The organism is Brasilonema sennae CENA114 (assembly GCF_006968745.1).
Lineage (GTDB): Bacteria > Cyanobacteriota > Cyanobacteriia > Cyanobacteriales > Nostocaceae > Brasilonema > Brasilonema sennae.
This window is the reverse complement of sequence record NZ_CP030118.1, coordinates 519,044-634,386: the sequence shown is the minus strand read 5'-3', so window position 1 is coordinate 634,386 and position 115,343 is coordinate 519,044. Positions and strand designations below refer to the sequence as shown.

General features: G+C 42.3%; 100 protein-coding genes and 4 pseudogenes (2 of these 104 running past the window's edge). 55 read left to right on the top strand and 49 right to left on the bottom strand.

Annotated elements, in window-relative coordinates; all coding sequences use genetic code 11:
* The 7 genes from DP114_RS02660 to DP114_RS02630 all read right to left on the bottom strand — a co-directional run.
* A protein-coding gene (locus DP114_RS02660) for a glycosyltransferase family 4 protein (protein ID WP_171975374.1) crosses the window boundary here: on the bottom strand, nt 1-665 show its 5' portion. 430 nt of this gene lie to the left of the window's left edge; only the first 665 of its 1,095 coding nucleotides appear in the window; the start codon lies at nt 663-665; the stop codon falls past the left edge of the window.
* A complete protein-coding gene (locus tag DP114_RS02655) occupies nt 658-1,248 on the bottom strand; it encodes a Uma2 family endonuclease (RefSeq protein ID WP_169263063.1) in 591 nt (196 codons plus the stop codon). Before DP114_RS02655 ends, DP114_RS02660 begins: the two co-directional genes overlap by 8 nt.
* A 101-nt stretch (nt 1,249-1,349) precedes the next feature.
* The gene (locus DP114_RS02650; RefSeq protein ID WP_171975373.1) at nt 1,350-2,186 is read right to left on the bottom strand and encodes a glycosyltransferase; all 837 of its coding nucleotides are present in this window, start codon (nt 2,184-2,186) and stop codon (nt 1,350-1,352) included.
* 161 nt (nt 2,187-2,347) lie between these two features.
* Nucleotides 2,348-3,079: a RadC family protein gene (gene radC / locus DP114_RS02645; RefSeq protein ID WP_169263065.1), complete on the bottom strand. Its 732-nt coding sequence runs from the start codon at nt 3,077-3,079 to the stop codon at nt 2,348-2,350.
* A gap of 129 nt (nt 3,080-3,208) precedes the next feature.
* Complete coding sequence (locus tag DP114_RS02640; RefSeq protein WP_171975372.1) at nt 3,209-4,147, bottom strand: phosphoribulokinase; 939 nt, start codon at nt 4,145-4,147, stop codon at nt 3,209-3,211.
* 409 nt (nt 4,148-4,556) lie between these two features.
* Nucleotides 4,557-4,874, bottom strand: coding sequence for a hypothetical protein (locus tag DP114_RS02635; RefSeq protein WP_171975371.1), 318 nt, complete (start codon nt 4,872-4,874; stop codon nt 4,557-4,559).
* The gene (locus DP114_RS02630) at nt 4,780-5,415 is read right to left on the bottom strand and encodes an alpha-amylase family glycosyl hydrolase (protein WP_171978096.1); all 636 of its coding nucleotides are present in this window, start codon (nt 5,413-5,415) and stop codon (nt 4,780-4,782) included. The genes DP114_RS02635 and DP114_RS02630 overlap by 95 nt, the downstream gene beginning before the upstream one ends.
* A 134-nt stretch (nt 5,416-5,549) precedes the next feature.
* Between DP114_RS02630 and DP114_RS02625 the strand changes: the two genes are divergently transcribed.
* Complete coding sequence (locus DP114_RS02625; protein ID WP_171975370.1) at nt 5,550-6,215, top strand: class I SAM-dependent methyltransferase; 666 nt, start codon at nt 5,550-5,552, stop codon at nt 6,213-6,215.
* Between the two features lie 330 nt (nt 6,216-6,545).
* Here the strand turns inward: DP114_RS02625 and DP114_RS02620 are convergent, their stop codons facing one another.
* Nucleotides 6,546-6,983, bottom strand: a complete 438-nt coding sequence (locus DP114_RS02620; RefSeq protein WP_169263069.1) for a hypothetical protein — start codon at nt 6,981-6,983, stop codon at nt 6,546-6,548.
* 242 nt (nt 6,984-7,225) lie between these two features.
* Here DP114_RS02620 and psbQ point away from each other — a divergent pair, with 242 nt between their 5' ends.
* From psbQ to DP114_RS02595, 5 genes are all read left to right on the top strand, one after another.
* Nucleotides 7,226-7,696: a photosystem II protein PsbQ gene (psbQ, locus tag DP114_RS02615; RefSeq protein WP_169263070.1), complete on the top strand. Its 471-nt coding sequence runs from the start codon at nt 7,226-7,228 to the stop codon at nt 7,694-7,696.
* Between the two features lie 181 nt (nt 7,697-7,877).
* A complete protein-coding gene (locus DP114_RS02610) occupies nt 7,878-9,020 on the top strand; it encodes an NAD(P)/FAD-dependent oxidoreductase (protein ID WP_171975369.1) in 1,143 nt (380 codons plus the stop codon).
* A 260-nt stretch (nt 9,021-9,280) separates the two neighbouring features.
* The gene (locus tag DP114_RS02605) at nt 9,281-10,132 is read left to right on the top strand and encodes an alpha/beta fold hydrolase (protein WP_171975368.1); all 852 of its coding nucleotides are present in this window, start codon (nt 9,281-9,283) and stop codon (nt 10,130-10,132) included.
* Between the two features lie 203 nt (nt 10,133-10,335).
* The gene (hemJ, locus tag DP114_RS02600) at nt 10,336-10,914 is read left to right on the top strand and encodes a protoporphyrinogen oxidase HemJ (protein WP_169263073.1); all 579 of its coding nucleotides are present in this window, start codon (nt 10,336-10,338) and stop codon (nt 10,912-10,914) included.
* A 436-nt stretch (nt 10,915-11,350) separates the two neighbouring features.
* Nucleotides 11,351-11,869 (top strand): DUF928 domain-containing protein, encoded by a 519-nt coding sequence (locus tag DP114_RS02595; RefSeq protein WP_171975367.1) that lies wholly within the window; start codon nt 11,351-11,353, stop codon nt 11,867-11,869.
* 11 nt (nt 11,870-11,880) lie between these two features.
* On the opposite strand, the gene DP114_RS02590 is transcribed toward DP114_RS02595, so the two are convergent.
* Nucleotides 11,881-14,643, bottom strand: coding sequence for a CHASE2 domain-containing protein (locus tag DP114_RS02590; RefSeq protein ID WP_169263075.1), 2,763 nt, complete (start codon nt 14,641-14,643; stop codon nt 11,881-11,883).
* 1,623 nt (nt 14,644-16,266) lie between these two features.
* Between DP114_RS02590 and DP114_RS02580 the strand changes: the two genes are divergently transcribed.
* Both DP114_RS02580 and DP114_RS35655 read left to right on the top strand, forming a co-directional pair.
* The gene (locus DP114_RS02580) at nt 16,267-17,430 is read left to right on the top strand and encodes an endo-1,4-beta-xylanase (RefSeq protein ID WP_169263076.1); all 1,164 of its coding nucleotides are present in this window, start codon (nt 16,267-16,269) and stop codon (nt 17,428-17,430) included.
* A gap of 256 nt (nt 17,431-17,686) precedes the next feature.
* A complete protein-coding gene (locus tag DP114_RS35655) occupies nt 17,687-17,821 on the top strand; it encodes a hypothetical protein (protein WP_256379333.1) in 135 nt (44 codons plus the stop codon).
* 111 nt (nt 17,822-17,932) lie between these two features.
* On the opposite strand, the gene DP114_RS02575 is transcribed toward DP114_RS35655, so the two are convergent.
* The gene (locus DP114_RS02575; protein ID WP_169263077.1) at nt 17,933-18,124 is read right to left on the bottom strand and encodes a hypothetical protein; all 192 of its coding nucleotides are present in this window, start codon (nt 18,122-18,124) and stop codon (nt 17,933-17,935) included.
* An 8-nt stretch (nt 18,125-18,132) separates the two neighbouring features.
* Between DP114_RS02575 and DP114_RS02570 the strand changes: the two genes are divergently transcribed.
* The 16 genes from DP114_RS02570 to DP114_RS02495 all read left to right on the top strand — a co-directional run bounded on the left by DP114_RS02570 (nt 18,133) and on the right by DP114_RS02495 (nt 39,525).
* The gene (locus DP114_RS02570; RefSeq protein WP_171975365.1) at nt 18,133-18,477 is read left to right on the top strand and encodes an STAS domain-containing protein; all 345 of its coding nucleotides are present in this window, start codon (nt 18,133-18,135) and stop codon (nt 18,475-18,477) included.
* A gap of 45 nt (nt 18,478-18,522) precedes the next feature.
* Nucleotides 18,523-19,311 carry a WecB/TagA/CpsF family glycosyltransferase gene (locus DP114_RS02565; protein ID WP_169263079.1) on the top strand — a complete coding sequence of 263 codons (789 nt, stop codon included), beginning with the start codon at nt 18,523-18,525 and terminating at the stop codon, nt 19,309-19,311.
* A 179-nt stretch (nt 19,312-19,490) separates the two neighbouring features.
* Entirely contained in the window at nt 19,491-20,921 is a 1,431-nt protein-coding gene (locus DP114_RS02560) for a sugar transferase (RefSeq protein WP_171975364.1), read from the top strand.
* A 604-nt stretch (nt 20,922-21,525) separates the two neighbouring features.
* Nucleotides 21,526-23,748 carry a GumC family protein gene (locus DP114_RS02555; RefSeq protein ID WP_171975363.1) on the top strand — a complete coding sequence of 741 codons (2,223 nt, stop codon included), beginning with the start codon at nt 21,526-21,528 and terminating at the stop codon, nt 23,746-23,748.
* Nucleotides 23,733-24,314, top strand: coding sequence for a serine O-acetyltransferase (locus tag DP114_RS02550; RefSeq protein WP_169263082.1), 582 nt, complete (start codon nt 23,733-23,735; stop codon nt 24,312-24,314). The genes DP114_RS02555 and DP114_RS02550 overlap by 16 nt, the downstream gene beginning before the upstream one ends.
* A gap of 12 nt (nt 24,315-24,326) precedes the next feature.
* The gene (locus tag DP114_RS02545) at nt 24,327-25,553 is read left to right on the top strand and encodes a glycosyltransferase family 2 protein (RefSeq protein WP_171975362.1); all 1,227 of its coding nucleotides are present in this window, start codon (nt 24,327-24,329) and stop codon (nt 25,551-25,553) included.
* Nucleotides 25,554-25,728: 175 nt separating this feature from the next.
* Nucleotides 25,729-26,991 carry a glycosyltransferase gene (locus DP114_RS02540; RefSeq protein ID WP_169263084.1) on the top strand — a complete coding sequence of 421 codons (1,263 nt, stop codon included), beginning with the start codon at nt 25,729-25,731 and terminating at the stop codon, nt 26,989-26,991.
* An 86-nt stretch (nt 26,992-27,077) separates the two neighbouring features.
* On the top strand, nt 27,078-28,340 hold the full coding sequence (locus DP114_RS02535) for an O-antigen ligase family protein (protein ID WP_171975361.1): 1,263 nt from the start codon (nt 27,078-27,080) through the stop codon (nt 28,338-28,340).
* 38 nt (nt 28,341-28,378) lie between these two features.
* Nucleotides 28,379-29,386 (top strand): glycosyltransferase family 2 protein, encoded by a 1,008-nt coding sequence (locus DP114_RS02530; protein WP_171975360.1) that lies wholly within the window; start codon nt 28,379-28,381, stop codon nt 29,384-29,386.
* Nucleotides 29,387-29,499: 113 nt separating this feature from the next.
* Nucleotides 29,500-30,552: a Gfo/Idh/MocA family protein gene (locus DP114_RS02525; protein ID WP_171975359.1), complete on the top strand. Its 1,053-nt coding sequence runs from the start codon at nt 29,500-29,502 to the stop codon at nt 30,550-30,552.
* The gene (locus tag DP114_RS02520) at nt 30,549-31,595 is read left to right on the top strand and encodes an NAD-dependent epimerase/dehydratase family protein (protein ID WP_171975358.1); all 1,047 of its coding nucleotides are present in this window, start codon (nt 30,549-30,551) and stop codon (nt 31,593-31,595) included. The genes DP114_RS02525 and DP114_RS02520 overlap by 4 nt, the downstream gene beginning before the upstream one ends.
* Before the next feature lie 5 nt (nt 31,596-31,600).
* A complete protein-coding gene (locus DP114_RS02515; protein ID WP_169263089.1) occupies nt 31,601-32,905 on the top strand; it encodes a glycosyltransferase family 4 protein in 1,305 nt (434 codons plus the stop codon).
* Nucleotides 32,906-33,020: 115 nt separating this feature from the next.
* Nucleotides 33,021-34,154 (top strand): acyltransferase family protein, encoded by a 1,134-nt coding sequence (locus DP114_RS02510; RefSeq protein WP_171975357.1) that lies wholly within the window; start codon nt 33,021-33,023, stop codon nt 34,152-34,154.
* Nucleotides 34,155-34,240: 86 nt separating this feature from the next.
* Entirely contained in the window at nt 34,241-35,593 is a 1,353-nt protein-coding gene (locus DP114_RS02505) for an oligosaccharide flippase family protein (RefSeq protein ID WP_169263091.1), read from the top strand.
* Nucleotides 35,594-36,064: 471 nt separating this feature from the next.
* On the top strand, nt 36,065-37,183 hold the full coding sequence (locus DP114_RS02500) for a glycosyltransferase family 4 protein (protein WP_246163038.1): 1,119 nt from the start codon (nt 36,065-36,067) through the stop codon (nt 37,181-37,183).
* 866 nt (nt 37,184-38,049) lie between these two features.
* Nucleotides 38,050-39,525, top strand: coding sequence for an AAA-like domain-containing protein (locus DP114_RS02495; protein ID WP_246163037.1), 1,476 nt, complete (start codon nt 38,050-38,052; stop codon nt 39,523-39,525).
* Between the two features lie 97 nt (nt 39,526-39,622).
* Here the strand turns inward: DP114_RS02495 and DP114_RS02490 are convergent, their stop codons facing one another.
* Nucleotides 39,623-40,024 (bottom strand): thiol-disulfide oxidoreductase DCC family protein, encoded by a 402-nt coding sequence (locus DP114_RS02490; RefSeq protein ID WP_171975356.1) that lies wholly within the window; start codon nt 40,022-40,024, stop codon nt 39,623-39,625.
* A gap of 154 nt (nt 40,025-40,178) precedes the next feature.
* On the opposite strand from DP114_RS02490, the gene DP114_RS02485 reads away from it, so the two are divergent.
* Nucleotides 40,179-41,084 carry an AraC family transcriptional regulator gene (locus DP114_RS02485; protein WP_171975355.1) on the top strand — a complete coding sequence of 302 codons (906 nt, stop codon included), beginning with the start codon at nt 40,179-40,181 and terminating at the stop codon, nt 41,082-41,084.
* Between the two features lie 89 nt (nt 41,085-41,173).
* A pseudogene (locus DP114_RS34640) lies at nt 41,174-41,287 on the top strand (aldo/keto reductase); the annotation flags it as partial.
* A gap of 199 nt (nt 41,288-41,486) precedes the next feature.
* Here the strand turns inward: DP114_RS34640 and DP114_RS02480 are convergent.
* Nucleotides 41,487-43,040 (bottom strand): cation:proton antiporter, encoded by a 1,554-nt coding sequence (locus DP114_RS02480; RefSeq protein ID WP_169263094.1) that lies wholly within the window; start codon nt 43,038-43,040, stop codon nt 41,487-41,489.
* Nucleotides 43,041-43,475: 435 nt separating this feature from the next.
* Here DP114_RS02480 and DP114_RS02475 point away from each other — a divergent pair, with 435 nt between their 5' ends.
* Nucleotides 43,476-43,883 (top strand): hypothetical protein, encoded by a 408-nt coding sequence (locus tag DP114_RS02475; protein ID WP_169263095.1) that lies wholly within the window; start codon nt 43,476-43,478, stop codon nt 43,881-43,883.
* Nucleotides 43,884-44,340: 457 nt separating this feature from the next.
* Here the strand turns inward: DP114_RS02475 and ppsA are convergent, their stop codons facing one another.
* The 3 genes from ppsA to DP114_RS02460 form a co-directional block, all read right to left on the bottom strand.
* A complete protein-coding gene (gene ppsA / locus DP114_RS02470) occupies nt 44,341-46,956 on the bottom strand; it encodes a phosphoenolpyruvate synthase (RefSeq protein WP_171975354.1) in 2,616 nt (871 codons plus the stop codon).
* Between the two features lie 252 nt (nt 46,957-47,208).
* Nucleotides 47,209-47,676, bottom strand: a complete 468-nt coding sequence (locus DP114_RS02465) for a GFA family protein (RefSeq protein ID WP_171975353.1) — start codon at nt 47,674-47,676, stop codon at nt 47,209-47,211.
* A gap of 161 nt (nt 47,677-47,837) precedes the next feature.
* The gene (locus DP114_RS02460) at nt 47,838-48,737 is read right to left on the bottom strand and encodes an undecaprenyl-diphosphate phosphatase (protein WP_169263098.1); all 900 of its coding nucleotides are present in this window, start codon (nt 48,735-48,737) and stop codon (nt 47,838-47,840) included.
* 250 nt (nt 48,738-48,987) lie between these two features.
* Here DP114_RS02460 and DP114_RS02455 point away from each other — a divergent pair, with 250 nt between their 5' ends.
* Nucleotides 48,988-50,325: an LCP family protein gene (locus tag DP114_RS02455; protein ID WP_246163035.1), complete on the top strand. Its 1,338-nt coding sequence runs from the start codon at nt 48,988-48,990 to the stop codon at nt 50,323-50,325.
* Between the two features lie 52 nt (nt 50,326-50,377).
* Here the strand turns inward: DP114_RS02455 and DP114_RS02450 are convergent, their stop codons facing one another.
* The 4 genes from DP114_RS02450 to DP114_RS02435 are packed head-to-tail and all read right to left on the bottom strand — an operon-like array spanning nt 50,378 to nt 52,769.
* Complete coding sequence (locus tag DP114_RS02450; RefSeq protein ID WP_171975351.1) at nt 50,378-51,484, bottom strand: AI-2E family transporter; 1,107 nt, start codon at nt 51,482-51,484, stop codon at nt 50,378-50,380.
* 13 nt (nt 51,485-51,497) lie between these two features.
* A complete protein-coding gene (locus DP114_RS02445; protein ID WP_171975350.1) occupies nt 51,498-51,932 on the bottom strand; it encodes an NUDIX hydrolase in 435 nt (144 codons plus the stop codon).
* Between the two features lie 59 nt (nt 51,933-51,991).
* A complete protein-coding gene (locus DP114_RS02440; protein ID WP_169263102.1) occupies nt 51,992-52,381 on the bottom strand; it encodes a sunset domain-containing protein in 390 nt (129 codons plus the stop codon).
* Nucleotides 52,382-52,421: 40 nt separating this feature from the next.
* Complete coding sequence (locus DP114_RS02435) at nt 52,422-52,769, bottom strand: BON domain-containing protein (RefSeq protein ID WP_169263103.1); 348 nt, start codon at nt 52,767-52,769, stop codon at nt 52,422-52,424.
* Nucleotides 52,770-53,344: 575 nt separating this feature from the next.
* On the opposite strand from DP114_RS02435, the pseudogene DP114_RS02430 reads away from it, so the two are divergent.
* Both DP114_RS02430 and DP114_RS34260 read left to right on the top strand, forming a co-directional pair.
* Nucleotides 53,345-53,692: pseudogene (locus DP114_RS02430) on the top strand (gamma-glutamyltransferase); the annotation flags it as partial.
* 988 nt (nt 53,693-54,680) lie between these two features.
* Nucleotides 54,681-55,181 (top strand): hypothetical protein, encoded by a 501-nt coding sequence (locus DP114_RS34260; RefSeq protein ID WP_216670042.1) that lies wholly within the window; start codon nt 54,681-54,683, stop codon nt 55,179-55,181.
* Nucleotides 55,182-55,212: 31 nt separating this feature from the next.
* On the opposite strand, the pseudogene DP114_RS02425 reads toward DP114_RS34260, so the two are convergent.
* Nucleotides 55,213-55,683, bottom strand: a pseudogene (locus tag DP114_RS02425) (RNA-guided endonuclease InsQ/TnpB family protein); the annotation flags it as partial.
* Nucleotides 55,670-56,272: a helix-turn-helix domain-containing protein gene (locus DP114_RS34635; RefSeq protein ID WP_256379332.1), complete on the bottom strand. Its 603-nt coding sequence runs from the start codon at nt 56,270-56,272 to the stop codon at nt 55,670-55,672. The gene DP114_RS34635 and the pseudogene DP114_RS02425, both read right to left, overlap by 14 nt.
* A 168-nt stretch (nt 56,273-56,440) precedes the next feature.
* On the opposite strand from DP114_RS34635, the gene DP114_RS02415 reads away from it, so the two are divergent.
* Nucleotides 56,441-56,620: a hypothetical protein gene (locus tag DP114_RS02415; protein WP_169268063.1), complete on the top strand. Its 180-nt coding sequence runs from the start codon at nt 56,441-56,443 to the stop codon at nt 56,618-56,620.
* A gap of 50 nt (nt 56,621-56,670) precedes the next feature.
* Nucleotides 56,671-56,931 (top strand): annotated as a pseudogene (locus DP114_RS02410) (gamma-glutamyltransferase); the annotation flags it as partial.
* Between the two features lie 33 nt (nt 56,932-56,964).
* Here DP114_RS02410 and DP114_RS02405 read toward each other — a convergent pair.
* On the bottom strand, nt 56,965-57,216 hold the full coding sequence (locus DP114_RS02405; protein ID WP_169268064.1) for a hypothetical protein: 252 nt from the start codon (nt 57,214-57,216) through the stop codon (nt 56,965-56,967).
* 489 nt (nt 57,217-57,705) lie between these two features.
* Nucleotides 57,706-58,287, bottom strand: coding sequence for a DUF1802 family protein (locus DP114_RS02400; RefSeq protein ID WP_246163033.1), 582 nt, complete (start codon nt 58,285-58,287; stop codon nt 57,706-57,708).
* 112 nt (nt 58,288-58,399) lie between these two features.
* Here DP114_RS02400 and DP114_RS02395 point away from each other — a divergent pair, with 112 nt between their 5' ends.
* Nucleotides 58,400-59,350: an aldo/keto reductase gene (locus tag DP114_RS02395; RefSeq protein ID WP_169268066.1), complete on the top strand. Its 951-nt coding sequence runs from the start codon at nt 58,400-58,402 to the stop codon at nt 59,348-59,350.
* Nucleotides 59,351-60,300: 950 nt separating this feature from the next.
* Nucleotides 60,301-62,529, top strand: a complete 2,229-nt coding sequence (locus DP114_RS02390) for a tetratricopeptide repeat protein (protein ID WP_171975348.1) — start codon at nt 60,301-60,303, stop codon at nt 62,527-62,529.
* Nucleotides 62,530-62,568: 39 nt separating this feature from the next.
* Here DP114_RS02390 and DP114_RS02385 read toward each other — a convergent pair whose 3' ends face one another.
* Together DP114_RS02385 and DP114_RS02380 are read right to left on the bottom strand one after the other, a co-directional pair.
* Nucleotides 62,569-63,069: a TIGR00725 family protein gene (locus DP114_RS02385; RefSeq protein ID WP_171975347.1), complete on the bottom strand. Its 501-nt coding sequence runs from the start codon at nt 63,067-63,069 to the stop codon at nt 62,569-62,571.
* A 123-nt stretch (nt 63,070-63,192) separates the two neighbouring features.
* Complete coding sequence (locus tag DP114_RS02380) at nt 63,193-64,077, bottom strand: 4-hydroxybenzoate solanesyltransferase (protein WP_171975346.1); 885 nt, start codon at nt 64,075-64,077, stop codon at nt 63,193-63,195.
* Between the two features lie 238 nt (nt 64,078-64,315).
* Here DP114_RS02380 and DP114_RS02375 point away from each other — a divergent pair, with 238 nt between their 5' ends.
* The gene (locus DP114_RS02375) at nt 64,316-65,965 is read left to right on the top strand and encodes a Ppx/GppA phosphatase family protein (RefSeq protein WP_169268070.1); all 1,650 of its coding nucleotides are present in this window, start codon (nt 64,316-64,318) and stop codon (nt 65,963-65,965) included.
* Between the two features lie 106 nt (nt 65,966-66,071).
* On the opposite strand, the gene DP114_RS02370 is transcribed toward DP114_RS02375, so the two are convergent.
* Nucleotides 66,072-67,415, bottom strand: a complete 1,344-nt coding sequence (locus DP114_RS02370) for a YncE family protein (protein ID WP_171975345.1) — start codon at nt 67,413-67,415, stop codon at nt 66,072-66,074.
* 939 nt (nt 67,416-68,354) lie between these two features.
* Here DP114_RS02370 and DP114_RS02365 point away from each other — a divergent pair.
* Nucleotides 68,355-69,437 carry a DMT family transporter gene (locus DP114_RS02365; protein ID WP_171975344.1) on the top strand — a complete coding sequence of 361 codons (1,083 nt, stop codon included), beginning with the start codon at nt 68,355-68,357 and terminating at the stop codon, nt 69,435-69,437.
* Nucleotides 69,438-69,633: 196 nt separating this feature from the next.
* The gene (locus DP114_RS02360; protein WP_171975343.1) at nt 69,634-70,809 is read left to right on the top strand and encodes a peptidoglycan-binding protein; all 1,176 of its coding nucleotides are present in this window, start codon (nt 69,634-69,636) and stop codon (nt 70,807-70,809) included.
* Between the two features lie 63 nt (nt 70,810-70,872).
* Here DP114_RS02360 and DP114_RS02355 read toward each other — a convergent pair whose 3' ends face one another.
* From DP114_RS02355 to DP114_RS02345, 3 genes are all read right to left on the bottom strand, one after another.
* Nucleotides 70,873-71,571 carry a Uma2 family endonuclease gene (locus DP114_RS02355; RefSeq protein WP_171975342.1) on the bottom strand — a complete coding sequence of 233 codons (699 nt, stop codon included), beginning with the start codon at nt 71,569-71,571 and terminating at the stop codon, nt 70,873-70,875.
* Nucleotides 71,572-71,597: 26 nt separating this feature from the next.
* A complete protein-coding gene (locus DP114_RS02350) occupies nt 71,598-72,368 on the bottom strand; it encodes a hypothetical protein (RefSeq protein WP_169268074.1) in 771 nt (256 codons plus the stop codon).
* Between the two features lie 98 nt (nt 72,369-72,466).
* Nucleotides 72,467-73,453: a hypothetical protein gene (locus DP114_RS02345; RefSeq protein WP_172195112.1), complete on the bottom strand. Its 987-nt coding sequence runs from the start codon at nt 73,451-73,453 to the stop codon at nt 72,467-72,469.
* A 210-nt stretch (nt 73,454-73,663) separates the two neighbouring features.
* Between DP114_RS02345 and DP114_RS02340 the strand changes: the two genes are divergently transcribed.
* The 7 genes from DP114_RS02340 to DP114_RS02310 all read left to right on the top strand — a co-directional run bounded on the left by DP114_RS02340 (nt 73,664) and on the right by DP114_RS02310 (nt 80,045).
* Nucleotides 73,664-73,855, top strand: coding sequence for a hypothetical protein (locus tag DP114_RS02340; protein ID WP_169268735.1), 192 nt, complete (start codon nt 73,664-73,666; stop codon nt 73,853-73,855).
* Between the two features lie 58 nt (nt 73,856-73,913).
* Nucleotides 73,914-74,834 carry a S66 peptidase family protein gene (locus DP114_RS02335; RefSeq protein WP_169268741.1) on the top strand — a complete coding sequence of 307 codons (921 nt, stop codon included), beginning with the start codon at nt 73,914-73,916 and terminating at the stop codon, nt 74,832-74,834.
* Between the two features lie 270 nt (nt 74,835-75,104).
* A complete protein-coding gene (gene hemE, locus DP114_RS02330; RefSeq protein ID WP_169268740.1) occupies nt 75,105-76,160 on the top strand; it encodes a uroporphyrinogen decarboxylase in 1,056 nt (351 codons plus the stop codon).
* Nucleotides 76,161-76,406: 246 nt separating this feature from the next.
* Nucleotides 76,407-77,111, top strand: a complete 705-nt coding sequence (locus DP114_RS02325) for an SMI1/KNR4 family protein (RefSeq protein WP_169268739.1) — start codon at nt 76,407-76,409, stop codon at nt 77,109-77,111.
* Between the two features lie 254 nt (nt 77,112-77,365).
* The gene (locus tag DP114_RS02320) at nt 77,366-78,265 is read left to right on the top strand and encodes a helix-turn-helix transcriptional regulator (protein ID WP_246163032.1); all 900 of its coding nucleotides are present in this window, start codon (nt 77,366-77,368) and stop codon (nt 78,263-78,265) included.
* 128 nt (nt 78,266-78,393) lie between these two features.
* A complete protein-coding gene (locus DP114_RS02315) occupies nt 78,394-78,981 on the top strand; it encodes a protein-S-isoprenylcysteine O-methyltransferase (RefSeq protein WP_171975340.1) in 588 nt (195 codons plus the stop codon).
* A gap of 80 nt (nt 78,982-79,061) precedes the next feature.
* A complete protein-coding gene (locus DP114_RS02310; RefSeq protein WP_169268736.1) occupies nt 79,062-80,045 on the top strand; it encodes an NAD-dependent epimerase/dehydratase family protein in 984 nt (327 codons plus the stop codon).
* Between the two features lie 223 nt (nt 80,046-80,268).
* On the opposite strand, the gene DP114_RS02305 is transcribed toward DP114_RS02310, so the two are convergent.
* Both DP114_RS02305 and DP114_RS02300 read right to left on the bottom strand, forming a co-directional pair.
* Entirely contained in the window at nt 80,269-82,296 is a 2,028-nt protein-coding gene (locus tag DP114_RS02305) for an HAD family hydrolase (protein ID WP_171975339.1), read from the bottom strand.
* Nucleotides 82,297-82,517: 221 nt separating this feature from the next.
* Nucleotides 82,518-83,360 carry a hypothetical protein gene (locus tag DP114_RS02300; RefSeq protein ID WP_169267368.1) on the bottom strand — a complete coding sequence of 281 codons (843 nt, stop codon included), beginning with the start codon at nt 83,358-83,360 and terminating at the stop codon, nt 82,518-82,520.
* Nucleotides 83,361-84,363: 1,003 nt separating this feature from the next.
* Here DP114_RS02300 and DP114_RS02295 point away from each other — a divergent pair.
* The 9 genes from DP114_RS02295 (at nt 84,364) to proB (ending at nt 93,719) form a co-directional block, all read left to right on the top strand.
* The gene (locus DP114_RS02295; RefSeq protein WP_171975338.1) at nt 84,364-85,221 is read left to right on the top strand and encodes a DUF4231 domain-containing protein; all 858 of its coding nucleotides are present in this window, start codon (nt 84,364-84,366) and stop codon (nt 85,219-85,221) included.
* A 223-nt stretch (nt 85,222-85,444) separates the two neighbouring features.
* On the top strand, nt 85,445-87,031 hold the full coding sequence (locus DP114_RS02290; RefSeq protein ID WP_169267370.1) for a B12-binding domain-containing radical SAM protein: 1,587 nt from the start codon (nt 85,445-85,447) through the stop codon (nt 87,029-87,031).
* Nucleotides 87,032-87,517: 486 nt separating this feature from the next.
* Nucleotides 87,518-87,724, top strand: coding sequence for a hypothetical protein (locus tag DP114_RS02285; protein WP_169267371.1), 207 nt, complete (start codon nt 87,518-87,520; stop codon nt 87,722-87,724).
* Nucleotides 87,725-87,921: 197 nt separating this feature from the next.
* A complete protein-coding gene (locus DP114_RS02280) occupies nt 87,922-89,181 on the top strand; it encodes a GNAT family N-acetyltransferase (protein WP_169267372.1) in 1,260 nt (419 codons plus the stop codon).
* Between the two features lie 114 nt (nt 89,182-89,295).
* Complete coding sequence (gene ruvX / locus DP114_RS02275; RefSeq protein WP_171978094.1) at nt 89,296-89,781, top strand: Holliday junction resolvase RuvX; 486 nt, start codon at nt 89,296-89,298, stop codon at nt 89,779-89,781.
* Nucleotides 89,782-90,031: 250 nt separating this feature from the next.
* Complete coding sequence (locus DP114_RS02270; RefSeq protein WP_169267373.1) at nt 90,032-90,604, top strand: DUF3727 domain-containing protein; 573 nt, start codon at nt 90,032-90,034, stop codon at nt 90,602-90,604.
* A gap of 86 nt (nt 90,605-90,690) precedes the next feature.
* Complete coding sequence (mltG, locus tag DP114_RS02265) at nt 90,691-91,776, top strand: endolytic transglycosylase MltG (protein WP_171975337.1); 1,086 nt, start codon at nt 90,691-90,693, stop codon at nt 91,774-91,776.
* 44 nt (nt 91,777-91,820) lie between these two features.
* Nucleotides 91,821-92,378, top strand: coding sequence for a YqeG family HAD IIIA-type phosphatase (locus tag DP114_RS02260; RefSeq protein ID WP_169267374.1), 558 nt, complete (start codon nt 91,821-91,823; stop codon nt 92,376-92,378).
* Nucleotides 92,379-92,609: 231 nt separating this feature from the next.
* Nucleotides 92,610-93,719 (top strand): glutamate 5-kinase, encoded by a 1,110-nt coding sequence (proB, locus tag DP114_RS02255; RefSeq protein ID WP_171975336.1) that lies wholly within the window; start codon nt 92,610-92,612, stop codon nt 93,717-93,719.
* Nucleotides 93,720-93,765: 46 nt separating this feature from the next.
* Here proB and DP114_RS02250 read toward each other — a convergent pair whose 3' ends face one another.
* From DP114_RS02250 to DP114_RS02240, 3 genes are all read right to left on the bottom strand, one after another.
* The gene (locus DP114_RS02250) at nt 93,766-95,079 is read right to left on the bottom strand and encodes a tyrosinase family protein (protein ID WP_171975335.1); all 1,314 of its coding nucleotides are present in this window, start codon (nt 95,077-95,079) and stop codon (nt 93,766-93,768) included.
* Nucleotides 95,080-95,499: 420 nt separating this feature from the next.
* A complete protein-coding gene (locus DP114_RS02245) occupies nt 95,500-96,543 on the bottom strand; it encodes an ROK family protein (RefSeq protein WP_171975334.1) in 1,044 nt (347 codons plus the stop codon).
* Nucleotides 96,544-96,555: 12 nt separating this feature from the next.
* Nucleotides 96,556-97,299 (bottom strand): Mut7-C RNAse domain-containing protein, encoded by a 744-nt coding sequence (locus tag DP114_RS02240; protein ID WP_171975333.1) that lies wholly within the window; start codon nt 97,297-97,299, stop codon nt 96,556-96,558.
* Between the two features lie 136 nt (nt 97,300-97,435).
* On the opposite strand from DP114_RS02240, the gene hisA reads away from it, so the two are divergent.
* A complete protein-coding gene (gene hisA / locus DP114_RS02235) occupies nt 97,436-98,209 on the top strand; it encodes a 1-(5-phosphoribosyl)-5-[(5-phosphoribosylamino)methylideneamino]imidazole-4-carboxamide isomerase (RefSeq protein WP_171975332.1) in 774 nt (257 codons plus the stop codon).
* A 383-nt stretch (nt 98,210-98,592) separates the two neighbouring features.
* Here the strand turns inward: hisA and DP114_RS02230 are convergent, their stop codons facing one another.
* From DP114_RS02230 to DP114_RS02185, 10 genes are all read right to left on the bottom strand, one after another.
* A complete protein-coding gene (locus tag DP114_RS02230; protein ID WP_171975331.1) occupies nt 98,593-99,993 on the bottom strand; it encodes a sensor histidine kinase in 1,401 nt (466 codons plus the stop codon).
* A 245-nt stretch (nt 99,994-100,238) separates the two neighbouring features.
* The gene (locus DP114_RS02225) at nt 100,239-100,778 is read right to left on the bottom strand and encodes a GNAT family N-acetyltransferase (RefSeq protein WP_169267381.1); all 540 of its coding nucleotides are present in this window, start codon (nt 100,776-100,778) and stop codon (nt 100,239-100,241) included.
* A gap of 27 nt (nt 100,779-100,805) precedes the next feature.
* Nucleotides 100,806-102,212, bottom strand: a complete 1,407-nt coding sequence (locus DP114_RS02220) for an ATP-binding protein (protein ID WP_169267382.1) — start codon at nt 102,210-102,212, stop codon at nt 100,806-100,808.
* A gap of 48 nt (nt 102,213-102,260) precedes the next feature.
* Nucleotides 102,261-102,647, bottom strand: coding sequence for a type II toxin-antitoxin system VapC family toxin (locus tag DP114_RS02215; RefSeq protein ID WP_169267383.1), 387 nt, complete (start codon nt 102,645-102,647; stop codon nt 102,261-102,263).
* Nucleotides 102,647-102,868, bottom strand: coding sequence for a type II toxin-antitoxin system Phd/YefM family antitoxin (locus tag DP114_RS02210; RefSeq protein WP_169267384.1), 222 nt, complete (start codon nt 102,866-102,868; stop codon nt 102,647-102,649). Before DP114_RS02210 ends, DP114_RS02215 begins: the two co-directional genes overlap by 1 nt.
* Nucleotides 102,869-102,966: 98 nt before the next feature.
* Nucleotides 102,967-103,566, bottom strand: coding sequence for a GNAT family N-acetyltransferase (locus DP114_RS02205; protein WP_171975330.1), 600 nt, complete (start codon nt 103,564-103,566; stop codon nt 102,967-102,969).
* A gap of 385 nt (nt 103,567-103,951) precedes the next feature.
* Nucleotides 103,952-104,842, bottom strand: coding sequence for a glycine betaine ABC transporter substrate-binding protein (locus DP114_RS02200; protein WP_171975329.1), 891 nt, complete (start codon nt 104,840-104,842; stop codon nt 103,952-103,954).
* A 43-nt stretch (nt 104,843-104,885) separates the two neighbouring features.
* Nucleotides 104,886-105,527, bottom strand: coding sequence for an ABC transporter permease (locus DP114_RS02195; RefSeq protein WP_169267387.1), 642 nt, complete (start codon nt 105,525-105,527; stop codon nt 104,886-104,888).
* Nucleotides 105,524-106,273, bottom strand: a complete 750-nt coding sequence (locus tag DP114_RS02190; RefSeq protein WP_169267388.1) for an ATP-binding cassette domain-containing protein — start codon at nt 106,271-106,273, stop codon at nt 105,524-105,526. The genes DP114_RS02195 and DP114_RS02190 overlap by 4 nt, the downstream gene beginning before the upstream one ends.
* 571 nt (nt 106,274-106,844) lie before the next feature.
* Entirely contained in the window at nt 106,845-107,465 is a 621-nt protein-coding gene (locus tag DP114_RS02185; RefSeq protein WP_246163479.1) for a superoxide dismutase family protein, read from the bottom strand.
* Between the two features lie 290 nt (nt 107,466-107,755).
* On the opposite strand from DP114_RS02185, the gene DP114_RS02180 reads away from it, so the two are divergent.
* Nucleotides 107,756-110,104, top strand: coding sequence for a cytochrome-c peroxidase (locus DP114_RS02180; protein WP_370469268.1), 2,349 nt, complete (start codon nt 107,756-107,758; stop codon nt 110,102-110,104).
* 215 nt (nt 110,105-110,319) lie between these two features.
* Here DP114_RS02180 and DP114_RS02175 read toward each other — a convergent pair whose 3' ends face one another.
* The 5 genes from DP114_RS02175 to DP114_RS02155 all read right to left on the bottom strand — a co-directional run.
* A complete protein-coding gene (locus DP114_RS02175) occupies nt 110,320-111,984 on the bottom strand; it encodes a response regulator (RefSeq protein WP_171975328.1) in 1,665 nt (554 codons plus the stop codon).
* A gap of 45 nt (nt 111,985-112,029) precedes the next feature.
* Nucleotides 112,030-112,425: a VOC family protein gene (locus tag DP114_RS02170; RefSeq protein WP_169264245.1), complete on the bottom strand. Its 396-nt coding sequence runs from the start codon at nt 112,423-112,425 to the stop codon at nt 112,030-112,032.
* 190 nt (nt 112,426-112,615) lie between these two features.
* Nucleotides 112,616-113,281, bottom strand: coding sequence for an SDR family NAD(P)-dependent oxidoreductase (locus DP114_RS02165; protein ID WP_246163031.1), 666 nt, complete (start codon nt 113,279-113,281; stop codon nt 112,616-112,618).
* Nucleotides 113,282-113,535: 254 nt separating this feature from the next.
* Nucleotides 113,536-114,189 carry a PEP-CTERM sorting domain-containing protein gene (locus DP114_RS02160; RefSeq protein WP_171975327.1) on the bottom strand — a complete coding sequence of 218 codons (654 nt, stop codon included), beginning with the start codon at nt 114,187-114,189 and terminating at the stop codon, nt 113,536-113,538.
* A 174-nt stretch (nt 114,190-114,363) separates the two neighbouring features.
* Nucleotides 114,364-115,343, bottom strand: partial view of an alkene reductase gene (locus DP114_RS02155; protein ID WP_216669964.1) — the 3' portion only. It continues 127 nt past the right edge of the window; only the last 980 of its 1,107 coding nucleotides appear in the window; its start codon lies beyond the right edge, outside the window — the gene reads right to left on this strand; its stop codon occupies nt 114,364-114,366.

The window sequence follows — 115,343 nt, the reverse complement described above, 5'->3', positions numbered from 1 at the left end:
CACAATTCATAGTCTCGATTGTGAGATAATGCTGCAAAGGCGGTAATAAGTTTGTGCAGATTCTTATAGGGATCGTGTCGCCCAATGTAGAGAAAATAGGGTTTTGTAGGTTGGGTATCTTGTCCGCTATGATCTAAATGAGTTGGGCGAAAATGATTGGCGTCGTGCGCAAGAGGAATAGCAGTTATTTTGCTGGCGCTGATGTGATAGAAGTCGGTGATATCTTTTGCTGTAGCGTGAGAGTTGCAGATAATATGTTGCGCTTGGGCGAGAACTTGAGGAATGTAGTACCGCGAGTATTGTGTTAACGGTGACAAAAGTTTGGGAAAGCGCAACGGGATTAAGTCGTGAACCATCACGATAAAACGACAATTCTTATAAAGGGGCGCTTCTGGAAGCGGAGAAAAGATAAGTTGGGATTTCAGCTTTTTATAGATTTTTGGCAGTTTAAATTGTGTCCACACAAGGCGATCAAAATGTCCTTTTGTTCCTTGTGCAGGAGTTAGATTATCTGGTATAGAATAACAGTTAAATTCAGGGTAATTTTGAGCAGTTAAGAGGGTGGGGTTAAGAGTTTTTAAAAAAGGAAAAAGATTTTTTGCATAGTTGCTTATACCTGTCGGTTGAGAAAAAACAATAGATAGGTTAAATAATATATTAGTCATTTATATGAAAATTAACCCGCTCATAAATCTGACGGTGTGAGATTTGACAATTAGCCGAATTTAAAGTCAAAACTCCATCCTCAGCATCAGACTCACTAAATAGCCAGTTATTTTCTGGGGTTTTACTAAACTGCTCAAGATGGGCTTGATATTGATTAATGAGAATGTATTCTTGAAAGTGAGGAATAGAACGATAGTATGTGAATTTATCACCCCGATCCCGGCTACTGCTAGATTTAGAGAAAACTTCAAAGATAATGCAGGGATTAAGTATAGTGTCAGTACGTCCTTCCTCAAAAATCGGTTCACCTTTGATAATTAAGACATCTGGATACACATATTGGCGATAACGAGGAATCCACAAGCCTAGGTCATTAGCATAAATATGGTAATTTTGCTCTTTGAGTGTCAGGCTAAGGGCAAGAGTCACTATTAAGTTAACAACGATTTGATTATGGTTAATCGAACCACCTGTCATGGGAACAATTTCTCCATCACGGTATTCGGTGCGGTAATTGGTGTTTTCCTCAATTGCAAAATACTCCTCTATCGAGTAAAGACGGGGTGTAATCTGTACAACCATAACACGAGTCTGTGGGTTTTTGAATTTTACGCTATGACCTTAGCCTAGCATTAGAGAGAAAGCTTTCACGCCCTTAGCGATTACCTTCGGTAGAGCTTCGCTTAACGCCTCCAATACATCAACAGTCCAGCAAATTTCCCAAATGCTACTTGAGGTTTGACAAACATCAAAACCAGAGCATGAGAAATCAAGCGAAGCAATCTAATCTTGACAATCCATTGATTTGTATATCTATCTAAAGATAACAAATAACCATAAGTACTATTTTTTATTTTCCTAAAAACATATCGATTTGTAATTGAAGAGGGCTGATGTATGACACCAAACTGCTTAGTCACTGCAATCAAATGTCCTTGATTGGCATAACGTCGGCAAAAGTCAAAATCTTCATAGTAGAGAAAATAAGCTGGATCAAACTGAGGACAATCATCGAAATTCCGAAGATTAACTATCAAGCTACAACCTGTAATCCAATCACAAACAACATAATCTGTATCTGTATTCGTCAACAAATCTTGAGTGACAATTGCTCCTGTTGAGAGAATAAAGCGACCACCGGCAAACCAAACTTCACCTGTCGTAGTATGAACAATTGTTCCAAGCAGAGAAATATTGGGATGAGTTTCAAAGAATAACGGAACTTTCTCTATAGTATTTTCTACAAAATAAGCATCTGGATTAATTATCCAGACAATTCCTTGGGAATCTTGGGTATAAATCCATTTCAGTCCGAAGTTGCAACCACCACCGAAGCCAAGATTACTCTCAGCATTAAAAATGACTACCGATTCATTTTTTAGATTATATATAGAGTTGTCATCGGGAGAGTTATTAACGATGACCACTTTATAATCATAACTGTCATAACTCGGGAGAGAACTAATCAATTTAGTAATGAGATTAGTAGAATAATAATTAACGACTAAAAAATAAATCACGTTAGCTTAATTGATAATTACCAACAATCAGATAATTTTTTTCTAATTATGAAACCATAAATAAAGACAGATACACGCAGATAAATGATCTGTACTCATCTGCGTCAGGGTGTGTGCATCTGCCGTTCTAAAGAACCTTAAACCAAATTTTTCCAAAAAATCTAATCTCCCTGCGGACAATCCTCCCATAATGTTGTAATCTCTCGCAAACTTTGATGATTACCATCGCCTAAAATCAGATGATCCAAAACAGGAATGCTCAAAAATTGTCCTCCCATTAACAACTGTCGCGTCAATTCAATATCTTCTTGACTCGGTTCCACATTTCCGGACGGATGATTATGTGCCACTATAACTCGTGTTGCTCCTTGGCGAATCACTTCACGGAAAATTTCCCGAGGAGGGGCTAAGGTTTCCGTAGCTGTACCAATGGTAATCACTTGCGTTCCAAGCAGGCGATTCTTCACATCTAACAATAACACCGCGAAACGCTCCTGATTTTGCCACATTAAATCTTGACTCAAAGCCGCCGCCGCAGCTGCGGGACTATCAATTAACGTGCGTTCTCCTGGACGGGATTGAAAGGCTCGTTTCCCTAATTCAATCGCCGCCAAGACAGTCGTCGCTTTTGCTGGACCTACACCCGGAATTTGCATCAACTCAGCGGCGCTGACATCTCGCAAAACTGCTAAGGGGTCTCGCTGGTGTTTGCTCAGTTGCTGTAAAATATATTGCCCTAGACCCACGGCAGAAAGTTTTCCGTGTCCTTGACCAGTACCTAGCAGAATTGCTATTAACTCGGCTGTAGCTAAAATTTTTGGGCCATGCGTTAACAGCCGCTCACGCGGACGCTCAGTCACAGGTATATCGGCAATTCTCAGGCTATAAGTCATAGACTAAATACAGGGGAAAAATCATCATATATAGACTTATTCCTAGTTATCCCCTGTAATTCTGAAAACATCTAAAGATTTGACAGAATATTTATTTTTATCGCTTGTTTTTGCTTTTTCTACTGGTTTCTACTGATAATTTTGTGTTGCTTTGAGCATATGATACGTAATTAATAGTTGGGTGAGGGCAAGCGGGTAACTTTGGATGGTTTCTCCTGTTGTACCAGCGACTTTGCCCAATTCTGGGTTTCCTTCGCGATCGCATATACTCTTGAGATGAGGCATATCACCACAAATAATATGTTCTAACTTATTGACCTGTTCCAAAGTGGCATGACCATCTACTTCCAGAACATCAACTGGTTTGCTCATATCCCGATCTAATCCCAAGCGGATTGCTGACTCTAAATGACCATCGCCGTAATTGATAATCTGGAGAAAATCTGGATGAGGAATTGTCGGACGCAGTACCAAACGTACATTTAGGTGTCCATTAATTTGCTCCACTTCGTCATTTGGAGGGTAAAAACTCACCACAATATCCGACCATTGACGTTGTGGACGGATAAATTGCTCAGAATCTGGTTCGCGTTTTCTAAGTTCTTCAAGCACTTGTTCTTCTGTATACCCTCGTTTTTGGGTATCCCGCTTGACTTTCCACTGAGCACGCACAGATTCAGGGGGAGCAAGGTAAACTTTCACATCGTAGGAGTCACGAGCACCACGAGTAGAATAACCCAGTAATCCCTCCACAATCACAAATTTATTTGGTTTTATATAAACTGGTGGCTCAAAGCTACCAGTTGTGTGGCTGTATACAGGTTTCAGAATTGGCTGTCCTGTCCTAAGTTGCGACAGGTGTTGCTGCATAATATCGAGATAGTTGCAGTCAGGATGAAGAGCAGTGATACCAATTTCAGCACGTTGCTTACGGTCGTACTTATGATAATCATCTGTACAAATAACCGTAACATTCTCCGGTCCAAGAACCTGAGCAATCCCCTTAGTCAGTGTTGTTTTCCCAGCAGCACTGTCGCCAACAATACCAAGAATTATAGGACGGCTCATAACTTCCCCTTCTGAAAATACAGTAAAGTTTAATTTTAAATTGTATGTTATCTTACTATTTTTCAACAAAAAATAGAAGATAGCTTAATCAAGAAAGTGATGAAATTTTGACATGATTACTAAAAATGAAGATATTTATCTTTAAGAAATATCTGCATCTATGTTTGTAACAAAATACTTTTATAAGTATTATATGCTGTTTTCCTGCACACTTTAGTTAGTAAAATTCTGAGAATAACGTCATGCAGCCAGTTGCTAAGCTGCATTGTTAAAATGACGAATCATACTGGTATTTCTATTGAAATTTGTATAAAATTATGAAATTTGAAAATTTCTGATAAATAGTTTTCAGGTGCGTTAGCTTAAGCTAACGCACCTGAAAGTAAATACCTTATCGGAGATACATTTTTTACCTAGTTTGTTGGAGAATGACAAACTGCATCGGTTCAAGATCTATGTGTACAAATAAGCATGGATTACCCGGATCTGGGTGTTTTTCTACAGTAACGCTTCCCTCCTTACCGTAAAGAAACTTCATTGTGCCACCGTTTTTTTGGATGGTACTGTCTACAATCACGAAATCACTGCGTCGTTCAGTGGTGGAGGTGTTGTAGGCAATCAGAATCTCTTCACTATCTAAAATGCGAGAAAAAGCTAGGGTACAAGATTGTTCTGCTATCAACTTGGGTAGGTGTATTTGGACTTGTATAGCGATGGATAGCGTCATCCGCACCAACTAACTCGCCATACAAGAAAAACCAGCGTTTACCCAAGCGGTAAGCATATTGACGAATAGCTGAGCAAAACCGGGAAATTGTTAACTCTCCCATATGTTTGACTGCATCCAAGCGAAAGCTGTCAATATCTGCCTCACGCATCCAGTAACAATGGGCTTTGATGAGAATATCCTGAAGCTTTAGTCCATCTGGATCGTCATCGTTATTGAAGTCTTTGAGAGAGAAGAAATCGCCATGTTGAGTTTCTGGATAACCATCCCAATTGTTAATCTCACCTCGGCGATGATAGTAATTTTCGTTTCTTAGTTCTTTGGGAATTGGTCTGTCTTCTGGCCGCCATCCACCAAAAGGAAACTGCTGGTCATTGGAATAATGGTATGAGTCATGATTTGGGTAAAACCAGTTGTCTGCGGAATGATTAGCGACGACATCAAGAAATACTCGGATTTCCCTATGATGGGCTGCGTCTACTAGGTCGATCAGGTCTTGTTTTGTACCGAAGCGCGGATCTACATCCAGATAATTTTGAATGGAAAATACTCTTTTCTAGATACATCTTGCTTTACAACAGTAGTGAGAACTACTAAACAAAGCTTTTCTAGCTTTAATAGAATTACGGAAATTTAACTTATGCAGTTTCAGTTCTCCTTAGCAATTAGGAAAATATGTCAAATAAAACCTTAGGACTCGATGAAAATCTTTATGAGTACTTGCACTCAGTCTCATTGCGAGAGCCACAAGTATTAGTACAATTGAGGGAGGAAACAGCACAGCATCCACATAGCAGAATGCAGATTGCTCCAGAACAAGGACAATTTATGGCACTGCTGGTGCAGTTGATGGGAGCAAAGAAAACTTTAGATATAGGTGTTTTTACAGGTTATAGCTCTTTGGTAGTGGCGTTGGCATTGCCAGCTGAGGGTAAGGTTGTTGCTTGTGATGTCAGTGAGGAGTATACGGCGATCGCCCTGAATTATTGGCACAAAGCAGGAGTGGCACAAAAAATTGAACTACATATAGCCCCAGCGCTAGAGAGTCTGGATCGTTTCATAACTGCTGGAGAAGCAGGCACCTTTGATTTTGCCTTCATTGATGCAGATAAAAACAACTACGAGAACTACTACGAGCGTTCTCTACAACTTGTGCGTCCAGGTGGGTTGATTGCGATCGATAATGTCTTACAGTCAGGACGAGTCGCAAATCCCCAAGAGCAAGATAAAATAACCAATAGTATACGCGCTTTTAATCATAAACTGCATCATGATTCACGCATCGCAATAAGCATGGTGCCAATTGCAGATGGCTTAACATTAGCGCTGAAGCTTCATTAATTCATAGAATGTCTGGACGGCAGCTGCGTCAAATTACGGTGATTCTAAGATCTCGATCACCAAAATCTCATATCTCGTTTGCTACACTTGTATAAGCAAACATTTAGTTTGCTCCTCACACCACACTCTAGCTCTCTTGTTCGTTAATGACAAGAGGGCTATTTCTTTACTAGACCTCTCCAAAAATGGCTATGAAACCAATACCCCGCGCTTGCACTAAAAATCATTTTTGGAGAGGTGTACTGGCAAAAAGTTTAGTTATGCATTCGATCTCCAGAAAACGAATAGTTTCAGCAAAAGCATAATTAACGGTAATCCGAAGTGTCAATATTAGTTATCAGGCAGAGGGGCACAGTTAAAAATTTCCAGTACGTGCCTGCAAAACTGTTTAAGTTTTTCTCCAATCTGTGGCGAAGGCAAAGATGTTCCCACAAAACTCCAGTTTTCGACTGTGGAAATTCGCCACTGTTCACCAAGATGGCTGAAACCAGCAACTTCTACGCCAATTGCACGACGTGAATCGTTTAAAAGGTCTTGATAAAAACGGATTTGTATTAATATACTGCGGCTTTGCCATGATTTACTGACCCCAGGGAAGTGAAAGCCGATGTCTATGGAATCTGGATCGACTAACTCTCTGGTTTGGGGATCGTTTTTCCAAGGTTTGAGATCTGATCTAGCATCTGGAAACTCAGATTTGAATAAATTAACTACGGTAGCAATCTTGCTGGCGAATTCAAGGTTTGTTGCCATCTCAGCTGCGTTCACGAAAACACTCCTATGTCGCTATTTCACCAGGGGTGTGAGGGAGAGACGGTTTTTGTCATAGTATATATATGTTAAGCAATTGTACTCAAATTTTGACGAAAATAACATCAAAATGTACCTTTAACAGAAAAAATTCTATGAAGATACAAGATTTTCAGCAAATCCGTCTTAAATAAGAACGATGTGATACGCCAGCGATCTAAAATGACACTGATCATTGATAAATAAAATAAGTTTAGCTTATGGCGCGTCAACGCTCAATTTTGTCATTATTTCTGGTATTGGTGGCAACCTTTCTGATTAGTTGTGGTGGTCCTGGTGTCGCAACACCACCTCCGACATACACACAAGAAAAACTGGCGAAAATTCAGGAATACGTTCCTGAGATTCAGGCTGTACAAAAACGCTCACAAGAACTGCAAAGGCTCATCCAAACAAAACAGTGGGTGAATGTTGGAAACTTCACACACGGTCCTATGGCAGAAGCAAGGCTGTCAATGAACTATGTCACATCCAATCTGCTATCCAAAGACCAACCAGCAGGGCGTGAGTTAGTGCGTGATTTATTAGATAAGCTGATAAAAATCGACAAAGCCGCTGAAGTTGGTAACATTAATGGTGCCTTGAATAGTTCTTTCGCTGCTTTCGCAGACATTGACAAATTCTTAGATCTGGTTCCAACAAACAGCAGCCCGTCGTCAGAAGAAAGCTAAGCGTGATAGGCTGAAGAGGAAGATAGGGAGTGAGGGAAAAAGGAATTTGGGAGTGTGCGAGTTAGGGAAAAGAATTTTTGAGCATTAACTTTTGCCTTCCTTCGTTCTTTCCCTCCTTCCCTTCCTCGCTCTTGTTGTACCCCCCACTTCCCCATGTTGTGTCTGTTGTGTTGTAGAAACAATGACTCATGTAGTTATCATTGGTTGCGGCGTGGTTGGGGCAGCAATCGCCTATGAACTTAGTAAAGTAAACAGGCTAAAAATCACAGTTGTTGACCAACAACCACCAGCACTTGCTTCTACAGGAGCAGCATTGGGTGTTTTGATGGGTATCATCAGCCAAAAAACCAAGGGGAAGGCTTGGCAGATGCGACGAACAAGTATCCTGGCTTATGAAACTCTGATTAGTGAACTAGAAGCGCTCACAAATCGTAAAATTCACTTCAATCGTCAGGGAATCCTCATGCTGCTACCTGAACCTTCTATGTCTTGCTTAGAAAAAGAAGATGAGGAGATCTCGCGATGGGAAAAGTTGCAAGAAATTCGCCAATCTCAAGGTTTTTCCCTAGAAATTTGGGATACTGATAAACTCAAGCAAGTTTGTCCTCAGGTTAATCACGAAAGGATGGTGGGCGCTGTTTACTCTGCGTGCGATCGCCAAGTTGATCCCACTTCCCTCACCTTAGCTTTGGTTGATGCTGCAAAGCATAACGGTGTTGATTTCAAATTTGGTGTTCAGGTTTTGGCTATCGAACCCCAGCCGTTGTCTCCTTCTCAAGAAAGAGGTTCCGAAAAATATTGCAACCAACTTCAGACGACAGACGGAAAGATTACAGCTGATTGGTTTGTTGTCGCGGCTGGGTTGGGTTCTTCTTTATTGAGTGCGCAATTAGAGCAAATGGTTGATATTCGCCCTGTGCTAGGACAAGCTTTGTGTCTTCGCTTAGGATATTCTCTTGGAAACTGCGACTTTCAACCGGTGATTACAGGTGATGATGTGCATATTGTCCCCATCGGTGGTGGGGATTACTGGATAGGTGCAACGGTTGAATTTGCGAGCAACAAAGATGAAATTATCGCTGATAAAGAACTGTTGGAGTTGGTTAGACAACAAGCGATCGCCTTTTGCCCAGGCTTAGCAACAGCGACAACTATCCGTACTTGGTCAGGATTACGTCCCCGTCCTGAAGGACGTCCAGCACCTGTGATTGGTAAACTGCCTGGATATAATAACATCCTCCTTGCGACTGGACATTACCGCAATGGCGTTTTACTTGCACCAGCGACAGCTTACGCAATTCGTGAGATGATTATTCCTAATTAATCATAATTGTTCATCTCATCTTAATCTGAGGATAAACAGTCGTGATTGAAAAAACAAAATCTACCTACGAGGTTCCCAATAAGTCCATTCATCTCAGGTTGGTTTAATTACTTAGTCAGAAAACGATCTCACTCGCTAGCCCTCCTTTGAATTAAGCGGAGGGGATGGGGGTGAGGTGAAACCAATGCTCAATATCAATAACAAATTTCTTTCTTTTTTTCTTAACACCTTTGTTTAAAACTTTTCATTTGTAAATTAAAATGCCAATAACAGAAAAAAAAATTCAAGTCGGCTCCTTAGAATGGTTTTACCGGGAAGCAGAATCTACTGGTAGAACTGAGTTACTTCCTGTTTTACTGCTACATGGTTTACCATCACAAAGTTACAGTTGGCGCAATATTCTGCCAGCTATGGCAAACCAAGGAACAAGAGCAATAGCCCCTGATTGGATTGGCTCTGGTTTTTCTTCCAAACCAGACAAAAGAGATTTCGCTTATACACCTGATGCTTTTGTGACAGCTTTAGAAGGATTTATAAAATCCATAGAACTTGAACGTTTTTCTTTAGTTGTGCAAGGCTTTTTAGGTTCTGTTGGTTTACAATATGCCTTGCGTCATCCAGAACAAATTGCCAATATAACCATACTTAACACACCAATTTCCAGTCAGGCGAAGTTACCCTGGAAAATTCAACAAATGGGATTACCTTTTGTTGGTGACATGATAACTCAAGATCCGCTCCTAGTTGATAGGACTCTAGAAGGTGGCTGTCGTTACGTCATTACAGAAGAACATTTAAATGTTTATCGTAAACCCTTTTTGAAAAGTTCTGCTCCTGGAAGAAGTCTCCTAGCAACTATCCGTAATTTGCAGTTGCATTCAGCCATGACAGAAATCGAATTAGGCTTTAAAGAATTGCACCAAGAAATTTTAATCCTCTGGGGAATGATAGATCCTTGGCTACCTATAAATATAGCTCAAGATTTTGTAAATTCCCTGGAAAAAGGGAGTTTGATTAAACTTAACAATGTTGGTCATTATCCTCAAGAACATTATCACGAAACAATTCTTGAAGATCTTTTGCCTTTTGTGCGTGTTAAAAATAGTGATTAATAATGATAGCTATTGAACTTAAAAAGTGACATCACTTTTAGATCTTCTTAAGATTTCAACATTTGTAGAGTAAGCATTTTATGCTCATCTGTTTTGCAATTCGTTAAATAACCAGAGTTAAGTTTCATAAATCAGATAGGATTTCTATAGCACCTTTACATTATTTACGTGTGCCTAAAATCCATTGATGGAGAAAAAAAATTATGGCTTATTCCTGGTTTAAGGCTTTTCACATTGTGGGTATAGTTGTTTGGTTTGCTGGTTTGTTCTACCTCGTGCGTCTTTTCATCTACCATGTTGAAGCCAACCAAGAACCGGAACCAGCGCGCACAATACTGAAAAATCAGTATCAGATAATGGAAAAGCGTCTGTACAATATCATCACAACTCCAGGGATGCTGGTTACAGTCGCAATGGCGATTGGTTTATTAACTACGGAACCAGATGTTCTCAAAGAAGGATGGTTACACATAAAACTCGGATTTGTTGTCCTTTTACTTGGCTATCATCATTACTGCAAGCGTTTGATGAAGCAGTTAGCCCAAGACACGTGTAAATGGAATAGTCAGCAGCTCAGAGCCTTAAATGAAGCACCTACAGTTATGTTAGTGGTGATTGTATTACTAGCTGTGTTCAAAAACAATCTACCTACAGATATCACAGCTTGGGGTATTGTGGCCATGATTATTGCGATGGTGGCGACAATTCAGCTTTACGCGAGAAAACGCCGTAAAGATAAGGAAAAGCTGACAACAGAAATGGTGCAGCAGCAAAGCAGCTAAATAACCCAGCAGACACGCTGCGCTAACACTAAGTGTGGGTTTTGTACTTACACACACCCTAGGCTAATGACTAGCCTCTCACCAAAGAGATACACAGTCGCGTTCATCGCGGCGCTGTTTGAGCATACTCCCCTCAATTATACATACAAACAAAGCCTGCTTCGGCAGGCTTTGTTTGTATGTTCAGAAACCATACCTTATACAAGGTGATTATAAATACTTATCTCTTATACTTTATTCAAACATTATATATATATAAATTAAATAAAATTTAAGTGAAGGTTTTTTTTAAAAAAGTTATTTTTGTTAAAGTCATGATTAGGGATGTATCTACAGCTAAAAACTTTAAAGCTGTGGTTATTACTGGTTGAAGTTATTTTTTCTATACTAATTGATATATTTACTTACGAAATATCCCTAGGACGGTATTTACTTAATGAAAATTATTTATTTTAGTCAATTTTTAACAATCTGGTTATTTGTAGAATTCTTGCTGACCCTAAGCTTATCTGCTCACGCTCAGCAAAAATTTGAAGCGAGAAGCGGCACTTTAGCAAAACGGCTGATATCGCAGCAGAATTTTATACCACCAAGACAAGGTAAGCCAAAAGATACCTCTGGTGCAGGTTCCCGCAGTAGACTTATATGTTCTAAACAAGATGATCCAATTCAACCTTTAATGTTAAAGCAAAACCATCAATTAAAATTCCAGGAGCGTCCAACGAGACTCGTCAGTATACCGAAAACGTCAGCACATCAAGTTGTGTTGATGTTTCCGAATAAAACAGGTAAATCTAATCAAAGAGAATTTATACCAATAAACACTGATAGTAGATTTCTTGATTTTACACAGTCAAACCAAAAACAGCCTTTAGCAGAGGGCAAAAATCACCAATGTTTTTCTATGGTTATTTGTGGAGAAATTGTACAACTAGACTTGCGTCTGAATAGTTAAAGTGATAAGGTTTAGTTAAACTCTTGGCGAAGTATTTGCTCAATTAATGCCTGATTATCTGAGCTTTCAGCTTGTTTGAGATACTCAAGAGCAATCTGTCCGACCGCAGGTTCCTGACGCGAAATAGCAACTAACAGCTCTACAGTTTGGTAAAGTTGAGCTTTTTCAGATTGCCTATGAGTGACTATTGGCAAAGTCACTGCAGCAATAGCAAATCCAATCATCGGGGGAACAACAGGAATCCACCAACCTTGTAAAAAAGCTAGGTAAGTAATTCCTATAAGTCCTCCCTCCGCAATAGCAACGCTAGTAACTATAGATTTAGGTGACTTTATTTGCCAAGCTAGCGCAGTTCCCACACCACACCAAAGCAAAATCCAAAGCCACTCCACTGGTTTCGAGCAAACTTTTAGCAGGGGTCGCCCAGAGAGCGCACCACTCAAAATCATGCTAGTGATATTGGCGTGAATCATCACCCCTGGCATTTGTTTTAGAGAAGCAAAATTATGACTGCTATAGGGTGTTTGAAACATATCCTTGACGCTCTGGGCAGTCGAGCCAATGAGGATAACGCGATCGCGCATCTTGTTTTGTGGTATCTTATTTGCTAACAAATCTATTATTGAGAAGGTCTCAAAGTTTTGCTCTGTACCATGAAAGTTAAGCAAAACTTGATACCCTCCAGCATCAGCCTGGACATAGCCACCATCATTGGGTTGAAAGGGAACAAGCACTGCTTTGCCAAGCTGAATTTGGTCGCGATTGTTGGTCTGAGGTTGAGGGGTGATACCTTCAGCTTCTAGATAGCGAAGTGCTAGCTGCAAACCAAGATTAAGGTGTAATGAAGAGTTTTCCAGTTGAACTGAAAGCAACGCTCGACGCAACTTGCCATCTGCATCTAAAACCTGATCAGCAAGACCAACCTGACCTAATTGGGCTAAAGTTGGTGGTGGAGCCACCTGACTACCCACTGCCTTTTCAATACCAATTAGATTCTCAGTTGTTTTATAAACTTCTACTAATTCCTGATGACCAGGTTCTATCGGGAAATCTCGAAACAAATCCAGCCCGATCGCTCTAGGTTTATAGCTTTTTATTGTCCGGATTGCTTGAGCAATCACCTGATCCGACACAGGAAATTGACCTATTTGCTTAATATCTGGCTCATCAATTGTAATTATAGTAATACGGGGGTCAACTGCTGCTGGAGGACGCGCCTGAAAAAACCAATCTAGCATTGACCACTCCATCCTTTGTAGTAGTCCGGTCAAACATACAAGAATCACAAAACTGGCAACTCCCCCACCAATACATCCCATCCAACACTTACTCAGACGTAGCTTTTGGGCTTTTCGTTTTGCTGCTTTGCGTGCGTTTGCTAATATTCGATTCGCTTGTTGGGCAGCAAGTACGGCAAATTGAGCTTTTTCTCGTTCAATTTGTCGTGCGTGTTTTTCTACAGCTAAATCGGTTTCAACTTGTCGCTTTGCCAGTTCCTGACTAGAACCCAGAAAGCGATAATCTAAGTCACTGAGCCTTTTATTTTTGGACCAAGCTAATGCTTGTTGCAATTCTATCCCCACCAAAAGTTGGGACTCATCTTTCTGATTTGAAGTCATCCAAGCTTTAAAGCGTTGCGCGTAAGGGCGCAAATGTTCCATTTGTAGAGCAACCCATTCTGAATTAAAGACTATTTGATAGATTGGGTTTTTCACCCTCAGATATCCCTGATCGTTGATCACCAAACCTGACAAAAGAAGTTCAATCTGTTCTCGACTATCATTGGTTAGTATGTCTTCCCCAGCCAGAATTTGTTGATATATTCCCAAGTTACGCCCTGCGACTTGCTCATTAGCGAGCAGGCGATCACTAATCGTCCGCAAGTGTTCTGGCTGATCCTGAGATTCCCACTTGTGGATTATACGTGATTTCACAATACTTTCTACCCAAAAAGCCTCAGTCCCAGGGGGAACGATCAGCCTTTGACTCACTGAATCTTGACTTGAACTTTGTACCAAATGACACAGTTTTTGTGTCAGAAAAGGTTGTCCCCCTGTCCAAGATAAGATTTCTCTAAGAATTGTCTGAGCATTACCTTGCTCAATTGCTAATCCTTTTACCAATGGCTCCACTTCACTCAGTGTAAAACCATTCAGTTCTATAGCTTTTCCAATATTAAAAGGAGTTCGCTTTGGATTTTGAATTAAATCTGATGGTGTTGTTACTCCAAAAATGACAAACGTAATACGATTATATTCTGGATCGACTGCTCTGCGATTGTAGCAAAACCGAATGAACGCAAAAAAGTCATCAACAGAAAAATCAAGGCTCTTGATACTATCAACTTCATCAATAAAAATAAACAGTCTTTCTTTTGGAAATTGAACTAACAGGACTTCAGAAATAAACCGGCTTAGCCTTTGAAGTACAGAGAGATCTTCCTGCTCTCGCCACCAAGCTTTTAAGTTAAATTTTCCTAAAAGCTTGAAACCCAGCCATAACTCAGCAACAACTCCCTTATACCACTGCTCTGGGGTAATATTTTCACAACCAATGTTGGTCATATCCACAGTCGTGCATTTAAAGCCATCTTGTTGTAAGCGATGCCGAGTTCTAACTAGAAGCGAGGACTTGCCCATTTGCCGAGAGTTAAGAACGTAGCAAAATTCACCTTCTTTGAGAGCTTCATAAAGTTGCTTGTCAGCCTGTCGTTCTACATAGCTAGGAGCATTAATGGTTAGACTACCACCGACTTGATATGTGTAACGGTTCATTTGATAATCTGAAGGTGTAGTAGACTGAAGATCTCAGCAGTCAATTATACTAAAGCGCACGCTTGACTTAATGAAATTATTATAATATACCAAGAAAAACAAAATATTATTAGCGTAAAACTTGAATGAAATTTTAGTTCACGTTTTCCTTTTTTATCTTCTATGTATTTTGTTTGTCAAGCTTATACTTCTTGGAGTGTATTTGTTCAGTTATGTCCATAAGTCTCCCAGCTATTGTTGTAAAAATAAGTAATTTCAAAGAGCTATAGCAGCGTTTTAGTTTATAGAAAAATGTGTTGGCAGATACTGTCTATAAGTCAATAATGGCTGGATCATACGAAAACATTCTATGTTATAAGCAACTAACACCATCAGTTTTAGGAGCAAACATGAGGACAAATACAATATTAAGTGTTTTTAGTATGTTGAGAGTATTCTAATTAGAAACATAAATTAGCAAATAAAGAGAGTAAATATATGTATCTCAGGGTATATTCAGAGTCAATAGATAAATCTAAGTAAAAAGGTATGCTGCTTGGTGGTACTGTCTGAATCATGTACTTTCGTCGATTTATCAGCTAAAGTTCTACATATTTTTCTTATCCTTAGGATGATTTATCAGCAAGGACGATAGGAAAGCCCATTCTTTATGGGGACGATACTAAATATCTATGATGTTGCACTTCATAAAAGAGAATATCATCCCACCCACAAATAGAACTGAGGGCTTCTGATGAAATGGAACTACTAAAAACTTATCATTGGGCATTTGTACAAAATTTTCCATATACCTGGTGTTTTGTCGCATTCATTCTGCTGGGTTGTAAAGATTTTGCATCCGAAAGTTCTACAGTATTTTCAGGATACACAAACCAATCAAAACTAATGCTATAAACCACCAAAGTAAAGTCTTTACTGCTCCACATCATGGGTATTTCAAATAATTCTGTATAAAGAACAACTTTTGACTATCGTGCTTATTGATACTAATGATTGATGACTCAAATTTCTTAGCGAAAATCTAGGGAATAATTTATTTTTTCTAAAAAATAGATTGATGAAGTAAGTAAATTACCTACTTTTATTACTTTTCCCACTATTTCATTTTGAAAGTAGTTATTTGAGGTAGCAATTATAAGATAAAAGAATCATCTTAATTCAATTATAAAATTAAGCAGGTTGATTGTCTAACAAAGATACGATGCTGTATGATAAATAACCAAGATAGGTACTTGCCAATAAAATGATATATGCTGTATGATGAGCGGAAACGCAACAAGGTTTGAAAAATTATTGGAATCTGTTATCAGAAAAGTTTTTGAGATGATTCCGTTCGAAAGAAGAAAATTAAAAAACTAAGTTTGAGATATTGTAGATATACTTTGAAAATGGCTTAGCTGTAACTTTCTGAGTGACCAAAAAATAAGTGGCGAATTCTTTAGATATTCAGTTCGCAAGAATTGGTAGCTTATTGCCTACTAAGGCTGATAAAATGTGGTATCAAGTGTATTCTCCTATAAACACATTTTAGGAGAGGTTATGATGACTACTAGCCTGTTAATTACTAACTAGCAATTTGAGTTCAAGATTCAAATATCCCTGGTTTCGGTTACATTTATCTATATGTTCAAAAACTCGTCACAAAGCAGGCGTCGTTTTTTGTACATTGGTCTATCAGGTTTGACAGGAGCCACTGCTCTGGCAGCGGTGAAAAATAGTAACCCAATGTACTTAAGGCATGCATTAGATAACCCAAAAAGAGATTTTCAAGTAGCGGGACTTGCTTCCTTAAACAAGCGTGCGGCAGCAAAAGGACTAATTTATGGAGTCGCCTGTGGACAAAATGTTCTTGTGTCAGACAAGATTTTTCAGGCTAACGTTGTTCGCCAGTGCGGTATCCTGACACCAGAAAACGAGCTCAAGTGGCAATTTGTGCGACCTCGTCCAGACGTGTTTGACTTTAGTAAAGCAGATTGGATAGCTGGATTTGCCCGCGCTCATAATATGCTTTTTCGAGGACATGCTTTAGTCTGGCATGAGCAACTACCTGACTGGTTCAAGGAAGTCGTTAACCGCCAAAATGCAGAAAAATTTTTTGTGGAACATATTACAACTGTAACTAAACACTACGCGGGTAAAATACACTCTTGGGATGTGGTGAATGAGGCTATTAAACCAGATGATGGACTAAAATCAGGTTTACGACAAACTCCGTGGCTCAAGTTTCTAGGTCCAGATTACATAGAGCTTGCCTATCGAGTTGCGGCGGAAGCTGATCCCAAAGCCATGTTGGTCTACAACGAGAATGGACTGGAGCATAATGGTTCTGAATATGAAGCGAAAAGAACTGCTGTTCTGAAACTTCTAGAACGTCTGAAATCTAGAGGGACACCGATTCATGCTCTGGGTATTCAATCTCACTTGTTAGGTCAGGCTTCCTTGAATCCCAAAAAACTACGAAATTTTCTGTCTAACGTGGCGAGTCTTGGTCTGAAGATTATCATTAGCGAACTAGATGTAACAGACCAAAAATTACCTTTGGATACCGTTGTGCGCGATCGCATTGTCGCTGCTAAATACGAAGACTATCTTTCGGTAGTGCTAGATGAGCGAGCAGTGATTGCCGTCTTAACTTGGGGATTGAGCGACAGATACTCTTGGCTTTCAACGTTTGGTTCCCGTTCAGATCGTGCACCAGTACGTCCTTTGCCACTCGACTTAAACTTCAAATCCAAACTGGCATTGAATGCGATCGCAAGAGCGTTTGATAAAGCCCCGAAACGTTGACCAAGAACCTTTATGGTGGATGTAAAAATGTGGTTGAAGACCAGTTGTGGAATTTTTCTGAAAGCCTTGCATTGTGAATCAGCGCGATCTTGGGGTTTCCACGCCAGGTGGCACCGTCCTTGGGAACCCCAACCTCCTTCGGGTATGCCTATGGCTGACGCCACGGCTATCGCCGTATGCGCAAAGCGCACGCCTTACGGCGAACGCGCAGCGTCTCCGTTCGCGAAGCGTGTCCGAAGGACATAGGAGATACGGCATGTCTGAGCGCAGATCGCCCGAGAGCGGGAGACAAGGACTACGCCGTGCTGTCTCACCAGATACCTGGCCGTCGGGAAAACGCCACATGCTAACTCCTGCCCAGACGCTCTTGCAAGAAGCCGGGAAACCCTAGTCGAGCAGTGGCTCCCCTCCCGCAGCCGGTTGTCGTCACCTCCTGCGCCGTGCTAGCTCCCTCCGGGAACGCCCGTCGCCTCTGTCGGGAAACAAAGACTGCAGCGCTGGATTAACCGCAACGCACTGGCTCCCCATGAGCGACCTCCGTTAGGGTTTCCCGACAGTCGCGCATCTGTCCGCCCTTGCCAGTACTGGCGTCCGGGTTTCCCGACTTGTAGACGCCAACCAGAAGGCGCACCCGTTGGGTAGCGACGGGCGTTCCCGTAAGGGTGAAGTGTTGCAAATTTAATTGCCTATTCAATTCAAATTATGGGACAGATGCTTGCTAATCCACAAATTGTAGTGATTCGACCTCAAGGTTCTTTAAATGCTACAAAAGCTTTGGATTTTGAGCAGCAGCTAACAACAGCAATTGAACAACGTCATTGTTCCATCTTGTTAGTAGATTTCAAGCAAGTAGAATCTTTAGACAGTGCTGGATTGATGGCTTTGATAGCTGCTCTGAAGAAGGCTCAAAGCTTAAGTCGGCGCTTGAGTGTTTGCTGTGTTTCGCCCACAATCAAACTCATTTTTGAACTGACCCAACTTGAGCGGGCTTTTGAGATCTTTGAATGTCAATCTGAATTTACGCGCACTTACGGCTTGAAGCTATGAGTGTGGGTGAAAACTATTTCAACAATATAAAAGGAACTATCTAAAATGCAAAAATTTGATGAAATTTCCTTACTCGGAACAAGGTTTCATAAAATTAAAGTTAATGAGCTGATCGAGTACGCTGTCCAAGCCGCAAAACTAAAGAAGAAAACAATCATAGGTCATGTCAATACTCGGGCAATGAATTTTGCCTACGAACTGCCTTGGTATAAAGACTTTCTCAATAAATCCGATTTAGTTTTCTGCGATGGATTTGGTGTTCTCTTAGGAGCAAAACTCTGTGGTGGCTGTGTTGATTCATCTCATCGCATGACCTGTCCAGATTATATAGAAGATTTTGCCAGAGCTTGCGATCGCGAAAATGTTTCCTTGTTCCTACTTGCTGGTGAGCCAGGAACCGTAGATCAAGCGATCGCTAAGCTCAAAGTGATTGCACCGAATTTAAGAGTCAAAGGACATCATGGTTATTTTGACAAGTCTGGTGAGGAAAATGAATTTGTTATCCAACAAATCAACCAATTCAAACCAGATATCTTGTATATTGGCTTTGGAATGCCGTTACAAGAACGTTGGATTCTCAATAATTCAGAAAAAATAGAGACAAAAGTTTTTCTCCCTCTTGGGGCATGTCTTGATTTTTATTCTGGTACTGTCTCCAGAGGTCCACGCTGGATGACTAGTAGTGGTCTAGAGTGGTTAACAAGATTAGCAACACAACCAAAACGTTTGTGGAAACGTTATGTACTGGGTAATCCGTTGTTTTTTTATCGAGTCCTACAGCAACAGTTGATGAAATTGTTCAGAAAACGCTCTCGAACCTCATCCCAATATTAAACTGATACGTGTATATATTACACTTTTTTTACGTTCTCAAGTATCAAGAGTTGAGAGTACTCCGAATTCTGATTACTTGATAAACTCAAAAAGGAATGTGCTCAATCTAACACTTGAAAAGGTTCCATCTAGCCAGGAAATTTATTTTGTAAAGTGCAACTACAGGGGTCAAAACTATCGTGGCAGCATATAAATCTTTATCAGTTACAGAGTTCAAGCCAGATTTAAGGTCGGCAAATGGCACCAGGATACAGAAAGGATTAACCAGCAAGTTTCTGCGCGTTGGAACACTTAGTTGTACAGATGTATTGTTTTTGACTTTTGCATGGAAGTTGGCAGTCTTTTATGGTACTCCATTAGATTCGCCTTGGACACAAAAAGTCTCTTTTCTACTACTGATTTTGGCAGTCGAAATAGGCGTGATTGCCACTAAAGGACTATACAAATCAGGCATCAATCGTCGTAACTATCTTGGTCTGATCAAAGCAGTCACACTATCAGATCTTTTACTGTTGATGATTGCCTTTCTCTACGAACCGGAGAGTTACATCTCGCGCTCAACTTTTCTACTTTTTTGGTTGTTGTCTGTTGTTTTCGTCTGTACTGGTCGCTTGATCTGTGATCTAGCTACTAAATTACTTCGTAGTAGAGGAGCAATTCGCCATACCGTTTTTTTGATTACAGACCCAGAAGACAAAGACAGCCATATTCGATTAATAGAGAAAGAGAATTGCTACACCATACACAGAATTGCTGATTCCAGCAGTTTGCACCTGATGAACCGAGAAACAACCTTTGAATATCTACGCACACAAGGCATAGAAGAGGCTTTTGTTTCTTGGAACGCCATTAAGAATCGTCTCTATGTTTGCTGGCGTTTCCAAACAGCTGGCATTACCCTACGAATACTGCCAACAGAGGGTCAAGTTCGTCATCCCAAATCCGTATTTTGGATGATTGGTGAAGTTCCTTGCATGACGATTCCTGCACCTATCATTGCAGGCAGCGATTTTTGGGTAAAGCGGAGTTTTGATCTTTGTTGTTCAACAATATTGTTACTTTTGCTGTCTCCTGTCTATGTAGTGATCGCTACACTGATTAAGTTAGATTCTTCAGGACCGGTGTTCTTCCAGCAAAATCGAGTTGGTTTGCATAGTAAGAGTTTCAAGATTTGGAAATTCCGCACAATGGTTGCCAATGCAGAAAAGTTGCAAGCAAAGCTAGAAGCAAAGAATGAAATCAAGGATGGGGTTCTTTTTAAAATGAAAGACGATCCTCGGATCACACGGATAGGCAAATTCCTACGCCGTTACAGTTTAGACGAACTGCCCCAGCTGTTTAATGTTTTCCTTGGAGAGATGAGTCTAGTTGGTCCGCGTCCTCTGCCTATGAGAGATGTAGAAAAATTCAAAACAAAGCATTTTATCCGACAAGAAGTTTTACCCGGTATTACAGGATTATGGCAGGTGTCTGGTCGCTCGGATATCGATAATTTTGAAGATGGGGTAAAATTAGATCTATCTTACATAGAGAATTGGTCTGTATTGTTGGATCTGCAAATTTTGCTGAAAACTGTCAAGGTAGTTTTTAGTAAGGCAGGTGCCTACTAAGTATTTCATGAAACTACCGCCACCAAAGTATCAGCTTGGTGGCGGTTTTTGGTCTGATCAAATTTTACGGAATTTTGGTAAACCTAGTATGATGTACCTAAAGAGTGTTGACACATGTGGACATCAGAGATTGTCATGAAATTTGAATGTAGTGATTGTCTAGAAGATAGTATTCGTAATCGTGGTTAATACTTAAAGGTTTGTAGTAATTAACTGGAATGTTATTTGTGAAAGTATTGCCTCACAAAACATACCTTTCTTACTTTTCCCACTTAATGAATAAAACAGCAAACTTTACAGTATCTTTAAAGATAAAACTCTAAAAATGCTTGAAACTACTTAAAAATAAAGTTATAGTTTTGGTGATTATTATGCCAGCTTAACAAAAGCATGTCAAAATAGATAGCAATAGTCAAATAATTTATGGATCAATGGCTAATATTTCAGTACACAAACGATCAGTTTTGTGTACGTATGATAAAGCTAAAAATATAATATTTGATGAGTTGCAAAGATAGCCTATACTATGAAGCTAATGTGTTTATATAATTAAATTGAATTCATTAGCTCACAACTCGTACTGAACTATGATTAGGGAACTTCTATGGAGACTAGAGGCTATCAAGAAGAAGTAGAAATTCAAAAATACTGGCTGGTTCTGAAACGCCGTTGGCCAATTGTGGTAGGAGTCCTTCTAGCTTCGATAGGATTCTCGTCGTTTCTTATATTCCTGCAAAAACCGGAATATCAGGCGAGTGGAATGCTTCTTTTTAAATCAGATCGAACCTCGTCGCTGACAAAAGTGGGAGAAAAGATAGGCGATCTTGAATCTTTAATGCGGGAGGGTAATCCTCTAGAAACACAAGCTGTTATTTTGAAATCAGAGCCAATCTTAAAACAGGTTATTGATACTCTAGGGTTAAAAGATAAAAAAGGAAACCCCCTGGGTCCGGAGTCGCTTCAAATCAAGGTTGAACCAATTGTAGGTACAGATGTACTGAAGGTTTCCTACACTTCAGGAAATCCCGAATTGACAGCGTCAGTGGTGAATCAGGTGATGAAATCATATGTAGCAAAGAACATTGAGTTTAATCGAACTCAAGTCGTTGCTGCGGGTGAATTTATCAAAAAGCAAATACCACAGGCTCGAGCAGAATTAAACCAGGCAGCAGAGGCATTACGTGAGTTTAAAACTCGGTATAAGATTATCGAGCTTTCAGAAGAGGCAAGCGCCGCTGTTCAAAATGAGGCTAGCATAGATGAGCAAATCAACCAAGCTAAGGCAGCGCTTGCAGATACGAGTGCTCAGGAAGAAAAAATCCGCAGTCAACTGAATTTGGCAGGTTCTCAGGCTGTAGAAATTACTTCCATAAGTCAGATACCTGGCGTACAGGAAGTTTTAAGTGAGTTACAAAAGGTACAAACTAAACTAGCAAATGACGAAGCACGCTACACCAGTGATCATCCAGCTATCACTGAGCTAAAAAATAAAGAAATAACTTTAAATGCTTTATTACAACAGCGGGTTGAACAGGTTTTAGGACCATCTGGAGTTAAGCAAGTTTTAGGAACTCAACGAAATGTTGCTCCTGGTAAATTGCAGATAGGGCAAATAAAGGAAAATCTGACGAGTCAATATGCACTGATACAAGCGCAACGCCGGGGTCTGGAAAGCAAGATACAAGAATTGTCTAATATTCAAGGAAGTTATAAGCAGAGACTTTCTGCCCTACCAAATTTAGAGAAAAAGCAAGGAGATTTAGAGCGAAGGTTATCTATCGCCCAAAAGAACTACGAAAATCTTGTCAGCAGACTACAGGAAATCGAAGTAGCAGAAAAGCAAACTGTTGGCAATGCTAAAGAAATTCAACCGGCTCAGGTTCCCAAAAAACCATCTGTCTCGAAAATAACATTCCTTTTAGCAGGAGGCAGTGTATTTGTCGGGTTATTACTGGGTACAGCAGCTGCATTCTTTGTAGACTTGATAGATAGAACCTTGAAAACGGTTAAGGAAGCAGAGACATTTTTCGGTTATACTTTGCTGGGATTAATTCCTAGGTTTGAATCAAAGAAGACATCATCTCCTGTTAACTTGATGTCAGACAAAGCCTCCGCCCGAATTATTGTAGCAACCTCTCCTCGTTCAGTGGTTCATGAAGCTTATCAAATGCTCCAGGCAAACCTGAAGTTCATTAGCCATAGAAAAGTTCGCACCATTGTAGTCACCAGTTCTGTACCTGGCGAAGGAAAGTCAGAAGTTTCGGCCAATTTAGCAGCAGTATTGGCTCAGGCGGGACGGCGAGTTCTCCTGGTCGATGCAGATATGCGTAAACCATCGCAACATCACTTGTGGGGTCTGGTAAACTCAGTCGGTTTAAGCAATGTGATTGTTGGTCAGGATCAACTTCCGCAAACTGTGCAAACAGTGACAAAAGAGTTATCAGTCCTCACAGCTGGAGTGCAACCTCCAAATCCCCTTGGGTTGCTTGACTCTGAGCGCATGGCCACTCTGATTGAAACGTTCTGCGATCGCTACGATGTGATCGTGTTTGATACTCCTCCTTTAGCTGGTACTGCTGATGCAGCAGTTTTAGGAAAAATGGCAGATGGAGTATTGCTGGTTGCTCGACCAGGTGTTGTGGATTCAGCAAGCGCCACAGCAGCAAAATCGTTGCTGGGACGTTCAGAGGCTAGGATTTTGGGAATGATTGCCAACGCTGTAAACTTCAAGCAGGAATCTGGCAATCACTTTTACTATTCAAACGTTCGAGGAGAGCAGGATGTAGTAAAAACTGGAATGGGGAATGAACAATGGGTGTACAAGTAAACTTGATGGTCAATACAGACCAAGCAGAATCTTCTCATGGTCTTTGGCAGCTGATTAAGGAAGACTGGATCGCCCACGGACGTGATTGGACTAAGCCTGGATTCCGAGCAGTGGCTATTCACCGTTTTGGAGTTTGGCGGATGAAGATAAAACCCCTACTATTGCGAGCGCCTTTGAGCATTCTCTATCGAATGCTATTTCGCAAGGTTCGGAATCATTACGGAATAGAGCTACCCTACTCTGTGGAACTTGGTCGTCGCGTGATTGTTGAACATCAAGGAGCAATAGTCATTCACGGAGACTGCTCGATTGGAGATGAGTGTATTATTCGCCAAGGAGTTACTTTAGGCAACCGTTACCTGGATCGCCCGCTTGATGCACCGAAATTGGGTAAACGTGTCAATGTCGGTGCTGGTGCGAAAATCTTTGGCAACGTCAGTATTGGAGATAACGCAAGTATCGGTGCTAACGCTGTGGTTCTGAGCGATGTTCCAGCAGGAGCAACAGCAGTTGGGATACCTGCAAGAATCATTCATTCTTCAAAAGTTGGCAATTCACATCTTTGAGGTAACAATGCCATGTCAATCAGCCAATTCATGGCTTCGTTTACTGATGTTGTTCTGTTAGTAAGCGCTAGTGGTCTGTTTATTGTCTGCCTATTTTTTTTAATTGAATGTACTGCGGCTCTATTGCGAATAACTTCTGATATTAATAAAGACAATAGCCAAGATCTCAAAGTGAGTGTCTTGGTTCCCGCCCACAATGAAGAAATTGTTATCGGCTCAACAATCGAAAAACTGTTGCCAACCTTAAACAGACAAGATAGTTTGGTTGTTGTTGCTGACAATTGTAGTGACACAACAGCAGAGATTGCTCGTGCCAAAGGTGCTACAGTTATTGAGCGTCATGATCTTGAGCGAAAAGGCAAGGGATACGCCTTAGATTACGGCTTAGAGTTTATGGAGTCGGCTCCTCCTGATGTGGTTGTGATTGTTGATGCTGACTGTACAGTCGAACCAGATGCAATTTCACTGTTGACTCAGCGTGCGATCGCCTTGAGGGCACCTGTCCAAGCCACCTACTTGATGAGTAGACCGAAAAACTCACAGTCATCAAAAGACTTTGTTTCACAATTTTCTAACATCGTCAGGAATTTAGTTCGTCCCCGTGGATTAGCACGCTTGGGACAATCCTGCCCGTTGCTTGGCACAGGTATGGCTTTCCCTTGGACAGTGATTCGTTCAGTTAATTTAGCCAACTCTCACCTTCTTGAAGATTTAAAACTAGGCTTGGACTTGACTTTAGCTGGACACAGACCAGTGTTTTGCCCAGAAGCAAAAGTCACTGGATATTTACCACAGCAGTCGCAGGCTGCCAAAAGTCAGAGAACTCGTTGGGATCACGGTCATTTACAAATCATGCAGACCTATGTCCCCATCTTGCTTAAACAAGCAGTATTTCAAAAAAGGTTCGACTTGTTGGTGAGCGTTTTGGATTTATGTGTACCGCCTTTATCCCTGCTTGTTGTTATGTGGTTAGTGCTTATGGCACTTTCTTTGGTTTTTGGGGTTTTGGCAGCATCATGGATGCCAGCAGTTATAGTTGCCACAGCTGGACTTTGTTTCCTCATTGCAATTCTAATAGCTTGGACTAAGTTCGCTCGACAAGACCTTCCTTTACGCGAACTTTTAACTGTTCCTTTTTACATTCTCTGGAAAATTCCAGTTTATTTCAAGTTTTTAGTCAAGCCTCAAAGCGTGTGGGTTCGTACCGAAAGGGATTCAGTTAATCCAACAGATTCTTAGTTGAGTTCTTAAGGTGAAGTTGCTAATTCGTGTCCATGAACGGTATCTGAATTTACAAAAAAGCTATTTTCAGTACCCCTAAATACTAAAAATTAAAAATTTGTACTTAACTAAAAATGCTTTTTGATAGCTAGCAACTTGGGTTATTATACAAAGCGTTGAGACTATAAACGTTATGAATAAAATTCCAAAAAATAGTCTTTTGCTAGTAAATTCAGTTCCGCTTCGGGAAATAGACGGTCAATTGGGGTTGGATGACCAAACCTGCGCAGGTTTGGTTCGCTGGGCAGAAAATTTTGAGCGAGTTGTGATCGCTGGTCCTTCCTTACCAGAACACATAGCTGTAACAAAAGAGTCTTCCACTGCTAGAACAGTATGGCAACCACTCACAGATTTGCCATGTGCAGACCAACTAGAATTTGTACCACTGCCCTACGCATATAAGTTGCGAGACTTTACAAAGGTATATGCAAAAACACGTCGCTTATTACAAGAAAAAATACACCAAAACCAGTATCTTTGTTTCGTAATAGCTCGACCTATTGGAGATTGGGGAGGAATTGCTGCTTTGGAAGCCATAAAGCTAGGACGACCTTATACTGCTTGGTTAGATCGCGTTGAGTATGAGGTCATCAGTCGAACGTTGCAAAGTTTGCCTCTGGTGAGCCGCACTAAAGAATTTTTGCAGCTACCATTGATGAAACGCTATCAACAATACTTGATTCGTCAAAGCAGCCTAGGACTTTTTCAAGGGCAAGATTGCTATCAAGCATATTCACCTTTTTGCAAACAGCCCCATTGCATTTACGATGTTCATACAAAAAAGTCTGATCAAATTGACGAATCAAGCATAGACCTCAAAATCGAGTCATTAAAGTCTAATGAACCTTTACTGATTTGCTATGTCGGACGAGCAGCTGACATGAAAGGACCATTCGATTGGCTACATATCATACATCGGATTTGTCAAGCTGGTGTTAATGTCAAAGCCACTTGGGTTGGAGATGGACCACTTCTTTTGAAGATGAAGTCGTTAACTCAAGAGTTGGGTATTGCTGACCATGTTAATTTAGTTGGGTTTGTTGATGACCAAACCAAAATTTTGCAGACGATGAGAGAAAATCACATCTTTCTTTTCTGCCATAAAACACCAGAATCACCTCGGTGCCTGATTGAGTCAATAGTCTCCGGTTGTCCTATTGTCGGTTATGATAGCTCCTATTGCCAAGATCTCGTCTCTCGATATGGAGGTGGTGCATTTGTGCCCATGAACGACTGGCAAAAACTGGCTGACTTAGTTATTGAACTGAATTTAAACCGAGCAAGATTAAGTAGGTTGATTCAATCGGCTGCACTATCTGGTCAGTTTTTTGATGAAAAAACTGTTTATCAGCAGCGAAGTGACCTAATTCAGAAATATTCAGGATTCACTTTTTAAATGTTTAACTAGCCGACATATTTTATGATGACATGTATTTAGTATTAAATAAATAAAGTAAAACCCGCGTATAGCAATATACAGTTGTGAAAAAATATCTAAGAATTGCTGAAAAAGCTTTTATTGTTTTAGGCTTATCTTTTTTATCCGGCGTATTTGGTGTAGATTCTCTAGGTCTTGTCCTGTCAAGCGCAGTTGTCACATTTATTAGATTCTTTGTTTGGGGAATGTCAACCCTTCTGGTTGCTGTCTTCTGGAAAAACACAATCATTACATGCAGAAACAACATATTACTTTGTATATTAAGTGTCATAGCTCTGCTATCATTCTTCTGGTCAGAATTTCCAGACTTTACGTTATTTAATAGTAGAGATGTCTTGATGATGACCTCGTTTAGCTTATACTTTGCTACACGATTTAATCAGAAACAGCAGGTACAAGTCATCGCCAATACTTTATTGATCGGATGTTTCTTAAGTATAATTGCTGCCTTTGTGTTACCTTCCGTTGGTATACATCAAGCAAGTGATGCAATGGAAAGTCATCCAGGAGCATGGAAGGGAGTATATGGACACAAAAATAACTTTGGAAGCATGATGGTTTTAAGCTCAGTAACATTTTTTACACTACCAAAAGAAAACTCTTTTTTATACAAATGGTTTGGTTTTGGTTTTTCGCTCGTATTGATGCTGCTTTCAACTTCCAAAACTTCTCTTGTTCTCTCTTTTGTACTTATTTTTATAATAATGTTTTATAAAAATTTTCGTTGGCATGGAAAAATAAGCGTCATTTTCACAAACATTGGAGTTCTTCTTCTAGGATGTATTATCGTACCACTTTTAACTTATTGGGTAGAACTCTTGACTGGTTTAGGAAGAGACGCAACTTTTACTGGAAGGACACCCATATGGACTTATGCACTAGGTAGATTAATGGAAAGACCATTATTGGGTTACGGGCGTGGTGCATTTTGGGCACCGAAAAGTCCGTATGCAATCGAAGCAGGTCAAGCACTAGGTACTGGTTGGGTTGCACCTCATGGCCACAATGGTTTTCTTGATATAGCACTTGATCTTGGGTTGATTGGTTTTTTACTTTTTTTAACTATTTATTTTACAGCCTTTGTTCGCGCATTAAAACAAGGTTACGCAACGAAAAATCTAGAATATCTTTGGCCATTAGCTTATCTCACTTTCCTGAGCATTAATAACGTGACAGAAAGTATTTTGTTACGTGGAGAAAACGTGTATTGGACTTTGTTTCTAACAGTTGCTTTTAGTTTGAGCCAACGAAAGACAATTCAACCAATTAATATTCCGAACCAGAAAAACTATCTGCATGTTACTTAAACTTGTCTAAATAGATAATAATTACAGGAGGTCTAGCTTTGCAATCTATTGGAGTTGTTGTCATCGGACGCAACGAAGGAAATCGTCTGCAAGCGTGTTTGCGATCAGTGATAGGAAAAGGAACAAGTGTAGTCTACGTTGATTCAGGCTCCACAGATGGAAGTGTAGCACTGGCTCGCTCCCTTGGTGTCCATGTTATCGAACTCGATTTGTCTATTCCGTTCACTGCAGCCCGTGCTAGAAATACAGGGTTTGAACACTTATTACAAATACAACCAGAGTTAGAATTCGTCCAGTTTGTGGATGGAGACTGTCGGGTTGTAGAGGGATGGTTGGAACGTGCTGTAAATGAATTAGTTGCGAAACCTGATGTTGTGGTCGTATGTGGGCGACGTCGAGAAGAATTCCCAACTAACTCTATTTATAACCGCCTGTGCGACATTGAGTGGAACACCCCAATAGGTGAAGCAAAAGCCTGTGGAGGTGACTCCATGATGCGAGCGATCGCATTCAAAAAAGTGGGAGGTTTCAATCCAACATTAATTGCAGGAGAAGAACCAGAACTGTGTGTGCGACTGCGTCAGGCTCGTGGCAAAATTTTACGTATTGATGCAGAAATGACATCACACGACGCCCAAATCACTCGTTTCCGTCAGTGGTGGAAACGAGAGATTCGCAATGGTCATGCTTATGCTGAGGGGGCTTGGCTACATGGTCGCAGTCCCGAACGCCATTGGGTGAGAGAAAGTTTAAGAAGTTGGTTATGGGGTTTACTTTTGCCTGTGTTGACCCTTGCTAGTTTATTGCCAACTCGGGGATTAAGCATACTATTACTATTAATAGCTTATACTTTGTTAGGTTACAGAGTGTATCGACTGGCACGGTTTAAAGGGTTTGAGAAAAAAGATGCTCTTTTCTACGCCCTGTTCTGTGGTGTGTTAGAAAAATACCCAAAATTACTGGGTCAAATCCAATTTCACATCAATAGATTGTTGAAACGACAGCGCACCTTAGTCGAATATAAAAGCGCGCCTTCAGTCAGTTAAGCTCATCTCTGTTTTACCGTATATTGGTATCTATAGTTACGCGCAATGTTTAACGAAAATCATGGCAAAATTAACTTACAAAACACTTAGTTTTTTGATTTCATAAAGTATCAATGGTAACAAAACTTAAATCAGCCGTCATTGGCACAGGGGCAATCTCCAAAGAACATCTCAGTTTTATTTCCAAATCTGAACGCGCACATCTAGCCAGTGTTTGCGACCTTTCAAAAGTCTCTGCTAAATATGCAGCCCAACGCTTCGGTGCAGACTCAGCTTACACTGATTACCGCCAGATGCTCGATGAAGTTAAGCCTGATATTGTACATATTCTGACTCCGCCTCACACACACAAACGGATTGCCAAGGACTGCTTAGAAGCTGGTGTACACGTGTTCTGTGAGAAGCCTATTACACCGACTTACGATGAATTTAAAGAACTTTGGACTTTTGCACAGTCTCACAATCGTTGGGTGATTGAAAATCAAAACTACTGTTTTAACGAACCAATCCTTGCGATTGAGAAATTAGTTGCAGATGGGACTTTGGGTGAAGTCCAGGAAGTTGAAGTCCGGATAGCACTTCCGGTTCGCGATGGTGGAGCATTTGCAGACGAAAACCTGCCTAATCCCATTCATAAAATGCCTGCAGGGGTTATCCATGATTTTCTGACACACTTGTGCTCAATGGTGGTGCGCTTCATACCAGATTTTGAGCGCGTTAGTGCTGTATGGAGTAATCATGGTGGTGGAGACTTGTTCCGGTATGATGACCTTGATGCGATCGTCATCGGAGGCTCAGCACACGCTCGGATTCGATTCAGTTGTCACACACCACCTAAGACTTTTACCGTTACGGTACGAGGTTCAAAAGGCTATGCAGAAACTGATTTGTTTCAGCCGCATTTGCGTTGTGTCATACCTCGCGCTGGAGAACAACTCTCTCCGCTGATCAATCATTTTTTGAATGGATGCGATTTGATTGGAGCATCATTCACGAATTTTCGTAACAAAATTATGCAACAAACGACATATGAAGGTATTCATCGACTTTTAGACAAAACCTACGAAGCAGTCATCGACGGTAAGGAACCACCAATCAGTTTTGAAGATATGGAGCGTACACATCACTTAATTAATGCCCTACTATTGGAGGTGAATCACGTATGAAATTATTGATAACAGGTGCGTCCGGTTTTCTCGGACAATATGTTGTTGCCCAAGCACTACGACAAGGACATAAAGTACGTGCAGTTGTGCGACCATCTAGTGATGAAAAGCGCCTAGCATGGCACAATCACCCAAATGTAGAGCTGATCCGTATCGATTTGCGTTCGCCCAATGGTATTGTTGACGCCCTCCAAAGTGTAGACGCAGTCATCCATTTGGCAGCCGCAAAAGAAGGCGACTTTTACACACGCTTTGCTGGCACAGTCATTGCTACTGAAAACTTGCTCAATGCCATGCTTTCAGCTAATGTGCTGCGGTTGGTTGATATTAGCACTTTCTCGGTGTACGATTATCTTCGCACAACCTCTGGCACAACAATCACGGAAGATACACTCGTAGAGTGCGATCCTCTTGAGCGGGATGAGTACGCCCAAACCAAGATTCTTCAAGAAGAACTTGTTCGCGAATTTGAGCAAGAACACAAGGCACAGGTGACAATTGTTCGTCCAGGATTAGTTTATGGACGAGATAACCTCTGGAGTACCCTGCTTGGAGGAAAATTAAGTGGCAATTTGTGGTTGCGAATCGGGGCTTATGCAACGATGCCATTGACATATGTCGAAAATTGTGCTAATGCGATTGTCAGCGCAGTAGAACGTGAAGAGGCTATTGGTCAAACTTTGAATATCATTGATGACGATTTGCCCACCCAAAGAGCTTATGTCAAGGAACTCGCGAAACGCAAATACTCTTTGCCCCGGATGATTCGGATCAATTGGACATTGATGCGGGCGATCGCCTGGTTATTCTGGATCTACAACAAAAAAGTGCTGAATGGGCAAGCAAAGCTACCTGGCATATTCAACCCAATCATACTGGATGCTCGGTTTAAGTTATTTAGCTACAGTAATGCCCGTGCCAAAAAAGTTTTGAACTGGAACCCCAGGTATTCACTGAACACCGCACTTGACCGCAGTTTTAGCAATACTGAATTGTTGCAGGTATCGCAGCCGACACCCTCGTTGCAACCTTTAGGAAGCTGAATACCATGCGTATAGCTTACCTAACTGGTGAGTATCCCAGAGCAACAGATACTTTCATCCAGCGAGAAGTCACAACTTTGCGAAAAATGGGGGTGGACGTCCAGACATTCTCTGTTCGCCGAACAGGGGATGAACATATAGTGGGAGAGGAACAGAAGTTAGAGCGCGATCGCACCTTCTACATTCTTCCCCCCAATTTCATCAACTTACTGCTAGCGCACCTCAATTTACTCCTTGCTTCCCCAAAAAAATACTTGCAAGCAATCAAGCTCGCATTCTCAACCAGCCAACCGGGGTTGCGAGGTGGGTTCTATCAATTATTTTACTTTTTGGAAGCAGGCATCCTTGCCAAACAAATCAAACAAAGACAAATAGTACATCTACACAACCACATTGCAGAAGCTAGCGGTACCGTAGCCATGATCGCCGCTGAAATGGGCGGTTTTACTTATAGCTTCACCTTGCACGGTCCTTATATTTTCTTCCGTCCACATCAATGGCGACTTGACGAGAAAATCAAACGAGCGTTGTTTGTTTGTTGTATTAGTCATTATGCTCGCAGTCAAGGAATGATATTCGCATCCACCGAAAGGTGGAATCGAATGCATATCATTCATTGTGGTGTGGATCCAGCTTTATTCGATGTCGTTTCCCATAACGACTCAGGAAAACGCTTGCTTTTTGTTGGACGACTGGCTGCAGCGAAAGGTTTACCTATTTTACTAGAAAGTTTGGTTACTTTAAGGCGATCGCATCCAGACATCATATTAACAGTCGTAGGTGATGGTCCAGACCGTCAAAATTTAGAACTTTTGACAACTCAGTTGGGATTAAATCAGAATGTCAATTTCGTTGGCTATAAATCCCAAGCTGAAGTACGCAATTACTTTCAGCAAACAGATATTTTCGTAATGTCCAGCTTTGCTGAAGGGATACCAGTTGTACTAATGGAAGCAATGGCGGCTGGTGTACCTGTGGTAGCCACCCAGATTGCAGGCGTCAGTGAGTTGGTAGAAGATGGTGTGAATGGGTATCTTGTTCCACCTGGAGATACTGTTACCTTGACACAGCGCATCGAAAAGTTACTGAATGATGAAAAACTTCGAGCAGCATTTGGTAAAGCAGGTCGAACCAAAGTAGAAAAAGACTTTAATATACACCATGAAGTTGCACGACTGCATCGTTTAATGACTAGCGCCTTGCAAGGAAAACTAGAACCTATTCGTCCTGATGATCAACAAAAGCAAGTTTTTCTGAACGAATATCAGATCGTAACAACATCTGGTTACGAATCTAGTAACCCTCCTTAAAACAGTGAACACTGAACAGTGAACAGGAACTGATAACTGGTAACTGGTAACTGGTAACTGTTAAAAAGGTAGCGCTAATATCATCCAAAAAATATTTCCCAATGCTTTTGTAGAAATGAACCCCAAAGTCTCATCAACAACTTCAACAGCTTCAGCATCTAAGCCCAAAGAGTATTTCTATTTTCTTGATGCCCTACGGGGTGTTGCAGCTTTATGGGTAGTTTTATTCCATGCTCCTTTAGATGAGCGTATTGCCTTATTAACCAGCTCCTTGCCCCACTGGCTTGTCGTTGGCGTCTTTGAGTGGGGTGGCTTAGGTGTAGCCATCTTCTTTGTTCTCAGTGGTTTTGTGATTGCGCACTCGCTACGTGAGGCAAAGATTGACTTATCCTACTTTGGACGTTTTAGTTTGCGTCGTCTTGCTCGACTAACTCCACCGTATTATGTCTCAATTGTCGTTGCTCTAGCTTTTGCATTCCTATCTTCCCATGTCAAAGGTGAGGCGTTTGCGCCAGGAAAGGAGCCTTTATCTTTCCCGAGATTGCTGACACATCTATTCTATTTACAAGATATTTTTCGACTTCCACAGATCAACGAAGTTTACTGGACATTGTGTATAGAAGTACAGTTCTATTTAATCTTTTGTGCACTCTTAGGATTAGCACAGTGGCTTAATTCTTCGTGGAATTTACGTTATGCTCGATCAGTTGTATTTGTCCCTGCTGCAGTCCTTGCTGCTCTTTTTCCTATAGGTCTGCTTGGAGATAATAGCAGACCTTTTTTCTTTTTGCCGTTATGGTATGGATTTTTGCTAGGGGTGTTTGCTTACTGGTCATGGCGTGATAAGTTGAAGCCTATCTTGTTTTACTCTTATTCAGCGCTGTTGTTGGCTGCTGGAGTGGTAAAATCAACACAATTTACTATTGGGTGTGTGATTGTCGCCGTACTCATACTCGAAGTTGCACGAGCCAATCGCATGCAAGTTTGGTTAAAGTGGCGAGGGCTACAATTTCTTGGTCATATTTCCTACAGTCTGTATCTGACCCATAGTGCTATCTACGGAGCAGCATTTTTCCTCGGTATTAAACTGCTTCACAATAGCGCTTTTAGCCAAGGGTTTTCTTTATTACTAGGAATCATTGCTAGTGTTGGCTTTGCCGCCCTTATGTGGGAATTGGTAGAAAAACCATCCATCAACTTGAGCCAAAAGGTCAAGCTTGTAAAGAAGAAGGGCGTTATTCGTGTATGAAGTTAAAGTAGCCATACTATATTATCAGAAAGTGCATCACTCGCTCTATAAGAACTACAAATCATACCTAATTTATGAAATAAATTATGACATCTCTAAAAAAGCTTGCTATCCGTGGTGCAATCTGGACAATTATTGGTTTTGGAGGGATTCAAATCCTACGGTTTGGGAATAATTTGATTCTAACTCGCTTGCTTCAACCAGAAATTTTTGGTTTGATGGCTTTAGTCACGACCCTAAGAGTTGGTCTTGAGTTATTCTCAGACGTTGGCATTGCTCAAAATATAATTAATAGTAAACGAGGTGATGAACCTGCTTTTTTAAATACTGCTTGGACTATACAAGTTATTCGTGGTGTTGTCATTTGGATTGTTTGTTTACTTGTTAGCTTTCCAATGGCAAATTTTTACAATGATCAACGCTTAGTGTGGCTGATTCCTATCAGTTTATTATACGCAATTTTTGATGGATTTAGCTGTACTAGCCAACATACTCTTCATCGCCGGATGGAATTAGGTAAACTTGCTGTATATGACCTATTATTGCAAGCAAGTTTTTTGTCTACCTTATGTATCTTGGTTTGGCGCTATCCAACTGTCTGGTCTTTAGCTGTTGGGATGGTGATAGGAGCAATATACAAACTAGTTAGCAGCTATTGGTTAATACCAAAATACTCCAATCGCTTTGCATGGGAGCCAGAAGCTGTTAAAGAAATTCTATCCTTTGGCAAGTGGATGTTCATTGCATCAGGACTGATGTTTGCAGCTGAACAATCTGATCGCCTGGTTTTGGGTAAAATCCTGTCACTTGAAATGCTAGGCGTTTATACAGTAGCCTATACCCTAGCAAGCATACCCCGAGAAGTTATTAAACAACTTAGCTATAAAGTCATTTTTCCTACAATTTCCCAACAAGCTGACTTACCAAGGTCAAGTTTGCAAGCAAAAATTATCCGTCAACGGTGGGTGATTCTAATAGGGTGTGCGATTGGATTAGCAAGCTTGGTTACTGTTGGTGATTTAATTATTACTGTACTGTATGACAAAAGGTATGCCGCAGCTACTTGGATGATGCCAATTTTGTGCAGTGGCATCTGGTTTTCTCTACTGTTTTATACTATAAGTCCTGCTCTATTGGCAATTAGCAAGCCCTTATATTCAGCTCAAAGTAATTTTGCTCGATTTGGAATAATTACTCTAGGTGTACCTCTGGCATATTACAGTTTTGGGGAACTGGGGGCAATTATCGTGATTGCACTCAGCGATTTGCCTTTGTACATAGTCAATCTTTATGGCCTTTGGCAGGAAAAACTTACTTGTTTTGCTCAAGATATTCAAACTACCGCATTTTTTATAGCTATACTTGCTTTATTTTTAGTCATTCGGAATTATTTGGGGTTTGGTTTACCAATTAAAACACTGCTTGGAAGCCATTTATAAAGTAAATCTTTAAAATATTTTGTAGGTTGGAAAGTGCCCGTATCGGGGATTATACCCAACAACTCTACTAAATGTTGAGTTCCACTTGGTTCCACTCAACCTACAAAGTCTTGATGTTTACTTTATAAATGAGGATATTTGGTAAAGACAAAAGTTAATATCTTGATTAGAGAATCAAACAGCAGTATCCTTAGGAATCAACTAGGTTCTTTCCCAATGTGGCAGGCAACTTCACTAGCGATAAGCCCGCTAGCTTTAGCTTGTGCGTATCGTAGCAGTGGATGTGGAGCCACAAAAGTTGTGTACTAGTAAACAATTCTTGGCTGATTATATCTTGGTCATCAGCAAAGGCTGGATATGATCGTAAGCGTTTAAAAAGTTTTGAGCGCAAGCTCTTGCCAGTTAACATAGTTTATCGGTTAACAATCGCGTTGCAGTGTTAATATCCAGCAAATATCCCTGAATCATGATATGAACGTCTTGAAATACCATATAGCTTTATGCCCTTCATGTGATTTAGAAGCGATCGCCCGAAATGCCCAAGCAGGAAAAAATCCTAGGCATGCAATATGGGATTTGACTCAGCTTTTGGGGGCAACCATTCATCAACCAGCAGGTGAGCCAGTCCTGCCCATAGATAAAATGCGTGCAAGGATTATTGGTCGTCCTGAACACTGGGCTTTAGCACGCAAGTTATCCTCACAGCTTCAAGAGGATGATGTTATATATTGCACTGGTGAAGTCATAGGCTTTCCAATTGCCGCACTTTGCGGTGCTAGACACAAGCGACCCAAAATTATTGTTTTTGTTCACAACTCTAATCGACCACGAACTTCTCTAGCATTGAACTTGTTTCAACTAGCTGACCGAATTGATTTATTTGTCACACACAACGCTAATCAGGCTGAATTCCTTAGTCACTACCTGCATTTAAATCAAAACCGAGTTTGTCTATTACCTTCAGTATGTACAGACCTATCGTTTTTCACACCAGGATCGGTTTCACCAAACAAGTCGCGTCCAATTATTGGTAGTGGAGGTTTAGAGAAACGGGACTATGCAACTCTAGCTGATGCCACTAAAGACTTAGATGTCGATGTGAAGATTTGTGCTTTTTCACCCAGCACAAGAGCACCAAGAGGAGCATTTCCAAAAGTCACACCAAGTAATATGTCGTTTCGCTTTTACGAGTGGTGCGAGTTATTGCAGCTTTACCGGGATTCTGACATAGTTGTTTTAAGCCTTCTTGAGAATAATTTTAACGCTGGACTCACCACTGTGTTTGAAGCAATGGCTTGTCGGCGACCTGTAATCATCACTCGCTCACCAGGAATGATTAGTGATCTGATTGATTCAGGTGTTGCTATTGGTGTAAATCCTCATGATCCAATAGGGCTCAAGCGAGCAATTCAGGATCTTTTAAACAATCCTCAAAAAGCTGAAATGTTGGCTCACAGAGGCTATGAACTGGTACATAACCAACACAATCATGATAAGTATGTTCAAGTTTTGGGGACAACATTTCTTTCTAAATTTGGAGATAGAAAAAACTTCTCAGGCTCATTAAGGGAAATAGAACATTCTAAATGATGAATTCAAAATAATTAATCCCCATATCTTCCTGCGCTTGATTGATAAGGTACGCCATTATCAATGATTTGTGAACTTTGTAAAGTACGTGGCTCTAAGTAGGTAAGCACAAAAAAAGAACTACATAAAAAATATACAGTGGTCTAAACCATTGGGATTGCAGCTCATGATGGCTACTTAGGGCATATTTCCGATTAGGGAACTCCAAAAAATAAATTATCCAGTTTCTGGACTCAAAACGATTTTTCCTCTACCTGCTCCTGTGCTCCAGTGCTCCCTACCCTCCAAGCAATGGGATGTTTTTTTATTTGGAAGTCGTTTCATCGTCGCCTTCATCGCAGCCCGCCCCATAGACTCCAAGCGATGGGATGTTTTTTTTATTTAGAAGTCCCTTAGAGGGTGCGATACGCACAAGCTAAACCAAGCGGGCTTATCGCTTTTGCGCGCCTTATACCCCACTGTGCAGAGCACAGGGTCGTCCAAACCGGAGATTTGGGGAGAAAGTTTTCGCAAAAGTTAACCTTCTGGACACATAGGGGCAATTGCGCTCGTGATTGTTTTTGTATTAATTATCACAAAGACAGAAAAACTCAAACAAAATTTATGTCCGTGGACTGAAATTGTGTGCTGCTTGTTGAGAAGGAATTAGGTTGGGCGGAACGCAGAACTTAAAATATCCCCACGAGTTTATTCTTGGATCAAGTTATTTGAATGACGACAGTTCTACGGTAGCTAACCTGCCCTAGGGAACTGTCCGTCCCTTTGTGCTTTAATCTTTGTAAAAATTGTCCTTTAGATGTATATTATTACTAGTAAAGAAAATATGCGTAAAATTACTTAACTTTAACTTTAACTTTTTATTAACCGTGGAACATCTACTGGAAGCTTTAGGACAAATTTTCCAAGACAAGCCCCTTGGTTCCATTCAGCGGTTTGTACTTGATCAATCATTACTAGGAAAAACTTACGGTGAAATGGCCAAAGGCTCAGGCTACGCTAGCGACTACATAAAGGAAGTTGGCTCCCAGTTGTGGCAAGACCTTTCAGAGGCACTTGGCGAAAGAGTAACCAAAAAAAATCTGCATCTAGTTTTGAGTAGATTCCAGCAAGACAACGTTGTTGTGCACAACAAGCCGCCTCAACAAGAGTTTCAAGCACATTATGATGCACAAAAAACTTCGCTAGATTTAGTTAGAGTAAGCAAGGCAGACTTTCCAGGTGGCCCAATACCCGTGGCTTCTCCTTTCTACGTCCATCGCCCTCCGCTTGAAGAACTTGTTTGTGCAGAAATCATGCAACCTGGTTGCTTGATCCGTATCAAAGCACCCAGAAAGATGGGCAAAAGTTCGTTGCTCAACAGGATGATTTTTTACGCTAAAAAACAGGATTATAAAACTGTTTATTTAGACTTTCAAGAAGCTGATGAAGGCGTTTTTGCATCGATAGAGAAGTTTTTGCGTTGGTTCTGCATCAATGTCAGTAGGCAGTTGAACCTGCCCCCCAATCTGGATGATTTTTGGGACGCCGAAATGGGCAGCAAGGTAAGCTGCAAAATCTATTTCGAGGGGTATGTGCTGCAATGTATCGAGAATAGTGCAGTAGTCTTGGCTTTGAATGAAGTCAATCGAGTTTTTGAACACCCCAATATTGCTCAAGACTTTTTGCCAATGTTACGATTTTGGCATGAGGTGGCAAAACAAGATAGCATCTGGCAAAAATTGCGTTTAGTGGTGGTTCATAGCACAGAAATCTATATCCCGCTTAAGCTTAACCAATCTCCTTTCAATGTTGGGTTGACAGTCTCCCTACCACCATTTACTCTCAAGCAAGTACAGAATTTAGCACAATGCTATGGAATAGATTGGGCAGCAAACGAGCAAGGGGCAGGACGGCTGACACCGTTACAAACAATGATGGGAGGGCATCCCTATCTGGTGAGTCTTGGGCTTTATCATATTTCTCAAGAGGGCGTGACGCTAGAGGAGTTATTACAAACAGCTGACACACTCGGTGGAATTTATAGTCAACATCTCAGAGAACTCTTAGCCCTACTGCAAGCTGATCCACAACTAATATCAGCTATGCAAGAGGTTGTGATGAATAATGAGACAGTGCAGTTCGATGCGATCGCTGCTTACAAACTAGAAAGCATGGGTTTGGTTCAACTAGACGACAATCAAGCAAAACCAAGTTGTGAGTTGTATCGGCTTTTCTTTACCCAACAGCTTGGAAAGCAAAATTGTACTAGAAATTATTTTAAGTCGTTAAAGGAAGAACAACGAGAATCCAATTACACAAGTCAGACTGATGCCCTAAGTCAATTCCTGCTATTCAAAACCTAGACAACTTATAACAGAGGTTTGAATTGACACTTTCAAGCAGCATGGGAGGGGTTCTGAATGCCCGAGTTTGCTGGTTTTCATTATTCATCATTTCTAGCTACTTGCAGCCCCCATCCACGCAATAGGCTGATTTATAAGTACTAGAACGCTTGCCAAAGATGGTGTAACGGTTATCCCGGATTTGTTCGTAAAAGCGATCACCCGTCCATTTTACTCCTGGTAAAGCGCGATATGCATCTACAAATACACTACCATTAGGCAATAATTGCCCAATCTCCTCAGCAGCTGCACTGCCTTGCCACCGTCTTTCTGGTGCATCTGCATCTATGAGAATCATACCCAACTCACAATTTTGGGGTGTAATTCCCCACTGTTGTACAGTTGACTCGTCTTGCATAGGAACGTAGCGAAAAAGTTGTCCCTTATCAAGAGTCTCCAGCATTTGCACTCCTGTGACACAAAGATTGCAATTTCCATCGTAGATAACTATGTAACTCATACAAGTTGCAGATTATGTTTGAGCGCTAGATGTTTTAGTTAGTGTGTTAACATTTATAGCATTAAACTTTTGCTTTTGAAGACAGCATCCAAGCTGTATAAGAAAGCAAGCATACAGGCGTACCTTTAAAGCAATTGTTTATGGGGTGAAAGCGATGCCGACAGAGGAAATCATAAGTGTTGATTTTGCTCAAGAAGATGCATATACGCAAATTCTTCCGCGATCGCCCCTAATGAGCAGTTACCATGCTAAGTGGGATCACATTCGCCTAGATTATCATCAACAGCCTGCTTACGAGACACCAGAACATAGTCCTCAACAGCACGTCATTAGTATAAGTCTGACAAAAGAACCTATCTATGTACAACGCGTATTGAACGGACACGTCCATCACGAGTGTATTAAATATGGCGACGTTGTCGTCATTCCAGCAAGCAGCTATCACAAATTAAGTTGGGAAATAGAAGCTGAATTTTTAGTTCTTAGTTTAGAAAAAGCTTTATTTGCTCGCGCTGGTTGTGACTTGATAGATATGCAATCGATAGAGATTATACCACATCTTGCTGATTCAGATCCGTTGATTCAACAAATTGGACTAGCACTACAATCAGAACTGGAATCAGATGGCATGGGTTGTCGTATTTATATAGAATCTTTAGCAACAACTCTATCAATTCATTTAATAAAAAACTATTCTGTATCTTCTGTGAAAGTTACTAAACATCCAGAAGGACTTTCGCGTTTCAAGTTGCAACAAGCTATTGAATATATCAATCAAAACTTAGAAAAAGATTTAGGCTTAGCTGAGATGGCGACAGTAGTAGGGATTAGTATGTATCATTTCTCGCGTATGTTTAAACAATCCACTGGTTTTTCGCCGCACCAATACGTTATGAATTGCAGAATAGAGAGGGCGAAAAAGTTATTAAGTAAAACAGAACAAGCCATACATCAAATCTACCAGCAAGTAGGTTTTCAGAGTCAAAGCCACTTTACAAACGTCTTTCGCAAATTTATAGGTACAACACCATTAGCGTATAGAAAACAAGTAAAAATTTAGCTTTATGATATAGGCGCGTTGCTGGAGAAGAGCGATCGCTTTTATTGTGATACTTTATCCAAGAACAGAAAAGACAGCAACACACAACAAACGAAGTCAGTCAAATTGAGCTTGGGTTTCCTCACGACTTTTTGCAAAATGACACCAATCGACTTCGCCTCTTTGGACGAACATTCAGTGCCATAGATAACCATCGCGATTAATTATAGAGGTAACAGTAAATAATTAACAAAAATTCTAACTTTTTCCGTAAAAATTCCATCTGTCGGTAGAGGGTTTCCCAGAGCATAGTTGTATTTATAGACTTGTTTTGTCGTACCAATGAGAGAGGCGCACCACCCGCTACGAATGAAAGAAACACCTTTTTCCCTGTTAAGCGTTAAGCGTGTTTCTTCACAGCGACTAATCATCTTCTAACGCGAGCAATTGCTCATCAATATTTTTAAGTCGCTGTTGTACAACTTCTTCTGAAAGAATTTGTTTACGTATTGCCTCGTTGAGTGCTCCTTTCTCTGCCAATAGCAAACGGCGGCGAATGGCTTCGAGTTTCCTGTGCCCATCACTTTTAAGATCAAATTCATCTGGGCGGCGATTGTACAATTCCCGCAAAGCTTTTTCTGCTCCTGCGACTCGCACCTGATAAGCTGAGCGCATCTCTTCGTAAATGGCTTTTGGTAATATTCCTGACTTTAACAAACTATCTAATTCATCTTGGGCTGCCTTACCTGTGATTAATTGGGCTTGTAATTCTTCAACCTGCTGACGAGATTCTGAAAATTGGGACAAGCGCAAACGTTTCACTATCCACGGCAAACTCACTCCCTGTCCGAGCAAGGACAGCAACACTGTCCCAAATACTATGGCAATGATTTGTTCTCGTCCTGTTACTGTTGCTGGGATGCTGAGTGCTAACCCCATAGAAAGAGAACCTTTGATATTGCCAAGAAACAAGACGTGCTGCCAGCGCCACGGAATTGGTCGGTCAAACCAACGTAATATAGCTAACAGCGGATAGACGCAAAGTATACGCCCCACTTGATAAGCAACGATCGCCAGCAACACTGCGGGCAGAGTTCTCCAGAGAGTGAGTAAATCAACTTCTATACCTATGAGTAAGAAAATAAAGCTATTGACACCAAAAGAGATAGACTCCCAAAAGCTGAGCAACGTCAATCGAGTAGAAGCTGATATTTGACTTGAAAGTCCAATACTTCCAACAATTAATCCCGCAACAACCACAGCTACCACACCAGAAACGCTGAAAGATTGCCCAATTTTAAATGCTCCTAATGCCACAGCCAGCGTCAGTAAAATAGTACTGAGCGGCTCATCCGAGCGAACAAATAAACTCGTACTCAAATAACCCACAGCAAGTCCCACTAGGGTTCCACCAACAATAACCACAAACAATTCTTGTAATCCACTGAGGATTGTCAGTGAGCCAACGTCATGAATTTTTACAATTAGGCTAAATAAAACTAGCGCCACTCCATCGTTAAACAAGCTCTCTCCCTCAACTATGGTGGAAAGACGGGGAGGGACAGCCACTTCCTTGAATACAGCAATCACGGAAACGGTATCAGTGATTGCCAAAATCACCCCTGCCAGTAGTACTGCTGTCCAATTCAGTCCTAGTTCCCATTTCAACAGCGCTGCTGTTATACCAGAGGAAATCACAATCCCAGGTCCGGCTAGCAAGGCTATTGGTTTGATGGTGCTGCGGAGGCGGCTGAGATCAGTATTGATAGCTGCCTCGAATACCAGAATCGGCAGAAACAGATTCAAAATTAGGGAATCGTTTAAACCGATGGGGCGCGGCAGAAGTTCTGTAATTGCTAAGCCCGCTAAAACTAAACCCGCAACATAAGGGACTCGCAGCCAGCGTGTCAGCAAAGCTACGCAGGTAGCAACCAGTAGCAAAATAATTGAAACAGTGACTAATTCAGCAACATTCACTTTTTGCTTAACCCCTGAGTTCTTCTGTTAAAAATGGCGAGCTTACAATCTTAAACTTAATCGTACACAGAATTTATTTTAAATACTGCGTTGGCGTGACCGGAGCTTGACAGTCTTTGGCTCCGCTTTTGAGTTGTTTGTTAAGTGTTTTTGATACCGAAAGACAAAGTATTGATAGTTACTATCTAAATGAAAATTGTCACAAGTCAAGCACTGATGCCAAAATTGGCTCAGGCACTTACCAGTAAATAAATCTCCAGCCGTGTGTGTGAATATTGCGCGAAGCTCGCCGCTTGGGTTGCTTCCCCCGGCAGACTTCGCGCAAAGTCTTGTGGGGGAAGCTTCCCCCACAGAGCTTCGCGACTACGACCAGAGATCTAGTTTGACGGCTGGAGATTTATTTTTTTGGATCTCCCTCAATAGATGATATAGATTATGCAGAAAGTGAAAAATTTAAACTTCTCAGTATTAGATAGCCACGGCTTTGTCGTACTCACACGCTTGGGACTAACCTTTTTGCTTTTGGTCGGACTGCTCAGTTGTGGTAGTTTAGGGTACTTGGGCATAAATGCCATAGGAGCCAACATCACCCAGATTCAAGATTTGAAAGCACAACAAGAGGATGGTAAAACACTTTACGTGCAAGGTAAGGTGGAAAAGAGAGTTCCCCTTCTCAATCGATACGCATATGAAATTAATGATTCCACAGGAAAAATTTGGGTTGTCACCAATCAAACTGCTCTACACCAGGGAGCACAAGTGGTGATTAAAGGTAAAGTTCGTTATCAGAGTATTCCTCTAGGAGACAAAGAATATGGGGAAGTTTACATAGATGAAGAGTGATAATTAAAACATTATTTTGTAAACACTCTGGGAACTTCTAGCTCAAAGAAGCTCCCAGCAAACAGGAGTTTAGACTAGTTCGCGGTGCGAAACGTAAAATAGAACAAATGCACTATCATGATCTTGACTCAGCGAAGTCGAAACTTAGAAGCTATTCGCAAAAAAATGTTGCTTTTTCTCAACTATCTCAGCTTAACCGTCTTTTATCACTTTAGGAGAACCTAATTACCGAAAGCGTTTCAGCGCTTTCATCTCAAGGTTTTGGCTATAAATTTTAGTTACTGGAGCGAAAATAAAGGTTCAAAGCTTGACTCAATCAAAGTTTTAGAATCTTGCTGAAATTATTGTTTTCCGAGAGTGACAAAACAGGGTTAATGAAAGTCAACTTTGGATCAAAAAGAGTTTCGCACCGGAAACTAGACTAAATTCTAACTCCAACGACAAAAAATATCTCAATTTATAGCATTTCCACATATCCGTCCGTTCCATTCACCCGGATGCTTTGTCCGTCTTTGATCAGCTTGGTAGCATTCTCCACTCCGACAACTGCTGGTAACCCATATTCACGTGCGATAACTGCTCCATGGGTCATCAGTCCACCAACTTCGGTGACCAGGCCTTTTATGGATACAAACAATGGAGTCCAGCTGGGGTCTGTAAATGCGGTGACTAATATATCTCCATCTTCGAGATCAGCATCTTCCAAGTTTAAGATGACACGTGCTCGCCCCTCTATAACGCCGGAAGAAACAGGTAAACCTACAATAGCTTCGGCTGGGAGATTTTCTCGTTGGTACTTACCCGCAATGATTTCACCATCAGACGTGATCACACGTGGGGGAGTGAGTTTTTCATATAATTTGAACTCGTCTTTTCGTTTGGTGATAATCTGGTAATCCAGTTTATTTGTGAGTACGACTTCGCGAAGTTCTTGAAAAGTGAGATAGTATATATCTTCTTTTTCATTAATAACGTTGGCTTGTACGAGTTGTTCGGCTTCTTTCAGTAAAGCCTGCTTATAAACGAAGTAGCGATTGACTATGCCGTATTTTGGATATTCACGATAGCCGATGAAATTCCGGACTAGGCTGATCATTCGTTTTGCCTCTCTGGCTTTTTGTTCACCATCCGGTAATTGCTTCAACCGATCTAATAACTCTTGTTCTTTTTTCAAAGCTTCCTGTCGCCCTTGCTCAAATTTCTGATTGCTGGCATTAGGCTCAAGGTTTTTGATGTTACTGAGAATGATGGGGACAAGTGTAGTTGGTTTTTCGCTCCAACGAGTTTTCGTAATATCGATTTCCCCGGCACATCGCATTCCGTATTTGTTGAGAAAAGCATAGATAGCGTCTTGAGTTTCCTGTCCACCATTAAACTTAACCAGTTCATCCAAAAAGCTATCATCTTTTACATATTGTAAATACTCAATGACCTCCCGATAAGGGCGAATCACATCTGCGACATCCAATAGTCCCAGACCCATTTCTGAAGTAATATTGTTGGGTACAGATTGAGAAAGCGTGTCTGCTACGCTTTTTTCACCTAGCCACTCCTTCATCTTTTCATTGATCCATGATGAAGCATTCATAGCAGTCATAATCACACCAAAACTTCGTGGATCAGATAAGCTCTTCCTTAATTGCTGGATATCTTCCAAGATAAAATCAAATAGATCTGGTCCTAATTTCGTTTGGATGTTATGTTTTAACTCTTTTATCGATGATTCACTACGCTTAATCAAATCAGAAACGACTGTCGGATCATATTCGTTTAGTGTTTGAAAATCCGCAGGCGGCGGACCTTGATTGCTTTTACTGGAACTCTGTTCTTGCTTATCATCTGGTGAAGATTTGATAAAATCTCCCCGCTCTAAGATGGTCATAAGTGCGTCTTTTATGAGCGGATCGGATTTCCCCAGGACATTTACTAGAATGTCTCTTTTAACAGGTGAAGCCAAATCATCTATAACATCAACAAACAACCTTCCGCCAGCTTTATACATGGGTCGGGCAGCTGTTAACTGCCATAACGACAATCCCAATGGTTTCATGGGATCGGTCATCATTTGCTGGTGACCGACAGATACATAAACGTGATTTTCTCGATCATTTGCTTCAGGGATGGGATATAAAGTAGTGATCGGCCGACTCTGGACAATATAAAATGTGTCATCAACCAAACACCATTCGATGTCCTGGGGGTAGCCGAAATGTTCTTCGATCTTCCTACCTATGTGCTCAAGCTGCAAAATCTGCTCATCCGTCAGCGCTTGGCTATTCTGCTGCTCAAGCTCAATCTCCTGTTCTTTCGTACCGCCATCTTTTAAGGCATAAATAGCCAGCTTCTTGGTAGATATCTTCTTATCGATAACCTTGCCATTACGCACTTTATAGTTATCAGCATTCACCAGTCCGGAGACCAAGGCCTCGCCAAGTCCGAAGCTGGCATCAATTGATAACACTTTCCTGTTATAAGTGACGGGATCGGCAGTAAACAGAATTCCTGCCACCTGCGGGTAGACCATCTTCTGAACAACTACAGCCAAGTGGACTTTGCGGTGGTCAAAGCCGTTTTGTATCCGGTAGATTACCCCACGATCCGTAAAAAGGGAAGCCCAACATTTACTGATATGCTTTAGGATTGCCTCCTTTGCGATAATATTCAAATACGTATCCTGTTGGCCTGCAAAGGAGGCCGTCGGTAGATCTTCCGCCGTAGCACTAGACCGTACAGCAAAAGCATCTTTTTTACCAAACTTTTTGAGATAACCCACAATCTCTTCTGCTATATCCTCATAAATGGGCATTCTTTCGATGGCCATACGGATTTTTGCACTGATGTTGCTGATATTTTTTCGCTCTTCTGCCTTAAGACGCATTAATGCATCCAGCAAGCTGTTAAGCTCCTGATTATTTTCGGTTATTTTTTTATATGCTTCGGTGGTAACGCAAAAACCCTCCGGCACCTGTACCCCCTTGATTCTGGACAGTTCGCCCAGATTAGCGCCCTTGCCTCCAACAACCATAAACTTTGATCTGTCGATCTTCTGAAAAAAAAGTATATATTTATTCATATTTTTTCCTCCTTTTAACAGTCAATCAAAGCGCCAAGTTGCTCTGGTTGGCGAGCAGTAGCAAGCAGGTAGTCGCCCCTCTTCAACACAGCTTCTGCTAGGGCACGTCCGAATAAGTACCTCTATATCAAGTGATTATACGTATTTATTCGATCTAACATTGATATTCGGGTGTAGTAGACAGTTTTCCGTATAACTACCTTAAGTAAGCTGATTATATAGCACAAGATTAAGAAAGCCTTCAAGTTGTAGTCATCGTACAGGTTTCGACGCTAGCTGAGCGTATTCTTCTATCAGTCCTGGATATTCTTCGTAAGCGGGCCAGGTCTCGAAGCTATGAACCGCAGGGGTCGTCGCCCATGACAGCCTTTCCTTTGTCCAAGTTTCGATGAATGGCATGAACCATGACGCATCGTCCAGCATCGTCACCCGAAGGTTGACGAACTCGTCCATTCCTTCCGGACGAGTAAACATCCAACTCATGCAGTGCGGGCAGAAGTAGTGGCGAGCCGCGCCGTGCAAACCGCCGATAACCGGCTGACCTTTCAGTAGCGAGAAGCCAACGCTTGGGATCGCGACGCTTAAAGAAAAAGCGCTAGCGGTCATTCGCTGGCAACCCGTGCAGTGGCAAGCCATAGTAAGCAGAGGCGCAGCACTCACCTTAAACCGCAGTTGTCCGCAACGGCATCCGCCTTCCCAGGGCAAATTCCAGTCATTCATAATACCGCTATCTCCATTCTCTATACTTAATATTATGTAATTACGCACGAGTTACGAAAGAACAAGACTGTGAGATTGCGCACTCCTTGTCGCAATGACAGAACTACGTTTCCCTTGGGTAAGTCCTGTTATGCTTAATTTAGCGGACATGAAATGACTCATCAATTGGGCAACCAACCTGAAATCACAGCCACTATCAAAAATATCCCCATCCCAAAGCGATAAAAGATAAAAATCAAAGTGCTGTGTTTTTCCAAGTAGCGTAGAAGTCCCCAAATTGCTACAAAAGCAGAAATACTGGCAGAGATTAAGCCGATAAGAAGTGTCAACCAACCAGCCCCACTCAATCCTGCTTTGAAAAGAGTATGCAATTCCAAAGCCCCAGCTAAAATCACTGCTGGTAAGCCTAACAGAAAAGAAAATTTTGCGGCTGTCTCCCGTTCCATCCCTAAAAATAGTCCAGCTGTGAGAGTGGAACCAGAACGAGAAACGCCTGGTATCAGGGCAAAGGCTTGAGCAACACCTACCCAAATTCCATCCCAGAGAGTAATTTTTTCAAAAGTGCGATCGCGTTCTCCTCGTTTTTCCGCGATCGCCAACAGCAAAGACATCACAATAGATGCTGCACCAATGACAACTAAACCTCGCATTGGGGAGTCACAGGCGTTGAGAATTGGCTTGAGTAGTAAACCCGCAATTGTAATGGGTAAAGTTCCTAGCAACAAGCCTACCATGAGCCGAAAAGAACTCGATTGATAGTCTTGCCCAGTTATTGCTCTAAACGTTTCTCCCGTCAATTTTTTTAAGTCTTTCCAGAAATAACTCAAAACAGCTGTTAAACTGGCTAGTTGCATTGCTGCTGAAAAAGCAGAGCCAGGATCTTGCAGTCCTAATAAAGTTGGTACTATCCGCATATGAGCAGTACTACTTATCGGTAAGAGTTCTGTAATTCCTTGAACAATGCCCAAAATAATCACATCAATCCAGCCTAAGCTAGTAAAGTCCAGATTAACCTCGCTACCGTTGGCACAGCCTGTAGTCGCCACTATAAGAGAAAGCATAATTTAACTGGTTTAATGAATTTGTTTGCAAATAAATTACAGACAAATTAACCTGTGCTTGTGTTGTTACTGTGACTAATGAATGGCGACAGTATGACGTGTGGCAAACTAGCACTTTTTACGAGGTTGGGCAGATGAAAATGACATAATTTACGTAACTTGATAGCACAAAAGCTAATAGTGTTGTGAAAAATTTGGAAACAAGTTAAATATGTTACATCAACTCTTCTAAATAGCTTGCAGGTGAGAAGTGACGCAAAAAGACAACCCTCGGAAATTCAATATGGAACGACTGCCATTTTACGTGGGAATCATCACACTAATCTCTATAAGTTTAGGAGCAATCTTTCCCTTTGTCTTGAATTTAACTCCCTTGAAAAATTATGCCGCTTCTCACTTACCTCACACTCATGCAAGCTTGACAGGTTTTCTCCCTGCAACCCTGAAACATCCTGTTAACATTTTGATTCTTGGCATTGACAATTCAGGACATCCGCATCAAGGAAAGTTTACCCCCACTGAAGCACTTGCTGGTAACAGTGATACATTGCTCCTAGTGCGCCTAGTGCCAAATAAGCATCAAATCAATGTTTTATCGATTCCACGAGATACACTCGTGCGTTTACCAGATATCGGTATTGATAAAATCAATGATGCAAACGTGCGAGGGGGATCAAAACTGGCAGCAGAAACTGTAAGTCAGTTGTTGAATGGTGTTACTATTGACCGCTATGTCCGAGTTGATACTGAAGGATTTATTCATTTAGTCGATGCATTGGGAGGAGTTGAAGTAAACATTCCCAAAAAAATGGATTATATAGATCACACCCAACACTTGGATATTCACTTTTCCCCTGGACGCCAGAAGCTGAATGGACAACACTTGCAGGAGTACGTCCGTTTCCGTCATGATGCCTTAGGCGATATTGGTCGCGTGCAGCGTCAGCAAGAAGTGCTCAGAGAAATTTTACATACAGCGCTTCAGCCTGCAACTATTGCAAAGGTACCTCAAATTATGCAGGTTGTGAAAGAGAATGTGGAGACTGATTTGTCGGTAGAGGAGATACTGGCTATCGCTCAAACTGTAGCAACAAACAATCGCCACCAGATGCACTTACTTATGCTTCCTGGGCGGTTTAGTAGCAACAAAGAATACAAACGTAGCTACTGGATTTCCGACTCTAGTGCCACTGCTGGTATTCTATCACGTTATTTTGATGTGCAAACTGCCAATGCTCTAGACACTCAAGTCAATTCAGTTCAGCCGCAAACATTGAGAATTGCTGTAGAAAATGCAACAGGACAACCAGAAGTTGCAAAAACTGTAGTTTCTGTTCTCAAAAAACATGGTTTCAGAAACGTTTACGTTACTCATCATGAGATTGATACAGGTGTAGACTCGGCTGGCCGAACTCAAATTATTGCCCAACACGGTAATCCCGAAGCTGCAAACGCAGTTAGCAGTACTCTTGGTACAGGTCAGGTGATGGTTGCTTCTGTGGGAGATATTCTCTCTGACGTGACTGTTGTGATTGGAGCAGATTTAGTTGAGAAACTTAAACTCCAGTATGACGTAGTTCCTAACTGAAAAAAGCCTGGAAAACCAGACTTTTTAAATGGGGCAATAATTGTTTAGAATATCAACGCTCTAGGACAACGTTTGAGGTTTGTTCATCACAAATCCTATCACTGGGGTTATGCTCTGTAGGCTGTACACTAAATTTCCCAATACGCCAGTCGTCTGCCGTGTCTTTGATAAAACTGGCGATGGGTATAGCAACCAACAAACCCAGCACTCCTCCCAGTTTTGTTCCCAATAACAAAGAAATAACCACCCACACCGGATTTAAACCAGTCAAATTCCCCAAAAGACGCGGAGCAACAAAATTACTATTGACTTGGTCAATCATCACTGTAACAGCTAAGACTTCAACCCCTAGCCAAAAGTTTTGCAATCCCAGCAACAAACTAACTATACCGATACCTATGCCTGTACCAAAGGGAAATAAAGAAAAGAATCCAATCACCAGACCAAACAATAAAGCCAAAGGTATTCGTAGCGCTATAAATACAAGTATCAGAATCACCGCTAGCAAAGCAGCGACTGTTGCTTGACCGATAAAGTAATTTTGAAAGTCTTCACGCAACAATCGTCGTACTTGCGAACCAGTATGAGGCGGAAACCACTGAAAAATTCCATCCCAAAGACGTTCTCCATTTAAAACTAAGTAGATTGTCAACACAACCGTCAATAGCACGTTGAGCAGACTACCAATGGTATCCACCGCAATACCAAGAATTTGACCAGTAAAGGACTGAAGTTGATTGGAGAATCTGTCTAACAGTTGAGTTAAGATGCCACTTAAATTAACAGGAAGCTGTTGGGTTGCAGCCCAGTTTTGGAAAGCTTGAAGTTGTTGCGCTCCAGAATCAATCCAACTTGGTAAAAAATTAGCTAGTTCATTAAGCTGTTGCAGAATCAAGGGAAATAAGGTGAAAGTCAAAGCCACGACAAGTACTACAGCTAACAACAACACGCCTCCCACAGCTAAGTTGCGTTTAACCCTTTGTTTTTGGAGAAACCGAATTGGATAGTCCAGAACAAAAGCTAGCAAACTGGCGGCGACAAAGATATTGACCAAAGGTTGAAAATACTGCACAACCAGAAGCAATACCCAACCGTTGAGTGCAATCAGGGGAAACGCTAGGCTCAAACTTAACCATTGCGGTAGTTTGTAGTTAGTCATTCGTCATTAATTATTAGTTTGATGAACCGTTTGTTTCCATAAAATCTAACAGAATTTTTTGAGGCACAGGTGCAAGGGGTCGTACGTCTGTTGACACAGATGAATAACTCGCACCCACACGAATGTCTTCTGGTGTCATTAAACTCATATCCCAACCTTCGTTGAGAACTAATTGATTTAATTCTACTGTGAGTGGTGCACAGAACACATGACGAAAGACTTTTTCATCAGGATAACAGCCAAACTTAGAAAACGTTGATGGTAAAGTGTAGCCAATTTCTTCTAAAATTTCCCGTTGTACTGCAACTTCTGGGGTTTCACCCGCTTCAATGTGTCCACCAAATAGTGCCCAGTGGGCAGGATAGACAATATTAGGGTTATTATCCCGCAACTGCATGAGAAACTTGTCTTCTTGGTAAAGAATGGCGATCGCTACTTCGGTTTTCATATTCACTTCTTATAATAAAGCCCTTGCAGTGCAAGGGCTTGATCTCTTACTGAGCAATACTACTTAGGAGCGCTAAAGCCAGCCTTTCCAGCAGTAGCTACATCCGCAAAGCAGATCTCTGGCTTGACCTTTGCATAATCAGGTGTGTTGGGAGCACGATATATGTTGCCCCGCTTCTTAGTCACTAAGCCCTTAACAGGAGCACTGCTGGGACACGTGGTTTCTCCTTCGGGCTTTACACCTAACTTTTTAGCTTCTGCTGAAAGTGTTCCCTCTGTTGAGGTAGTAGCTCCACCAGACGGAGCTGTTGTAGATGTAGATCCGCCAGATTCGCCAGATGGAGAAGAAGTCTTAGTTGACTCTTCAGCCTTATTCCCGCAACCTGAAAGGACTAAGATAGTCAACAATGCGATGGACATTATCCATCGATGTTGCAACGGATGTTTCATAGCTTGTTCTTTTTGCCGAAATGTAGAAGTTAAACCCTATTTAACCAACACTAACTTGATCAGTTTGTACGTCTGTTGCACCAGTTACACCCTGAGCAACTTGTACCAATTGGTCGAGAATATCTTGACTGGGAACTGACCCTTTGAGAACAACTGTACCGCCGGTTTGTGCTACGTACAAGGAGTCAATATCATCAAAAGAGCCGTCTTCATCAAATGCTAGAGCAACCCGCTTTGCCAGACCACTCTGGTCATATTCTCCGTTTAACCCCAATCGCTCTGGAGCAATGCTTTCTTCACCACCTGTGTCATCTGATGTTGCTGGCTCAGGATCTACTTGAGCATCTGCAGGCTTTTCCAAGCCAAAAAGTCGTTGTAACCAACCCATAAGTTTTTTCTCCAAATTTCAAAAACTTCAAACACTTGGTCTATTTCAAATCAGGGTTATTTCCTTTTCAACAACCCGCACAGTTTTGTATTCTCTACCATCTGTTAATCAATTGCCTAGTGATTTGGAACACAAAAAACAACCCTGCTTTTAAACCAGAGTTGTTGCTTTATGAAAAGGCAGGCAATCATTATAAGTCAACAAATCGACAAGTTGTTTTTTTCTTTATACTGAAGTCTATCTCAAGTTGTCTCTAAAACAACGTTAACGAATGATGACTTCATAAGGTATAGCAGATACGTACAAAAAATGCTAAAGAAAAAATAAACTTTTTAATAGATCAGAATTCCCGAAAGAGTTAATCTGTTTAAGTTACAATTGTCAATCTCAATAAATAATTAAAGTTTCGACAAAACCTCTCTAAGAGGATGTCTGAAAACTATATGAGTTCTTCGGGTCTTTTAGGCGTTCTTCTAAATACGCAGCATCTGATCCCGCAACACAGTCTGGGCAAGCACAGAGTCAGAAATAGCCGGACTCTAGTCGCACGCAAGGAAAAGTTAGGAGTGGGGTTCTACGCGACTCGATATGAGTCACCTGAAACCACCCACCCAACTGTTGTAGATGAACAGCGCAATGCTGTTAGCTTAACTTTCACAGTTAACTATGGTTTTGGTTCTGGAGTTGTGGTACCAAAAACTGGTATTCTAATGAATGACGAGATAGATGATTTAGCCGCTGCACCTGGAGTCCTGAATGTGTTTGGACTTGTGGGAGCAAAAGCGAATGCAATCGCACCGCGTAAAACGCCTCTATCTAGTATGACTCCCACTATTGTCACTGAAAATGGTCGCCTTCGTATGGCAGTGGGTGCCCCTGGCGGAGGAACCATTATCACACAAGTGTTGCAAGTTCTGCTACATAAAACCTAGACAAGTCTAGACATTTATTTCTTTCTTCATAGGGAGCATGGGAGCGGTTAGCCCTCAGAAAGCATTCACGCCAAAGCCCTGCGCGATACGCCACTTGCTACAACCGGGGGAACCTCCGAAGTTGCCACAACGCGCTTAACCCGCGCAAGGCACTTCTCACCGGCAACGCAGTGGCTCAAATTAATAGCTGCGTTTAGATCACGGTCAATGACAAAACCACAATGACCCTGCGGGTTCGCAGTCGCCACAACGGTCAAAGCTCGTCGCTTGGGTTGCTTCCCCCGACAGACTTTGGGGGAACCCCAACACCAGATCCCTCTGTCGGGAAACCCTCATCAAGGACTGGCTCCCTCCGGGTTCACCAGTCGCCTACGGCGGGAAACCCGCTCCGTTTGCGTAGCGCCCCCTATGCCTGCGGCACGGCTACGCCTATCGGGGCTAGTTGCACGCCAGTCCCCTGGCTCGGGGGGAACCCGACAGCCAGTCGCCACAACGGGGGGAACCCCAACGCCAGATCCCTCTGTCGGGAAACCCTCCTGCAGGACTGGCTCCGCAAGGCGCTGCTCTGGGCATCGGGGCTAGTTGCCACAACGCGCTTAACCCGACGCCCTTCGGGTTCGCCAGTCGCCTACGGAGGGAGACCCTCCTGCAGCGCTGGTCTCACCAGATACCTCTGTCGGGAAACCCTCATCAAGTACTGGCTCCCTCCGGGTTCACCAGTCGCCTACGGCGGGAAACCCGCCTCCGTTTGCGTAGCGCCCCCTATGCCTGCGGCACGGCTACGCCGTAGCCGTGCCGCAGGCATAGGGGGCGCTACGCAAACGGAGCGGGTTTCCCGCCGTAGGCGACTGGTGAACCCGGAGGGAGCCAGTCCTTGATGAGGGTTTCCCGACAGAGGTATCTGGTGAGACCAGCGCTGCAGGAGGGTCTCCCTCCGTAGGCGACTGGCGAACCCGAAGGGCGTCGGGTTAAGCGCGTTGTGGAGCCAGCCCCCGGGGCTAGTTGCCACAACGCGCTTAACCCGACGCCCTTCGGGTTCGCCAGTCGCCTACGGAGGGAGACCCTCCTGCAGCGCTGGTCTCACCAGATACCTCTGTCGGGAAACCCTCATCAAGTACTGGCTCCCTCCGGGTTCACCAGTCGCCTACGGCGGGAAACCCGCCTGCAGCGCTTGCTTAGCGCCCCCTATGCCTGCGGCACGGCTACGCCTATCGGGGCTAGTTGCCACAACGCGCTTAACCCGACGCCCTTCGGGTTCGCCAGTCGCCTACGGAGGGAGACCCTCCTGCAGCGCTGGTCTCACCAGATACCTCTGTCGGGAAACCCTCATCAAGTACTGGCTCCCTCCGGGTTCACCAGTCGCCTACGGCGGGAAACCCGCCTGCAGCGCTGGATTCACCGCAAGGCACAACTCTTGGCAGCGCTGGATTCACCGCAAGGCGCTGCTCACCAGATTCAAACACTCTTTCCTTCAAGGTGAGTGTTTCTTTTTTGCAACCACAATTACTACAGGTTTTAGAAGATGGATACCATCTATCCGCAACAATTAACTTACTTCCAAACTTCTTGGTTTTATATTCAAGTTGTCGCTTGAATTCATAAAACCCGCAATCAGCGATAGATTGGGCAAGCTTATGATTTGACATCATCCCGCTAACATTTAAGTCGTCTACCACTACAAGCGCGTGGTTTTTGCATAAGTGGTGAGTAACTTTATGAAGCGAATCTTTGCGAATGTTAGAAACTCGGTTATGATGTTTCGCTAATTTGATTTTTGACTTATAACGGTTGTTACTGCCTTTCTTTTTCCGAGAATGAGCTTTAGACAACCGTTTTAGTTTCTGGATGTTCTTTTTGTAGGCTTTTGGGTTTGGAAACGTAACACCAGTGCTAAGCGTAGCTAGTTCCTTTATTCCCAAATCCACACCTACAACATAGACGGATTTAGGCGTAGGCTCGGTTTCAACCTCATAAGCGCTCATCGATGTACCAGTCACCAGCTATCCGAGATATTGTTAGCTTGGTGGTTGTTGTATGGGGCAGTCCTTCATAAGTTTTAACCCATCCAATGGTAGGCAGCTTAACTCGTACACCAGCAACAGGGATAGGTTTTCCACCATTGTCAACAGTGAAAGAGTCGTTGATGCCTTTCTTCTTTGACCTGGGGTAGTCGCCCCTACCGGGGTTCTGACTGGAAAAATAAGCCAAGCCCTCTTGGGTTGATCTCGAAGCATCACGATTTATCGTGTTGTTATTAGGGCTTGGCTTATTTTTTTGTCCCAATGCGTTACCTTTAAAAAATCGGGCATACGCGTCACCTAATTGGTCAAAGGCGTATTGAGTAATCTTTTGACAAATTCCTTTCTCCTTAATCCACTCCAGTTGAGTTTTTACCTCATTATTAAAGAACTTCTTAAGGAGGAATTTATTTGGCTTGAATCCATGATCATATAAATTTTTCCAAGTAGCTAAACCCCAATTAAAGGTAAATCTTGCAATACCTGCATGCTTTGCCATTATGGTTTTTTGCTCGCTTGTCAGTTTCAACTTAGTTTTGATGGATAAAAGCATTGTTCACCGGGGGAATGACTGGAGAAATAAGGCTTGCTATGGTCTGTTAATTTGTCAGCACCCACGAGTATTCGTTGTAATAAGGCAAGCCTTATTTCTTTGTCCCAATGCGTCACCTCAATACGTTTGTGCTATATATAAGTATAGTAATATATACACTCGATAGCAATGCCTTTCCAGAAAAATCATAAATTAGGTGCACAACCTTTAAATAATGAGCCTTTTGATAAGACGCCGGTGTGTTTTAATGTCCAAAAGGGTGTCAGAGACAAATTAAAAGCCATCCCTGACTGGAAGGAACGGCTAAGAAAGCTTGTTGATGAATTGATAGAAGAATTTGAGGGATAGTTGTCGGTAGTTGACTAAGCTTGTTTAGGTTATTGTCTACTTAGGACAAGCTCTTGAATGTACTAGAATACAAGATGCATTCTGGCACGGCTGTTTCTGCACCCCGTATACATCATCAGTGGTTACGTGATCAACTAAGAGTCCAACCTATGGGTTTGAAAGCTCTAACTCTTGCCGAGTTGCAGCGTCAGGGACACAGAATTAAACAAACTAAGCCTTGGGGTAATGTTAATTCGATTGTCGTAACACCAGATGCAACTTTAGAAGGCGCAGCTGATCCCCGTGGTGAAAGTTCGCCTAGGGGTTTGTAAAAAGCGAAAAACTTTCGTATGTTCTGTCTTGATTCATGACTCCACTGAAGTCCTTGAGGACGAGAACTCGTTTGCTCTTGCAGTTGGTATCAAAGTCCAACCTGCTTTTAACAATTTTTGGAAAGTCGCCCAACCTTTAGAACCGCCTGGTATTTTGTAATCTGGGACTGCTAATTGCCCAAAGGCTGTGTAAGGACGCCAAGGTTCATTTGGTCCTGTCTGCAAATGCAAAATTTTTTCTTCACTGTCGCCAAATTTTGACAACCAGCACATTCTTCCATGCATGGCAAACTCCTGATTTATTTTAGTTAGCTTACAAGCATACTTACAGACATCTGTCAATATCTACATCGCCCTTTTGGGGTACTTTCTGTATTGTTCACAGCGGTTAACCTCAAGACGAATCACACAATTCAAAGTGAATGTAAGACGTAGACGCTTTACAGACGAAAGGCTATGAAAAGAAACGCAGTCATCTTTTGCGTTTAGCCAATGCTATCCTATGGCTCACAAAAATTGATGTATTTTTGAGTACTTTTTTTGATAGCTATTCGTTATAGGACTTACGAATTGACAAAAATATGATTATATGCATAATGCTATTAGCTTTCCCTTCTTCTTTAATTAGATGCAAGCAAAATCAACTTATGCACTTTTGAGATCGAAATGGGAAATTTTTGTGGTCATCTGACTATTGTAAAACCGCACGGAACTAGTCATGCTAATCGTTACGCACACAATAATTTATTTCTAAAGTGCGTAAGTCCTACGTTATTATATGGATGGAGCATATAATTCGTCGCTGACAATATCGCGAATTTGGCCAACTAACTGGGCATATATCGAATCAGACAAGATTGGTTGTGATCCTTGTAACGAAATGGATCCATCCAAGTCAATCCATGACTTACAGCCACCATACTTGGTGCAATAGGGAATTTCTTGCTCTTGGGGGAGTTTGTAAGTCCGCAGCAGGAGAATATATAATGGCTGACGCGGTTTCCATTTGAGGCGATCGCTAATAAAGTACTCATTCCAAATATGGAATGGAAGCAGAGCATTAACGACTGATTCCTCACTCACTGGAAAAATATCTGTAATTTCAGCCCAACTGTTGATATGAACTGTTTCTGGATGCCAACCAGATGTCACCGGAATTACCAAATTAGCATACTCGGGTTTGAGCAAGAAAGGCTGTTGATGCTCAAAAGTTGGGTAAAGCAAAATCTGCTTGTGGTTAACCTCAAAGCGTCCATGACGTTCATGGATACCACCTTTGCGGAGGAGCATAATTGTTTTGCTTGTTTCTAAGGCATTGATAGCAACTGCCCATTCTTTGAGTGCATGATTCGTCATAATCAATTCTTCCGTAAGCATCTACTATTACTCTGATTTATTTTGACGCCAAGATCGATACACTATGTGGCTGTCTGCAACAAATGAATTAAAAAATAGATAAGGAATCATTATGGAAAAGCGAACGCTGGGTACATCGGATGTTAAAATTACGCCTATTCTCACGGGGACTTGGCAAGCTGGTAAAAAAATGTGGGTGGGAGTTGAGGACACTAACTCGATTAAAGCAATACGGGCAGCATTTGAAGCTGGTATCACAACAGTTGATACTGCTGAGGTTTATGGTGACGGACATTCAGAAAGAATTGTTGCTCAAGCTTTATCTGATGTTCGAGATCAAGTGGAGTATGCCACGAAAGTTTTTGCTAACCATCTCAAGTACAACCAGGTGATTGAGTCTTGTAATCATTCCTTGAAAAACCTCAGAACTGACTACATAGACTTATATCAAATTCATTGCCCCGCTGGTTCGTTCAATTCTGAAGTTGTTCCGATTGAGGAGACAATGAACGCTCTTAACCACCTGAAAAAGCAAGGGAAAATTCGGGCTATTGGTGTTTCCAATTTTTCCAAAACCCAGTTGGAAGAAGCATCTCAATACGGACGCATTGATAGCTTGCAGCCTCATTATTCTTTATTCTGGCGGTATGTCGAAAAAGATGCAATGCCTTATTGCATCGAACATAAGATTGCGATTATTGCTTATTCACCTCTAGCTCAAGGATTGTTAACAGGAAAATTTGAAGCTGGTCACAAATTTGACCAACAAGATAACCGCGCCAACAATAAGCTATTTCAGGGAGAAAATTTTGAACGCGCTCAACAAGCTTTGGAAAAATTGCGCCCAATTGCAGAACGTCACAACTGTACACTTGCCCAGTTAGCACTAGCATGGTTAATTGCTCAACCACAGAGTCATGCGATCGCCGGTGTGCGTTATCCCGAACAAGCAACCGCAAACGCCCAAGCCAGCTCTGTTCAACTTTCGACTGAAGATTTGAACCAAATAGATGTTATTGGGCGGATTGTGACCGACCATTTAGACTATACCAAACTTATGTGAAATTGGTAATTCCGATGTAGAGGGCGCGATACTTTGCGCCTCTGTCCTGTTATTGAGCAGTTCTATAGTAATCCTATTTGATTTGTGTGAAAGTGCCTGCGCGTAGCGCATAAATTGAGAGACACAGATCCCCGACTCCTTTAAAAGGAGTCGGGGATCTTGTTTTTCACGATCTAGTAATATCATGTCCTGCTAATTACTTACGATATGTCATTGCGAGTGGAACGTAAGCGCAAAGCGCACGAATCGAGCGAACGCGCAGCGTGTCCCCTTGGGACTCAGTGAAACGTAAGCGCAAAGCGCACGAATCGAGCGAACGCGCAGCGTGTCCCCTTGGGACTCAGCAATCGCAAGTGTTTGAGATTGCTTCACTTCGCTATCGCGTAGTATGCGCCAAGGGCGCACGCTACGCGAACGCAATGACAACTGTTTATCAGGACATGGTATAACCCTCACAAGCAGATTTTTGGGTTGCTTATAGCCTTCGGCGAAGAAGCTAAACTCCAGTTGTTAAGTTCAGTAAACAACTGCAGGCAATTCCATAATCGGGTGGTAACTTAATAAATAGGACACCAAACAAGGCACAACCAAACTGAAAAGGGCAATTGACCCGGTGTCCTTCCGTCATCAGCCCAAGCAAATATCAGCATAAGTATGATGATGAGTGGCACAGCGCCTGTGTTGAAAGGCGAAGCCAAATCCCAAAGCGGAAAAACGTTTTTTATGCTGAGTTTGTTAGTGTTATTGTCCACCACTATTGTAAAACCTTTGTATTTCCTCACGATAAAACCAATTTGAGCACTACGAAATTTTTTAGATAAAACCTGGTCCCGCTGACCAGGTTTTCGCGTTAAAAGTTATTTCTTGAGTGACATAACAATGCCTAGTTGATTTTTGCACAATAAAATTAGAAATCAGTGAACGTGCTCAAGTCACAACTGGCAAGTCATATGGACGAAACAAAAATCCAAACTTATTTAAATACAATTGCAGATCTGTTAAGATGCGCCACTCATGCGGAAGCGATGGACATTGTAGCAGAAGATAAAGAATGGATAGATGAAGGGTTCCTAATAGCCTTGGAACAAGTTGCAGGAAATATGGCAAACCAAAGTCGCCAATTAACTGCAGATTGGTTGTTGAATCTTAGAAATGAGTTGGCTGCTTCTTTGGGAGTACAAGCAAGTTCTCACACCTGGCAAGCTTATGAAACTTTTTTAGTTGATGTATTGGAAGCAATTGAAAAAGATCGTGATCCCCAAGTAATTTTCCCCTATTTAGCAGCAAATCAGGACAAGCTGAATGATACTTTGGCTTATGTGTTGCAAGTTTGGGCAACGAATATCTTGCCACAATTGAAGGAAATATTAGCACAATACACTGCGGGGTTTATTGTTGAGTTTAGTAAGCTGGTGCAGATGTTTGAGCAAGGTAACCCAGCAGGTCGTATGGAAATTGCGATTGTAGGTTACCAAGTAGCCGCCACAGTTTTTACACGCGATCGCTTTCCTTATGAATGGGGAACAACGCAAACTAATCTTGCGCTTGCTTTCTCTGACCGTGTGCGTGGGGAAAAATCTCATAATTTGGAACAAGTAATATACTATTACAACCAAGCATTGGAGGAATACACACGCGATCGCTTTCCTTATGACTGGGCAAAAACGCAACGTAATATTGGAGTTGCGTACTCAGAGCGAATCTCTGGCAACCCAGAAGAGAACTTGGAACTCGCGATATACTGTTATAACCAAGCATTGCAAGAAATCCGACGCGATCTCTGTTCCGAAACGTGGGCAAAGGTGCAAAACAGTCTCGGGCTTGCCTACTCAAAACGACTCCGTGGTCAACAAACCGATAACCAAGAACTAGCGATACACCATTACAACCAAGCATTGACAGTATACACACGCGATCGCTTTCCCGATCAATGGGCAAAGGTGCAAAATCATTTGGGAAATCTTTTGGGTGAGCGTATTTGCGGAAAAAAAGCCGAAAACCAGGAACAAGCGATACACCATTACAAGCAAGCATTAAAACAATTTACGTATGATGGCAATCCCAAAATGTGGGCAGCAATCCAAAATAATCTTGGGATTGCTTACTGGGAACGTATTCTTGGCGAAGAGGCAGAAAACTTGGAATTAGCGATACATTATTGCAATCAGGCATTGCAGGTATACAAGCGCGATCTGTTTCCCGAAATGTGGGCAAGAAGCCAAAAAAATCTCGGCAATGTCTGGTGTAATCGTATTCATGGTAACGCTGAAGAGAACATAGAACTAGGAATACAGTGTTACAACCAAGCATTAGAAATATACACACGCGATCGCTTTGCCTACGAATGGGCAATAACCCATAATAATTTGGGAAATACATTCTGTCGGCGGATTCGTGGGGAAAAAGCAGAGAATATAGAATGGGCGATACACTATCATCAGCAAGCATTGAGTGTATACACACGCGATCGCTTTCCCCATGAGTGGGCAAACACCCAAAGTTTTCTTGGCAATGCCTGGTGTGATCGGATTCATGGTAAACGAAAACAGAACTTAGAATTAGCGATATACCATTACAACCAAGCATTGCAAGAATACACACGCGATCGCTTTCCCTATGACTGGGCAAAAACCCAAAATCATCTCGGGAATATTTACAAACCTTTGCAACGTACTCCAGAAGCAATCAAAGCCTTCCAATTAGCCTTGGAGATTTATACCCCCAAAACTTTTCCTCTGGAAAGTCTTATGGCTGGACGTTACTTGGGTAATTTTGCCTTTACTATGGGATTATGGACTGAAACTATCCAAGGTTTTGCTGTTGCCATTGAAGCTTTAGAAACTAGCAGCAGTTGGGTAACTTCAAAAACACAAAAGTCTAAGGTTTTGTTAAACCCTCTTGATATGTATGAAAAAATAGTTCAAGCGCACATCAATCAGGGGCTGTTTGATCAAGCAATTCAATATGCCGAACGTTCCCACTCTCCGATGGTAGTACGCTTGATGGGGACTCAAGACTTCTACTGTAGTGCGGAAATTCCTGTAAAAGTTCAAGAGTTTTTGCAACAGTACGAACAAAAGCAACAGAAAATCGGCGTTGCACAAAGAAGGGATAAAGTACGAACCGCCAAGAAGCAAAAAGCGCCAATAAAGAAGTCTTCTAGTAAGCAAAGAAAATAAAATCATCCCAAAATATGCAACGCCAAAAAGTGATTGGATTCAGGTCTTAGTATGATTTAAAATTTGCTTAGTTAATGCCATTGTATTCTCCACATCATTCACGACATAAACATTTTTTGGCGCTAGTTTTTGGAAGAAATTTTGACTTTCTTCATCTACACTCAACAAAATCACTTTCTTGTTGCCTTTCAAAGCTAGGCAAATCTCTGAAGCAGTACCCGCACCCATACCACAAGCAATGACCACATGAGAAGAGAGAACATTGATATTGTTGCGAGCATTTCCCATATCAGTAAAAATGGTAATATCAACTGCTTCAGAAATACCTTGGCTATCATAGCAAGGAAGAATACCAATAGTTAAACCATTAACAGATTTTGCTCCCCGACTTGCCGCATCCATAACGCCAACATTTCGACCACCAGTCAGCAAAACCCATCCCTGTGTTGCAATGAGTTTTCCAAGTTCATAGGCATTTTGTACATCAATTGCTGTAGCTTTTTCTCCTGGTCCCATCACTCCAATTATGATTTTTCTCATTGCAGTTTATTAAGAAGAACACAGCACGCAGAATTTATACCATTTTAGATTTTAGATTGTGAAAGATTTACTGGTAACCGCTTTTAGTGTTCTATCTGTCGCAAACATTTTTTTGAATTGGTATTATAATAAACTCCCACTAATCATCCCAGCAAGGACAATAAAACCAATCCACACATTTTGTCGGAACATTTCAGCATAAGCAGAGTTCGGTAAATCTTTCTGGCTTAAGCGTGTGAGCTGCCAAATCCAACTTACACTAGCAATGGAAAGACTAATCCAAAAACTAGGACGCAGTTGCAGAATTAAACCTAGCCAACTCAGTAAAAAGACAGTGCTAGCAAAGAAAATGCCAATTGCAACAGGCGCGAAACTACCAAAAAACAAAGCGCTAGAATTGACACCAATTCGTCGATCGTCCTCCTTGTCACTCATGGCGTAAACTGTATCAAATCCTAATGTCCACGTCACAGTAGCGCCCCAAAGCAGCCAAGTTGGGAGTGAAAGGTTATGCGTCACTGCACTCCAGCTAATTAAAACCCCGAAACCCCAAGCGATAGAAAGAACCAGTTGCGGAACAGGGAACACGCGCTTTGCGCCGGGATAAAGCAAAATAACTGGAACTGCTGCCACACACAACCAAAATGAGAGTACGTTAAGATAAAAGGCAAGAACTGCAGCACATGCCATCGCCACTATGGCAACTATGATGCCAACTTTCACAGTCAGCGTACGGGAAGCAAGAGGGCGATCGCGAGTTCTTTCCACTTGTGGATCTATATCTCTATCCCACAAATCATTGACAACACATCCAGCAGCACTTGTGGCGAGAGTACCCAAGATGATCACTCCAACAAGTGGTAAGGGTGGTTTTCCAGCAGCTGCCAAAAACACAGCCCATAAAGCGGGAATCATTAAAATTAACCGTCCCTCTGGTTTGTGCCATCGTAATAGCCGGATAATAACAAGCCATATGGGTTCGGTGTGATCTTTTGGCGTAGTTAGCATAGGTAGTAAAAGATGACTAAAGATAGATTGGTTCACACATATTTACATCTATAGAATATCTTTATCTGATATTTATAAAGTCACAACCATAAATCACAACTTGGAATAGAACCAGGAAGTCATTTTGGTTATGGATCAGGGCTTCTACTTAAAAACAATTTTGTTGTACAAAATACATTGTCTCGTCGATACGTCGAGATTGCCAGCTTTTACCATCCTTAACAGAGAGAAACGATAGATGGTGAATTTAGTTTCAGCTAACTGGGAGAGTGTTCCGACTCAAACAGCAAAGCAACATCGAATTATTGCTGCGATTGACTTAGGAACCAATTCGCTACACATGGTAGTAGTGGAAATTGAACCTACACTGCCATCTTTTAACATTATCGGCAGAGAAAAAGAAACCGTCAGACTCGGCGATCGCGAGATGAAGACGGGGAATTTGAAACCACAAATCATGGAAAGGGCGATCGCCACCTTGGGACATTTCCAAGAGATCGCAAAAACTCTCAACGTCGATACAATAATTGCTGTGGCAACCAGCGCCGTACGAGAAGCCCCCAATGGTAGAGATTTTTTGCAAAAAGTTGAAGATGAAGTCGGTTTAAGCGTTAAGTTGATTTCTGGTCAAGAAGAAGCGCGGCGAATCTACTTGGGCGTACTATCGGGGATGGAATTTGACGACAAGCCCCATATTATTATAGATATCGGTGGCGGTTCCACAGAATTAATTTTGGCCGATAGTCACGAAGGGCGAACGTTCACCAGTACCAAAGTTGGTGCAGTCAGACTCACCAGTGAGTTAATTACCACTGACCCAATTCATGACACTGAGTTTGAGTACCTACAAGCATATGCACGGGGGATGTTAGAACGTGCTGTTGAAGAGATCCAAGCAAATCTTAAGGATGGAGAATCTCCCCGTTTAGTAGGTACTTCCGGCACAATTGAAACTCTAGTGATGATTCATGCACGGGAAAAGGTAGACTCTGTTCCTTCTACGCTCAATGGTTACGAAATGAGCTTAAAAGATTTGCAGGAATGGGTCAATCGCCTACGGAAAATGAGTAACTCAGAACGAGCTGCAATTCCCGGCATGCCAGAGAAACGATCTGAAGTTATACTCGCAGGCGCAGTGATTTTACAGGAAGCCATGCTCGTTTTGGGGCTAGAGTCACTCGTAGTATGCGAACGTTCCCTAAGAGAGGGTGTGATTGTAGACTGGATGCTTACTCACGGTTATATTGAAGACCGTCTACGTTACCAAGGTTCAGTAAGCCAGCGGAGTGTCCTGAGAATTGCGAATAAGTACGACGTCAATTTAGAGCACAGTGATAGAGTCGCAGTCTTTGCCTTAAGCATTTTTGACCAAACAAAAGGAACACTTCACGACTGGGGAGCAGATGAACGGCAACTCCTTTGGGCTGCAGCTATATTGCATAATTGCGGTCATTATATCGGTCATTCATCTCACCACAAGCACTCCTATTATCTCATTCGTAATGCTGAATTACTAGGCTATAATGAAACAGAGATAGAAATCATTGCTAATTTAGCACGTTATCATCGCAAATCTCCACCGAAGAAAAAGCACGAAAATTACCAGAATTTAGAAGGCAAAAATCATCGACAAATTGTCAGTCAATTGAGTGCTATTTTGAGATTGGCAGTTGCTTTGGATAGGCGGCAAATTGGAGCAATTACGCGAGTCGAGTGTGAATATCTAACTGAAAAACAAGAATTGATTCTCAAAATTTTTCCATCCCACGCTGATGATGACTGTGCTTTAGAACTATGGAGTTTGGATTATAAAAAGGATGTATTTGAAGCAGAGTTTGATGTCAAATTAGTAGCAAAGTTAGAGCTTAATATCGCTGCATTTAGTTAGATAAAGTGTTGGATAAATTAGGTGCGTTACACTAATGTAACGCACCTTCAAATAGGTTTAATGTACTACTCAAAAATTTTCGGTTTGTCCCTTGTGTCCTTAAGTTCTATTTACGAACTGCAAGAGCGTGGAAGTCAGCAATATTCTTACCACCGACAACATTATCAAATCTATATAAATGAGCGGGTTTAGCACTCTTACCTCCGTTTTCAACTTCCACGACACCTAGTCCTGGGAAAATACCCACACTGTTGAAAAATGCTGGGTCGTTTCCTGAGATGGGATTAGGTCCACGCTGTGTGAAAAAGGCAACTTGTCCGGAAGGTGATGGTTCTATTAAGTCTGGTGTAGGATCAGGACCCAAGGTATCACTGACTAGATCGACAATATTAACTGCGCGAGCTTTGTTTGAAGCCTCAACATTGGGATCAAATGGTTTAGCGTTGATATCGTGTATGGTGATGGAATTGGATCCACGATTTACTTGCCAAAGGTATTTAGCACCAATTAATGTCACACCATGAACATCATTACCGGATTGAGGAACTTTGAAGAAATCTGGACGCTTCGAGGGATTTTCTAGCAGAGATTTATTGTTATACAGATAGATAAAGTCCGCTATCTCGGGATCAGCATTGCCTGCGTTAGTTACGAAGTTGTCGCCAATCTGATAGGCAACCAATCCATTGAAAGTGGCTTCATCTTTACTGTAAATATGTGCGATTGTTAGTGTTTCCGCATTTACAATTGCCACGCCACCATCAGCAAAAGTGACATAAACAAACTTACCTGTATCATCAACGACAGCTACAACTGGTCGGGCAGTGGCACCAGTGGTAGGTACTCCTAAGGCTGTCTTTGTCTGTGGAGTATTGAAGTCTAATGTTTGAACATCACCAAAAATTTTACCTCCAGGGGCCTCATAATTTGTGCCAATCTTATGAATCCGCTGACCTGGAGTATCGGCAACATATACAAATTTGTTGTCTTTTGAGAGGTAAACAGCATGAGAGTTGGAGTTTGGTAATCCTGGTGGAAGAATTGAATCCACAACTTCACGCTTGTTGGCATCAATTGCATAGACATGAGCTGTAGTCGCATGTCCTACAATCGCGTGTGTACCGCCTTGATTGAAAGTAATCCAGTGGGGTTTTTGACCTGGTGCAAGATCGTTCTTCTTAGCACTGGCTGCCAAGTTAAATTGCTCAACCTTTGCATTACCTCTTAAAAAGTCTCGGTCGTTGCCTGAAAAAACAAAGAGATTTCCTCCCAAAGTAGTACCATCAAGGGAATCTGCTTGGTCAATAGCCCAAACCTCATAACCTGGATTTCTTGGTCGTGCTGCTGAAGCTACAGTGGACAATCCCTCATGCAGTGGGAGAGGAACTTGGGTGAATATAGTCCAAGCAATTCCAATGAAAAACAAGCACGGAATGAAGAATTTTTTCATTTTTAACCTTCTTTATTTGAGTACATGAAAGAGTCTCGTGTCACTCCTCATCACTGATTTGATATGGATATATAGGGTTGGGGAATAAGCGATCGCTTGCCTTTTGCTCTGACTTTTCACAGCAAGTCTTCAAAACACACTGTTTCGTGGTTTCCACAACTTAATTCTCAATAGTTGTGAATCAATGAAAACAACTAATGGAAAAACTGGGGCTTGGGAAACCTTCAAAATGACATGAATCCACATACCGTGAAAAGTCAGTTTGCTATGTTAAAAACCCTCAATTTTGGGAATGATGACAAAGATTTGACTAGAACAAAACAGCACTGCCAGGTCATTAATCATAATTCGTATAGAAAATCTCCTTGTGTGGTGAACAAAAGAACGTTGGCTAAACTTGAACACAATCAGTTCTTTTAATTTGTAAAAAAATACATAATAGTATGCATCCAACAACTTATAGTCAATATTTTCTTTTGATAACATCACGCATCTTTTTATATAGAAAATAACTTTAAACTATGAATACAAAAGTTACCTCACTGAGAAATGAGGGTAGAGCTTTGTATGAAAAGCGCAATAGCACTAAGCGCTAATACAGAATTGGTCAACACCCTTGCAAAACGAAGATGCAAGCTGGATCTTCTAAAAAAAACCCTTATAACCTATAAAAGTTGTTATTACGACACACTGTCAAACTTTACTATAAATACGGCAAAAATATCAAGTTTTAGTAGTATATTTACAGAAAATTTACAGAGGACTGATCATGTCAAGTTAGACACCATATCCAAAAAATATCCAAAAAAGATTGACAAGTGAATACCCCTTTGAGCGTCCCTCATCACTAAGTATTTATGCCTTCACAAATCGAAATAATTCGGTAAAATTAGTTAAAGCGATATTTCGCATTTGTAAAACAAAGGCATCAGCAATCCCATGGAACTGAAAAGCAATGCATCTCAACTACCCATCCCACGACTACTGTTGTTGATAGCCCCCTTTTTTTTCTGGGGTACAGCAATGGTGGCGATGAAAGGAGTAATACCCCACACGACACCATTATTTATGGCGGGAGTGCGTTTGATACCGGCTGGCGTACTTATTTTGATAGTAGCAGCATGGATGGGTAGACCTCAGCCCAAAGGCTGGGATGCATGGCTGTGGATTGCTTTATTTGCCTTGGTGGATGGAACACTGTTTCAAGGGTTTTTGGCGGAGGGCTTACTCAGAACAAATGCTGGGTTAGGATCTGTGATGATTGACTCTCAACCCTTGGCTGTGGCATTGCTGTGTTTGTGGTTATTCCAAGAACATATTGGTTTTTGGGGATGGTTAGGACTAGGGATAGGAGTCACAGGTATTAGTTTAATTGGCTTACCGGATGAGTGGATTCTCCATTTTTTCAACTCAGACACGATTGTAGAGATATTCTCTACAGCATCAATACAACAACTGTTTGCCAGTGGCGAGTGGTTGATGCTTCTAGCAGCGCTGAGTATGGCAGTAGGAACAGTGTTGATCAGGTTCGTCAGTCGCCATGCTGATCCTGTGATGGCTACAGGATGGCACATGATTATAGGTGGCTTGCCATTGTGGGGAATTTCATCAGCTGTAGAATCTGGACAGTTGCAGAACATTGTTCCGTCTGACTGGTTTGGGCTGGGTTACGCTACAGTATTTGGTAGTGCGATCGCCTACGGATTGTTTTTCTACTTTGCCTCTAGCGGTAATCTCACCAGTCTCAGTTCCCTCACCTTTCTCACACCCGTATTCGCATTGTTATTTGGCAATTTGTTACTTCAAGAAGTTCTCAGTCCGTTGCAGTGGGTAGGAGTCAGCCTGACTTTGGTTAGCATCTATCTCATCAACCAGCGCGAAACTCTGCCAGGGGTAAGCAAGAAGGTTGCTACAAGTGAAAAAACTATCACACAGCAACAACAAGTTTTAGAAGCGTCTGCAAAGACGATAAACAAAGTTACCTTGCCTGTGAGAAAATCTGAATCAGAGATGTTGCCTTAAATAAGGTAGTCAAAAAATATCTCAAAAATAAATAACTGACTCAAGTACAACAACTACCACTCATGTGCTTGAATAAGAGTATTAGCCAGAGTGTATTTAATATACCAAAAGCCAAGAAGACATTTGATATTTATGTAGCTTATAGTTATTGTGGTATCAATGGCTTCCAATGCACGTTCTGGCTGAGACTTGCTATATGAGGCGACGCTATTCTTCTATTGTTTTTATTGCTTGCCTTGCTTGCTTAGGATTTGACCAACGTTCAGCAAGTGCAGTTAAACCTGAAATTGTTTTTAGAAATTTAGAACTTGCTCAAGTCAGTTCCAAAGATGCTGTCAAGCAGTCCATTCTTGGACTTGGTAGCACAGGTGCACAAGTGAAGTCAGTGCAAACCTTACTTAAGAAGTTAGGATACTATGATGGCGAGATAGATGGACGGTATGGCATAAGTACAAGCCGTGCTGTGACGAAATTTCAACAAGTAAAAGGTTTAAGTGTAGACGGTATTTTTGGTGATACAACTAGGCAGAGTCTTCAGACAACAATAAACAAGAAATTACCGCCTTCTACCATTGCAATTAGTTCTACGATTCAACCCAAGACCAAGAAAGACCCAGGAACAGACATACTTTGGTGGTCTCTCGTGGGTACTGGTGTTTTGGGAAGTATTGGGGCAGTACTTTATATAGTAAGAAAGATTGACAAGGGTACAAAAGTTGTAACATACCCAGAAAATTATAGTCAGCGAAACACCAGTTTAGTTCCGCAAACTATACAAAAGTTCGATGTAAAGAACGACGATGAGTTTCATAACACTAGTGTCATCAGTACGCAAGAAACAGAAACAACGATACCACCGTCTACTGAATTTTTACCAATGGAAACAACTTCTCGCCTTGCCAAAGTTGACATCATTGACCAGTTGATTTTAGATTTACGTAGCCCTGATCCAACACAGCGACGTAAAGCTATCTGGGATTTAGGTCAAAAAGGAGACTCACGAGCAATTCAGCCTTTAGTAGACTTGATGGTGGATGCAGATTCCCAGCAACGCAGCTTGATTTTAGCTGCTTTGGCAGAAATTAACACCCGCACACTTAAGCCAATGAACCGTGCTTTGGCAATTTCATTGCAAGATGAAAGTCCACAAGTGCGACAAAATGCCATCCGGGATTTAACTCGCGTATATGACATGATGGCTCAAATGAGTCAAATCTTATCTCATGCTGTGCGAGATCCGGATGCAGACGTGCGATCAACAGCAAAGTATGCTCTTTCACAAATGAATCGTATCCGTGCTTTGCCTGGTGATGCAAGTGAGGAGGACAAAGATACAGAGGGAGAGGAAGAAGAGGACGAGGAAAATTTTTAGCAGTTATCAGTTACCAGTTATCAGTTACCAGTTATCACTGTTCACTGTTTACTGTTCACTGACTTAAGCGTCTGGTAATTCTCCAAAGCGTTGGCGATAGCGCTCAAGTAACTCTGTCATCTCTGCTGCTTGCTGTTGCGCTTGTTCTGCAACTTCTTGTGGTGTCTTATACCTAACGCCTTGTGCATCATACCAATAAAGCACTTCCAGTTCTACTTCTCCATCAAGGTAGCTTCCCCTACCAATCCGCAAACCCATTTCTGGTATCCAAAAAGGTTCTCCAATTTGTAACTTATATTCTCCGTTGATTAAACGATAAACTTCTAATGGCTGATGTTGGTCTCGTCGCCAATATTCAGGATTGTAAATGACATAATATAGAATACCCAAGCGAGCATAGACCGACATTTTCTTATCATATTCGCCCCCATAGGTAAGAGAAACAATTTCTAAAGCAAAAATTGGGACAACATCGTTTTCTTCCCAAAGAACATAGCTTTTACGTAAAACATTTCCTTTAAATCGCTCTACTCCTAAACTTAAGAAACCATCTGGCACAACAGGTACAAGATGACTGACTCCTGTGGTGTGATAAATTGCCATATCAACCCCAAAAAACCAATCTAAGCGATTTGCCCAGATAAACTTCAGCAGGAATAACAATAAATTCGGGACAAAATTTTGATTTTCGTTATCCACAGGAGTGTCGTCTGAACAAGGAAGTTCAGCGCTGGTTGGCAGTTTAAATATCGGGTTTAGCATGTAGTCTTTCCCCTAAATAGGTACTTTTATGATTTAGATGTCTTCTTTCTAAACAAATCTTTAATCCATTTCCACTTAGCTACGATAAAAACGGACGCTCCTGTCAAAACAGCTGCGATCGCACTCCAGTTCTCTATAATCCATTTCCAATTTTGTCCTAACCAACTGCTTGGGTTAACTGCAACCGTGACGTCACGACTAAAAGTCTCCAAACACGCTGGTACTTCTGGTTGATTTTTAATACTAATGTAAGCACATATTTCCAGAAAAAGCTTTTGACTACCTGCCTCACTGGGAGTTACATTCCACAGCCACTTAACCACACGTCCTTGCGCTAAAACCTGCTTTTTCTGGCTTAGAGGTTTGATTTCAAAGCTAGCTCCTGTAAGTTCTGCTCCTAAAAAGGAAGTTACATCAATCGGCTGAGTTTTAGCATCTTTACTGAGTCCTGCTTTTAGATCACGCTGCAAGTTATCAGTAACACGTACTTCGATCACTTCATTCTCAGCAACTTTCATCTGTGTAGCAATATCAAAGGCGATTTGTCCAGGTCTGAGAGTTTCTTTCAGGGTAGCAGAGTAAGCATCCTGAGCAATTTTATAATTTGGACTGACGCTCTGGGTAGTGGGAGTCGCACCAGTCTCACTAGATTCTGCTGGAGTAGTAGCACTATTACCACCAGGTCCTCCCGCAGGAGATTCATCGCCACGGCCGTCACAGCCAACAAGCAATGCCAGAATGATAACTAAGATAGAGGTATAGATGAAAAAGTGCTGTCCCCTAGAACGATATCTCATAGTTGCTTACAATATTATTGATGAATATTTTGACTATAAAAATTATAATTAGGCACATAATTCTATTATCCAATTAACCGCATTTTAGACCTTATATCTCAATACGGTTCAGTTAGAGCCAAAATCCCTAAATTGCCTAGGTTGGGGAGCCACTGCCCTATGGCTAACGCCACGCCATACGGTGAGTCCAGCGCTGCGGGAGGGTCTCCCTCATGTGCCACTTCTGTGCGGAGAGCAGCGCCTTGCGGTGAATCCAGCGCTGCCAAGAGTTGTGCCTTGCGGTGAATCCAGCGCTGCAGGCGGGTTTCCCGCCGTAGGCGACTGGTGAACCCGGAGGGAGCCAGTACTTGATGAGGGTTTCCCGACAGAGGTATCTGGTGAGTCCAGCGCTGCAGGCGGGTTTCCCTCCGTAGGCGACTGGTGAACCCGGAGGGAGCCAGTACTTGATGAGGGTTTCCCGACAGAGGTATCTGGTGAGACCAGCGCTGCAGGAGGGTCTCCCTCCGTAGGCGACTGGCGAACCCGAAGGGCGTCGGGTTAAGCGCGTTGTGGCAACTAGCCCCGATAGGCGTAGCCGTGCCGCAGGCATAGGGGGCGCTACGCAAACGGAGCGGGTTTCCCGCCGTAGGCGACGGGCGTTCCCGGAGGGAGCCAGTCCTTGATGAGGGTTTCCCGACAGAGGGATCTGGTGAGACCAGCGCTGCCAAGAGTTGTGCCTTGCGGTGAATCCAGCGCTGCAGGCGGGTTTCCCGCCGTAGGCGACTGGTGAACCCGGAGGGAGCCAGTACTTGATGAGGGTTTCCCGACAGAGGTATCTGGTGAGACCAGCGCTGCAGGAGGGTCTCCCTCCGTAGGCGACTGGCGAACCCGAAGGGCGTCGGGTTAAGCGCGTTGTGGCAACTAGCCCCGATAGGCGTAGCCGTGCCGCAGGCATAGGGGGCGCTACGCAAACGGAGAGGGTCTCCCTCCGTAGGCGACTGGCGAACCCGAAGGGCGTTGGGGTTCCCCCAAAGTCTGTCGGGGGAAGCAACCCAAGCGACGAACTTTGACCGTTGTGGCGACTGGCTGTCGGGTTCCCAAGGCACGTTTTCGGGGGAAGCTTCCCCCGAAAAGCTGCCGCCCCGTTGTAGGCGGAACGCCTTCCCGCAGGGTAGAATGTGGCGTCAGGCGACGGGCGTTCCCGGAGGGCTATCGGGGAGAACCTCCGGTTCCGCTGCGCGCTCCGCAGTCGCCTCTGTCGGGAGACAAGGACTGCGCCGTGCTGTCTCACCGTGCGCGACTTTAAGCGTTGAGGCATGTGGCGTGAGCGTAAGCTCCAGGAGGGTCAAACTTGTCGTTCCTCGGCAGAAACTGAATTTTCTTTGGAAGCTTTGGGCGATCGCTTTGAACAATGGTTCATGAAAATTTTAGATTTTTGTTATATTTTTGAATTCATGAGCCATATTTTTGGCTCCGATATTGGATTTTGCACGGATAAAAAGATATAAATAGCAAATTGACCTATTGTCAATCAATATTTTTATCATTTGTTCTTAAACATTATTGATGCAATCCAAAACTCAAAATCTCAAAACTAAAATTGTTCCTCCACCTCTCAAACCAGGTGACTTATTACGAGTGATTTCTCCTAGCGGTGCTTTACGGGAATTTGAGGCTTTCCAAAAAGGGGTAGAAATTTGGCGATCGCGCGGCTATCGAGTAGAACTATTTCCAGAGATAGATGACAAATGGGGATATCTAGCTGGTAAAGATGAATCGAGGCGTGAACAACTCGCCACAGCATGGCAAGAGCCAGAGTGTCGCGGTGTTCTGTGTACTAGAGGTGGTTTCGGTAGCAGCCGTATTTTGGAAAATTGGACATGGCAGAATTTAGAAAACTCAGCGCCAAAGTGGCTTATTGGTTTTTCTGACATCACCGCGCTTTTGTGGAGTCTTTACACAGCAGGAATTTCTGGTGTTCATGGTTCCGTGCTGACAACTCTAGCTTGCGAACCAGATTGGTCAATTCAAAGGTTATTTGATTGTGTGGAAGGTCGTCCTCTTGCACCTTTAAAGGGTTGTGGTTGGGGTGGAGGTGTGGTCAATGGTATCGTGTTACCAGGTAATCTTACGGTGGCAACTCATCTACTTGGTACGCCAATGCTACCAGATTTGGATGGTGTGATTTTGGCATTGGAGGATGTGACAGAAGCTCCGTACCGCATTGACCGCATGCTAACACAGTGGCGGATGAGTAGTGTTTTATCAAAAGTTAGTGGAATTGCACTGGGTAGCTTTAGCCGTTGTGAACCACCTGCAAATGTTCCTAGCTTTAGTGTTGAGGAAGTGTTGCGCGATCGCCTAGGAGATTTAAAAATTCCCATTGTCTCAAACCTGCCTTTTGGTCATGACGCTCCCAATGCAGCTTTACCTGTGGGAGTTACAGTTGAATTAGATGCAGACCAAGGTATTTTGAATATACTCTAACCAAGCAGCGGTGTTAATCTTTATTTCTTAATATGAGGGTTAGGTTCACCAAAACAAACTTTGTGATCAAGGTCACGCCCACTTAATTGCATTCTGAGTTCTGAGTTCTGAGTTCTGCGTTCTTCTTCTTTAATATTTATGAAGTTTTGAGTGCAATTTGAATAGAATTTTTACGAGCAACGCTTCAAAAGCAAGTCTTCTTAAAAAAGGGCAATCCTAGGATGATAAGCTAAACAATGACATAAAAAAGAGTTTAGGATGAACTGTTAAATGGGTATTTCCTCCAACGCTCCTTATCTTCTCAGGGCAGCTCGTGGTGAAGCGTTAGACCGTCCACCCGTATGGATGATGCGACAAGCGGGACGATATATGAAAGCTTACCGAGATTTAAGGGAGAAGTATCCTTCTTTTCGTGAACGCTCGGAAATACCGGAAGTAGCGATTGAAGTATCCTTACAACCGTGGAAAGCCTTTCAACCAGACGGAGTGATTTTGTTTTCTGATATCGTCACACCGCTACCTGGTTTAGGTATTGATATGGATATCGCTGAAGGTAAAGGACCAATCATTCACTCGCCGATTCGCACCTCAGAGCAAATCGATAACCTGCATGCTTTAGAACCGGAAGAATCGCTGCCTTTCATTAAAACAATCCTACAAGCATTACGGCAGGAAGTAGGCAACGAATCAACTGTGTTGGGCTTTGTCGGTGCACCTTGGACATTAGCCGCTTATGCGGTAGAGGGAAAAGGTTCAAAAACTTATTCCATCATCAAAAACATGGCGTTCTCAAATCCGACGCTGCTGGATAAGTTGCTGACAAAATTGGCAGATGCGATCGCCACTTATGTCCGCTATCAAATTGATTGTGGCGCACAAGTTGTGCAAATGTTTGATTCTTGGGCAGGACAATTGAGTCCCCAAGATTATGAAACCTTCGCACTACCCTATCAGCAGCGCGTTTTCCAGCAAGTCAGAGAAACTCATCCTGATACACCCCTGATTCTACTGGTGAGTGGTAGTGCAGGTTTGCTTGAGAGGATGGCACTATCAGGCGCGGATCTAATCAGTCTAGACTGGACAGTAGATATGGCAGACGCACGGGAAAGATTAGGCAAGCACCTCAAAGTGCAGGGAAATCTTGACCCTGGTGTGCTGTTTGGTTCTAAGGAATTTATCCGCGATCGCATTTACGACACTGTTCGCAAAGCTGGCAATAAAGGGCACATTCTTAACCTTGGTCACGGTGTTTTACCAGAAACTCCAGAGGAGAATGTTGCTTTCTTCTTTGAAACGGCGAAGCAACTTAGTAGTGCAGTTGTATGACAAGCCGAAGTCAGGGGCGCAAAGCCGCCGCGCCTCCTGAGTGTCGAATCGCTATGGCACAGTATTTCCTTTAAACATATGTTTCAGTCTATTCACCTTGAAAGGGGTGTTAGGCTGAAATCGCAACTGAAATCGTGAGGTAATCAGTTAAAGCGTAGGTGGAAGGTGATTGGTGGGCAATTGCCGCTCTCGTAATGCTACTTTGTAAAGAAAGACACTTAGATGTTCCATCTAAAGCAGCATTCTATGAAACGTCGTACTTTTCTGAGCTTGGCGGGTAGCAGTCTAGGAGTAGCAGCGGGAATACACTATGGACAGGCGCAATCAGTCACAAAAATGGATGAACTCTGGTTAGCTTTAGAACATTGGCTGGGTCAGCAACTCCCCGAAGTACTTGCCGACCTCAACCCCGGATGCTCGAACAAGGAACTCAGTGAGTTAGAGCGTCGCTTGAATTGCAGGCTACCGGAAGACTTTAAGGCTTTCTACAGGCGTCATGACGGGCAAAAGGGAGAGACCACAGGGTTGTTTTGTGGTTTGCCTGTTCTAAGTACGCAGGCTCTCTACAAGCATTGGGACGGTTGGCGCGAGATTGCTGACGAAGATCAAGAGATCGCAACCGAGATTACCGGCGAATCCTACCCTAATGGCGCAATCAAGCCCACCTACATTAACGTCAAGTGGATACCTCTTACGTATGACGGGGGGAGTAATCACCTCGGAATAGATGTAGACCCCGGTCCCGCAGGCGTGGTAGGTCAGGTAATTAACTTCGGGCGCGATGAGAACAATAAGTTTGTGGTTGCTTCTTCGCTCTCCAACTTCATCGCTTGGATGCTCGCCCAGTATCAAAGTGGCAATTACAAGAGCAGTGAGCGTTCATTGGATCTCAAAGAGCCACGGAATAGCCATTTCTTGGATGTCGTGCCACTGCTGTTTGGCAGACCCTAACCATCGCCCGTCATGAATGCAATTTAGATGTTTCAGAAGTTATAGGGTGGACACTGCCCACGGAGTTTGGTAGGGGACAGTTAAGGAGAATGTTGCTTTCTTCTTTGAAACGGCAAAGCAACTTAGCAGTGCAGTTGTATGATCAGCCGAGGTTAGGGGCGCAATCTTTTGTGTCCCCTGGCTGTCTGCCAAACTAGATCAAAAGGCTGGCTTTTGTTCCTTACACCTAGAGTCGTTATCCAAAGCAAATGTCTGTGATACAGCACAATTACCCTAGAGCGATTGACTTTAGCCAAAGGGATTCCCTGAAGCAGATTCTAGTTGATTCTCCCGTCCTCACGAGCTATGAGGTTAGTTGGGACACGATTCACTTTCTGTATCATCGAGAACCTGCGCACGAAACTCCTGAATGTCAGTTTAAACAACACCTTATCAGTATCTATCTCAAGCCATTTGAAGCAAGACGGTGGGTTAATGGGCGATGGTGTCAAGAAAATTATCAAAGTGGCGACATTAGTCTGTTTCCAGCTGATCAAACGGCTCCTAAATCTCAGTGCGATCACGAAGATGAGTGCATCCATCTCTGTTTAGAAACGCCATTTTTTGAGCGAGTTGTTTATGAAGCGGTGAATACTAATCGCCTTGAGATTGTACCAAACTTCAAATTTCGGGATGCGCTGATCCAACAGATTGGACTAGAACTCAAAACAGAACTGGAATCAGGTGGCGTTGAAAGCCGTCTCTACGCCCAATCAATGGCAACAGTTCTGTGTGTCCATCTCCTACGTAGATATTCGACCTGTCAACCGATAATCAAACAGTATGCTGATGGACTCCCCAAGTGGAAGTTGGATCGGGTGCTCACCTACATCCAAACACATTTTGACCAAGATATTAGTCTAACGGAACTTGCTGACCTCGTTGAGATGAGTTCTCATTATTTCGCTTGCCTGTTTAAGCAATCCATCGGTTTTTCTCCACATCAATACCTGATTGATTGTCGAATCAAACGTGCAAAACAACTGCTGCGAGAGCAAAAATTGTCTATTGTAGAAATTTGTCAGCAAGTTGGCTACCAGAGCCAAAGCTACTTCACTAAGGTTTTCCGAAAACACACTGGCATCACGCCCAAGAAATTTAGAGACTCACTCTAAACTCTCGAAAGAAAATTATCGGAAGATTGAAACAATTTTCGGAACAACAGGCAAGACAGCAGCAGAGAACGATTGTTAAACTTCAGCAATCATCAATAAAATCGCTACCTTCTGTAGGGAGTTGAAAGATGTCTGAAGTTACTCGAAAGGTTATCTTTCTGATTTGCTTTATCGTTGTATTTGTGATTCGCTTTTATTTCGCCCGACTGGTAAAACAGAACAAGATTACAGATGACCGTAGAACAACTCAGGAGAAGTTATCACTGTTGTTAACATTTCTAGGAATGTTTATCCTGCCTCTAGTTGGCGTCTTTACACCTTGGCTCGACTTTGCTGGGTATAACCTACCTGATTGGACTGGTTGGTTTGGTACAGTTTTTTTTGTATTGGCTATCTGGCTGTTTTGGCGTTCTCATACAGACTTGAGTTTGAACTGGTCAGCCTCGCTAGCAGTTCGGGAGAATCATTCTTTAGTTGATACTGGAGTATACCGATACATTCGCCATCCTATGTATGCAGCCTTTTGGCTTTGGGGAATTGCCCAAGCTCTCCTTTTGCACAACTGGATTTACGGTTTGTCTTATATCGTATCATTTGTGCCGATGTATTTAAAGCGAGTACCTCAAGAAGAGCAGATGATGCTTGATACATTTAGGGAACAGTATCAAGACTACATGTCTGGTACAGGGCGAGTGATTCCAAAATTTTTACTTTAGAAAGTTACTTTGAATTTTGAAACTTTTTTACCATTCACAATTCATAATGCATAACTCCTGAATCTTATTTGAAACTCTCTATGACCCAGAAACGGATTTTAGTCACGGGTGCAAGTGGTTGTATCGGTCACTACATAAGTGAAGCCTTAATTCAAGAAACAGAATACGAACTGTATCTGCTGGTTAGGAATCCAAAGAAACTGCAAGTCGATACTCAAGCACGTCCTGGTGTGACAGTCTTGCAGGGTGATATGCAAGAAATAAGTAAATTTGCCGACTTGTTGAAAACGATAGATACTGCAGTACTAACAGCGACGGCTTGGGGCGGTGAACAGACTTTTGATATTAATGTCCATAAAACCCATGAGTTGCTCAACTTGCTAGATCCAGACAAATGCCAACAAGTGATTTATTTTTCCACAGCTAGCGTTTTGGATCGCAACAATCAACCTTTGAAGGAAGCAGGCGAACTGGGTACAGATTATATCCGTTCCAAGTACGATTGTTTGCATAAGATATCGCAGTTAGCTATAGCCCCCAAAGTGACGACTGTTTTTCCTACTTTAGTGCTGGGGGGCGATGCGGAAGCCGCCGCCTTCGGCGGTCGCAATAAACCCTACTCACATGCTACATCTGGTATTCCAGAAGTAACGAAATATATAGATTTGATTCGCTTTTTTGAGGCAGATGGCAGTTTCCACTTCATCCACGGGCGAGACATTGCCACTGTCGTGCGGTATTTGATTGATAATCCTCCCAAAGAAGACGAACCGCGCTCATTTGTTTTAGGTCAGAAACAGTTAACTGCTAACCAAGCAATTGAAGAAGTTTGCGCCTACCTTGGGAAAAAGATTTACTTTCGCATCCCTCTATCTATATCTTTAGCCAATTTAATTATCGTTTTGTTCCGCATTCAGATGGCTGCCTGGGATAGATTCTGTATGAACTATCGGCATTTTAGTTACGAAAATTTTATTAATCCCGGCAGTTTCGGTTTACCAAATTACTGTGCGACGGTGAGTGATGTTTTAAAAATCAGTGGTGTTAAGCCATTTATCAAGTAAGGTCAGTTTCGTTGAATGACCTCAAAAGCGTTACCAACCCGTGTAAAAAACCTGCACCTCCTCGCTTGCTACCGTGTACACACATTTCACTCAAAACCTCACCCTCGCTTTTTGCTACGCAAAAATCTTTCCCTCTCCTTAATAAGGAGAGGGATGCCCGACAGGGCAGGGTGAGGTTAAAAGTAGGATCTTCCTACTATGGACAAGTTAAGGGATTTTGTTCCTAAGGAGTTTGTAATGAGCGCTTAACTACCTTGAGTCTAGGAGTAAGAACTTTGGACTTGATAAGCAACAGCAAGCGCCGATAGCGGTGAAAACCTTGTATTGCCTTTTGGACAGGTGGAGAACTTTGGGCGACTGATCCCTCAAACCATAAACCCTGATTATAAGCAAATCTTGCAGTCAAAAAAGATTTAGCAACATTTACCCAAGAGTAAGATTGAGCAAGAGAATTAGTATTCTCACTATGACCTGCTTCCCAAGGAAAATCTCCCCAAGCCTTCGCCTCTGTATAAGAAGGGTTTAACCAAAATGACTGAAGCACATCTGCAGAAGCTTCACGCACATCTGCCCACGGATTCACTAAGTTTGAATCAAGTAACAGATTCTCTGTAAAAGAGTAAACTGCCTTCCTGACAACTGGTAGTCCCCAGTCGATAATCCTTTGATTATGTTCTTCCTTGAAAACTGGTCGAACTTGATCCCCTTCCTCCATGAAGCCAAGCACGGTACCATGATCTGCACTACAAAACATTTCCAAAGGAACAATACCCAACTCAGGTAAAACATCTTTAAAGCCAGTTCTTGTCCGTTGATCAAAGAAATAGCCTTTCTTAGAGTCAGATTGATTTCCCTTGGAATTACTTTTGAGGCCGTAAAATAAACCCACATCAAGTGTGGCACCGTTGGCATTGACAAGTGCCGCTAACGAATCATATGAACTGCCAAACCAACCAACATCAACTAATCCCTTTGGCGTTGAGTCAAGCACTCCCTCTTGTTCTAGATATTTCATCAGAACTTGTTTCTTCTGTTGTGCTTTCTGAAGAATGAGGTCACTGACTTCAGGTTTGTCAAGGACTGGGTGCAACAGCTGTACCTCTTGTGGACTGAGAATTCGCAACCAATCTTCTTCTTTGAATCCAACAGCAGCCAAGCTATCACGAATCTCTTGGGGAGCAATAGAAACCCGCGCCAGAAAATCTTGAATAGATAGGGTACTTGTGCCATCCAAAATCCAGCTTGGTCTTTTCAGCATCTCCAATGCCTGCTGTTGATCAAGACTGACGACTGCTGGCAGATTCCACGATAATCTACTGCCATAGATATAGCGAAGTTCGCAAGGAAAGTTGAGCTTGGCGACTAATCTACGCGCTATTTCCAGCAAAACTTGACCATCTCTCGACACAAAGTAGAGCCGTTTTAAACCCATCCGCTGAGCCTGTTGGAGTATCCAGAGAACATAGCCGACTAATGTCGGGGCTACCACACCTGCAGCGGCATCACGCAAAGCCTCTTCTTTTGATGATGATACCGGAACTTGCAAGCGCACTAGTCTGGAGGCACCAGCCATAGCAGAAGATAAACCCTCTGTCGCATAGGAATGTGACTCTAGTTTTTGCTCATATCGATTCAAGTTGCCTTCGGAAAAATGTTGAGCTTTCAACCCAACTTTTTTAGCCCCCTGAACATCAATACGCAAATCATTACCATAATGAGATACTTCCGCTGGCGAAACACCCTCACGACTGAGCAATTCTCGGAAAAGTTCACCTGTTCCCTTGGATTTTCCGTATTCATAAGATACATACAGTTCATCACCATCCACCCAGAACGAATGACGCATTAACTGGTCTTTGATGAACTCAGCAGGCAAATACATATCGGAGACGAAAACCACACGCTTGTTTTGCTTGCGGGCAGCCTGTATGAGATCTCTTGCAACCGGGATCGGGCGAATCAGCTCAGATTCCAAGGCACATTCAATGTGCATGATTTTTTCGCATTGCTCATCAGTGAGTCGCAGGGCGATCGCAACTTCCGTGTAGATTTGCTGCAAAGAATATTTTTCACCCACATTGCTGTATGCCCGGAACTCAGCTGTAGTGCGAGCATGAACGAAGGCTTCAGGTGTACAGTGAATCAGAGATTGATTGGCTAATCGCTTACCTAGCAAAAGAAAGAACGCTTTTGGTGTTCCCACAGTTCGTGTCAGAACGGTGTCGAAAACGTCAAATGAGGAGATTTGCATTGTGTTGTGTTAATGTATTCGTTTTTAGTAAAAATTAGCTAAAAGGATGTTTTATAAGTATTGTTTGAAACACACCGATCTTCAAGATCTCCTTAGATCCTTTTGGGAAACGAGGTAAAATTCCCCCCTTGGGAAGGGGGATTTAGGGGGATCTACGACAATTTTGTATACTCAATTAAACTTTCCAAACATCCTCTAATGAACACCAATTCTATGGATCATCAAGTTAAGGCTAAATTAAACCAAAACTTGTGTCTGACATCCCTAACATAATGTCTTAAAGCAATTTCTTTACTAGCAAATTTATCTGGATAAATAAATTGGTCTTCTACATTGAGAACATATCGTTGCGAGCACAAAGGCTTGCCATGATTCTGGTGGATTGTCAGATGCACCACTGTTTGTTCAGTAAAATACGAGGGAACTCCTTCCATCTTCGCCAAACGTTCAATAGCAAAACTCCAATCCAACTCGTGCTTGAATAAAATAAATCCAGCATTGATTGGATTTAACTTCTCGGAGTCATCGCAAATAATTCTGTCATCTAATGAATTAGAGCAATCAGGTAGATATCTAGTGTATTGATCATCTGAAGTAGCTAACTCAACTAAGTCAATTCCACCTGGGAAAAACAAAATATCTGAATCAGTGTAGATCGTTGGACCATTCACAGGAATTGACATTAATGCCGATAACTTTCTGCCCATTGTATGGTGTTGAGCATATTCAGAAACACATTCAGGCAAGTCGTTTCTAACAAGTTTTTTTAAAGGCACCACCTCAACACAGGGATGTATGCGGCACAGTAAACGACAACTATCATCAGTATAGCTACCATCAGAAATAACAGTGAATTTTTCTGGAATACCTACATAACGGATGAATGACCGAATACTTACCACTTGTTCTGGCAAGTCCCGCTCGCATGATAAAGAATAAATCTTAATTGGAACTTTTCGATTTTGTTTTATAGGAGCTTTGACCAACTTAACAACTATGTCTCTATAAACAGAACGAATAAATTGCCCTTGAAATTTTGCTGTATGATAGCCTATGTTTACCATTTGTTTATCCTTAAAAAAATATAATTTACGACTACAGCTACAGTCATACTTAAGTATATAGATTGGTCGCTGCAATCCTACTTAGGCTGAAACGAGATCAATTTATATTAGACTTTATGGATACTAAATATAAACTCCGGAATGAATTCCTAATAGTTTTTTGATTAGTTTTACCAAATTTCTCTGGTTAGTTAGAGAACGTCTGAATATCAAATTGCATATGTACAATAGATTAATTGCGTGGAAATACATGGTCAATAAAGATTTGTTTTTTTTACATATTTTTTATATTCACCAGACAATATATGTCGCTATTCCTAATTTTATGAGTGACGCATTGACATGAAAGTTATTATATTTTATAATTTGATAATTTTAGTGCTTGTCATCTTAAGCGCTTCGTGTTAAAGCTCTCCAGAGTATCCCATTTTGGAAAATACGCCCAGCGAATAGAATTCAAAGGCTATACAAACTTAAGTCTGTGGGCTAAATACGCCGAAATCGAATCCTCCCTAACACTCCCACCCCTTGAAGGATACTCCTAGCAGATTAACGGCGATATGCGAACGCAAGTGCGTGCAGCTTTGCGCAAAGCGCAGACGCATAAAGGCGTATGGCACTCGTTGCTCTAGTTTTCCGTAGAAAGCAGCAATACTTTTTCTAGAAATTAATGCAGTTATCACATGCGAGAAAGCTCTGCTTGTTCTTGCTACCAATGTTTAAAGTTGAGGTGCAGCGTCAAATCTCACCGATGAAACAGACTGATGATAACTTTTTATACTAGAAGTATTTGGATATATATATAGCTCAAGTGTCTGATCTGTGGTTGCACTTGTATCAAAAAAAATGATAATATACCCAAGTTTTGGCAAAGCCAGTCAGAATATCACGAAAAAAATATCAAAGATCCTCCAATCTGTATTTAAATCCTGCTATTTTTATCCTGAAAAGCATTTTGCTACAGGAACTTCTATAGTTGTTTGTACGAATTGGTTACTGAGCAATGACTACTATTGAGCCAAAAAACCAGACAGATATGTCCGATATGCAGGAACAATCATCCTCCTCATCAAGTCAAAAAATGTTGTTATTTACTTTGAAGATCATTGAGTATTTCTTTTTAGCTGCTTTTATTGGTTCAGGTGTTATTACTTTTGTTCTTCCAGACAATCCAACAGTCGTACTCACTGGATCTATTTCTTTGGCTATCTTTGTTTTTCTGTTCCTCATCAATCAACAAGTGTTTCGGGTTTCTAGTAACGCCGCTTCTAAACTCGATCTACAGAGAAAAGCCGAACTCTATCTAATGAACAGTAACAATCACTCCACAAAGAACCCGATTGCCCCAGCCAGAGAAAAGGCTTTACAGTATTCCCAAGAGTTGATTGACGATTATAAAAAAACTCGAAATCTATCGAGAAATCTTTACTATAGTTTGCAAATCGGAACCATTGTTTTCTCAGGAGTGACACCAATTTTAGTTTTGGTAGACAAATTGGAACCAGGTCAAAGTTTACTGAAGTGGCTACCCGTAATCTTTCCAGCTATTGCCTCCATAGTTGCTAGTGTAGTCACCTCGTTTCCTTTTCAGGAAAATTGGATTTCTGCTAACACGACAGTTGAATCGTTAGAAGCGGAACAAGAAAAATTTGTCTTGGGAATAACTCCATCTTATCGTTGCTATGACTCAGTTGACGAAAGCCAACAACAACAAAAGGCAAAGGAGGCAATAGAAAACTTTATTACTCAAGTGAATAATATTCACCTCAATCAATTGCAAGCAGTGACTGAGAGTCAGAAAAAAGAGGAGAAGACACAGCCAGCAGATCAATCTACCCAGTCAAACTCACAGCAAAGTTAAAAAAATAAAGTAAAAAAAATTGCTTTTGAGAACGAATGGCGTCTAAGTGCCGAGTTATCTTAGGTTAAGTTGTAACTCAATGCACTTAGGCCCTATCTTTTGGCTATGTGAACTAGCTCACTTGCCTGATCAAACAGAAACTTCAAAGAAGAAAACTTCGTCAGTGTACCAATTATTATAGTTACAGCGAAAAAACACTTTTGTTTGTGAGGGTTGACGGTTCATGCGAATTTTACTAGTTTATCCCATTTTTCCCAAAACATTTTGGTCTTATGAGAAAATATTGGCGTTAGTTGACCGCAAAGTTCTCTTACCACCATTGGGTTTGGTGACAGTAGCAGCAATTTTGCCTCAAGAATGGGAGTTTAAGCTAGTTGATCGCAATATCCGCCCAGCGACAGAAGAGGAATGGGCTTGGGCGGATGTGGTCGTCTTTTCTGCGATGATAGTCCAAAAACAAGATTTATTAGAGCAAATTCGCGAAGCAAAGCAACGTGGTAAGTTAGTTGCTGTAGGTGGTCCTTACCCCACCTCAGTTCCTGGGGGAGTTCAAGAAGCTGGTGCAGATTTCCTAATTTTAGATGAAGGGGAAATTACCCTCCCAATGTTTATTGAAGCAATTAAACGAGGTGACACTTCTGGTACATTCCGCGCGACAGAAAAACCAGATGTCACTACAACCCCAGTACCCCGTTTTGATTTGCTAGAGTTTGACGCTTACGATATGATGTCAGTTCAGTTTTCGCGGGGTTGTCCTTTCCAGTGCGAATTTTGTGACATTATTGTTCTTTATGGACGCAAACCTCGCACCAAAACTCCTGCACAACTCTTGGCAGAGTTAGATTACCTCTATAAGCTGGGTTGGCGGCGTGGTATTTTTATGGTGGATGACAACTTTATCGGCAACAAGCGCAATGTTAAGTTGTTGCTCAAAGAGTTAAAGGTTTGGATGGCAGAACACAAATATCCATTCCGGTTTGACACCGAAGCTTCTATTGACTTAGCACAAGATCCAGAATTGATGCAGCTGATGGTTGAGTGTGGTTTTGCTGCGGTATTTTTGGGAATTGAAACACCAGATGAAGACAGTTTGCAACTGACAAAGAAGTTTCAAAATACGCGTAGTTCGTTAACTCAGGCTGTGCAAAGTATCATCAAAGCGGGTTTACGACCAATGGCTGGGTTTATTATTGGTTTTGATGGAGAGAAATCAGGTGCAGGCGATCGCATTGCCCGCTTTGCCGAACAAGCAGCTATTCCCTCCACAACTTTTGCTATGTTACAAGCACTACCAAATACAGCCCTTTGGCATCGCCTTAATAAAGAAGGACGACTACGGGAAAATAAAGATGGCAACATTAACCAGACAACTTTGATGAACTTTATCCCCACTCGTTCTTTGGAAGACATTGCCAGAGAATATATTGAAGCTTTTTGTAGTTTATATGACCCCATCTCCTACTTGGATCGTACCTACCGTTGTTTCCTCATCATGGGTGCACCGAGTTGGAAAGCACCATTCAAGATGCCAGAGTGGGTTGTTGTTAAAGCCCTGCTACTGATTATTTGGCGACAAGGGATCAAACGGGAAACTCGCTGGAAGTTCTGGCATCACCTGTTTAGTATCGTCAAGCGTAACCCTGGAGTTGCAGAGCATTATCTCGCCACCTGCGCCCACAATGAACATTTCTTGGAGTATCGCCAAATTGTACGAGAGCAAATAGAATCTCAGCTTGCTGAATATTTGGCACAAGGCGTAGAAAAACCATATGAGATAGTGAATCAGACAGTGGCTGCTGTAGCTAGTTGAGTATGGATCATAGTTTGTTCAGCCACTATCACCACAAAACAACAAGCTTATTTACAGTCTCAGGAGAATTATAAAAAGAAAACAAGCGCCATGTGTTAAGTTGACGCTTAGAACACACTAGTACAGTACGGCGTAAATAGGGGAACCCTTCGGGTTCACCAGTCGCCTAGGTCGGGAAAGCCGTCATTCGCGCTGGTTCACCATTTAAAATCCCTAAAAAGTCCATTCCATAATACTTTTGACTTTTGACTTTTGACTTCCGCCTTGCGGTACTAGGGTCTGGGTTTGACGGCTGGATACTTAGTTTACGTGCTATGTTCTGGTGTACGCTAAAATCTTTATGAAAACCACTGCGTAGGCTTTAGCCTACCGTGGCAATTGTTTTACGCCATACATTAAACTTCATTGCGAAGTCAGAAGATAGACAAAATAACATGATAAATATTTTGTAATGTAAAGCAGCTGTAAAATTTTAAGGAGAACACAGTGGCAACGGAATCAAATTTATTAACGAGCACAAACGCAGAGCGTGATGATTTTAGTGAGTACGTAGCCCACCTACAGCTTCACATGGCACTGCAGGCTCGCAATCTGGTTCCACCCTTGAAACAGTCTCAAGAAGACAGCCGGGATCAATTACTCCATCAAACCCAAGCCAATTTTGAAAAGCTTGTTTCTCGTAGAGCAATATAGCTCAAAAGTGTTAAACAATGTTAGGGTAAAATTAAGATAAAGGGAGATTTTGTTAAGACGAGGCTAATGCTATTCTCGTGAAAATCTGCTTTATAATATATGAAGTTACGAAAATCACCCTTTTGGTTTAATAGAAAGTAGCACAAAGCCGTTATGATGATTGCAGCAGTTCCTTTGACCTAGTTACTCTAAGCTGAATGGCGGCTCGAATGAAAATGACTTCATTACTTCAGCGAAATCTTAGCGTTATTATCCGACAAGTCCAATACCGGGACTTGGATGGAATAGAACGCCTAACTCAAGAGTCGTTCGCAGCCCAAACCCCCAAGGGAGCTTGTGATGCAATGCGGCAAATGCAATGGCTGCGCGGCTGGTATGGATTACTCAAATGTTTGAGTTGGTTTCCCAATCCATTACGGTATCGTTTCTATGCATACGTAGCAGAACAAGGGCGTACGCTTCTGGGAATGATTCAAATATCCCCGTTTAATCGCACGCACAGCACGTGGAGGGTAGAGCGTGTGATGGTAGAGCGTGCGATGGATAAGCAAGCAATTGGCTCACAGCTTTTGCGCTATTGCTTTGAATCAATTTTGGAGGCTCGTACTTGGCTTTTAGAAGTAAATGTCAACGACAAAGACGCACTGGCGCTTTATCGCAAAAATGGATTTCAGCGCTTAGCAGAAATGACATACTGGGAAATACAACCAGAGTTGCTTGAAGAATTGGCGAAATCAGAACCAGATTTACCCAATCTGCTGCCTGTAAGTAATGCTGATGCGCAGCTATTGTATCAACTAGATACGGCATCAATGCCACCTTTAGTACGGCAAGTGTTTGACCGTAACGCCGATGACTTTAAAACAACTCTGTTCGGCGCTTTAACAGAAGCAGTGAAGCAGTGGGTGACGAAAGTAGAAGTAGTGAGTGGTTACGTTTTTGAACCCCAACGCAAAGCTGCGATCGGCTATTTTCAATTGCGATTGGATCGTAAAGGTCAACAGCCCCATGTGGCCACCTTGACAGTAAACCCAGCTTACACCTGGTTGTATCCAGAGTTACTTACTCAACTCGCTCGAATAGCACAGGATTTTCCTCCACAAGCTCTACAAGTCACCTCAGCAGATTATCACCCAGAAAGAGAAGAGTTTTTGGAGAGAATGGGTGCAAGTCGCACAGAACACACCTTGATGATGTCTCGCTCTGTGTGGCATAAACTGCGGGAGTCAAAATTTGTCTCTCTAGAAGGAATTCAGTTACCAGAAATGTTGCAAGGCTTACAACCTGCACGAAAACCGATTCCCGGTGGGATGTCATGGGTACAACAAGGACAGCCAGTGTCGCCAGAAAGAATTGCACAACCCAATACGACAAAAGAAACTATTGTCTTTTCGTGCAATAACAGCAACGTAGAAACATCTAGCCAGCAAGAACCGGCAGATGCTCGGCAGGAGTGATTAGCAGTGGGTTTTGAACAAGGACAAGCACACAAGGATATAACGGAACAATTAGACAAAGGGATACAAGGGCAATCTCTCCCCTGTTCTGTTGCTTCCAGTGTCCCTGTCTATTTGCACACTTCAGCTACTGAGGAAAAAAGCTCACAGCAATTCGTTTGTGCTTTAGGATTAGATGTTGGGCGCAAACGTATTGGTGTGGCAGGGTGCGATCGCACTGGTTTAATAGCCACTGGTATCACTACTATAGAGCGAACATCGTTTGAGCGGGATGTGGAGCAAATACGACAACTCGTCAATCAGCGGCAAGTACAAGTCCTAATTGTTGGGTTACCTTATTCTATGGATGGTTCTTTAGGATTTCAGGCTCGTCAAGTGCAGAAATTTACAACCAGACTTGCCAAGGTTCTCAAACTGCCTGTGGAATATGTTGATGAACGATTAACTTCATTTCAGGCAGAGCAAATGCTCATAGCAGAGAATCGCTCCCCCTCTCGTAACAAACAACTTATTGACCGTAAAGCAGCATCCATCATCTTACAACAATGGCTGGATACGAGGCGATCTCGTTTGAAAAGCACACTAGTTTCTGCTGATTAATGCAAGCTTCTAACATGATATTCTAAAATTTATTAATCAGTTTTACCCTTCGGCTGAGTCCTGAGCCCTGAGTCCCAAAGGGACACGCTGCGCGAACGGGCACGGCAAAGCCGAACGGACACGCTGCGCGAACGCTCAGTGCTAGTCAGGGTAAACCCTTAGTTTTGATTAATAAAATCTGTTTAAAGAAAGAATTCGGTTATTATAACAGTTGCTGGTAGTTTTTAGTAAAAAAGTCAAGATCTCCACTATGTTTTCCTCATCCTTTCCTGAAGAAAATGACCAGAGTCGTACTGGTTCCATCACTTTGACTGATGACAAAGGCAGAAGCCTCGAATGCTACATTGAGCATTCACTCACCGTAGATGGTCAAGAGTACGTTTTGCTTCTCCCGGTTGACTCACCAATAGAAATTTTTGCTTGGCAAGGTGAAGAAGAAGAAGAAGAAGCCATTTTAGTGGAAGATGAAACGATAATCGACCAAATATTTGGTATAGCCCAAGCTGTTCTTTCTGAGCAAAATCTGTTTTTAAAGCATACAGCTTATGCTCTGACTGTTGCAGGTGATTTACCACCAGTGGAAGAGTCAGAACTTTTTACTCTAGAAATTGAAGATGAAGAGGCAGATTTAGAGCCAGAGCAATTACAACTGCTATCGAGCTTCTACCACGAAGAACAAGAGTACGCAATTTACACTCCCCTTGATCCACTGCTGTTTTTCGCACGAATATCTCAAGCGGGTAAACCAGAATTACTCTCACCAGAAGAGTTTCGTCAAGTCCAACCTCTGCTGGAAGAACATTTGTTTAATGAAGTGGAGTAAGATAAAAAAATTCAAAATTAAAAATTAAAAGAATCAAAAAATTTAATTTTTAATGAGGGATTTTTCGTTAGAATTTTTTTACTTAGATGCATCTTTGGCAAAAAAGTTGGAAGCAGCTATTTATCCTAGGTCTAGTGCCCTTAACCGTTTTATTTGGTACTTGGCAAAGCTGGATATGGTGGAATCGGGCAATAAGCGCACCCATCCAAACAGTAAATCCAGGTGCAACAGCAAATAATTCGGTAAAGTGGCTGCAGATTCAAATCCCTCCAGGAACTGCATCACAGCAAATCGGTCGTAATTTAGAAAAGGCCGGTTTGATTCGCTCACAATTGGCGTGGAATGTGTGGGCACGTTACTTGGAGTGGAAAAACCCTCAAGGTAGTTTTCAAGCAGGAACATACGAACTTTCTCCTACCCAGCCTCTATCGGCCATCGCCCAAAAAATTTGGCAAGGAGAAGTGGTGCAAAATAGTTACACCATTCCCGAAGGTTGGTCATTGCGACAAATGGCGGCACATTTTGAAGAAAGAAAATTTTTCTTAGCTAAAGATTTTCTTGCAGCCGCGAGTCAAATTGACCGCGGCCAGTTTTCTTGGCTTCCCGCTGATCTACCGTACTTAGAAGGATTTTTGTACCCAGATACATACAAGATTGCCCGTGGTAGCATCACTCCCCAAGATGTTATTAAACAAATGCTCAGTCGCTTCGAGCAAGTCGCATTGCCATTGTATCAAAAAGAACAAAATAAAACCCCTCTTAACCTTAAGCAATGGGTGACTCTCGCCAGTATAGTTGAGAAAGAGGCAGTAGTGGGGAGTGAGCGCCCCCTGATAGCTGGGGTGTTTTTCTCTAGGCTACAAAAGGGTATGCGCTTGGAAAGTGATCCAACAGTTGAGTATGCTTTGGGCATACGTCAAACAGCAGATCAACCTCTGACTTTCGCTCAAGTCAAAACCGTCTCTCCTTATAACACCTATCTTAATCCTGGCTTACCACCTGGTCCAATTGCCTCTCCAGGGTTAGCAAGTCTCAAAGCAACGCTTGCTCCAGAAAAAACTGATTACTTATTTTTTGTGGCACGTTACGATGGTACACACGTGTTCAGTCGTACTCTACAAGAACACGAAGCAGCTGTGACTAAAATCCGCAAACAAAGAAGTGGTCTGTAGTCCTTTATTTTATGCCAATGACTAATGAGTAATGACTAATCACTATGAACTGGAACAATCTCATACAGCCTAGCTTGATTTTAGAAGGTTCAGTGTTGAACCTCACACCAGACATGATCCGAAAAAATGGGCTGAAGGGGCTGGTGTTGGATGTAGATGAAACATTAGTACCAATAAAAGCTGCCTCCGCTTCTGTGGAACTCCAACAGTGGGTAGAACAAATGCGCCCCTGTGCAAAATTGTGCTTGGTGAGTAATAACCTGAGTCAAACTCGGATTGGTGGAATTGCGCGATCGCTCAACCTGCCTTATTTCTTAGGTGCAGCCAAGCCCTCGGGACGTAAAATTCGGCAAGCACTCAAAGCGATGGATTTACCTGTACACCAGGTAGGAATGGTGGGAGATAGATTATTCACTGATGTCTTAGCAGGTAATCGCTTGGGAATGTTTACTATTTTGGTAGAGCCGATTATCCATGCAGATCTTGCTCTTCGTTCCCATCCCATACGCAACTTTGAAGTTTGGGTTTCTGAAATTCTTGGTGCTTCTATTACTCCTAAGACAAAAAGAGTTACAAAAATTAATAAATCATCAGGAAAGTAAACCTAAAGAAAAAATTAAAAAAACCTTGTTTCAAACAAAAATCTGCAATCATAGTAAGTATAAATAACAAAGGAGTCAGCCAAAATAAAGACTCTAACTCATAACAACTCAATATAAAAAAGTGAAGCGTCAGCCTCAAAATTATAGAGGATCTGGCGCTTCACAATTTTGTTAATTGTCCCTAGTTGTATGTCATAAAATGAGTGACCGATGACTAATGACCAATGACCAATGACTAAAACAATCGTCGTCAAAATTGGCACCTCCAGCCTGACTCAACCAGAAACCGGACAACTGGCACTTTCCACAATCGCGACTTTAGCAGAAACCCTGTGTGATCTGCGACGACAGGGTTACAAGGTCATTTTGGTATCCTCTGGTGCTGTGGGAGTGGGTTGTGCGCGGCTAGGCTTAACACAACGTCCTAAGGCGATCGCTCTAAAACAAGCAGTTGCAGCAGTCGGGCAAGGCAGATTAATACGAGTGTACGATGATTTATTTACTACGCTGCAACAGCCAATTGCTCAGGTTTTGCTCAGCCGCAAGGACTTAGTTGAGCGCAGTCATTACCTTAATGTCTACAACACATTCAGGGAATTACTCGAACTTGGAGTCATTCCAGTGGTGAATGAGAATGATACAGTCGCAGTAGAGGAACTAAAATTTGGTGATAATGACACCCTTTCTGCTCTGGTTGCTAGCTTAGTAAAAGCAGATTGGCTATTTTTGCTTACCGATGTTGATAGGCTTTACTCAGCCGATCCCCGTTCTGTACCGGATGCCCAACCGATTGCTTTAGTTAGCAACATCAAAGAATTAGCAGAATTACAGGTGCAAACAGGTACGCAAGGTTCCCAATGGGGAACTGGCGGTATGGTAACCAAAATTTCCGCAGCACGAATTGCGATCGCTGCTGGTGTTCGCACCGTCATTGCCCAAGGACGATATCCACACAATATAGAAAAAATTTTACAGGGCGAAGCCATTGGTACTCACTTTGAACCGCAACCAGAACCAACTTCCGCCCGTAAACGTTGGATAGCATATGGTTTGGTTCCTGCTGGGAAACTTTATTTGGATGAGGGAGCAGTGCTAGCAATTTCTGGTTCTGGCAAATCGTTGTTAGGTGCTGGTATTACGGTGGTGGAAGGAGAATTTGACACTCAGGATGCAGTGCAATTGTGCGATAAAAACGGTCATGAAATTGCCAGAGGACTGGTGAACTACAGTAGCAGTGAACTACAAAAGATTCGCGGACGCCGTTCCAGTGAAATTGCCGCTATTTTAGGTTATGTTGGTGCGGAAACCGTGGTTCATCGGGATAATTTGGTGTTGACGTAGGAGTTTCTAGCCCCACTTTTTTCCATGTTGATTCTTCTAAACTGATTTATCGGCTACCCCTTCTCCGTTCTGGCACACGAGTTCTCTTAACAGGAAGCTCCCCACGAGACTGTCTCCTCCATCCTCTGCCTTTCTTCAAAAGCGTGTCATAGGTGTAGCCATACTTTCGCCAATTCAGAGTGTCTATAGGTTTGACAATATCGTTGGGTGCAATAACTGGTAAGTAGGGTCGTATATCAGTACTACCAATTGATCCTGGTATAGAATCACCTCCATCCCAAGGCCACATCTTGTCATTGAGATTGTGCCCGTAAGGTTCACCTGGAACACCGTAAAATTCGGGACCTTTGCGACCATTATTCTGCCATTCGGCCCAAAGACGATCTACGTTGGCATGAAGCAGAAAGAAAGCTGGTTCATTGGGGGAAGCTGGAGTGTTGCTTATAGTACCCAATGTTAGCAACTGCCGATTCGTCTCGTTTTGATTAGGATTAGGCACAGTCCCACCAACCAACGCATGAACGAGGTTGTGGTTACATGGGAAGTTTCGACATTCATTTTCAGTGCCGTCTGCATTGATGGTAATATCTCCCTCCAAAAATGGACGAAATGTAGCATAGTCTGGTGACTGAAGTATTCTGTCTGTTTCTGCTTTCTCTAGAGGAAATCCAGTTCCAGGAGGCGCATCTGAACCTGCTAGATAGCGAATGAGTGAGGTACCTAGAGTTTCGGCTGTACTGATGTTTTTATGTAAATCCGGGACTATTCTCCAACCATCCGCTTCGGAAAAATTACCAGACACTACAGGACCCCCATCAAGTCTAATAGTAGGTCTACCATCTGGATATTCAAAAGTCAGTGTTGATCCTGAGCCATTTGTCCCCAAAAAATTGGGGTTAAAAATCACCTCAACGGCTCTTGGATCTGTCCAATCCCAGTAAGGGATAGTGATATTAGGATTAACTGAGCGCAAAGCTTTTTCAAATCGACTTAAATATTCACGGTGCCAAGGTAAAAATGCTCCATGTTCATGAGCTGCATCAGAGCCTGTCGCAGGTCCTGTAGAAGGCGTGTCCTGCGGTAGTATAACTTGACCACCCAATTGCATTTTGTCAAATGTCATAGCTCCTGCATGAATAGCAACAACCTCATCATAGAGACTGACATTTTTGCTGTTAGTACCGGGTCGTGTTTTTAATGTTTTGAGAGCATTAACAAAATCTAATTTTTCCTGTGGAGTCAGATCAACAACGTTCTTTCTGACGAAAGTAGTCTCCGTAGCTGGGGTTCTCAACATAGTCATAACAACAATCATGGCAACACTGATTGTTATGACCATTTCTCGCAGATATTTCTTCATGAAACATGTATTCTTACTGAAGACAATTTCACTAATATATATATCTTTGTATATCAAATAACAAAAATTTTTAGTAAATTTTTGACAGATTTGATTCGTGAATCCGCTAACGTCGTTGATAGAAATTTATTCTGACGTAAAGACATCAAGTAAATGGGAAAATACAAGTATTAAGCTGATATTAGCTGATTTGATACACTCTAATTTCAACTCAAGGTAACCCTATTATGTTACTTTTGAAAGAGAAAATATTATACTTTTTATGCACAGTATACAAAGTCATTTATTATACTCTTTCACTTAAAAATTGATACATATGAGCAAGCAGTTCTTGAGCAGGGAGAGTATGTATCAGAATTTTCGTGACAAGGTATGAATAAACTCACGTCATTGGCTTTTAGGCGTGAAATAAGCTTCAAATCACCTTAAAACATCTTCAGCCAAAGCTACTGCCCCCCACAACGGTGCATCATCTCCCAGCGTCGCCGAAACGATCTCAAAATTAACCTCAGGTAAAGCCGTCTCCCGCGCCACCTTTCGCAACACTTGCCAAAAATCCTCACCCGCCTTCATCACACCACCACCCAACACAAACAGCTGTGGGTTAATCAAATTTGCCACATTCCCAATACCAACACCCAGCGCCCAACTAGCCCTGTACAAAATTTCCTTAGCCAAATTATCCCCAGCAGCTGCAGCCTCACTCACTATTTGCCCAGTAACCAACTCCAAATTATCTCCCACCAACTCCCTCAACACCTCTCCTCTCTTGTCTTGGCGTCCTTGGCACGCCAGGTGCTTCAAGTCGGCTGCGCCGCCCAACGCACTGGCTCGTCTTGGCGGTATGTCCTCCGGACACGCTGCGCGAACGTTTCTCAAAACTTCCCTCACATCCTGCGCCATATAAGGTCCCGACGCCAACCTCTCCACACATCCCCGCTTTCCACACAAACACACAGGTCCTGCAGGATCTACCACCATGTGTCCAATTTCACCAGCCATCCCCTCAGCACCTCGCCAAGGCTTACCGTTGAGTATCCAACCGCCCCCCACGCCAGTACTGACAGTCATGTAAAACAGACTGTCGAAACCTTGCCCTGCACCAAAGCGATACTCACCCAAAGCAGCAACATTCGCGTCGTTATCTACATAAGCAGGAACGCCAAATTCTTCCTCTAACAAGTCGCGCAACGGAACATTCTCCCATCCAACGACATGGTGGGATAGTCGAACTTTCCCTGTTGTTGCGTCCACTGGTCCCCCAAAACTTACACCAATAGCTTCTGGTTTCGCTCCCTTTAGTAAAGAGTTGATAACAGAGCGCATAATTTCTAAATCAGTGTCAGCATTTGCATTTGCTGGTGAAAGACGACGCTCATATCTCAGCCATTGCTTAGAACCTGTATGGACTGTCGCTGCTGCTAACTTTGTTCCACCAAAATCAAGCGCTAATATTAATGTCACAGTTTTTCTCCATCACTTATTACCTACTACCAAGTCAAGAAACTGTTGCAATCTTTCATAATGTGAACCTTTCCAGTAAATCTTATTGCAGTTTTGACAACGATGAAATTCATGATTATATAATTTGACAGTTTCTGGCAATTGGTTAACAATTAGTTCTTTGGTTACAGATTCTAATAATCCATTGCAGCGCAAACAGCGTTGAAATGGTGATATTCTTTTATATAAGTCAAAGCGTTGCATAACTTCAACAATTTGTTTCGGCGGGTCAGTATTTCTGACATAATATCCATATTTCACGACACTCCGCATCAATAAACCGCGATCGCGAGTTAATAGAATTCGGTTTTGGGTACTGGAAATGTGGGCTAATTCTTTATCTTCATAATCATTTTGGTATAACGTATCAAATCCTAACAAGCGTAAAGACGTTACTAACTTGCCTAAATGAATATCTAAAACAAAACGGATAATAGTTAGAGGTTTAGGTCTGACAGAAATAGTGGAAGTTCCTCTATCTGTGGTAGAAATTGGGTAAACATCGATGATATCTCCATCTTGGACAATGTAAGAAAAATCTACCGATATTCCATTAACTTCAATACCATCTACTTCTGGATGGGGAATACCTAAAGATTCAATCATATCTTTAATGGAAGCTCTTTCAGTAAAGATATGAGCTATTTTCATCTCCTTTCTATGCGATGGTAAAAAGTCATTCAACTCTGCATAAAAGCGGAAAGAAGCACAAGCCATAGCAACAAGTTTTGGGAATTTCCTGTTTCTCTATACTAACTTGAGTTAATTTTCTAGATTTCTTGGTGGGATGATTCTGAATGCTGTATGTCATCTTAGACTGGGATGGGAGTCGTTTAAAAAGGAAAAGTTATAAATGGACGTAATTCCGGCGATAGATTTACTAGAAGGTCGCTGTGTGCGACTTTATCAAGGAGATTATCAACAATCGCAAGTTTTCAGCGACAACCCAGTTGAAGTTGCAAAGCAGTGGGTAGAACAGGGAGCCACCAGATTACACATCGTCGATTTGGATGGGGCGAAAACAGGTACATTAGTAAACTTGCCAGCAATTGAAGCGATCGCTCAAGCTGTGTCGGTATCTATTCAAGTTGGTGGAGGAGTGCGCGATCGCGATCGTGTAGAACAGCTACTCAACATAGGCGTACAACGCATTATTTTGGGAACCATCGCCGTAGAACAACCCCAGCTTGTACAACAACTCTGTCAAGAATTTCCACAGCAGATTGTTATTGGTATTGATGCTCGTAATGGAATGGTAGCAACTCGGGGGTGGCAAGAAACCTCTGAAGTTTTAGCAACTCAACTGGCTGTACAGATGCAAGAATTGGGAGCCGCAGCCATTATCTACACTGATATCCATCGTGATGGTACACTTTCTGGACCAAATATGGAAGCATTGCGATCGCTCGCGGCGACAATTTCTATTCCGATCATTGCTTCTGGTGGTGTGAGTTCTGTTACCGATTTGCTGAGTCTGTTGGCGCTAGAATCACAAGGTGTGACTGGTGTGATTGTTGGTCGTGCGCTGTATACAGGGGATGTTTCTCTTAGAGAAGCATTGCGTGCTGTCGGTCAAGGGCGTATTCAGGATATTCCGCCCAATATAGATTTTTCAGCGTTTGCCTAATGTTTTCTACTCCCTGGTGTAGAGACACACCGTAGCACCTTTGTTGTTCCAAAATTTTTACCGGCTTGTAGCCGGTTATTTTTTGAAATTTTCCGGAATGGTAATTTTGAGTCGTGTATCTCAAGTTGTAAGCAATCATTCAGTTGTGAATATGCTCGTCAAACACTTCTTACTAGAGGTAAACCACGCAAAAAACCCTGGTACTACCAGATTCCAACCAAAATTCCAACAACAATAACAATAAAAGTTCACTGATGAGAGTAAAATGTCTAACTAAATAATATTTTTTTTAATCTTTCAATTTTTATTTTGAATTTTTCTTTTCGACAGTTTATGGGTTTCCTCTCTAGAGACGCTTGATTTATGCGTCTCTATTTTCTTTTTTATGACAAATTAATTGGTAACCGCACCTGAAACCTTGTATTTCCCGGTTGAGATAACACCCGAATATCACCCAGATGCTGTTCTACAACAATCCGGTAAATAATGTGCAAACCTAACCCAGTCCCCTCACCGACTCCTTTTGTTGTAAAAAATGGCTCAAAAATGTGAGACTGAACCTCGGGAGGAATTCCTGCACCATTATCAGCAATTTCTACGAGCAAAAAGTCGCTTTCGCAATTCGTACGAATCCAGATTTGACCACCTTGTCCATTAATAGCATCAATGGCGTTATCAATTAAATTTGTCCAGACTTGATTGAGTTCTCTACCGTAGGCAGTGATTAACGGCACTTCGCAGTCATACTCTCGCGTAACCGTCACATGACTATGCTTTAACTTGTGATTCAAAATGGTGAGAGTACTTTCGATACCCTCATGTACGTTTATTTCCTGTAAAGGTGCCCGATCCATGTAAGAGTAATCTTTGACAGCATCAACTAAGGTAGAGATTCGGGTTGTACAATGGTCAAGTTCATCTAACAAACCCCATTCTTGTAACGTTATCTCTGTCCAAGTTAGGACATTACCAAGTAACAATTCACCGATATTTTTCTTAACATTTTCCAGCCATTCGATATCGAGTCCTGCTGTCACCAGGTTGGGAGCAAGTTTCCAGCTGTTACCAACGTTGTGTGCTTCTAGCCATTGCATCACTTCATCCTCGCGATCGCTTTGCGTTAACGGATCAAGTCTGGCTGCTGTTTTGGCACGGGCGATGGCATCTTGCTGCAATTTAGCAACAAACGCTTTTTGGTCGCAAGTCATTTGTTTTTGATTCAACTTTACCGTCAAAGGCTGCAACACCTGCCTAGTTTGGCGTAATTGTCCCACAGCTCTACGACAAGCTGAAGCAGGGTTATTCAACTCGTGTGCTAATCCGGCTGCCAAAGTCCCTAATGCTACTAGTTTTTCTCTGTGCTGTGATATCGTCTGCACAGCTTGTAAGCGTTCTGCCATTGTGCGGAGAATCTCAGTCATCACACAAGTACAACTCGAAAGCATTTCCCAAAATACCTGGTTTGGCACGTCCAAAATATGGCTACGAGTCACAGCACGACTGCTAGCCCAGAAATGTGTATGACCCATTAAAACGGGTAATTCACCAAACAGCGTTTTGGGTTCATAAATCGTCAACAAAATCTCTTGATTGCCAACCTTCTGCATAATCCGAATTTGACCTTCTAGCAGTATGAAAACATGGTCAGCAGGTTCACCTTCGCGGCGATGAATTTCTCCCGGTTCTCGCCATACTTCTGTACCCTGTTCAAGTAGCCATTGCAACCGTTCACTTGGTAATTTGGAAAACAGAGGAACTTGGCGTAAAGTTTCAATATCAAGCATGATACACCTTTAATTTGTAAGTAGAACAACACAGAACAGTGCTGTAGGGACACAGCATTGCTGTGCCCCTATCAAGTGGTTTGTACTTGATGCAAATAAAAAGCACTGTAATAGCTAAAGCACTGTTTTAAATAACTTGTTAAGTAACTCATTTCAAATTAATTTTGCTACCTCTTTTATTCTTTCAATGAACAAATTAGGTTTTAGTTTGAAAGAAGAAACTAAATGCACTAACAACAAATGTTCTATTTATGTTCTGCATCTAGTTTAAATAACTCTAATTCAACACCGTAATATTTGTGAGTGCGACCCATTGGTATCATGCCAAGCCGTTGAGCTACCCGAATTGAATTATAATTTTCAGGCTTCACCACCGCATAAATGACTGGTAATTTAAGAAGATTAAATCCATATTCAATAGCACCTCGTGCAGCTTCTGTCGCATAACCTTTGCCCCAAGCTGCTTTTTTTAAGTGCCAACCCACTTCATAATCTTGGGTTGGTTTGCCCTGATTATCAGGTAGTGTTTTTAACAGGATAGTTCCTACAATTTCTCCGATTTGCTTTTGAATAATTGCCCAAGCGCCAGTGCCATTATTGAGTTGGGCATAGCGTTCAATCACTCGTTGCAAACTTGCCCGTTGAGTCTGTTCACTCTCCTCAGGTTTTCCACTAAGAAAGCACATCACGTCTGGATCCCCGTAAATTTCCAAGGCTTGTGCAGCATCAGCTTCAGGACTCCACTGACGGATAATTAGGCGCTGTGTTTGGAAAATCTCAGTCATATCTTGCAGTCAATCCTAGTAAAAATTCTACTCAGAAACCCCTTGACATGAACGATTCACTGCTGAAATCGGTAAACGTACTCGAAAGCATGTATTCCCCGGTTGAGATTCAAAATGGATGTCACCATGATGTTTGTTAACAATAATACGATAAGCAATTTCTAAACCCAGCCCAGTGCCTTTTCCGACTTCTTTCGTTGTAAAAAATGGTTCAAAAATTCGCGATTGAATTGCTGGTGGAATACCTGCCCCTGTATCAGTTATTTCGACAACAAGACAGTTATTTTCTCTATAAGTACGAATTGTCAAATCGCCTTTACCTTTCATGGCATATATGGCATTATCAATTAAATTTGTCCAGACTTGGTTTAGTTCACCAGCATAAACACAAATTTTTGGCAGAGTGCGGTCAAATTCTCGATTAACAATAATTCCTTTTTTCAGGCAATGATGGAGAATGAGTAAAGTATTTTCAATTCCGTCATGGATATCTATTTCTTGTAGAGGGGCTTGATCCATATAGGAATAGCCCTTAATAGCTTTCACTAACTCAGAAATGCGAGTGGTACTTTGCTCAATTTCATGAATCAACCCAAAAGATGAAAGTGTCGCGTCAAGCCATTTAAGAACATGCTCAAGACAGTCAATTGGGACGTTGTCAGCAAGAGTATCCAGCTTTTCTATGTCTAATCCAGCGTTGACAAATGTGGGGGCAAATTTCCAACTATTATTAATATCATGGTCTTCCAACCATTCTGTCACTTCGTCTTCTTTATCACTACACGTTAGAGGGTCAAGTTTAGGAGAGTGGATGGCGTGTTGTGTTGCTTGAGCTTGAATATCAGTAATGAATTTTACTTGTTCTTTAGATACTAAATTCAGCTGTAAAGCTAGAGTTTGTAAATTTTGAAAATTTTCGCACAGAAGGCTCGCCGCCCTTTTCGCCGCAGCCCCTGGATTATTCAATTCGTGTGCCAATCCTGCAGACATTTTACCCAGTGCTGCCATTTTTTCTTGCTGTCGTAGCTGCGCTTGCACCTCTTTGGTTCGTCCTGCCATTGCGGTGAGAATCACGTCAGCAATCGGCGAACATTTAATAAGCATATGTCTAAATGTTTCAATGTCTATTTGTAAAACGCGACTGGGTGCGATCGCATAAGCATTAGCAATAGCATTTGAACCTGTTAGCATCGAAAGTTCACCCATGAAGTCGCCCCGACGATGAACAACCAGCACTTGCGTTTCAACGCCCACTTGCTTAGTGACTTCAATTTGACCTTCTAAGACAACACAAAAATGATAGTTTGAATCGCCTTCACTAAACAGCACATCGCCTATCTTAAGTTCTATCTCAGTACCAAACTGCTTCATTTCCTCCAAAGCATCATCTGGCAATTTAGGAAACAGTGTCATTTGATTTGGATCGTGCAACATAGCAACTCCTTATATAATTTTTTCTAAAATATCTTTAATAACTATTGCCTACCACAGCCGTTCAATAGGATAGGCATCAAAGGCTGAATCAATACTCAATATAGGTATTTTTTCAACAATAGATTGTGAAATGAAAAGTCTGTCAAATGGATCTCTATGGTAAAGCGGTAGCGTTGCAACAACAGAAAGGTGGTTGAGATTGATGTCCAGTACATTGAAGTCATTAAGACTGAGTTGCTGTGTGATAAACACCTCAAATGGCAGATGAAAACTCAGCTTGCCTGTACTTTGTTTAATCGCCATCTCCCAGAGACTAGCTGTACTGAGCAGCTTTTCGTTATCCTCATTCTCGATTAGCACCCTTACTTGGTTGCTGATTTTTGTATTGCCTGTAAAAAACCAAAGAAATGTGTGAGTGTCCAGCAGCAGCCTCATTACATATAATCCTTAAAGTCTTCTAGCGGTTCATCAAAATCATCTGATACTGTAATCAAGCCTTTAGCACTCCCAAACAGCGAACGACGTTCAGGCGATACAGGAGTTAGTTTAACAACAGGCTGATTATCTTTTGTAATGACTACTTCTTCACCACTCATGACTGCTTCAATTAATTCAGAGAAATTTTTAGATGCTTCAGCGAGAGTTATTTCTTGCATGGTTGTTACCTCTAAGTTCCTAATTAATGCTTACATCAAAAATTGGTTGTTTGATGCAACAACTTCAGTTTAGTTTATCGAACTGGTAGATGAGTGAGTTAAGTAGAAGACGACATACATTCATATCGATACTCATGGCTGACACATCCTTTAAAAAAGTCCGCGTTTTCTTTTGTGGACACGTACTTAAAACCAAGTGATTTAATGAGTTCAATGGATGCGACGTTACGAGTGTCAATCTGGGCTGCCACAATCTTAACTTGATAATCGTTGAAAAGATGATTGAGCAGTCGTAAACATCCTTCCTTTGCATAACCTTGTTGCCAGAATGATGGGAAGATCATGTAGGCGATTGCAGCTATTTGATTGGCATATACTGTTGCTTGCAATGTTCCAATATATGTTCCAAATTGGCGAAGACGAATAGCCCAATTCAGCCATACTTCTTGCCCGTCAGGAGAAAGCCTTGAAGATAGCGCGCGATATCGAGTCTGCAAAACTTGCAATGATATGGGAGGCTCCTGTGGGATAAACTGATAAAGGCTTTCATCCTGCAATTGCCTGTAGATATGTGCTGCATGAGATTCCACCAGTGGCTCAAGCAACAGCCGTGAAATTTCAAGTGTTGTTTCAGGTGCAATTAGTTTCATCATTGTACTGTTGTTGTGAGGCAGAAATGATAATAATTTATTCGCCACTGATGACTGCCTCGATTAATTATGGCAAATTTTTAGATGCCTCAATGAGAGTTATTTATTGCATGGCTATCACTTCTGAGTTCCTAATTCATACTTACATCAAAAGATGAATTTGAATAAAATCAATGATACATACCCCGCAATAAAATACAAGCATCTGTTAGCATACTCTGATACTTTATATGAACCAGTTCAAAAATGTATCATTCCTACGACAATAGATCATTACTATGCATCACTACCCTTGAAGAACTTATGGTACTTCGTTGCCAAGAAATTATGAAACAGCAGGACTTAATCCAAGGACTAACTTGCGACCACTGGTAGCCAAAAACCAGAGCGGCTTAATTATAAGTAATCATCCGAACTTGATATTAGACCATGATTATGCTAAACCGTTGGCTTTGCGAAACTCGCTGACAACTTCCTTAACATCACGTAACTCGGCCTCAACCAAGTTGTTTAAGTGGCGCATTTCATCTGCCGAAATTTTTCCACTAAGTTGGGCGATCGCCTTCCTAACTTCCGGATACTTTTGCAATGTTTCTTTCCGTATTATTGGAGTTGCTTCATAAGGTGGAAAATACTGTTTATCATCCTTTAGTACAACTAAACCTAAGCGAGATATTTGCCCATCAGTAGAATTTGCACTTATGATATTGACTTGCTTTTGTAAAAGCGCACGGTATAGCAATCCCAAATCCATAATCCGAGGAGACTGGGCAAAGCGTAAACCGTAGGTTTTAGACAATCCAGGGAAACCATCTTCCCTGTCCATAAACTCGTAACCAAAAGCAGCTCGCCACTGAGGTGCATATTGAGCCGCTTCAGAGAGAGTTTGAATCTTATAACGTCTTGCCTCTTCACCCCTTATGATCATCGCAAACGTATTTTCAAAACCCAAAGATTTCATCACTTCCAAATTAAATTTCTGGGCATAAGCTTGTTTTAAGCGTTGATAAACCTCTTTTGGATCGTTAATTACTTTTTGTTTTAAAATAGCAGTGAAAGCCGTACCTGTATACTCAACATAAGCATCAATTTTGCCAGTAGTTATAGCTTGATGACAAACAAAGGTACCAAGCAAGTCGCGTCGGTCAACTTTTAAATTCGTTGTTGCTTCGATTTGCTGTGCTAAAAGTTCGCTTAAAATAGCCTGCTCACCAAGACCTTTAGAAGCAACAATAATGTCACCACCACTTTTATTAAACTGGCAGCTGACAATCCCTATTACCAAAGCAAAAGTTACAAGGAAAAAGGTGATTTTCTTTGTCATCTATCTATCTTCTTCACTATTGCTGAACTATAATTAATTCGCTCTATTTTTTAGTCACTTGAAATTTTCCTTCCAACCAACCAATAGTAAAATCAGCAAACAAAGCGATCGCGGCTGCAGGAATTGCACCAGCTAAAATTAACTCATTATTAACCGTTACAATACCACGAAAAATCAACTCTCCTAAACCACCAGCACCAATCGCCGCAGCTATAGTTGCAATCCCTATTCCAATCACTGTTGCCACCCGCACCCCTGCTAGGATAACACTTAGAGCCAAGGGAATCTCCACTTGAAGCAACAGTTGTTTATCAGTCATTCCCATGCCTCGCCCAGCTTCTATTATGGCTGGATCAACACCAATAATACCCGTATAAGTATTCCGAATCAGTGGTAACAGAGAATACAATATTAGGGCAACAGCTGCGGGGACTGTTCCAATTCCGCCGATCACAGGTATGGGGATAAGCAAGCCAAACAGTGCTAGACTGGGAACAGTTTGCATAATATTTGCAATACCAAGAATTGGTGCCCGAAGATTCCGCTGGCGAGTAATTAGTATACCAAGTGGAATACCTATCACAGCTGCAATCCCAATAGAAATTGCTACCAACAGCAAATGTTCCAAACTATGTTCCAAGATTTGCGAAGCATATTTTATCAAGAAGAAGTTGTTGATGTTCATAGGGCTGGTTTAAGACATTGCAGAAATGCGAGTGCTTCTGGGTGTTGAGAACCCTGAAATTCCTCTGGTGTACCCAACACTACTAATTTTCCTCCATCCATTAACCCAATTCTTGATGCCAACAGAAATGCTTCTTGGATATCGTGAGTGACAAACACAACTGTCTTACCGAGTTCCTGCTGTAACCGTTTAAATTCTTGTTGCAGCTCTAAACGCGTGATTGGATCGAGTGCGCCAAAAGGTTCATCCATCAACAACACTGGCGGATCTGCAGCTAGCGCCCTTGCGACACCAACTCGTTGTCTTTGCCCTCCTGAAAGTTCATGTGGATATCTTTGAGCAAATTTTTCTGGTTCTAAACCAACTAAATCCAACAATTCACGAACTCGCGTTTGAATCTGTTTGGGTTTCCAACCTTGCAAAGATGGAACTAAACCCACATTACGTTCCACTGTAAAATGGGGAAATAAACCTGTTTCTTGAATCACATAACCAATCTTGCGCCTCAGTCTAATTTCGTCCCATTGAGTTGTGGGAATGCCATTAAATACTACTTCGCCTTGTGTAGGTATAAATAGGCGATTGATTAATTTCATTGTCGTAGTTTTGCCACTACCACTACGTCCTAGTAGTATCAGTGCCTCTCCCGGATGGATACTGAAATTGAGGTTTGATACCAAAGGTCGATTATTCCGGCTAAAGGTAACATTGTCGAATTCGACAGCAATTTGGTTGTCTTGCGACATGGGTAATTTACAAGGTGGTTTTCTGTCATTATCTTCTGATTTTAGTCATATGGGGAATTCAATACTGCTGTAGTAACTGAACTCTTCAGACAGCCATACTTTCAATATGAGTTCAGGACTTACGCATTTCAACGTAATTCCGTCCGCAGCGACCGACAGCGTATGCGCTGCGGACATTCTCCCTTGTTGCGTAAGTCCTGGAGTTGTTAGCTAACAAATTATTTGTCTTGTTATCAAACAAGTGTCGTAAAGGTGTTGAGTAGATGTCGTTTTCACCTAAAGTCTGTTTTACATAATGGTTTTTTAGATATAGCTATAGCCAACTCTATTAGGACGTAGGGAACGCTTAACGCTTAACAGGGTTGAAAATCTCGTGATGTCCATATTTTCTCATTAGTTCATGTCCTAATCTACGTGGCAACGACTATACCTAAAAGGTAAGAAAACCAGAAAACAATGTTATCTATTTGGCGAATCCCTGATAGAGCGTGACTATATAAGCATTATCTTAAGTGACACTAAAAACGTTCATAACGACAAATAATTTGTTACTCCACATCAGCAAGGGTAATCAAATTTGATCGTTTGATTGCTCTTGTCCAGAATCATGAGTTACGATTCCACAGGCTAAGCGTCCACCACCAGCTTCTGCTGCTGTTCCGCCCGCTTTTTGCTGATCCGGTAATAAGTGAATAATGATTGCACTACCATTTTCGTCAAATAAAGTCACCGGACTTTCACTAAGGGTGACTCGACTAGTGAGCACATTGTATGTTGCCTGTCCCTGCTCATCCACCACTAGGTTTGGCAAGTCACCTAAGTGATATGGATGGTTTGCTTCTACTGGAAGTTCCGAACCAAACGGACCAGGATCAAAGTGTCCACCTGTGGTGCTAAAAGCAGGTTGGGCATTTGGTTCGCACACCCCTGCAGCATGAATGTGGAGTCCGTGCAAACCGGGAGTTAGGGTTGCTGGATTGCCTTGAATATAACCCTGAATCCGTACTAATCCATTATTTCGCTGCTTCAAGATTAGGGTGCCACTAATGTCTGTACCTGTAAGCTCAACTCGTCCTCCTATAGGACTCTGCGCTATGCTGGGTTGCCCTAATGTAAGTGTGTAAATCAGCATCAAGCAAACAGAGACTGCGAAAATAAACAGAGATTTTTGTGGTGAAAACTTAATCACTATGACCTCCTACGTTAATAGTAGATAACTTGATTTAGATTCTACACTCGGCGGGTATCCGAGTTGAATAGATAGTATTTTATAAAGAAAAAAGGAACAAAATATACAAGATATATACTGTCAAAAAAGTATTAAGTCAAATTAGCTTCATGTAAAATTTAATGTAGCTTTATTTTTCATTAACTATCCCAAATTATACTAGTTGCAAACAAGCACATTTTGGCAAAAAAATTAGCATAAGCTAATACAACTTTTTGCCAACAAAACCGGAAATATTTAAAAAGAAATGAGCCATGAATAATGGTAAAAATAGTCGTTTGCCTGAGTTAGATAAACTTACAAATACAACTCAAGCACGCACAGAAACGGAAAAGAGTTCTGCTCCTCCCTTGATGCATCTGCTATCAAGGCTCTTTTTCCTAACAAAAACTATTGTCAGCTTTGTCGCAGGGATGCTAAGTGGACTGATCCAACTGGCATCCAAATTTTTTAGGAGCATAAAAATAAAAAAGGGCACGACAATTGCTGCACTGGTGATGGCTGCAATCCTAGCCGGACATACTGTATCGGCACAGGTAACTGCACCGCCTCCGCTGAGTCAGATAAAGGTTCCGGAACCAGATAATCTTGGCGATTTTATCAAGGACAAGGTAACGGCGATCGCCCTAGGAAAATCTCTTTTCTGGGATATGCAGCTTGGCAGCGATGGCATCCAGTCCTGTGCCAGTTGTCACTTTCATGCTGGGGCAGACAGCAGATCCAAAAACCAGATCAACCCAGGTCGGATTAACCCAGATCAAATAGATATAACTTTCAATACGGGAGGCAGTCCAAACTACCAGTTAACGGCAGGAGATTACCCATTCCATAAGCTGTCAGATCCAAATAACATATCATCGACCGTTGTGTCCGACAGTAATGACATCACTGGCTCTCAAGGGGTTTTTCGGTCAGAATTCGTTGACATTGTTCCTGGCAGTGATAAGGACAAGGTGACTCCTAAAAAGGATGATGTCTTCAATGTCAATGGCACGAACGTACGTCGGGTAACGCCGCGCAATACACCGTCGGTGATTAACGCCGTGTTCAACTTTCGTAACTTCTGGGATGGACTGGCTCAAAACACCTTCAACGGGGTGAATCCTTTGGGGTTGAGAGACTCGAATGCTTTTGTTTTGAAAGCAACCAGTCCGAGGCGGCTGGAAGATGTACGAGTCAGTCTCAATAATTCGTCTCTAGCTTCACAGGCGGTGGGACCACCGCTTAATTCCTTCGAGACGGCATTTGAAAACACCACTGTCATCGCGCCGTTTCGGGTTGCGCAGTCCGATACAAACGAGGACACAGTTACGGTGACTGACGCACAAGGTCGGACTGTTGAGAATAACCCTAATTCGCAAGCATCGCAAAACAGCCAAAGCACTACCAACACCGCTGATTCCTCAAGGCAACAACCTTCGACATCAAGTCCAACGCCTTTGAAAAGGTTTGGTAGAAAACTCGGCAAGAAACTACTTGCCCTAGATCCCCTTGCAAAGCAGATTGTGGCTTATGATGACAGCGTTTTAGGTTCTTTAAGCAGATCGTCGCGTTATTCGTCCAAACCAGGTCTGAGAAAGTCCTACGAGGCGTTGATCCGGGACGCCTTCAAACCGGAGTGGTGGCAATCAAATGTGGTCATCCGAGTTGATCCAAAAACTGGCGATCGCACTTTCATCAATAAGCCGAAGAACCGCTTGAGCACTATCGAATATACGCAGATGGAATATAACTTCTCGCTGTTCTTTGGGCTGGCAGTTCAGGCGTACGAATCAACTTTAGTGTCTGCTGATACACCGTTTGACCAGTTCTTAACGGGGAACACTAGCGCCCTGACTTCCCAGCAACAGCAGGGGTGGACTGTTTTCCAGAACAAGGGTCTGTGCATTGGCTGCCACGCTGGATCGGAATTGACCGCCGCTTCAGTAAGTAATGTAGCTCAAAGGAAACGAATCGGACGTGCGCCCATACCTGGTAACCCCGCTGAAGACACTGGCTTCTTTAGGATTGGTGTCAGACCTAACAACGAAGACCCCGGTTTGGGTGCTCTTGATAGGAGTGATAAAGACGACTCAGGAAATCCCCTGGGCAATCCGCTCTCCGAGGTACGGCTAGCTCAGCAGGGTAAATTTAAGCAGCTCCTCGGCGAAGATCCCCCTACGCTTAATCCACCGCTAAGTCCTAGTGAAACGGTGATTGCAGACGGAGCCTTTAAAGCACCCGGACTCCGCAATGTGGAACTCACTGCCCCCTACTTCCACAATGGAGGTCAAGCGACCCTGGAGCAAGTAGTTGATTTTTACAGCCGGGGCGGGGACTTTGGCGGTCTGCCAGTGCTGAACCTGAAACCAGAAGAAAAACAGCAACTGGTTGCCTTTTTGAAAGGGCTGACTGATGAGCGAGTCCGCAAGCAAAAAGCGCCCTTCGACCACCCGCAACTGTTTGTCCCTAACGGACATCCAGGAAACCAATACTCTGTGACCATCGACCCCAAGGTCAAAACCAATGACGGTACCACGCAAGCTACGGATTCTCTTTTGGAAATCCCAGCTGTCGGTCGTAACGGTGGCAATCCTTTGCGGAACTTCTTGGCAACCTTTTGAGAAAGTCACGTAGTTCCTAATTGAAAAAAGCCTGGAACACCAGGCTTTTTTTTATCTGGCAATAATTGTTTAGAATATCAACGCTCTAGGACAACGTTTGAAGTTTGTTGATCACAAATCTTCTGGGGTTATGCTCTGTAGGCTGTACACTAAATCCCCCAATACCCCAGTTTGCCACGCTACACTTCGTTCCGCTCGCTGCGGACATATTACTATCACAACACATTGCTGAGGTATCGATGAACAAACTGAACGCAGATTGAACCCTCACCAACACCAGAAGCAACTCGCTTGACTGAACCATGACGCACATCACCCACAGCAAAAACACCAGGGATGTTGGTTTCTAGCAAAAAGGGATCGCGTTCTAGCGTCCATCCTTTGATGCGTTGTCCATCTTTTTGCAAATCTGGACCTGTGATGATGTAGCCGTGTTGGTCTCGTTCAATCACACCATCTAACCATTCCGTACGGGGAACTGCACCAATAAAAATAAACAGTGATGTTGCAGGAACGGTTTGCGTTTCACCTGTTAAAGAATTGTGAATAGTAATGGATTCTAAACTTGTTTCTCCTTTTGCTTCTCTGACACTAGTATGTGTCTTGACTGTAATATTAAGTGTTTGTGCAATTTGGTCAATCAGATACTGGGACATACTCTTAGTTAAGGAGTCGCCACGTATTAACATCGTCACATGCTTGGCGTAGCGAGAAAAGTACATTGCTGCTTGTCCGGCTGAGTTTGCGCCACCCACAATGTAAACGTCTTCATCTTGGCAACTCATTGCTTCGGCCTGTGCAGCACCGTAATACACCCCTGCACCTGTCAAACGATCAAGCCCAGGGATATCCAGCCGCCGCCACGACACGCCTAGCGCTAACATCAGGGCGTGGCAACTGATTTCACTACCGTCTTCTAGTTGCACAAATCGATACTGATTTTCTACGCGGATACCCTTAACTTCTTGTGGTGTGAGAATTTCGACTCCAAACCGTTTTGCTTGGGTGACACCACGCCGTGCCAAATCACCTCCACTCAAACCTGTAGGAAAGCCAAGGTAATTTTCAATACGTGAGCTTGTTCCGGCTTGTCCTCCTGGGGCTTCACGTTCAATCATCACCGTGCGTAGTCCTTCTGATGCGGCATAGACCGCAGCTGCTAAACCAGCAGGACCGCCACCAACGATAATCAAGTCATAAAACGGTTTTTCTGCTTGGGTTCGTAGTCCAATTTTCTCTGCAACTTGCAGGTTGGTTGGCTGCATGACATGGGAACCATCCCCAAACAGCACGATAGGTAAGTGTAATTTATCACACTCAGAGTACTCTACTAGTTTTTGTGCCTCTTCAGATAATTCGATATCTAACCACTGGTAAGGCACTTGATTTCGTGCGAGGAAATCTTTAACTTGATGAGAATAGGGAGACCAACGGTTACCGATGACGCGAATCCCTTCAAACGGTGGGTGGAAGCCTGCTTGCCAGTCATCAAGTAAATCGTCCAGCACTGGATACAAGCGTTCTTCTGGTGGATCCCACGGCTTCATTAAGTAGTAATCTATTTTTGTGTTGTTGATGGCACGGATTGCGGCATCAGTATCTGCGTAGGCGGTGAGTAAGGCACGTTTTGCATCGGGGAACATTGACATGGCTTGTTCCAAAAACTCCACGCCGGACATCTGGGGCATCCGTTGATCGACAAGGAACAGCGACACTGGCTGATTGCGAAGTTTGAGTTGTTCCAAGGCTTCCAAGGCACTGGCACCAGAGTCAGCGCGGATAATTCGGAAGCGATCGCCATATTCCTGCCGTAGGTCCCGCGCCACGGCTTGCAAAACTTCTGGATCATCGTCTACCGTTATGATGACAGGTTTAGCCATAGCGCTTTGGTGACCTCCATTTTTAGATAGTTGCTTTTTTATATATCACACAAGATACTCGTATAAACCAATTAAGGTTCCATCTGGATCTCGAAGATAAGCTGTTTTCATTCCGTAGTAGGGATTATTCATCGGCGTTACACTAAATTGCACCCCTTTGTGTGTGAGCCGTTGATATTCCTCCTCTAGATTATGCACTGTAAAAACTAATACTACAGTGTCTTGACATTCTGCATGAGCAGGCTTTTCTGCATTGTGAATCATTTGTGCCATTTCTTGCCGCTTTGATACGGCAAGTCTCATCTCTCCGGCTTTAAACTCAGCATATCCGGCTTCTTCATCTTTTACAGCAATATCAAATTCGATGACATCTTTGTAAAACAAGAAACAAGCCTTCCAATCTTTTACAAGCAATCTTGTGTATGATTTGCTAACTTTCATAAACTTTGTACCTCTTTTCTTTGCCGCCTTTGTATTTTTGCGGTTCTATTCCTTTATTAATTATTGATGACAACTGCAATATGATGGTTATCAATTGGGTGAAACACAGGTTTTTGTTGGGGAACAACACTGTGCCCTGTGAATGTGTTGTATCCAGCGGATGGGGAATCCTTGTGGAATTAGTTGAAAATCAGAATTTTTCTACAGCAGGTCGCAAATCAAGTTCCAAAGTCCATGCTGTTGAATCTTGTTGATACAATTGCCAATATGTTTGGGCGAATCTCCTAAGCCCTGCGGGCACGCTACGCGAACGGAGACGCTGCGCGAACGCCTCAGGTGCCAGTAATGTATGTTCTTCAGCCTCCGATACCATTGCTCGCACTCTTTGAGTATTAATCATGCCATCAATAATGATATGAGCTACGTGAATTCCTTGAGGACTAAACTCCCGTGCCAACGACTGCGCCAATGCTCGTAGCCCAAATTTACCCACCGCCAAAGCTGCAAATTTGGCTGAACCTTTCACAGCAGCTGTTGCTCCCGTTAACAGAATAGTACCGCGACCTCGCTCAACCATCGCTGGAAGGACCTGTTGTACTGCTAAAAAAGCTCCAAAACAATTTACTTTCCATGAAAACTCAAACTGCTCTGGTGTCAGTTCCAGGATACCAGCCTTCTGAAATGCTCCAGCATTGTAGACAAAGACTTCAGGTGCACCTAGTTGCGAGGACACCTGCTCAAAAGCGGCTTTTACTGATGCAGGGTCAGTTCCATCAACCGTAACAGACAATGCTTTCCCGCCAGACTGTTCAATTTCTGACTGAATTTGAGTCAGCTGTTGTGAGTTTCTTGCCATTCATCCTACAGCAAAGCCTTCTCGTGCAAACCGATGAGCAACTGCGGCTCCCAGTCCCGGACCGACACCTAAAACAACTGCAACCTTTGATTGACTCATCTTATCTCCTTAATTACAAGCAAGTGCAGTATCTAAACACAACAAGGGTAAGAATTGCAAACGCCACACCTGCATAAAATTTCTTTTTTTATATTAAATTCACTATGAATTGAATTGTGGGCATGGATGAACAAACTACCATGCCCGACAAGACGTTATGATTCCTTTGCAGAACGAAGGCGGCGTTGACGCAGCAGGAAACCGGCTCCAGTCACTCCCACACCAACTAGGGCTAAGTTGGTTCCCGGTTCTGGAATTTTTTGAGGTACTTGGAAAAAGCCACTTAAAATTGCTCGACCTCTTAGGGGAGCAGTTGGATCTTGATCAAGTGGTTCAGTCTCAGAAAAATTCAGTACACCAGTAGCACCAGCGAATCTACCCGAACCGCCAGTGATAGTTATGGTGCCAGAACCATCTAATGTACCGTTTGCGTTGTTAATTGCAGCTGTAGCGTTACTGCTGCCAAACAATTGATCATCGCCGCTGCCAAAAAACCTATCAACTCCTACTGCTAAGTCTTCTAAACCAAAGTTTGCAGCGTTTGGAACAAAAGTGAAAACACCAGTTTGGGAATCAAATCGACTGTAGTTAATGCTTGTAAAGTTAGTCAAACCATAAGGGGCACTAGGATTAAAGCCTGAGACAGATGCTTGTGAAACTTCCGGCGTGATGGGTGTAAGAATCACCTCTGTATCATAAACAGCATCAAAAGAATATGTAGTTTGGGCAACTACTCGTACAGCACTGGCTGCAACACTAAGTAAAGCAGCTATTGGAACAAGCCATACAGTATGTGAGCGAAGTATCATTTGCTCAAGTCCTATTGTGAGGAAATACTATTATTTTTGCAGGGAATGCTCTCTATGAAACTTCACGTTATGGGGGAAGCATTTTTTACTGTTGCTTAGTAGATAGCAGCAGTGCATCAGGCGATACGCTAGAGGCGTATCGCAGACTCAATTTCGGAACAGTGGTTTTCAAAACTACTGCAAAAGACCACCAGGTTGTAGTTCTAAGAATGGGTAATCAGTGTATCCTTTTTCGTCTGGTGCGTAAAATGTTTTTACATCAGGCTCGTTTAAAGAAGCATCCAGTTCAAAGCGTTTTGGTAAGTCAGGATTAGCGATAAACAACTTGCCAAAAGAAACCAAATCTGCATCACCATTAGCAAGTATACTATCTCCCTTGGCATGGTCGTAACCGCCATTGGCAATTAAAGTTCCTTTGTAAATTTTACGGAAGTAGGGTGTTACTGGGTTCATTACATCACGGGTTGCCAAATCACCCTCATTCGGTTCCATTAGATGGAGATATGCCAATCCAAAGCGATTGAGAGCATTTATTGCATAACCAAAAGTTTCTTGCGGATTCGAGTCGCCCATCCCGTAGAATGTGTTGCTAGGGGAAAGTTTGATCCCAACACGATTTGCACCCCACACACTAGCAACTGCTTCCACGACTTCCAGCAGAAATCGTGCTCGATTTTCTATCGAACCACCGTATTTATCTGTGCGTTTGTTTGTGTAATCTTGGAGAAACTGGTCAATTAGGTAACCAAAAGCCCCATGTAATTCCACGCCATCGAATCCCGCAGTCAGGGCATTTTCTGCACCTTTACGAAACTGCTCGACAATTTCAGGAATTTCATGGGTTTCTAGAGCACGGGGTGTTTCCATTGCTACTTTTCCGACTGGGGTGTGCAGTTGCCCTGAAGCCGCAAGAGCAGAAGGTGCAACGGGTAATTGTCCACCCAATAAAGAAGGATGAGAAACCCTGCCACAGTGCCATAATTGCAAGAAAATTCTTCCCCCCTTCTCATGTACGGCATCTGTCACTTGCCGCCATCCATCAACTTGTTGCGCTGAGTATATACCCGGACAATTCATGTAGCCTAAACTCAAAGGAGAAACCATTGTGCATTCAGTAACAATTAGCCCTGCTGTTGCCCGTTGCGTGTAGTAAG

Excerpts from the sequence above, each read along its gene's own strand:
- DP114_RS02655 (WP_169263063.1), bottom strand. The coding sequence starts at position 1,248 with ATGGTTGTACAGATTACACCCCGTCTTTACTCGATAGAGGAGTATTTT.
- radC (WP_169263065.1), bottom strand. The coding sequence starts at position 3,079 with ATGACTTATAGCCTGAGAATTGCCGATATACCTGTGACTGAGCGTCCG.
- DP114_RS02640 (WP_171975372.1), bottom strand. The coding sequence starts at position 4,147 with ATGAGCCGTCCTATAATTCTTGGTATTGTTGGCGACAGTGCTGCTGGG.
- DP114_RS02635 (WP_171975371.1), bottom strand. The coding sequence starts at position 4,874 with ATGACGCTATCCATCGCTATACAAGTCCAAATACACCTACCCAAGTTG.
- DP114_RS02625 (WP_171975370.1), top strand. The coding sequence starts at position 5,550 with ATGTCAAATAAAACCTTAGGACTCGATGAAAATCTTTATGAGTACTTG.
- psbQ (WP_169263070.1), top strand. The coding sequence starts at position 7,226 with ATGGCGCGTCAACGCTCAATTTTGTCATTATTTCTGGTATTGGTGGCA.
- DP114_RS02610 (WP_171975369.1), top strand. The coding sequence starts at position 7,878 with ATGACTCATGTAGTTATCATTGGTTGCGGCGTGGTTGGGGCAGCAATC.
- DP114_RS02605 (WP_171975368.1), top strand. The coding sequence starts at position 9,281 with ATGCCAATAACAGAAAAAAAAATTCAAGTCGGCTCCTTAGAATGGTTT.
- hemJ (WP_169263073.1), top strand. The coding sequence starts at position 10,336 with ATGGCTTATTCCTGGTTTAAGGCTTTTCACATTGTGGGTATAGTTGTT.
- DP114_RS02595 (WP_171975367.1), top strand. The coding sequence starts at position 11,351 with ATGAAAATTATTTATTTTAGTCAATTTTTAACAATCTGGTTATTTGTA.
- DP114_RS02590 (WP_169263075.1), bottom strand. The coding sequence starts at position 14,643 with ATGAACCGTTACACATATCAAGTCGGTGGTAGTCTAACCATTAATGCT.
- DP114_RS02580 (WP_169263076.1), top strand. The coding sequence starts at position 16,267 with ATGTTCAAAAACTCGTCACAAAGCAGGCGTCGTTTTTTGTACATTGGT.
- DP114_RS35655 (WP_256379333.1), top strand. The coding sequence starts at position 17,687 with ATGTCTGAGCGCAGATCGCCCGAGAGCGGGAGACAAGGACTACGCCGT.
- DP114_RS02570 (WP_171975365.1), top strand. The coding sequence starts at position 18,133 with ATGGGACAGATGCTTGCTAATCCACAAATTGTAGTGATTCGACCTCAA.
- DP114_RS02565 (WP_169263079.1), top strand. The coding sequence starts at position 18,523 with ATGCAAAAATTTGATGAAATTTCCTTACTCGGAACAAGGTTTCATAAA.
- DP114_RS02555 (WP_171975363.1), top strand. The coding sequence starts at position 21,526 with ATGGAGACTAGAGGCTATCAAGAAGAAGTAGAAATTCAAAAATACTGG.
- DP114_RS02550 (WP_169263082.1), top strand. The coding sequence starts at position 23,733 with ATGGGTGTACAAGTAAACTTGATGGTCAATACAGACCAAGCAGAATCT.
- DP114_RS02545 (WP_171975362.1), top strand. The coding sequence starts at position 24,327 with ATGTCAATCAGCCAATTCATGGCTTCGTTTACTGATGTTGTTCTGTTA.
- DP114_RS02540 (WP_169263084.1), top strand. The coding sequence starts at position 25,729 with ATGAATAAAATTCCAAAAAATAGTCTTTTGCTAGTAAATTCAGTTCCG.
- DP114_RS02525 (WP_171975359.1), top strand. The coding sequence starts at position 29,500 with ATGGTAACAAAACTTAAATCAGCCGTCATTGGCACAGGGGCAATCTCC.
- DP114_RS02520 (WP_171975358.1), top strand. The coding sequence starts at position 30,549 with ATGAAATTATTGATAACAGGTGCGTCCGGTTTTCTCGGACAATATGTT.
- DP114_RS02515 (WP_169263089.1), top strand. The coding sequence starts at position 31,601 with ATGCGTATAGCTTACCTAACTGGTGAGTATCCCAGAGCAACAGATACT.
- DP114_RS02510 (WP_171975357.1), top strand. The coding sequence starts at position 33,021 with ATGAACCCCAAAGTCTCATCAACAACTTCAACAGCTTCAGCATCTAAG.
- DP114_RS02505 (WP_169263091.1), top strand. The coding sequence starts at position 34,241 with ATGACATCTCTAAAAAAGCTTGCTATCCGTGGTGCAATCTGGACAATT.
- DP114_RS02500 (WP_246163038.1), top strand. The coding sequence starts at position 36,065 with ATGAACGTCTTGAAATACCATATAGCTTTATGCCCTTCATGTGATTTA.
- DP114_RS02490 (WP_171975356.1), bottom strand. The coding sequence starts at position 40,024 with ATGAGTTACATAGTTATCTACGATGGAAATTGCAATCTTTGTGTCACA.
- DP114_RS02485 (WP_171975355.1), top strand. The coding sequence starts at position 40,179 with ATGCCGACAGAGGAAATCATAAGTGTTGATTTTGCTCAAGAAGATGCA.
- DP114_RS02475 (WP_169263095.1), top strand. The coding sequence starts at position 43,476 with ATGCAGAAAGTGAAAAATTTAAACTTCTCAGTATTAGATAGCCACGGC.
- ppsA (WP_171975354.1), bottom strand. The coding sequence starts at position 46,956 with ATGAATAAATATATACTTTTTTTTCAGAAGATCGACAGATCAAAGTTT.
- DP114_RS02465 (WP_171975353.1), bottom strand. The coding sequence starts at position 47,676 with ATGAATGACTGGAATTTGCCCTGGGAAGGCGGATGCCGTTGCGGACAA.
- DP114_RS02460 (WP_169263098.1), bottom strand. The coding sequence starts at position 48,737 with ATGCTTTCTCTTATAGTGGCGACTACAGGCTGTGCCAACGGTAGCGAG.
- DP114_RS02450 (WP_171975351.1), bottom strand. The coding sequence starts at position 51,484 with ATGACTAACTACAAACTACCGCAATGGTTAAGTTTGAGCCTAGCGTTT.
- DP114_RS02445 (WP_171975350.1), bottom strand. The coding sequence starts at position 51,932 with ATGAAAACCGAAGTAGCGATCGCCATTCTTTACCAAGAAGACAAGTTT.
- DP114_RS02440 (WP_169263102.1), bottom strand. The coding sequence starts at position 52,381 with ATGAAACATCCGTTGCAACATCGATGGATAATGTCCATCGCATTGTTG.
- DP114_RS02435 (WP_169263103.1), bottom strand. The coding sequence starts at position 52,769 with ATGGGTTGGTTACAACGACTTTTTGGCTTGGAAAAGCCTGCAGATGCT.
- DP114_RS34635 (WP_256379332.1), bottom strand. The coding sequence starts at position 56,272 with ATGCTTTTATCCATCAAAACTAAGTTGAAACTGACAAGCGAGCAAAAA.
- DP114_RS02415 (WP_169268063.1), top strand. The coding sequence starts at position 56,441 with ATGCCTTTCCAGAAAAATCATAAATTAGGTGCACAACCTTTAAATAAT.
- DP114_RS02405 (WP_169268064.1), bottom strand. The coding sequence starts at position 57,216 with ATGCATGGAAGAATGTGCTGGTTGTCAAAATTTGGCGACAGTGAAGAA.
- DP114_RS02400 (WP_246163033.1), bottom strand. The coding sequence starts at position 58,287 with ATGACGAATCATGCACTCAAAGAATGGGCAGTTGCTATCAATGCCTTA.
- DP114_RS02395 (WP_169268066.1), top strand. The coding sequence starts at position 58,400 with ATGGAAAAGCGAACGCTGGGTACATCGGATGTTAAAATTACGCCTATT.
- DP114_RS02390 (WP_171975348.1), top strand. The coding sequence starts at position 60,301 with ATGGACGAAACAAAAATCCAAACTTATTTAAATACAATTGCAGATCTG.
- DP114_RS02385 (WP_171975347.1), bottom strand. The coding sequence starts at position 63,069 with ATGAGAAAAATCATAATTGGAGTGATGGGACCAGGAGAAAAAGCTACA.
- DP114_RS02380 (WP_171975346.1), bottom strand. The coding sequence starts at position 64,077 with ATGCTAACTACGCCAAAAGATCACACCGAACCCATATGGCTTGTTATT.
- DP114_RS02375 (WP_169268070.1), top strand. The coding sequence starts at position 64,316 with ATGGTGAATTTAGTTTCAGCTAACTGGGAGAGTGTTCCGACTCAAACA.
- DP114_RS02370 (WP_171975345.1), bottom strand. The coding sequence starts at position 67,415 with ATGAAAAAATTCTTCATTCCGTGCTTGTTTTTCATTGGAATTGCTTGG.
- DP114_RS02365 (WP_171975344.1), top strand. The coding sequence starts at position 68,355 with ATGGAACTGAAAAGCAATGCATCTCAACTACCCATCCCACGACTACTG.
- DP114_RS02360 (WP_171975343.1), top strand. The coding sequence starts at position 69,634 with ATGAGGCGACGCTATTCTTCTATTGTTTTTATTGCTTGCCTTGCTTGC.
- DP114_RS02355 (WP_171975342.1), bottom strand. The coding sequence starts at position 71,571 with ATGCTAAACCCGATATTTAAACTGCCAACCAGCGCTGAACTTCCTTGT.
- DP114_RS02350 (WP_169268074.1), bottom strand. The coding sequence starts at position 72,368 with ATGAGATATCGTTCTAGGGGACAGCACTTTTTCATCTATACCTCTATC.
- DP114_RS02340 (WP_169268735.1), top strand. The coding sequence starts at position 73,664 with ATGTGGCGTGAGCGTAAGCTCCAGGAGGGTCAAACTTGTCGTTCCTCG.
- DP114_RS02335 (WP_169268741.1), top strand. The coding sequence starts at position 73,914 with ATGCAATCCAAAACTCAAAATCTCAAAACTAAAATTGTTCCTCCACCT.
- hemE (WP_169268740.1), top strand. The coding sequence starts at position 75,105 with ATGGGTATTTCCTCCAACGCTCCTTATCTTCTCAGGGCAGCTCGTGGT.
- DP114_RS02325 (WP_169268739.1), top strand. The coding sequence starts at position 76,407 with ATGAAACGTCGTACTTTTCTGAGCTTGGCGGGTAGCAGTCTAGGAGTA.
- DP114_RS02315 (WP_171975340.1), top strand. The coding sequence starts at position 78,394 with ATGTCTGAAGTTACTCGAAAGGTTATCTTTCTGATTTGCTTTATCGTT.
- DP114_RS02310 (WP_169268736.1), top strand. The coding sequence starts at position 79,062 with ATGACCCAGAAACGGATTTTAGTCACGGGTGCAAGTGGTTGTATCGGT.
- DP114_RS02305 (WP_171975339.1), bottom strand. The coding sequence starts at position 82,296 with ATGCAAATCTCCTCATTTGACGTTTTCGACACCGTTCTGACACGAACT.
- DP114_RS02300 (WP_169267368.1), bottom strand. The coding sequence starts at position 83,360 with ATGGTAAACATAGGCTATCATACAGCAAAATTTCAAGGGCAATTTATT.
- DP114_RS02295 (WP_171975338.1), top strand. The coding sequence starts at position 84,364 with ATGACTACTATTGAGCCAAAAAACCAGACAGATATGTCCGATATGCAG.
- DP114_RS02290 (WP_169267370.1), top strand. The coding sequence starts at position 85,445 with ATGCGAATTTTACTAGTTTATCCCATTTTTCCCAAAACATTTTGGTCT.
- DP114_RS02280 (WP_169267372.1), top strand. The coding sequence starts at position 87,922 with ATGGCGGCTCGAATGAAAATGACTTCATTACTTCAGCGAAATCTTAGC.
- DP114_RS02270 (WP_169267373.1), top strand. The coding sequence starts at position 90,032 with ATGTTTTCCTCATCCTTTCCTGAAGAAAATGACCAGAGTCGTACTGGT.
- mltG (WP_171975337.1), top strand. The coding sequence starts at position 90,691 with ATGCATCTTTGGCAAAAAAGTTGGAAGCAGCTATTTATCCTAGGTCTA.
- DP114_RS02260 (WP_169267374.1), top strand. The coding sequence starts at position 91,821 with ATGAACTGGAACAATCTCATACAGCCTAGCTTGATTTTAGAAGGTTCA.
- proB (WP_171975336.1), top strand. The coding sequence starts at position 92,610 with ATGACTAAAACAATCGTCGTCAAAATTGGCACCTCCAGCCTGACTCAA.
- DP114_RS02250 (WP_171975335.1), bottom strand. The coding sequence starts at position 95,079 with ATGAAGAAATATCTGCGAGAAATGGTCATAACAATCAGTGTTGCCATG.
- DP114_RS02240 (WP_171975333.1), bottom strand. The coding sequence starts at position 97,299 with ATGGCTTGTGCTTCTTTCCGCTTTTATGCAGAGTTGAATGACTTTTTA.
- hisA (WP_171975332.1), top strand. The coding sequence starts at position 97,436 with ATGGACGTAATTCCGGCGATAGATTTACTAGAAGGTCGCTGTGTGCGA.
- DP114_RS02230 (WP_171975331.1), bottom strand. The coding sequence starts at position 99,993 with ATGCTTGATATTGAAACTTTACGCCAAGTTCCTCTGTTTTCCAAATTA.
- DP114_RS02225 (WP_169267381.1), bottom strand. The coding sequence starts at position 100,778 with ATGACTGAGATTTTCCAAACACAGCGCCTAATTATCCGTCAGTGGAGT.
- DP114_RS02220 (WP_169267382.1), bottom strand. The coding sequence starts at position 102,212 with ATGTTGCACGATCCAAATCAAATGACACTGTTTCCTAAATTGCCAGAT.
- DP114_RS02215 (WP_169267383.1), bottom strand. The coding sequence starts at position 102,647 with ATGAGGCTGCTGCTGGACACTCACACATTTCTTTGGTTTTTTACAGGC.
- DP114_RS02210 (WP_169267384.1), bottom strand. The coding sequence starts at position 102,868 with ATGCAAGAAATAACTCTCGCTGAAGCATCTAAAAATTTCTCTGAATTA.
- DP114_RS02200 (WP_171975329.1), bottom strand. The coding sequence starts at position 104,842 with ATGACAAAGAAAATCACCTTTTTCCTTGTAACTTTTGCTTTGGTAATA.
- DP114_RS02195 (WP_169267387.1), bottom strand. The coding sequence starts at position 105,527 with ATGAACATCAACAACTTCTTCTTGATAAAATATGCTTCGCAAATCTTG.
- DP114_RS02190 (WP_169267388.1), bottom strand. The coding sequence starts at position 106,273 with ATGTCGCAAGACAACCAAATTGCTGTCGAATTCGACAATGTTACCTTT.
- DP114_RS02180 (WP_370469268.1), top strand. The coding sequence starts at position 107,756 with ATGAATAATGGTAAAAATAGTCGTTTGCCTGAGTTAGATAAACTTACA.
- DP114_RS02175 (WP_171975328.1), bottom strand. The coding sequence starts at position 111,984 with ATGGCTAAACCTGTCATCATAACGGTAGACGATGATCCAGAAGTTTTG.
- DP114_RS02170 (WP_169264245.1), bottom strand. The coding sequence starts at position 112,425 with ATGAAAGTTAGCAAATCATACACAAGATTGCTTGTAAAAGATTGGAAG.
- DP114_RS02165 (WP_246163031.1), bottom strand. The coding sequence starts at position 113,281 with ATGGCAAGAAACTCACAACAGCTGACTCAAATTCAGTCAGAAATTGAA.
- DP114_RS02160 (WP_171975327.1), bottom strand. The coding sequence starts at position 114,189 with ATGATACTTCGCTCACATACTGTATGGCTTGTTCCAATAGCTGCTTTA.